Raw genomic sequence first — 112319 nt, forward strand, 5'->3', positions numbered from 1 at the left:
GCACCGGCAGGTTGGGCTGGCCCCGGCGGATGGTGCGCAAGATGTCGATCCCGCTCTGGTCGGGCATCGCGATGTCGAGCAGCAGCACGTCGCAGATCTCACGACGGGCAATATCGAGCGCCTCGCGGCCGGTGGCACCCTCAGCGACGACTTCGAAATCGCCGGACGACGAGAAAATCTGTTTGAATCCTGCTCGAACTATCTGGTGATCGTCACAAATGGCAACGCGTATCATTGTCTTCCCTTAAATTTTCCTGGCACAGGAAAGAGCCGGAAACATTGCCCGGCTGTCATGCGTTGAATGAGCTAAACCGCATGTAACATTTTAGCACTCCCTCGGCCTTCTACAACAGGGCGCACGAATGCTGGGCTAACGGAACCGTGCAGAATGCGCGCGGCTTCCGGCAGCAGCGGTTCGACAGGGGTGTCAGGCCGGCCGTATGCCCTGCTTGAGCAGTGCGACGACCTCCAGCAATTCGGCACGCAGTCCGGCGAGATCGACGACGGGCGCCGCCTCCACCGGGGCTTCCTCGACGCCGCCGGCGATGTCGCGGGCGCGGCCGTCGAGCTTGTTGCGGGCACCGCTGATGGTAAACCCTTGCTCGTAGAGGAGTTCGCGGATGCGCCGGATCAGCAGCACTTCGTGGTGCTGGTAGTAGCGGCGGTTGCCACGGCGTTTGACCGGCTTGAGCTGCGTGAATTCCTGCTCCCAGTAGCGCAATACGTGCGGCTTGACCCCGCACAATTCGCTGACTTCGCCGATCGTGAAGTAGCGCTTGGCCGGAATCGGCGGCAGCGCGGTCAGTTCAATCTTGTTCGGGCGATCGTTCATGGCTCACTTATTGGGCACGCGTAATGGCATGCTGGTTGGCACCCTGATCTGCACGCTTATGCCGCACGCGCCAGCGGCGACGACGGCGGGCTGGTCTCTTCGACCATGCCCTTCAGCTTCTGGCTGGCGTGGAAGGTCACGACGCGGCGCGCCGTGATCGGGATCTCTTCGCCGGTTTTCGGATTGCGGCCCGGCCGCTGCGGCTTGTCGCGCAACTGGAAGTTGCCGAAGCCCGACAGCTTCACGGCCTCGCCGCGCTCGAGCGCATTGCGGATTTCGTCGAAGAAGGTTTCGACCATGTCCTTGGCTTCGCGCTTGTTCAGGCCGACCTGCTCGAACAGCAGCTCGGCCAGCTCGGCCTTGGTCAGGGTCGGCAAGTCCTTCGCCGCTTCCTTGCGCACCCGCGCCACTTGCATCGCACGATGCAGGTCGGCCGCCAGTGCCTCCTGGAATACGGCCGAATCAACGTCGTTGTTATTAATTTTGCAGCCCTGCCTCTAGATGGACGTGTTTTAGCACCAAAGTTTCGGAACTAAGCGCGCAATTTTGCGCTGTGTTTTTCTGTTGCGGCGTCGACCACGGCAGCCATCACGGCCTCCACGTCGGCGTCCTGCAAGGTCGATTGAGTATCTTGCAAGGCAAAGCGGAAAGCAAGCGATTTTTCGTCCGTCTCCAGGCCCTTGCCGCGGTATTCATCAAACAAAACAACGGCTTGCACGATCTTGCCAAGCGGATGCTTAGCCACGGCAGCGTTGAATGTGTCGACCACCGCCTGGGCCGGAACATCCTGTTTCAGCACCAGTGCGAGATCGCGGGTGGCGCCCGGGAACTTCGAAATCTCGGTATAGCTCGGCACGACGCGTTCCTGCAGCGCGGCGGCATCGACTTCGAACAGCACCGGCGCCTGCGGCAGGTCGTATTTTTGCAGCCAGCGCGGGTGCAGCTCGCCGATGAAACCGACGACCGCGCCGTCGAGCTCGACCAGCGCCGAGCGGCCCGGGTGCAGCGCCGGATGCTCGGCCTTGGCAAAGCGTATCACACGCGGTGCGAACAGCGCTTCCAGGTCGGCCTTGACGTCGAAGTAGTCGACCGCACGGGAAGGCGCACCCCACTGCTCGTCCAGCGCCGGGCCATAGGCGATCGCGCCGACACGCTTGGGCTGGTCGAAACCGGCCACGGACAGCGGGCCATCGACGGCCGCCTCGTTGCGCTTGAAGATGGCGCCGACCTCGAATACGCGCACCCTGCCCGCCTTGCGGTTCAGGTTATAGCGCACGTTGGCCAGCAGGCCGCCGATCAGGGTCGAACGCATGGTGCTCATCTGGCTGGCGATCGGGTTCTGCAGCTTGATCGGGGCCGTGTTGCCCGCGAAGTCCTGCTCCCAGACGCTTTCCACGAAGCTCATGTTCACCACTTCCTGGTAGCCGAGGTCGGCCAGCTGGTGGCGGATCGCGAACAGCGAGCGGGTGTTTTCCGGCTCGATCAGCATCGCGCTCGGTGCGACCGGCGGGTTGGCCGGAATGTTCTCGAAGCCGTACACGCGTGCGACTTCCTCGATCAGGTCTTCCTCGATCTCGATGTCGAAACGGTAGGACGGCGCGGTGACCGCGAACTCGCCCCCCGATTTTTCGTCAACCCGGTGCGTGAACGGCAGGTGCAGGCGCGTGAAGATGTCGGCAACCATCTCGTCGGTAATCGGCACGCCGATGACCTTTTGCGCGCGCGCCGTGCGCAGCACCACCGGCTGGCGCTCCGGCAGCCTGGCGACCTGGTCGTCGATCGGGCCGACTTTCGTCGCATCGGTGCCGCAGATCTGCACGATCAGCGCCGTGATGCGCTCGATGTGTTCGACGGTCGTCGCATAGTCGACGCCACGCTCGAAACGGTGCGCCGCATCGGTCGAGAAATTGTATTTGCGGGCGCGGCCCTGGATGGCGTTCGGCCACCAGAAGGCCGCTTCCAGGTAGATGTCGGTCGTGTCGAGCGTGACGGCGGTGGAATCGCCGCCCATGATGCCGGCCAGCGATTCGATTTCCTTCTCGTCGGCAATCACGCCGACCCAGTCGTCGACCTCGACCGTGTTGCCGTTCAGGAGCTTCAGGGTTTCGCCCTTGCGGCCCCAGCGCACGTCGATGGAACCGTGAATTTTCGACAGGTCGAAGACGTGCGAGGGACGGCCGACTTCCAGCATCACATAGTTCGAAATATCGACGAGGGCCGAGACCGAACGCTGGCCCGAGCGCTCCAGGCGCTGCTTCATCCAGTCGGGCGTTGCCGCTTTCGCGTTCAGGCCGCGGATGACGCGGCCGGTGAAGCGGCCGCACAGGTCGGGGGCCGAAATCTTCACTGGCAGCACTTCTTCCAACGTGACTGGCACCGGCACCGTCGTCGGCAGGTGCAGCGGCGTGCCGGTCAGGGCCGACACTTCGCGTGCCACGCCCAGCACCGACAGGCAGTCCGCCTTGTTCGGGGTGAGCTTGATCGTGAACTTCAGGTCGTCCAGGCCCAGGTAATCGCGGATGCTGGTGCCCACCGGCGCGTCGGCAGGCAGCTCCATCAGGCCGCTGCTCTCTTCCGAAATCTTCAGTTCCCTGGCCGAGCACATCATGCCCTGCGACTCGACGCCGCGCAGTTTGCCGACCTTGATCTCGAAAGGCTTGCCATCGGCGCCAGGCGGCAGGACCGCACCGGCCTGGGCGCAGATCGCCTTCATGCCCGCACGCACGTTCGGCGCGCCGCAGACGATATTCAACAGCGTGCCGGTGCCGACGTCCACCTGGCAGACGTTCAGGCGGTCGGCGTTCGGATGCCTGGCCACTTCGACCACTTCGGCGACGACGACATGGGTGAACGGCGGCGCGACCGGCTCGACTTCTTCGACCTCGAGGCCGGACATCGTCAACAGGTGGGACAGCTCATCCGAACCCATGTTCGGATTGACCATGGAACGGAGCCAGTTTTCGGAGAATTGCATAATCTTTTGCCTTGTATGTTCGAGCTATCTTCGTGCACCGCAGTCCGGGGTGGACGGCTCGTAACGCGGGCATTCAGCCCGCGCTACTCCACGCGGTGATTGTTAGCGTTCGTTGAACGCGTGGACGGCGGAGCCGTCCACCCTGCACTCAATTAAACTGTTTCAAGAAGCGCAGATCACCCTCGTAAAAGAGGCGCAAATCGTTAATACCGTAGCGCAGCATGGTCAGGCGCTCGAGGCCGGAGCCGAACGCGAAGCCGATGAACTTTTCCGGATCGAGTCCGAAGTTGCGCACCACCGTCGGATGCACCTGGCCGGCGCCCGAGACTTCCAGCCAGCGGCCCTTCAAGGGACCCGAGCCGAAAGCAATGTCGATCTCCGCCGACGGTTCCGTGAACGGGAAATAGGACGGGCGGAAGCGCACCTGCAGGTCGTCGGTCTCGAAGAAGGCCTTGACGAAGTTCAGGTAGACGCCCTTGAGGTCGGCGAAGGAAATGTCTTCGCCAATCCACAGGCCTTCGACCTGGTGGAACATCGGCGAGTGGGTGGCGTCGCTGTCGACGCGGTAGGTGCGGCCCGGTGCGATCACCTTGATCGGCGGTGTGTGGGTGCGCGCGTAACGCACCTGCATCGGGCTGGTGTGGGTACGCAGCAGCAGCGGCTTGCCGGTCGAGTCATTGCCCTCGACATAGAAGGTGTCCTGCATCGAACGCGCCGGGTGGTTTTCCGGGCTGTTCAGGGCGGTGAAGTTGGTCCAGTCGGTTTCGATCTCCGGGCCGTCGGCGACGTCGAAGCCGATCGAGCGGAAGATCTGCTCGACGCGCTCCCAGGTACGCATCACCGGGTGGATACCGCCCTTCGCGCGGCCGCGGCCAGGCAGGGTAACGTCGATCGACTCGGCATTCAGGCGCGCTTCCAGCTGGGCATTCGCCAGCGCGTCGCGACGGGCGGTCAATGCGCTTTCGATTTTTTCTTTTGCGGCATTGATCAGGGCGCCCTGCGCCTTGCGCTGCTCCGGGTCGAGCTTGCCGAGGCCCTTCATCAGTTCGGTGACCTGGCCGGTCTTGCCCAGGTATTTCGCTTTCGCGTTTTCGAGCGCGGCCGCATCAGGGGCGGCGCCAAAATCAGCCTGGGCCGATACGACGAGTTCTTCGAGCGAGTTCATATTTTTCTTGTCCTTGATGATGGCAACGTCTCGGAGCCTCGATGAAGCGTAGCGAGCGGCCGCCATGGTGGTCGAGAAGCGCAGCTGTACTCTTGTACAGCGAGCATCGCAGACCGGCAGGGCAACGCGCAGTAGCTTCGTCGAGGCCCCACCACAATCAAAAACGGGGCATAGGTCTGCACCGATGCCCCGCTCTTTTTGCGCTACGTTGCCGCAGCGCTAACTTGCAAACCGGTTGCCTTAGGCAGCCAGCTTGGCCTGGACGGCAGCGACGATCGCGGCGAAAGCCGGCTTGTCGTGCACGGCCATGTCGGCCAGAACCTTACGGTCCAGTTCAATCGCGGCTTTTTTCAGGCCGTTCATGAACACGCTGTAGGTCATGCCGTGCGAACGCGAAGCCGCGTTGATACGGGTGATCCACAGTGCGCGGAAGACGCGCTTCTTGTTACGACGGTCGCGGTAAGCGTACTGGCCAGCGCGCATGACTGCTTGCTTGGCAATACGGAATACCTTGCTGCGACGGCCGCGGTAGCCTTTGGCAAGCGCAAGAACTTTCTTATGACGGGCACGTGCAGTAACCCCACGTTTTACTCGAGGCATATTCGCTCCTTAGTGTGAGATTAAGCAGATGGCATCATGCGGAGAACGCTGGTCACGTCCGACGCATTGATGTTACGGGTGCCGCGCAGCTGACGCTTGTTCTTGGTGGTCTTCTTGGTCAGGATGTGACGCTTGAACGCCATACCCGATTTCACAGTACCGCCCGGACGCACGCGAAAACGCTTCTTCGCGGAGCTTTTGGTTTTCATTTTTGGCATAGTCATCTGCCCTTGCGGACAGCCTCATATGTGACAGGATTGCAGGTGGCAGCAACGCTGCTCTTGGATGCCTACTTTCACTTGTCTTGCAGCGCGCCGTTACACGTCGTGCCAGCACGCTACAACCTGTTTCGAAAAACAGGAACCGCAGATTCTAACACAGGTTGAGGTGCGTAGGGTGGGCACTTGTGCCCACGCGGTGATACGCGCCCTCAAAACCAACGCGCACGATAGCGGAGCCGATACCGATCACCGCGTGGGCACGGAGTGCCCACCCTACGACACCATGCCGTGCCGGCATGGGCCGCCCAAACAAACAAGGCCGGACCAGTGCGGCAGCACACGCTGCCACACCGGTCCAGCCTCTAAATCCGTACAACGAAACCGAAGAATTACTTCTTCTTTTTCGGTGCAATGATCATGATCATCTGGCGACCTTCCATCTTCGGGAACTGCTCGACCTGGCCATACGGCTCGAGGTCACCCTTCAGGCGTTCAAGCATGCGGAAGCCGATGTCCTGGTGGGCCATTTCGCGGCCGCGGAAGCGCAGCGTGATCTTGGTCTTGTCGCCCTCTTCCAGGAACTTGATGAGGTTGCGCAGCTTGATGCTGTAGTCGCCTTCATCGGTGCCCGGACGGAACTTGACTTCCTTGACCTGGATGATCTTCTGCTTCAGCTTGGCTTCGTGGGCCTTCTTCTGCTCGGAGTACTTGAATTTGCCGTAATCCATGAGGCGGCAGACCGGTGGGACCGCGTTTGGCGCGATCTCGACCAGGTCCACATTCTTTTCCTCGGCCAGACGAAATGCCTCGGCCAGGCTCACGATGCCCAGCGGCTCGTTGTCCACCCCGGACAAACGCATTTCCGGGTGCGTGATTTCGCCATTGATGCGATTCGACTTGTCAGTAGCTATGTTGTTTCCTTTTAATGTCTGAATAACCGGCCGGCTTGATTGGCTGGCGAGGCTTATTTGGCCTTGGAGGCCACCTCGCCCACCAGGCGCTCGATCAGGGCATCGACGGACATGACGCCCAGGTCGACATTGCCTCGTGCGCGCACGGCCACGGTGTTTGCTTCACGTTCCTTATCGCCAACAACTAGAATATATGGCAACTTTTGGACGGAATGTTCCCGTATTTTATAGGTAATCTTCTCGTTCCGCAAATCAGCGTGAACACGCAAACCAGCCGCCTTCAGGCGCGCCTCGACCTCACGGACATAGCTCCCCTGGGCGTCAGAAATGTTGAGCACAGCCACTTGCACCGGTGCCAGCCACAGCGGCAGCGCGCCCGCGTAGTTCTCGATCAGGATGCCGATGAAGCGCTCCATCGAGCCGACGATCGCGCGGTGCAGCATCACCGGCACCTTGCGGGTATTGTCTTCCGCGACATATTCCGCACCGAGGCGGCCAGGCATCGAGAAGTCGACCTGCATGGTGCCGACCTGCCATGGACGGCCAAGGCTATCCTTCAGGTGGTACTCGATCTTCGGGCCGTAGAAGGCGCCCTCGCCCGGCAGCTCCGTCCACTCCACGCCGCAGGCGCGCAGGGCCGAACGCAGGGCTTCTTCCGCTTCGTCCCAGATCTCGTCGCTGCCGATGCGGCTGTCGGGGCGCAGGGCGAGTTTCACGTCGATGTTGTTGAAGCCGAAGTCGTCGTAGACCTGCATCGCCTGCGAATGGAAAGCGGTGACTTCCGACTCGATCTGCTCTTCGGTACAGAAGACGTGGCCGTCATCCTGGGTAAAGCCGCGCACGCGCATGATGCCGTGCAGCGCGCCGGAGGACTCGTTGCGGTGGCACTGGCCGAACTCGCCGTAGCGCAACGGCAAGTCGCGGTAGCTCTTCATGCCCGAGTTATAGATCTGTACGTGGCCCGGGCAGTTCATCGGCTTCAATGCATACGAACGGTTCTCCGACTCGGTCGTGAACATGTTTTCGCGGTAGTTATCCCAGTGACCGGTCTTCTGCCACAGGGTGACGTCCAGGATCTGCGGCGCTTTTACCTCGTCGTAGCCATTGGCCTGGTATTTCTGGCGCATGTACTGCTCGACCTGCTGCCAGATCTTCCAGCCTTTCGGATGCCAGAAGATCAGGCCCGGCGCTTCTTCCTGGAAGTGGAACAGGTCCAGCTGCTTGCCGAGCTTGCGGTGGTCGCGCTTTTCGGCTTCCTCCAGCATGTGCAGGTATTGCTCCTGATCTTCCTTCCTGGTCCAGGCGGTGCCGTACACGCGCTGCAGCATCTCGTTGTTCGAGTCGCCGCGCCAGTAGGCGCCAGCCAGCTTCATCAGCTTGAAGACCTTCAGCTTGCCGGTCGAAGGCACGTGCGGGCCGCGGCAGAGGTCGGTAAACTTGCCTTCCGAGTACAGCGAGACATCCTCGTTCGCCGGAATCGAGGCGATGATCTCGGCCTTGTAGTCTTCGCCGATCGATTTGAAGTACGCAACGGCCTCGTCGCGGGGCAGCACCTTGCGGGTGACCGGCTCATCCTTCTTTGCCAGCTCGACCATCTTCTTCTCGATGGCTTGCAGGTCTTCCGGGGTGAAAGGACGCTTGTACGAGAAGTCGTAGTAGAAGCCGTTTTCGATCACCGGGCCGATGGTCACTTGCGCTTCAGGAAACAGTTCCTTGACAGCATAGGCCAGCAGGTGGGCGGTCGAGTGGCGGACCACGTCAATGCCTTCCGGGTCCTTGTCGGTGACGATGGCCAGGTCCGCGTCCTGCTCGATCAGGAAGGAGGTATCGACCACCTTGCCGTTGACCTTGCCGGCCAGGGCGGCCTTGCCCAGGCTTGGCGCGATGGAACTCGCTACCTGGGCAACCGTCATGGGGCCGTCGAACTGACGGCTGGAGCCATCGGGAAGTCGCACGTTAAGCATAGTGATCTCCTGGGGCGCTCGGCGCCGAAATATGAACAAAATTGAAACTGAAATGCAATGGACGAAAAAAAACGCGCACCAGGCGCGTTATTTTCAGTGTGTCGAGCAAAAGAACACCCTACCGCGTCTAGCGATTCCCCCACAACCAGGTTGTAGTTCGCGGTGTCATAACCGTTTGTGCCTTTCTCGCTCTTACTGACGACAACAGCGGAAAACCGAAGTTCCCCGCGCTGTCCGATGTGTTCTGGTGGGCGGTGCAGAATTCGAATCTGCGACCCCTTGGATGTCGACCAAGTATTCTAACCAGCTGAACTAACCGCCCGATGACCTGCATTATAGAGACAGCACCGGCGCCGCGCAAGGGTTGTTCAACATTCAGCATTGGCGCCTCCCTCGGCAAGGCTGCCCACTGCCCCGCCCGGGTTATCCAGTACACTGCGCACTTGCTCATTTTGATCGCTCCAGCAATGCCTTCCGAACACGCCGCGCCCACCTCCGAACACCTGCACGCCCACCTCGACGGCGACGCCAGCCACGGCCACTGCATCGAGGCGCGCAGCCAGAAGGCGCTTGGGGTCGCGCTCGGCCTGACCCTGCTGTTCGCCCTGATCGAAGTGGTGACCGGTTTCATGTCCAATTCCCTGGCCCTGATATCGGATGCCGGCCACATGGTGACCGACGCCGCCGCCCTCGGCCTGGCCCTGCTGGCCCAGCTGATCGCCAAGCGGCCGCCCTCTTCGCGCCATTCCTTCGGCTTCGTGCGCGCCGAGGCGCTGGCCGCGTTCGTCAACAGCCTGGCGATGCTGGCACTGGTTGCCTGGATTGTCTGGGAGGCGGCGCAGCGCCTGGCCCATCCGCAGGCCGTGCAAGGCGGCGTGGTGCTGGCCGTGGCGGCGATCGGCGCATGCATCAATATCCTGGTGGCCTGGGTGCTGTCACGCGACACCCAATCGATCAACACCCGCGCGGCGCTCGTCAACGTCATGGGCGACCTGCTCGGCTCGGTCGCGGCGATTGCCGCCGGCGCCATCATCTATTTCACCGGCTGGGTACGCATCGACCCGATCCTGTCGATCTTCGTGTCCCTGCTGATCCTGAAATCGACCTGGGGCATCCTGCGCGAGTCCTACCATTTCCTGATGGAAGGCGTGCCGCACGGGATCGATTACCTGGAAGTGGGCGCCGACCTGGCCGAGGTCGAAGGCGTGCTGTCGGTGCACGACCTGCACGTCTGGGACATGTCGCCCGGCCACCCTGCCCTGATCGGCCACCTCGAAATCAATGACCTGCGCGAATGGCCCGCAGTCCTGCGCCGCGTGAAAGCCATGCTGCTGGACAAGCACGGCATCGACCATGTGACGCTGCAGCCAGAGGCGCTGGACGGCAAGTCGCTGTAGGAGGAGTGTAAGCCCGCTCTTACCCGGGCTGGGCACGCGCGCCGATAGGACGCCCGCGCGCGATGCTTGACAATCGGGCCATGAACGACATGATCACGCCCATCCTCGATGGGACCGGGCACCACCTCGAAGACCACGTTTTCGACACCCTCGTCATCGGCGGCGGACCGGGCGGGCTGACGGCTGCCATCTACCTGCGCCGCTTCACCCGCAACATCGTCGTCGTCGACAAGGGCAACAGCCGCCTGTGCCTGATCCCCGTCTCGCACAATTACCCGGGCTTTCCCGAGGGCGTGCCCGGCTCGCAGCTGCTCGTCAACCTGACGAACCAGTTGAAGAACTACGGCGGCAGCGTGCAGCATGGCGAAATCACCGATTTGCGCCTGGTCGACGGGGTCTTCATCGGCGACTATCTCGACGACGCCGGCGCGACGCACCAGATCCGCGCGCAAACCGTGCTGCTGGCCACGGGCGTTGCCGACTGCGGCCTGCCCGTGGAGGACTGGAACGAAGCCGTGCATGCCGGCGCCGTGCGCCTGTGTCCGGTGTGCGACGGCTACGACGTGCGCGACAGGCGCATTGCCGTCGTCACCTCGGCCACCAACCCGGTCGGCCATGCCCTTTTCATGCGCACCTTCAGTGCCGACGTCACCCTGTTCGACCGTGGCAAGGAATCGATGCTGACCGACGAGGAGCGCCACCGGATCGAGGTCGCCGGCGTGCGCTACATCGAATCGCCCCTGCTGGGCGTGACCATGAGCCCGGACATGAAGCCGATCCTCAACACGGCTGACGGCGAAAGCCGCGAGTTCGACGTGTTCTACCCGATGCTGGGCGAATCGGCGCGCTCGAAACTGGCCGCTGCGCTGGGCGCGGAGACGGGGGATTGCGACAAGCTCAAGGTGGATGACCATGGACGCACGAATGTGCCGGGGCTGTATGCGATTGGCGACGTGGTGCAGGGCTTGAACCAGATTGCGGTGGCGGCGGGGCAGGCGGCGATTGCGGCGACGGCCATTCACAATGCGTTGCCGTGGGCGTTGAGGCCGAAGGTGGGGTGAGCGCCGCGGCAATTCGAGGGACGGCTAAGCGGTGCGGCGATTCGAGGGTGGTTTGAACGCGTAGGCGGGGAACCCGCCTACGCGTTCAACTGACCTCCGCGCTGCCCCTAGTTTTCGCCCGAAGCCAGCGCAATCCTGCGCCGCAAGCGCTCGGCCGCGGCCGTGTCCCCCGCCGCCTGCGCGCGTTTCAGTTGCACGCCCAGCCAGGTCAGCAAGGGGCGGCGCCATCCCTGTGTCGACGCCGTCGCCGTCGCCGTCTCGATATCGCCTGGCTTGACGCGCCCCGCCTTGAACAGCGCCCCGGCCGCGACCAGCTGCGCCAGCGGATCGTTCACGCCGGCCAGTGTGCCGCTTGCGAGAACCGGCCGGTGCTGCTCCGGCAGCAGGCCGGCATCGAGCCCTTCCCAGCGGCCGCCGATATAGGCCGCATACGCGCGCTGTTGCGGTGTCGCGTCGCTTGCCAGCGCCGCAAAGCCCGGGCACTCATCGAACTCGAGGCTGGCCGCCAGCGCCGCGCAGCGCACCAGCTCGACTTGCGCCACGAGGTCGGCGCGGCCCGTGCTGGTCGTTTCCAGCCGCGCCCGCGCGAATTCGGCCCCGGTCGCAGCCGTGTTACCGCGCAGGTAGTCCTCCGTAAAGCCGTCGAGCGCATCCTTCGCGTTCGGCTGCCAGCTGGGTACGGCGGGCTTGCTGGCGCAGGCGGCGAGCAGCACCGTGCACAAAAGCGCAGACATTCTCATGGCAGCTTGATCTCCTCGGTTTTGCCCGCGAACGGCCACTTGCGGTTGATCTCGTCGACCAGCCGGTTCACCTTGCGCAGGCTGGCGTCGACTTCGCCGCGCAGCGCGCCCAGTCCTCGGTGGCCACGCGCGTTCGCCCCCACGGCCTGGGCCTCGACCAGCACCGCGTCGACTTTCCTGAGCGTGCCGCGCGCATCCTGCAGCACCCCCTGCAGCTCGACCACGGCAGCCTGGGCATCGTCGGCGATCCCCTTCTTGCCGTACAGGCGCCGGTCGGTCTTGGCCAGGAGCGCGTCCAGGCGCTCCAGGGTGCCGACGAACTTGCGCGCCTCGTCGTCGCCGAGCACGCCGCTGAGCAAGCCATACTTGCCGGACATGCGGCCGGTGAGCGTCTGCACGTTCTCCAGGCTGCTGCTCATCGACGAGCCCTCGGCAGTCAGGTTTTCCAGGTTGTTCAGCAGCGAACGCGCCGTGGCCACCAGTCCTGGAATCTCGGCCGTGACGTCGCCGCGCAGGACAGGGCGCTGGGCGCCGTCGGGCAGCGGCGGGTCGTCCAGATGCCGGTAAAGGCGCGCAGGCGCGTCTCGCCCACCACGCTGCGCTCGAGGGTGAACACACTGGAAGAGCGCAGCCAGCGCGCGTCGGACTTCGACACGTCGACCACGATCTGCACCTTGCCGTCCCTGGCCAGGTCGACCAGGCGCACGCGCCCGATCGGAAAGCCGGCAAAGGTGAGGTCCATGCCGGGAATGACGCCTTCCGAGTTCTCCGTCACCAGCACCAGCTTCTGGGTCGGCTCGAACACGCCGCGCGCGTACATCACGTACAGCACGAAAGCGACGATGAGCAGGGCAACGACGCCGAGCAGGATCATCGCCTTGGTTTCGACATGGGCCGGCTCGTTGGATGACTCATTGGATGCGTCAAGCGGTGGGGTATCAGGCATGGGCAAGAGGGTTCAAATGTATTTGAGGGCGAGCGAGGAGCCTTCGATCAGCAGCAGCACGAACAACAGGCGCAGCGCGCCCGGCTGCACGCTCGAGGCCAGCCGGCGCGGATAGCGCTGCAGTTCGAGGATGGCGGCGGTCGGGATCACCGCCACGGTCAGCCCGAACAGCACGGTCTTGAGCACGAAGCCGGTGGTCACCACCGGGTCGAACACGCGGCCGACCGTGCGCGTATAGTCGGGCATGCCCCAGGGCGAGAGGCCGTACACGTTCAGGTAGGCCAGCACCAGCACGATGGTCGAACTCACCATTGCCAGGCTCAGGACCGAGAAGGCATTCGCGAACAGCTGCGGCACCAGGTCGCGGCGCAGTCGGCGCAAGGCTTCGGCATTGACCTCGGCCGTGGGCAGGCCGGCCCGCGCCAGGCCCAGCGCCGTGGCATCGAAGGCCATGCCTGACCTCAGCGCCGCGAACAGCGCGGCCGACAGCGGAATCAGTTCCAGCACCAGCACCCGCACCACCATCTCGAGCGCGTAGCGCGACAGCCCGTAGCTGAGCGCCGTCACCAGCACGATGCGGATGATGACGACGCTGATCAGTGCCGACAGCACCGTGAACCAGGGCAGCACCTGCCAGGTGCTGGCATGGATGTAGCGCGCCGTGACGAGGCGGGTGCCGCGGTTGTAGGTCGAAGGAGAGCAGGCGGTGACGATGGCGATCGCGCCGAGGTGGAACATGTACCACCAGCTGCGCAGGTAGCGCACCAGGGCATAGCCCCAGAGGCTGGGGCGGGTGGCGAGGTGGAGGTGGCGGGACATGGTCATATGATACGGTTTTTGCAAGTATGCATCAGTTTGCGTATCAGGTTCGCGCGGCGGTGCGAAGAGGTATTCCGTAGGGTGGAGTCCCGACGCCACGCTGTGCGGCAGCAGCACACCGCCAACGTACCGCGAGGCCACCACGGCGTGAGCGGCTTTCGGCAATGCCGGCGTTCCGGGATCGCATCTGTACGACCGCGTGGGCACGGAGTGCCCACCCTACGAACGCAACGGTCCCGTAGGGTGGGCACTCCGTGCCCACGCGGTACGGCATCGGCGAATCAAAACAGGTATGCCAAAGCCGCCATGCATGCTCACGAGCCTTTGTAGCGTCCAGGAACGCACACGCACGCCCCCATGGAGTCAGGACTCCACCCTACGCCCGCCTCGCCTCCTGCACGCCCGCCACGTCCCCGATCGCCAGCAAGGCCCGTTGCAACTGGCCCGTCGACCCGATCTCCGCCGTGAACACCATGCGCGCCTGGCCTTTCGTGGTCTGCGTGTTCACGCCGGTGACATTGATCTTCTCGCGCAGGAAAGCGTCGGAGATGTCGCGCAGCAGCCCCTGGCGGTCGCCGGCGAGGATGAAGATGTCGACCGGGTAGACCGTCTCGCTGCCCGCCCTGCCCCATTCGGTCTGGATCACCCGTTCCGGCGCCTTGGCGCGCATCTCGGCGAAGTTCTTGCACGACAGGCGGTGGATCGACACGCCCTTGCCGCGCGTGACGAAGCCGACGATCGGATCGGGTGGCGCCGGCTTGCAGCAGCGCGCCAGCATCGTCATCAGCCCCTCGGTGCCGACCACCAGCACACCGGACTTCGCGCCCTGCTCCACGCTCGACGCGCGGCTCTTGTTGACCACCGCGGTGTCGTCCGGCGGCGGCGCTTCGGTCGTCTCGTGCAGCGCCGCTTCCACGTGGCGCAGGCTGAACTTCTCCTTGCCGACCGCGACGAACAGGTCGTCGACCTTGGCAAAGCCCAGTTTATGCGCCAGCGCCTCCAGGTTGACCGCGGTCTTGCCCTCGCGCTGCAGGGATTTTTCCACCAGCAGCCGGCCCTGGGCCAGGGTCTCGGCCAGCTCCATCGCGTGGAACCAGGCGCGGATCTTCGACCGGGTACGGCTGCTGACCGTATAGCCCGGGCTGAGCCAGTCGCGCGAGGGACCGGCACTGCCGGCCGGCCCCTTGGCCGTGATGATTTCGCAGGTCTGGCCGTTCCTCAAAGGGGTATTCAAAGGCACCATGACGCCGTCGATCTTGGCGCCGCGGCAGCGGTGCCCGACTTCGCTGTGCAGGTGGTAGGCAAAGTCGATCGGCGTCGCGCCGACCGGCAGTTCCAGCACGCGCGCCTGCGGCGTCAAGACGAAAATGCGGTCGTCGAGCGTGGCGGCCTTGAGCTTTTCGACCCACTCCTTCTGGTCCTCTTCGCCCGCCACCACGTCGGTGACATCGCTCTTCCAGGCCAGCAGCTGGCGCAGCCAGGCGATCTTCTCGTCGTATTTCTGGCTCTTGAAGTTCGAACCGCCCTCTTCCTTGTAGCGCCAGTGCGCGGCCACGCCGTACTCGGCGAAGCTGTGCATTTCCTGGGTGCGGATCTGCACTTCGAGCGGACGCCCATCCTCGGCCGTGACGACCGTGTGCAGCGAGCGGTAGCCGTTGGGCTTGGGGCGGGCGATGTAGTCGTCGAATTCGGCCGGGATCGGGGTCCAGATGTTGTGCACCAGGCCCAGCACGGTGTAGCAGGTTTTTTCATCGGCGACGATCACGCGGAAGGCGCGCACGTCGTAGAGCGAGGAAAAGTCGAGGTCCTTGCCGCGCATCTTGTTCCAGATGCTGAAGATGTGCTTCGGCCGTCCGCTCACCTCGGCGCGGATGCCGGCGGCGCGCAACTCGTCCTGCAGGCGCGCGATCGAGGACGCGACAAAGCCTTCGCGTGCCATGCGCTTTTCTTCCAGCATCTTCGCGATGCGCTTGTAGGTGTCCGGCTGCATGAAGCGGAAGGCCAGGTCTTCCAGCTCCCACTTCAGCTGCCAGATCCCCAGCCGGTTCGCCAGCGGCGCGTACAGGTCCATCACCTCGCGCCCGTAGTCGTGGGTGACTTCGTCGAAGCGCTTGCTCTCGGCGAAATAGCGCAGCGTCGTCAGGCAGGAGGCCAGGCGCATCAGCACCACGCGCATGTCCGAGGCCATCGCCAGCAGCATCTTGCGCAGGGTCTCGACGTGGGCGGCGGCCTGGCTGGCCGCGTTCTTGCCGCGGCCGACGACGGGCTGGCCGACCGTCAGGTCGCGCAGCTTGACCAGCTGCTGCACGCCGCGCACCAGGCTGGCCACTTCGGCGCCGAACAGGCGCTCGATCGTCTCGACCAGCGGCGGCTCGACCAGCACCAGCTCGAACAGCAGGCCGGCGATGCGGGTCTCGCAGTCGCTGCGCAGGTAGGCCAGCGTGCCGGCCACACCGAGCGAGAACTCGAAGGCATTCTGGCCGGATGCGCAGGTGCGCTCGCCATAGGCCACCGCGGCATAGTCGAGCGCTTCCTGCACGCGCACGCATTCGTCAGGGGCCAGGCCCTGCAGCAACTGGGTGGTGGCGTCGCCGAGTGCGGCGGTGGAAACCATCGATCAGCGCAGTGCGGCGGTGACGACGATCTCCACCAGGCAGGCCGGATTGGCAAGCTTCGCTTCAACCGTGGCGCGCGGCGGCGTGTGGCCCTGCGCCACCCATTCGTCGTAGACAGCGTTCATGCCGGCGAAATGCGCCATGTCGGCGATATAGATCTGCATCATCAGGATGCAGGTCTTGTCGCTGCCGGCTTCGTTCAGGAGGCGGTCGACGTGGCCCAGCACTTCGCGGGTCTGGCCCTCGATGTCCTGGGTGGTGTCCTCGGCGATCTGGCCGGCCAGGTAGATGGTGCCGTTGTGGACGGCGATTTCCGAGAGGCGTTTGCCGACGTGGTGACGTTTGATTTCCATATTCTCTTTCTTGATTCTTGATTCTTGATTCAAACAGGGCTCAGGAGCCCAATAAAAAGTTGCGTGCCAGCGCGATCTGGTCGGCGTGCACGAAAGTAGGCGCATGGCCGACGCCGGGGATCTCCACCAGGCGCGGACGCGGCCCGCGCCGCGTCATCTCCAGCGCCGTTTCGTGCGAGAGCAGGTCCGACAGTTCCCCGCGTACCAGCAGCGTCGGGCAGCGGATCGCATCGTAGGCGCGCCATAGGGCCGCCTGGTCCTGTTCGGCGCGCTCGCGGCTCATGGACTTGAACGGCTCCGCCAGCGCCAGGTCGTAGTGGCGTACCCATTCGCCATTCGGCTCCTGGCGCAGCACGTCGCGCGCCAGCTTGTCCCATTGCGCCTCGTCGTGCGGGCCGAACGAGTTTGACACCTCGCGCACGAAGCGTGCACCGCTGTCGTAGCTCGGGAAGCGCAGGTCCTGGCCGATATAGTCGGCAATGCGCGCCAGCGCGGCGCCATCCAGGGTCGGGCCGATATCGTTGAGTACCAGCCGGGCCACCGGCGTGCCCTCCAGCGAAGCCAGCACCATGCCGATCAGGCCGCCCATCGAGGTGCCGAACCAGTCGACCCGGTCCTCGAAGCCAGCCGTGACACGCGCGACCAGAGTCACCATGTCAGCCACGTATTGCGGCACGCCATACAGCTGCGGGTCGCGCAGGCGCTCCGAGCGCCCGCGCCCGGCGACGTCCGGGCAGACCACGCGATACGTGTCGGACAGGCTTGCCGCCAGCGCGTCGAAGTCGCTTGCTACGCGCGTGACGCCATGCACGCAGACCAGTACGCGCGGGTTGTCCGGGTCGCCCCACTCCTTGTAAGCCATGCGATGCAGGCCGGCGGGCGAGCTGCACTGCACGCTTTTCCATCTCGCATCAAGCATTCCCGCCTCCTCATGACAATTTCTGCACACCGGGTTCGCACAAACTCCGCATTTTAGCCCGTGTGCGTTTCGCCGGCAGGGAGATTAGAATTCTACCAAGTCCGGGCAAAGCACCCGACCACACCACTACCAGAGGAAACAATGAAATCCAGCATGCTCAGCGGCAAAACGGCACTCGTCACCGGTTCGACTTCGGGCATCGGCCTCGGCATGGCGCGCGCGCTCGCCGAACAGGGCGCCAACATCGTCTTCAACGGCTTCGGCGACGCCCAGCAGATCGAGAAGCTCTACACCGACATCGGCCAGGAGTTCGGCGTGCAAACCGCCTACCACAACGCCGATATGTCCCGGCCCGAACAGATCGAGGCGATGATGGCGTTTGCAAGCGAGAAGTTCGGCGGGGTCGACATCCTCGTCAACAACGCCGGCATCCAGCATGTCTCGCCCATCGAGGAATTCCCGGTCGAGAAATGGGATGCCATCATCGCCATCAACCTCACCTCCGCCTTCCACACCACGCGCCTGGCCCTGCCTGGCATGAAGCAGAAGAACTGGGGCCGCATCATCAACCTGGCCTCGGTGCACGGGCTGGTGGGATCAAGCCAGAAGTCGGCCTATGTCGCGGCCAAGCATGGGCTGGTCGGCTTCACCAAGGTCACCGCGCTCGAGACCGCGCAGACCGGCGTCACCTGCAACGCCATCTGCCCGGGCTGGGTGCTGACCCCGCTGGTGCAGAAGCAGGTCGACGACCGCGCCGCGCGCGAAAACCTGTCGAACGACGAAGCCCGGCGCGCGCTGCTGGCGGAAAAGCAGCCGTCGGGCGAATTCGTCACGCCTGACGAACTGGGTGCGCTGGCCGTGTTCTTCTGCTCGCCGGCCGGGGCGCAGGTGCGCGGCGTCGCGTGGAACATGGATGGTGGCTGGGCCGCGCAGTAAGGGATTGACGCTGCTACGGACGCGGACGACAAACCGTCTATACGTAGGGTGGGCTCCGCCCACGCCGTCTTTCGTGTCCGTGCAGACCAGACGATGTGCGTTATCGGCGCTCATCGCATACCGCATGGGTGGTGCTGGCTTCGCGAATCGAAACCGCTTCCGGCGGACGCATCGGTGCCATACCGCGTGGGGTCAAGACCCCACCCTACGGCGCTCGCCGGCCGGGGGCGTCGCCAAGGCCGCGGGTCTGCACATGCGACAATATTGCCCTTTGTCCCGACGGCACCACACATGCACCATTTTGAACAGCGGCGCGACCGCTTCGACCTCTTCGACCGCATGGACAGCCCCGCGGTCAACCTCTGCTTCACCCTCGACCTGCCAGACTACCGCCCCTGGTGCAAGGAGCAGGGCCTGGCGCCCTTCCACGTGCTGCTCTGCGCGGTGCTGCGCTCGGTCTTGAAAATCGAGAACTTCCGCTACCGTGTCTTCGAGGGCGAGGTCATCGCGATCGACCGCCTGATGCCTTCCTTCACCGTCGTGAACCAGCACAAGGACCTCAATTTCGCCCTGTTCGACTGGTCCGACGACCTGCGCGAATTCGTTGCGCGCGGCCGCGCCGCGGGCATCGCGGCGGCGGGCATGACGGCGCTGAACAACAGCTACGCCAGCTTGTCGCCGCGCGCCGTGAAGGACCAGGTCTTCATCACCTGCATCCCCTGGCTGGACTTCAGCTCGATCCAGCACCCGGCCGCATCGCTCGGTTCACCTGACATTCCCTCGATCGCCTGGGGCCGTTTCCGCGACGGGACCAACGGCCGCCTCCAGCTGCCCTTCTCGGTGCAGGCCCACCACGGTTTCGTCGACGGCTTCCACATCCACCAGCTGGCCCAGCAGATCGCCGCGGAGCTGGACGGTTTCATGGCCGGCGGGGCTGCGTCACCGCCCGACTGAGCGCGGGTTCGACCCCGCCCGGCGTGACCGTGGTCGTCCACGACGAAACTCGCGCCGGGCCTGGGGTGGGATCACTCGTCTTGACCAGCATCGCGACGGCATTGCGGGGCGCTATCCGACTCACCGACTGACGCCAGCGCGCCGGCCGCGCGCAGCACCAGCAGGTGGCCGATGACGCCGCGTCCGTTCTCGCTGCGGACGGCTTCTTCAAGGCTTTCCAGCACCACGAAGCCGTTTTGCGCCGCCAGCCCTTCCAGGTAGCCCAGCGCGTGGGCGTAGCGGTTCGAGGGCTGCAGCGCATACTCGCCACCGCCGCTTGCGTCGCCCAGCTTCTCGGTCGAGAAGGCGAACCATCCACCCGGGCGCAGCGCCGCGCGCACCTGGCGAACAAAGCGGCCAGGTCGCCGAAGTAGACCAGCACGTCGGCCGCCATGACCAGGTCGACGTCGCCGTGGCAGCTGTCGAGATAGGCCTGCAGGTCGGCGCAGGCCAGGCTGTCGTACAGGCCCGTCTCGGCGGCACGCGCGAGCATGCGCTCGGACAGGTCGACCCCGGTCAGCGTGCGCGAACGGGGACGCAGGACGGGGCCGCACAGGCCTGTGCCGCAGCCCAAGTCGAGGGTCGCGAGATCGTTTGCATGTACCTGGCGCGCCAAGGCCGCACCCAGCAGGCCCGGGGTGCGGTAGCGCAGCACTTCCGTCAGGTGGCGGTCGAAGTGGCCGGCATAGCCATCGAACAGGGCTTTCACGTAGGCCTGCGGCGCACGCACGGGCACGGCCCCGACGCCGAGCGCGGCCAGTTCGAAGGCGATCTCGCTGGCGCCGCCGTCTGCCCCGGCCGCCAAGGCCGCATCTCTCGCCTCCTCGTAGGCCGCGATCGCATCGACGCGCCGTCCCAGCGCCAGCAAGGCATCGGCGCGCTGGCGCCGGTGCGGCCAGTAGCCCGGCCGGCGCGCCAGTGCGGCGTCAAAGGCGTCCAGCGCTTCGCCGTGGCGGCCCAGCTTCTGCAGCGCCAGGCCACGCCCGGCATGCGCCTCGGCCACGCGCGCGTCCAGCGCGATCGCCCTGTCGTAGCCATGCAAGGCCTCGTCGAAACGGCGCAGCGCGAACAGGGCATTGGCGCGTACGCACAGCGCTTCCGGATAAGCCGGCCGTGCGGACAAGGCCAGGTCCGCGCTCGCCAGCGCCGCATCCGCCGCGTCCAGGTCCAGCAGCGCGATGGCGCGGTTGCAAGCCGCTTCCGGGTAGCCCGGACGCAGCACCAGCGCACGCTCGTAGCTGTCGACGGCGTCGGGCAGGCGGCCGAGCTTGCGCAAGGCATTGCCGCCGCGGTTGGCAAAGGCCAGCGCATAGCCGGGCGACAGGCGCAGCGCGGTCTCGTAGCTGGTCAAGGCTTCCTGGGTGCGTCCAAGGTCCTGCAGGGCCGCGCCCAGGTTGCAATGGGCCGTGGCCTGCGCCGGGTTGATCCGCAGCGCGGCCCCGATCAGTTCGACGGCGCGCGCCGGCTCGCCCTGCTGGCGGTGCACGACCCCGAGCAGGTGCAGCGCATCGAACTGGCCTGGCGCCAGCGCCAGCACGCGCTCGTAGCGCCGGCGCGCTTCGATCAGTTGTCCTGCCTGCTGCAGCGCCACCGCATCTTTCAGCAACGCGCTCACCTGCGCCGAATTATCCTGTCCCATCCCATGCCTCGCCGTCGTCAGGCCGCCAGCATAACCCACGCGCATGCGGCAGAGTCCGTTATCATTCCGGCTCCACCATTTTCGGGAAGTCCGCCATGCGCCGCTTGAGCACTACCTTCACTTCCATTGCGCTCGGCGCCCTCGCCTTTGCCGCCAGCCTGGCCGCCGCGGCCGCCGAGCCGCGCACGCTGCTGCTCACCGCCGACGGCGTCTGGACCGGCGAAGGCAAGCCGCACGCCGGCTGGGCGGTGCTGGTGCAGGACGGGCGCGTGAAGGAAGTGGGCCCCGCCGACAAGGTCGCCGCACCGGCCGACGCCGAGCGCGTCAACCTGCCGGGCAAGACCCTGATTCCCGGCCTGATCGACCTGCACTCGCACGTGCTGCTGCATCCCTATAACGAAACCACCGGGACGACCAGGTAATCAAGGAACAGGTCGAATACCGCACCCTGCTGGCAGGCAAGCACGCCGCCGACACGCTGCAGGCGGGATTCACCACCCTGCGCGACCTCGGCACCGAAGGCGCCAACTATGCCGACGTCGGCATCAAGCGCGCCATCGAAGGCGGGTGGTCGCCGGCCCGCGCCTGCTCATCGCCACGAAAGCCATCGTCGCCAGCTACAGCTACGGCCCGGCCGAGCGCAGCTACCGGCCCGACATGGAGATACCCTACGGCGCCCAGCCCGTCACCGGCGCGGTCGAAGCGGTCAAGGCCGTGCGCGAGCAGGCCTCCCGCGGCGCCGACTGGATCAAGTTCTATGCCGACTACCGCACCGGCGTCGACGGGACCAGCCGCCCCACCTTCACGCTCGAGGAAATGAAGGCGATGGTCGAGGCCGCGCACGTCACCGGGCGCAGGGTGGCGGCCCACGCCAGCACCGACGACGCCATCCGCCTGGCCGTGCTGGCCGGCGCCGACACGATCGAGCACGGCTACGGCGCCAGCGAAGCCACCTTCAAGCTGATGAAGGAGCGCGGCACCGCCTACATCCCGACGCTCACCGCACCGGAAGCCATCGGCGAATACTTCCAGAAGCACGTGCGCGGCGGCGAGCCAACCCCGGCCATGAAGGAGGCCGCGCGCGCCTTTTGCGCTGGCGCGCCGCATCGGCGTCAAGATCGGCAACGGCAGCGATGTCGGCGTCTTTACCCACGGCACCAATGTGCGCGAACTGGAGTGGATGGTGCGCCTCGGCATGAGCCCGTTGGAGGCGCTGCGCGCCGCGACCGTCGTCGCCGCCGATATTCTCGGCAAGGGCAAGGACCTGGGCCAACTGGTGCCGGGCGCGCTGGCCGACGTCGTCGCCGTCGAGGGCGATCCGACGAGCGACATCGCCGCGCTGCGCAAGGTGGGCTTCGTGATGAAAGGTGGCAAGGTGTATCGCCGGCCGTAGGGTGAGCGGCTCCACCCGGCAACCCGCATACCGGCGACGTGAGCGCCGCCCACGCGTTCAACCCACGCTCGCACCGACGCGCCCATTCACCCTGCCCTTGCGAAGCAACTGCGCACCGGCATTGACATACGACATGGCAAATTTGGACGCGCCGGGCCTGCATCAGCAAACCGCATGACCGTTATTCACGGGGTTGGGGATATCCACAATAGATCGCGTGGCGGCTATTTGTGATGATGTCCACACTATCCACCTTCCCATGAAACGCTGTCATGAAAAAGCCTTTCTATAAAATCCTGTACGTACAGGTGCTGTTCGCCATCGCGATGGGCGTACTGCTCGGCGTGCTGTATCCAAAGCTCGGCACGGACATGAAGCCCCTGGGTGACGGCTTCATCAAGCTGATCAAGATGATCATTGCCCCGGTGATCTTCTGTACCGTGGTGGCCGGTATCGCCGGCATGCAGGACATGAAGAAGGTCGGACGGGTGGGCGGCAAGGCGCTGCTCTACTTCGAAGTGGTGTCGACCTTCGCACTGGTGATCGGCCTGCTGGTGGCGAACATCGCCAAGCCGGGCGCGGGTTTCAACGTCGACGTCGCCCACCTCGACACCAAGGCGATTGCCCAGTACACCGAGAAGGCCTCGCACCAGAGCACGGTGGAGTTCGTCCTGAACATCATCCCGAACACCTTCGTCGATGCGTTCGCCAAGGGCGACATCCTGCAGGTGCTCCTGATCGCGATCCTGTTCGGCGTGGCGCTGTCGATGCTGGGCGAGCGCGGCCGTCCGGTGACGAAGCTCATCGACGAGATCTCGCACGTGATCTTCGGCATGGTGAACATCGTCATGAAGCTCGCGCCCATCGGTGCCTTCGGCGCCATGGCCTTCACGATCGGCAAGTACGGCCTGGCCTCCCTGATCCCGCTGGCAAAACTGATGGGTTCGTTCTACCTGACCTGCGCGCTGTTCGTCTGCGTCGTGCTGGGCATCATCGCCAAACTGACCGGCTTCTCGATCTTCAAGTTCATTGCCTACATCAAGGAAGAACTGCTGATCGTGCTCGGCACCAGCTCGTCCGAGTCCGCCCTGCCGGCCCTGATGCGCAAACTCGAAAAGCTCGGCTGCTCCAAATCCGTCGTCGGCCTGGTCGTGCCGACCGGCTACTCCTTCAACCTGGACGGCACCAACATCTACATGACGATGGCCGCCCTGTTCGTGGCCCAGGCCACCAACACCGAGCTGACCCTGATGCAGGAACTGACCATCCTGGCGGTGGCGATGCTGACCTCGAAAGGTGCCTCGGGCATTACCGGCGCCGGCTTCATCACCCTGGCCGCGACCCTGGCCGTGGTGCCGACCATTCCCGTGGCCGGCATGGCGCTGATCCTGGGCATCGACCGCTTCATGAGCGAATGCCGCGCCCTGACCAATTTCGTCGGCAACGGCGTGGCCTCGGTGGTGGTGTCGAAGTGGGAGAACGAGCTGGACAAGGAGCGCATGAACGCCGTCCTGTCGGGCAACTACGTGGACGAAGACGACAAGGGCCTGCGCAGCGTGCACAAGGCAGCTTGAGCCCCGGCTCCCGCGATGGCCGCGCGCAAAGAGCGCAGCGGCCACAAAAAAAACCGCGCATCGAGCGCGGTTTTTTCATGTCCGGGCGCGGTGGCGCCGCACTCAGATGCGCAGGTCGTCCAGGTTCTTGCCGCCCTTGATGGCCTCGGCCACCCACTTCGGCTGGCGGCCGCGGCCGGTCCAGGTCTGGTTCTCGTCAGCCGGATTGCGGTACTGCGCCGCAACCTTCTTGCCGCTGCCGCCCTTGGCTTTTCCGACCGAGCCAGCCAGCAGTTCTTCGACGCTCACGCCCAGGTCCTGGGCGATCGCCAGGATCCGCTCGCGCGCTTCCTTGACTTCCTGGCGCTGGCGCTCCTTGATTTCCTTCTCGATTTCAAATTGCAAGCCCTTGAGCTCGCTCAGGTTGTAACCCGACAGATCCGTCTTCGCCATGTGGTGGTCCTTGGTAATTGAATGGGGTGCGGCTTTCGCCTGTCACAGGCGGATTTTACACCGACACCCCTTGTCCAAGACATAACTGTTGACTTGCGTGCGCGCAGGCCCGCTTATTCCAGTTTATAGACCACGTCGACCGGTTGAATCAGCTTGAGCGCATCCACATTCAGGAAGTCGCGCGCGCCCACGTTCGACGGCTTGCTCCGGTTGTAGCTGAAGTCGGGCCGCACCAGACCCATCGTGGTGCCGACGTTCTTCACGCCGCCCGGGCTGACCCCTGTCACGGCGCCGAGCTTGCGGCGCGCGCCCCTGGCGATGATCTCGGCGCGGCGGCGCGCATCCTGCAGGGCGTCGGCCATCAGGGCGGCTTCGAAAGCGTCGCGCTCGGTGATGTCGAAGGAGGTCGCAAAGCCGTTCAGGTTCGGCTTGACCAGGAGCGGCGCCACCACGGCGCGCCACTTCGACAGGTCGCGCACGATCAGGTGGACGCTCACGCGCAGTTCCCGGGCGGTGTCCTTGCCCGCGGCGTCCATGCCCGGCTCACGCCGCACGTCGCGCGTTTCCAGGTCCGCCAGCGGGACGCCCTGCTCCTGCAGCAGCGCGCGCACCTCGGCGATGCGTGTTTCCACGGTGTCGCGCGCCTGTGCCGGGTCGGCGTCGGAAGCACTGATCATGAAGTCGATTGCCCCGATATTCGGCGTGGTATAGCGCGAGGCTTCCGCGCTGACGTGCACGAAAGGATAGCTCGGCAAGGGCGAGGCCGAAGCGGCGACGGGGAACAGGGCAAGGCTGGCGACGAGGGCGAACTGTTTCAACATGGGTCTCCTGGTGTTTTCTTGCAAGCAAGCATAGGCGCATATAGACATTGTTGTCTACAACTATTTCATCCCTGGCCGGAGGCGTGGAAATCAAGTAGACAGGTCTTTCTAGACAAGATATTCTGGACGCATTGTTCTCAATGACAAGCTTGCAACCAGAAGGATCGATCATGTCCCGCTCTTCCGAACTTCCGAAGCCCACCGCGGCCGAACTCGACCTGCTCCAGGTGCTGTGGCCGCTCGGCTCCGGCACCGCGCGCCAGGTGCACGAGGCGATGCAGAAGACCCGCCCCGAGGTCACCTATGCCACCGTGCTGCGCCTGATGCAGATCATGCACACCAAGGGCCTCTTGACGCGCGACGAGAGCGAACGCTCGCACGTCTACGCGCCTGCCCAGCCCCAGGATTCGCTGCAGACCAACCTGCTCAAGGACCTGATGCAGCGCGCGTTTTCCGGCTCGGCCAAGGCACTGGTGATGGCTGCCTTAAAGAGCGGCATCTCGAAGAAGGAGCGAGCCGAAATCGAGAAGCTCCTGAAGGAGGACGAGGAATGATGATCGAGAGCCTGGTCTCCCACGTCGGCTGGACGCTGCTGCACTTCCTCTGGCAAGGCGCCCTCGTCGGTTGCGCGACCGCGGTGGCCCTGCTTGCGCTGCGCAACGCCCGCCCCGAATCGCGCTACCTCGTTGCCTGCGCCGGCTTGCTGCTGTGCCTGGCATGGCCGACCGCCGAACTGGTGCTGCGCCTGGCCGGCGACAGCGGTGCCGGCGCCGCCATTGTCCCGTTGGGCACGCTCGCCGCCGGCGTCGGCGTGGCCGCGAGCGGCGGTTGGATCGACACCCTGCAGGCCAGCCTGCGCCCCATCGTCGGCGCCTGGGCCTGCTGCGCGGTGCTGCTGGGCCTGCGCATGATGCTGGGCCTGGCCTGGGTCGAACGCGCGGCGCGCCGCCAGCAAACCGATGCCCAATGGCAGGCACGCCTGTCCAGCATGGCGGACCAGCTCGGCATCGACCGCAGCGTGCGCCTGCGCATCGTCGACACGCTCGCCAGCCCGGTCACGGCCGGCTGGCTGCGGCCGGTCGTGCTGGTACCGGCCGCCCTTCTCACCGGCATGCCGCCGCAGCTGCTCGAAGCCCTGCTGGCGCACGAGCTGGCCCACGTGCGCCGCTGCGATTACCTGGTGAACCTGGCGCAAACCCTCATCGAAACCATCCTGTTCTATCACCCCGCGGTCTGGTGGATCTCGTCGCGCATCCGCGCCGAGCGCGAGCAGATCGCGGACGATATCGCGGCAAGGCTGCTCGTCGAACCGCGCCGCCTGGCCCTTGCCCTGTCCGAGCTGGAGCGCCTCCAGTTCTCGTCCCACCACCTGGCCCAGGCGGCCAACGGAGGAGATCTCATGTCGCGCATCAAGCGCCTGGTTCGTCCCGATACGCAGGCATTGAACTGGAAGGCCGCGCTGCCTGCCCTCGGCCTGGCGGCAGCCTGCCTGGCCGGCTGCGCGCAAACCTTCGTCGCCAACGCTCCCGATTCGAGTGGCAGCGCCAGTGTTGCGGGCGTCCACGAGGTGGTACGCACGGCTCCCCTCGCCAGATTCGATTCCTGCGCCAAGCCGGAATATCCGCAAGACGCCCTGGCACGCAAGGCCATCGGCACCGTGACCCTCGGGTTCCTCGTCGGCGTTGACGGCAGCGTACGTGACTCGCGTGCGCAGGTCGAGCGGCGACGCCGCGCTCGACGAAGCGGCACGCGACGCCATCGCCAAATGCAGCTTTACCCCGGCTGAAGCGGACGGCAAGCCGGTCGAAGAGTGGGGGCATGTCCAGTACGTGTGGTCGCTGAATTGATGAAACCGACAATGAACAGAACGATTTCCCGCCGCCTCCTGCCTGGCGCCGCAATGCTCCTGGCCCTGTCCATGAACGTCACCGCCGCCGAACAGCCCCGGCTCGACGAGGAAACGCGCAAGAGCGTGCTCGCCGCGCTGAGCGCGAAAGTGAGCGCCGAGTACGTCTTCCCCGACAAGGCGAAGCGCGTCGTCGCCCGCCTGAACGAGAAGGAAGGCAGCGGCGCCTACCGCGACCTCAAGGACATCGAGGCGTTTGCCAGGGCGCTGACGGCGGACCTGCGCGAACCAACCCGCGACCTGCACCTGGGCGTGCACTACAGCGCCAACGTCCTGCCAAAGGACGAAGGCGCCACCCCGACGCCCGAGCAGGTCCGCATGTACGTCAACAGCATACGCGCGGAGAACTATGGCGTCAGCAAGGTGGAAAACCTGCCTGGCAATATCGGCTACATCGACCTGCGCTCCTTCGACGGCCTCGAGTACGCCAGGCCCGCGATCGCCGCGGCCATGGCCCTGGTGGCCGATGCGGACGCGCTGATCGTCGACCTGCGGCAGAACGGCGGCGGCGATCCGAATACGGTGGCCTTCATGTCGAGCTACCTGTTCGACAAGCGCACCCACCTGAACGACCTGTACTGGCGCAAGGGCGGACGTACCGAGCAGTTCTGGACCAGCAACAAGGTCCCGGGCAAGAAGTTCGGCGGCAAGCGGCCCGTGTATGTCCTGGCGGGCCATGACACCTTCTCGGCGGCCGAGGAGTTCAGCTACAACCTGCAGCAGCGCAAGCGTGCCACCATTGTCGGCGAAACCACGGGCGGCGGCGCCCACCCCGGCAGCGTGCACCGGCTGCATCCGCACCTGTCCGTGTTCATTCCGGGCGGCCGCGCGATCAACCCGGTCAGCAAGACCAACTGGGAAGGCAGCGGGGTCACGCCCGACGTGCCCGTGGCCGCCGCCGACGCGCCGCGCACGGCCGTGCGCCTGGCGCTGCAGGCGCTGATGAAGTCGCCCAGAACGAAGAACACGCCCAGCTGCTGCGCAATCGCCTGCAGATGCTGGACAAGACGACTGCGTCGAACGATCGCTGACACGAAAGAACCCATGCGCTTCCTGCTGACCCTTGCCCTGCTGCTGAGCTGCGCCCAGGCCCAGGCGACTTCCCGCTTCACGCTGAGGGCGCCACCCGGCCCCCACCCGGTGGGCTTCCGGCTCGTCGAGCAACAGGATTTTTCCCGTGTCCTTTACGGCAAGCACGATCCAGTCAGCGGCCGCGCGACCGCGGGTCCACCCGGGCGCCCGATCCAGACCCCGGGTCTGGTATCCCGCCACGCGCTCGGGCCAGGCCATGCGCTATGACGACTACCTGCAGCTCATCGGCAGTGAAACCGCGTTCGGGCGCAGCCGGGAAGAGCGGCGCAGCCATGCCGACGCCTTCGTGCGCCAGAATATGTCTCCGAATCAGGCCCTGAACAGGCAGCCCGGGAGTTGGCGGCCCCGGTGCGGGCGCGACGCGATGCCGTGGCGGCAACGGGCAAGCGCTACCCGGTCGTGATCTATGCGCCCAGCATCAGCGCGCCGGCCGCCGAGAACGCCGACCTCTGCGAATTCCCGGCCAGCCACGGCTACATCGTCCTCGCCAGCCCCAGTGTCGGCCTGCATGACCGCGAGATGACGAACGACCTGGCGGGCGCCGAAACCCAGGCGGCCGACATCGCCTTCCTGGTCGCCCATGCCCACGGCTTGCCGGACGCCGATACGGACCGCATCGCCGTCGCCGGCTACAGCTGGGGCGGGCTCGCGAACGTGCTCGCCGCAAGCCGGGACAGCCGCATCAAGGCCCTCGTCAATCTCGACGGCTCGGTGCGCTATTACGCGGACGTGGTGGCAGCTGCCTCCTACCTGAAACCGGAAAACCTGCGTGCCCCCCTGCTCTACGTGGCGGCACGGCCGATGTCGAGCGAGGAGCTGGCGGCCCGCGGCAAGCCGGTCTCCCGCTTCCTGGACGAGGTCAAGCATGCGGACGTCTACAAGCTGACCATGTTCCCGATGGAGCATTTCGCGTTCTCCTCGACCTATCTGCGTTTCGCCAGCGACGCGCGCTTCAACCAATACACCCGGGACGAAGTGATCCGCGCCCATGGCTGGACCCTGGACTACGTGCGGCGCTTCCTCGATGCCTACCTCAAGGACGACGCGCCGGCGCGCGCCTACCTGGCCGCGACGCCGCTTGCCAACGGCCTGCCCGCGCATGCCGCGACGATGGAGCGCCGCCTGGCGACGGCGCCGCCAGCGAGCCGCGAACAGTTCGCCGCGCAGCTGGCGCGCCAGGGGCTTCCGCGACGCGCATGCCGCCTACTTGAAGCTGTACGGCAAGGACGCCGGCCTGCTCGAGTCCGAGCTCAATGCCTGGGGCTACGCCCTGCTGCGCAGCGGCGACAGCGCGCCCGCGCTCGCCATCTTCGAGCTCGCCACCGAGGTCTACCCGAACAGCGCCAACGCCTTCGACAGCCTGGCCGAGGCCTGCGAACGCAGCGGCGACCAGGCCGGGGCGATCCGCCACTATCGGCGCGCACTGGAACTCGCTCCGGGGAGCGCGAATGCCCGCAAGCGACTCGAGGCGCTCGGCGGCGCGGCGCCCTGGCAAAGCAAGCTGAGCGCGGGTCGGCCAATGCAAGCCGGCGCCCCTGGACGCGGGCGCTACCCTTCCGCCAACGACATAGCGGCCGAGCCAGGTATGGTCAAGTGCGGCATTGTCTGGTTTTCATGTTCGCATCGGATTCGCTTGACCCGCCAATCGTCCCGCGTGCCGCTTGCCACTTTTCTTTTGCCAGGTCAGCCATGGTGCTATATTCACGGCATCGCAGCGACAACTCAACTGACCCATGATAATCAAAACGCTCGCCGTGGCAATCCTGTTCCTGTCGACAGCGTCCTCGGCCCACGCTGCTACTTTCGTTCTGGGAGAATCGTGCCAGAACGAGGGAGAGCTGACAGGCTCGGTGTCCGTGATCGAATGGAAAGGCAATATCGAGATCACCGGGACGGTGAAGGGAAAGAAAGTCACCGCCATCGTGCCGCCCGGCGCGATGCAGGATTACGATCTGAATAGCTTGCTGTATGAGTTCAGATACAACATGAAAGACGGCTATACCAGCGCAGTGGAACTGGAATGCAGCGAAGGGAATGTGGTCGATGATTGGACGCTCATCTATACGCCGAAGGAACAGGGCAAATAAGGGCGCCTGGCAAATGCGCAGAAACGCGACCTGTCGTCCCGGTTGATGCGGGAAGCAGTCGTGCCAGGACCGTGAGCATGGCCCGGCCAGCCACAACGACGTGCGCGCAAGCATGCATTCCATCCTCGCCACCAGGAACCCATGCAACACGGTGAAAAACTTAACACCCTCACCCACCTTGCCGGCGCCGTCCTCGCGGCCGCGGCCAGCGCACCGCTGATCGCCCGCGCGCTCGAAGGCAGCGGCGTGGCTGGCGCCGTCAGCACAGCCGTCTACGCCGTGTCGCTGGTGCTGATGTACGCCTGCTCGAGCGCCTACCATTGGGCCAGCGGCTCGCTGAAGGAGCTACTGCGCCGCTTCGACCACCTGAGCATCTACCTCCTGATCGCCGGCAGCTACACGCCCTTCTGCATGCTGCTTCTTGGCGGGCGCGAGGGCTGGATCCTGCTGGCCGTGGTGTGGGGCCTGGCCGTGTTCGGCGTGCTGCAGGAAAGCCGGCCACGCGGCGGTGCGCGGGTGCTGTCGATGCTGATCTACCTGGGGATGGGATGGGCGGCGGCGTTCATCCTGGGAACGCTGCATGCGCGCCTCGGACCGGCCGGCTTCGCCTGGCTGCTCGGCGGCGGCCTTGCCTACACGGCGGGAATCATCTTCTATGTGCTCGATGCGCGCCTGAAGCACGCGCACGGCATCTGGCATTTGTTCGTGCTCGCTGGCAGCGCCGCACACTACGTCACGATCTACCGCTACGTACTGTAGCGGCAGGGTCGGCCGCCCTGGGGTCAGGTCTGACATTCGGACACGGCCTCGAGCCACGCTTGCAAGGAAAAAGCGGCCCGCAGGCCGCCTTCTCGTTCAGCACGTCCAGCCGATCAGACGGCCGACACGTCCAGCTCGGCGCCCGTTGCTTCGAGCACCTGTGCTTTCGTCACGCCCGGCGCCAGTTCCACCAGCTTCAGGCCATTCTCGACGACATCGATCACGCCCAGGTCGGTGATGATGCGGTCGACCACGCCCACGCCGGTCAGCGGCAGGTCGCATTTCTTGAGGATCTTGTGGCTGGTCGAGCCGTCCTTGGCGGTAGCGACGTGTTCCATCACGACGACCACGCGCTTGACGCCGGCGACGAGGTCCATCGCACCGCCCATGCCCTTCACCATTTTGCCCGGGATCATCCAGTTGGCCAGGTCGCCTTTTTCCGACACCTGCATCGCGCCGAGGATGGCCAGGTTGATCTTGCCGCCGCGGATCATGCCGAAGGAGTCGGCCGAGCTGAAGTAGGCGGCGCCCGGCAGCGCGGTCACGGTCTGCTTGCCGGCGTTGATCAGGTCGGCGTCCACCGCGTCGTCCGTCGGGAAGGGGCCGATGCCGAGCAGGCCGTTTTCCGACTGCAGGAACACCTCCATGTCGTTGGGGACGTAGTTCGCCACCAGCGTCGGCAGGCCGATGCCCAGGTTCACATAGAAACCGTCCTGCAGTTCCTTCGCCGCGCGCGCGGCCATTTCATCACGAGTCCATGCCATGTTCTTCTCCGGGTACGCTTAGGATGGACGCACGGTGCGCTGTTCGATGCGCTTTTCCGGCGTCGGATTGTGGACGATGCGGTGCACGAAGATGCTCGGGGTGTGCACCTGGTCCGGATCGATCTCGCCGATCTCGACCAGTTTTTCCACTTCCACGATGCAGACCTTGCCTGCGGTTGCCACGTTCGGATTGAAGTTGCGCGCGGTCTTGCGGAACACGAGGTTGCCGGCCTTGTCGGCCATGTACGCCTTGACCAGGGACACGTCGGGCAGGAGGGCACGTTCCATCACGTAGTGCTCGCCGTCGAATTCGCGCGTTTCCTTGCCCTCGGCGACGATGGTGCCGTAGCCGGTTTTCGTGAAGAAGGCCGGGATGCCGGCGCCGCCGGCGCGCAGCTTCTCGGCCAGCGTGCCCTGCGGGGTGAATTCGAGTTCGAGTTCGCCGGCCAGGAACTGGCGTGCGAATTCCTTGTTCTCGCCGACATAGGAGGCGATCATCTTCTTGATCTGGCGCGTTTCCAGCAGCTGGCCGAGGCCAAAGCCGTCGACGCCTGCGTTGTTGGAAATGGCGGTGAGGTTCTTGACGCCGGAGTCGCGCAGCGCTTCGATCAGCGCTTCCGGAATGCCGCACAGGCCGAAGCCGCCGACGGCAATGGTCTGGCCGTCTTGGACGATACCGGCCAGCGCCGATCTCGCATCAGGATACACTTTGTTCATACCCGTCCCTTTTATGAATGAAGCTGGAAAGCTCTTTGTGTACAGCAGAGTAGAATCGCAGCTTAAAATACGCTGGTATAAAGCACAATACCGTAGAACTACCGGCCGTGAATCGCCCCTGCAACATGCCCAGCTCCAGATGAATCCATCATACGCCATCGATTACGAAATGATTTTCCAGCAGGCGCCGGTCGGCATGTGCATCTCGAGCAATCGCGTGATCCAGTCGAGCAATGCGGCGCTGGCCAGCATGTTCGGCTACGCGCGCGGCCAGCTCGACGGCCAGTCCTTCGCCGTGCTGTATCCGACGATGGACGAATTCCTGCGCACGGGCGACCGCATCGTGCCGATCATGAATGCCAAGGGGCGCTATTCCGACGAGCGCATCATGCGCCGTGGCGATGGGGAACTGTTCTGGTGCCATGTCACCGGGCGCGCGCTCGACGCTGCCGAGCCGCTCGGCGCCGGCGTCTGGACCTTCGAGGACGTGAGCGAAAAGCGTCCCGTCACGGCCGAACTCACCCCGCGCGAACGCGAGATCGCCGCGCTGCTGGTGGAAGGCAAGACCAGCAAGATGATCGCGCGCGAGACCGACCTCAGCCCCCGCACCGTGGAAATGCACCGGGCAAAATTGATGCGCAAGTTCTCGGCATCGACCTCATCGGAACTGGTGCACAAGCTGGTGGGCGTGGCGCGCTGAGACGCGCCTGACAAAACCGCCATTGCGGCGTTGCAGCGTCTCACCGTACAGGCCTGCTGTCTTCGCGGTCCGCCGATGCGGCGCCGCGCCGTGCTTTGAGGCCCCCGGCCTCGAAGCCACTGACGGTTTTGTCAGGCGCTCCAGGTCGCCCGTGGCGTCGGACATGTGCAACATCGGCAATTGACGTTTGCATATTGCGACCAAAGTAACTATCCTGATGCTGCTAGACAACATATGTCCGAATAAAACATCAGGGATTTTCATGAAACAGTTCAACCGGCAACTCGCCGCCCTCCTCGCCAGCGCCTTCCTGGCGGGCGCCGCCATCGCGGCCCCGATCTCGAACACCGACGTCATCAAGCTGCTTGACGCCGGCATGCCGGAAGAAGTCGTCATCGAGGCCATCTACAACGGCGAGGCGCGCTTCGACACCTCGGCCAATGCGCTGATCTCGCTGAAAGCAAAGGGCGCGACGCCCAACGTGCTGCGCGCGATGCTCGACGCCGGCCAGCGCAAGAAAGGCGGCGCCGCGAACACGGCCGCCAAGGCCGCGTCCGGCTACAACCCGGAAGAAGTCACCGTGGTCGTCAACGGCGAAGCGAGCATCATGCAGTACCGCATCGCGCAGCAGCGCAGCGCCGCGCGCGCAATGGGTTTCGCCGGCATGGCCAGCTACGCCACCCTGAGCGGCGAACGCGCCCAGCGCCGCCTGTCGGGCACGCCGGAATTCATCGTCTCGGTGCCGCGCAATGCCCGGGCGAGCGACTACCTGACGCTGGCAAACTTCGCCACCCGCCGCAACGGCACCCGTGAAGTCATGACCGGCGGCGGCTACATGTCCTACACCAGCGGCATCAACAAGAGCCGCGTCGTGCCGATCGTCAGCGAGGCGCTCGCGGACCAGTCGGCCGCGCGCGACGGCTTCGTGCTGTACTCGGTCAAGCCGGCGGCGCCGATGAAATCGGGGGAGTATGCGCTGGTGCTGTACACCGGCGAAATGCGTACCGCCGGCTTCTTCGCGCAAAACGCGAACAGCTACTTCGATTTCGGAGTTGACTGACTCCGGAACCGGAGTAGTTGGAGTGTGCCTGACGCGCGCTGCGTGCGTTCAGGCAGGAAAACCGGCCGTGTCGATCACGGCCGGTTCCACATCCAGGGCATGCGTGCTGCTCAGCACGAGCATCAGCCCTGGCATGACGTGGAACTGGTCGAAGGCGGCTTCGCGCCCCAGCTTGATGTGGGCCTCGTAGCGGCACCACATGCGGTAGAACCCGATTACGCGCGCTTCGCCATCGAGGGCAGCCAGTTCGGCCGCAGCCTCCGCGCCGAACGTCTGTTCGGCCAGCGCAAGGACGTCGCGCGCGGGATCGATGCGTTCGATGTCGAGACCGACCGGCGCGCAGGTGCTGGCCGCGCAGGCAACCCAGCGTCCGCTGTGGGAAATACTGAAGGACATATCGGAGCGCTCGGGAGAGCGCAGCGCCGGCGCATTGCCGGGCCGCTCGAGCAAGTCCACCGTGCGTGGCGGGACATCGAGCAAGGCGCCGATCGCCGTGCGCAGCAGCACGCGCCCGGCAAGGAACTGGCGGCGCCGCTCGGCGCGCACGAAGCGCGCATGGCGGGCCCGCTCGGCTTCGCCCAGCCAGTCCAGGCTGGACGCGAGCGCGGCCTCGGGCAAGGCCGCGCTGTCGAGCAGCCACAGGAGTGTTTCGCGCGGCACGGCCCTGCCCTGGTTTGCCTGGGGCTTACTTGATCTTGACGAAGTCGCCCTTGAGCGCGACGCCGGTGACCATCTTGCCGTCGTGGCATTCGTACTGGTCGTTGCTCATCACCTCGACGTTCTTGTAGTTGCTGGCGATGTTGATGACGGCGTTCGCACCGAGCTCCTGGGCACGTGCCTGCAGGCGCAGCATGGCCGACAGGAAGGCCCAGTTGCAGGCCTTTTCGGCGCTCTTGCCGAAGGAGTTGGTCTTCTGGCTGGTCTGGTCCGCGCCCAGCTTCTGCAGCACTTTCGGGGTCTTCTGGTTACCGAAGTAGAATTTCACCGAGTCGCCGAGGCGGTTTTGCGCGTCGTTGTCGGCCATGGCGCCTTCGATCGGCAGCATCATCTTGCTGTCGCGGGCCTGGGCCGGCATGCCGGCGGCTGCCGCGGCGGCGGCGATGGCGATACTCAGAACGATTTTTTTCATCTTGTTATTCCCTGGTTTGGTCCTGCTGTTTAAAAATCCGCGTTGCTTGTCAACGCAGGCTTGTTGCACTTCCGGATGGAACCGTTGCGGCGGGCGCAGCTCCTGCCCCGCCTTGCTGCGCCCTAGCGGTGCTTCGCAAAAATCAGCGAGGTATTGATCCCGCCAAAGGCAAAATTGTTCGACATGACGTATTCGCAGTCCAGGCGCCGTCCTTCGCCGCGGATGTAGTCCAGTTCTCCGCATTGCGGGTCGACCTCAATCAGGTTGATGGTCGGGGCGAACCAGCCCTCGCGCATCATCTCGATGCAGAACCATGCTTCCAGCGCGCCGCAGGCGCCCAGGGTGTGGCCCATGTAGCTCTTCAGGGAGCTGATGGGCATGCGTGGGCCGAACACCTTCGACGTGGCCTGGCTCTCGGCGACGTCGCCCTGCTGGGTGGCGGTGCCGTGGGCGTTGACGTAGCCGATGTCGGCGGGCGCAAGGCCGGCGTCCTGCAGGGCCATCTCCATCGCCACCTGCATGGTGGCGGCGTTCGGCTGGGTCACGTGGGTGCCGTCGCTGTTGGTGCCGAAGCCCACCAGTTCCGCGTAGATGGTGGCGCCGCGTGCCAGCGCATGCTCGCGCTCTTCCGGATCAGGGCGCCGGCGCCCTCCCGATCACCAGGCCGTCGCGTTCGCGGTCGAAGGGACGCGGCGTCGTGTGCGGCGTGTCGTTGCGGGTGCTGGTGGCGAACAGGGTGTCGAACACGGCGGCCTCGGTGGCGCACAGCTCTTCCGCGCCGCCCGCGACCATCGCCACCTGGCGGCCGCTCCGGATCGACTCGTATGCGTAGCCGATGCCCTGGCTGCCCGAGGTGCAGGCCGACGAAGTCGTGATCACGCGCCCGGTGAGGCCGAAGAAGACGCCGATGTTCACCGGCGCCGTGTGCGCCATCATCTTGATGTAGGTCGTGGCATTGATGCCGCGCGTGGTACGTTCCTCGATCATGCGGCCGAAGTCGCCGATCGCGCTGGTGGTGCCGGCCGAGGAGCCGAAGGAGACGCCCATGCGCCCGCTGGTGACCAGGGGGTCGTCCAGCAGGCCGGCATCCTTCAGTGCCAGCTCGGTCGCGCGCGTGGCCAGCAGGGCCACGCGGCCCATGCTGCGCGTGGCCTTGCGGTGGTAGCGGTCCGACAGTTCGAAAGGCGCGGCCGGTGCGCCCAGGCGCGTGTTCAGGCCATCGTAATCGTCCCAGTCGTGCATGTGGACGATGGCATTGCGGTATTCGCCCAGGCGCTGGCGGATGGTGGCCCAGTCGTTGCCGAGGGGGCTGATGCCGGCCATGCCGGTGACGACGACGCGGTGGTTCATGCGAGACCTCCATTCACGGAAATGACCTGGCGCGTGACATAGCCCGCATCCTCGGACAGCAAATAACTGACGGCGGCGGCCACTTCTTCGGGACGGCCGACCCGGCGCAGGGGCACCAGCTTCAAGGCTTCCTCCATCGGCACATCGTCCAGCATGTCGGTTTCGATCAGGCCGGGGGCGACGCAGTTGACGGTGATGCTCCGCTTGGCCAGTTCCAGCGCCAGCGCCTTGGTGGCACCGATGATGCCGGCCTTGGCGGCGCTGTAGTTGACCTGGCCGCGGTTGCCGATCAGGCCGGACACCGAGGCCATGGTGACGATGCGGCCGGGCTTGCGGCGCTGGACCATCGGCATCACGAGCGGGTTTAGTACATTGAAGAAGCCGTCGAGATTCGTGCCCAGCACCTGGTCCCACTCCTCGCCGGTCATCGCCGGGAAGGCGGTGTCGCGCGCCACGCCGGCGTTACACACCACGCCGTAGTAGCAGCCATGTTCCTCGATGTCGGCAGCCAGTGCGGCAGCCGTGGCTTCGCGCTGGCCGATGTCGAACTGGAGCACGCGCGCGCTGCCCCCAAGCTCCGCGATCTGCGACGCGACGGCGTCGGCTTCCTCGCGGCGGCTGCGGCAATGCACGACGACGGCATAGCCCTCGCGCGCCAGGCGCAGCGCGATCGCCTTGCCGATGCCGCGCGACGAGCCGGTAATCAGCACACTGCGCAGGACGCTCTTGTCATTACTACTCATTCGGAACTCCGTTGCAAAAACTCTTCTACGTTATCGGGCTGGAAGACGGTGATGGTGGCGCTGGCCAGCTCGCCCCCTCGCCCGCTTCGATGATGCGGCAGTCGAACGCGCCCAGGCCGTTTTCGCCCTGCAGCGCGCGCTGCACGTGGATATTCAGTACGGTGCCGACCGGGAAAGCCGGCACCGCGCAGGTGTAGCGGCGGGTACCGAGCAAAAGCCCACCCGCACCGGCTCGCCGCGCAGTTTGGCCGCGTGGCCTGCATGGGCCGCCACCGCCTGCGCCATGTATTCGACGCCGACCCAGGCGCCGACCGCGGCGCCATCGCTGAACATGGAATTGGCGCGGATGCCCACTTGCGCGTCGAGCGTTTCGGCGTCGGCAGCGAGCAGCTTGTCGAGCAGCGACATGGCGCCGCTGTGCGGCACCAGGGTCTTGATGTCCGGCAGGGTCACGCAGTCCTCCCGAACACCGGGGTCGCGTTCGAGCCGCCGAACGCGAAGGAGTTACTCAGCGCGTAGCGTATCGGACGGCCAAGGCGCGTACCTGGCGCCACCGCGTTCAAACGCGGCAGCTCGGGGTCGGCTTCGCCGCTCCACAAGTGCGGCGGCAGCAGGCCTTCTTCGTTATCGTCCTGCATCGCCAGCCAGCAGAAAGCCGCCTCCACCGCACCGGCGGCGCCGAGCGTGTGGCCGGTGAAGGGCTTGGTCGAACTGACCGCAACCTCCGTGCCGAACAGGTCGGCCACGGCGCGCGACTCCATCGCGTCGTTCTGGACCGTGGCGGTGCCGTGCAGGTTGATGTAGTCGATGTCGCCAGCGTCGATGCCGGCGCGGCGCAGCGCCTCGCCCATCGAGATGCGCGCGCCGCCGCCCGCCGGGTCCGGTGCCGACATGTGGTGGCCGTCCGAGGACTCGCCCCAACCGAGCAGCGCGACCGCGCTTGGTGCGCGCGTCATCAGGAAGAGCGCGGCGCCCTCGCCCAGGTTGATGCCGTTGCGACCGAGGCCGAGTGGATTGCACTGCGTGCTACTCACCGACTCCAGGGCCGTGAAGCCGGCGACAGTGAAGCCGCACAGCGTGTCGACGCCGCCGGTGACGACCGCGTCGACCAGGCCCATGTTGATCAGGCGCGCGGCACTGGCGAGTGCCTTGGCGCTCGACGAGCAGGCGCTCGAATGCACGTAGCTGGGGCCGGATACGTCCAGTTCGTGCGCCAGGAATGCCGCGGGCGAACCCATCTCCTGCTGCCCATAGTGGAAGCCTTCCGGCAGCTCGCCGCCGGCCTCATGCGCGGCGATCGCGCTTTCGGTGGCACCCACACCCGAGGTGCTGGTGCCGACGATGACGCCGACCCGGTCGCTGCCATAGCGCGCGATTGCCGCATCGACCGCTGGACGGATCTGCGCCAGCGCGGCCAGCGCCAGCGCGTTGTTCCGGCTGCGCATGGGCAGCGGCAGGTGGCCGAGGCCCGGCAGGTCCATCTCGACCTGGCCCAGCGGCAGCACGCGGCCCGGCGAGCAGGCGCTTGATAAGCGCAAGCCGGTCTGCGCGTCCTCAAACAGGCGGCGGCGGATCGTCTCGCGGTCGCCGCCGAGCGCGCAGACCAGTGCGCAGTCGTTCAGGTACGGCATCGTCAGTCTCCCGCCGACTCGATGGTCAGCCGGTATTTGTAGCGCAGGTTGTCGAGCACCGCCTTGCCCTTCCAGCGCGGCATGCCGCTGTAGTCGATGGTGGCGACGACTTCGCCCTCGCGGCGCAGCGTGCGGCGCAGGCCCGTGGTCCTCGATCTGCCAACCGGCAGGCAGGGCACGGGCGATGTCCGCCGCCGGCCACAGGGTCAGCTGCACGTCTTCCAGCACGTCGGCGGCGCGTACCTGCGAAGGCAGCATCGGATGGCGCCATTCGGTGAGTTCCTTGCCGTCGAACTCCAGGCTCAGCACGCGCATGCCGAGCGCCAGGCCCACCAGCGTGAGCTTGTTCGCGTCCACTTCCGTGGCAGCGTCGAGGTCGTTGTTGCTGCTGCCGCGCTGCACGGTCAGGTGCTGCTGCACGCTGATGGTTTCGCCCAGCGCGGCCGGGGCCAGGCGCAGGCCGAGGCGCGCGGAACGTCTTCCTTGGTGGCGCAGCCGCACAGCGCAAGCGCTGCCAGCGCGGCGGCGCCGCCTTTCTTAAGCCAGGACAGGCGAAGCATTCGGTTCTTCCTTGGTAACGATGAAGCACGGGGCGCCCAGCCAGACCAGCGCGGTCCCGGTCAGCATGGTCAGGCCGAAAGCCTGCAGCGCCGGGGTGCCGGACAGGCCGAGCAGCCCGAACGAAAGGATGGTGCTGGCAGCCGACAGGCCGACGGCGAGCCAGGGCGCATCGCTGCCGCGCTCGTGCTCTTCCTGCATGAAGATGCCGTAGTCGACGCCGACGCCCAGCAACAGCATCAGGGCCAGCACGTGGAACAGCTGCAGGCTGTGGCCGGTGAAGCCGAGCAGCGCCAGCGTCAGCGCGCTGGCCGCCGCGGTCGGCGCGAGCACGCGCCAGGTGCGGCCGCGGTAGCGCGGGAACAGCACCAGAAACACGACCACGTAGGCGCCGAGCACGACCCAGCCCATGTAGGCGCGGTAGCGTCCCAGCACCGAGGAGATGCCGCCGACCTTGTCGACCCACTGCACGCCGCTCAAGCCTTCGGCCGCCTGTCCCAGCACGGGGATCGACGGGTAGCGCATGCCGCGCAGCGCGACGATACTGGCATACACGCCTTCGGTCTTGCCCAGCCAGAGGTGGCGCCACGGCTCGCTGGCCGAGGTGCGCATGAAGGCTTCCAGCTCCAGCGGCGCCGCGTTCGCGCGCAGGTGGGCGGCGGTGACCGCGGCCCAGCCGGCGTCCTCGCCGATCTCGCCTGCCAGCATCGACAGCGGGCCATCCTTTGCCAGTAGCCTGGCGTCGATGAGGGCCAGGCGCTCGGCCTGGGTGCGCGCGGACGGCACCCAGTTCGACAGCGCCTGGTAGCCGGCGATATGCTTCTGCGCGATCAGCGGATCCAGGCGGCGCTTCAAGGCCTCTTCGCGCTGCAGCACTTCCTCGCTCGTCGCGCCGCGCACCAGGTAATACTGGACCGGGCTCGGGGCGTCGAGGAGTTTGCTCAGCTTGATCTGGTCGCGCACCAGCTGCGGCGGCGAGGACTGCAGCGAGCGGATGTCGTCGTTGACGGTAAGGCGTGAGCAGCCCAGCACGGTCACGCCGCCAAGTACCGCCACCAGCACCAGCGTCAAGGGCTGGTTTGTGAGGCGCGGCCAGCGCGCCACCAGGCTCTTGTAGCCACGGGCGATCGGGCCGGCTTTCAGGGTCTGCGCGCCGATCAGGGCCGGGAACCAGCAGACCACGGTCAGCCAGGCGAACACCAGGCCCGTGGCCGAGAACACGGCCATGTGGCGCAGGCCCGGAAGGGCGTGAGTGCCAGGCCCATGTAGCCGATCACGGCGGCCAGCAACGTAAACCCGAGGCCCGGCAGCAGGCGGCGCAGCAGCTGGGCCGAATCCATCTGCGGGTCGGCGCGCAGGCGGTTGCACAGGAAGTAGATGCCGTAATCCTGGGCGACGCCGATCAGGCTGGCGCCGAAGACGAGGGTCAGCAGGTGGATGCGGCCGAACAGCAGCCAGCAGACCGACAGCGCGCCGAGGAAACCGATGGCGATCGCCAGCACGATCAGGCCGATCGGCTTGAAGGTGCGGAAGGTCAGCCAGGTCAGCAGGATAATGCCGATCATCGAACCGACGCCGATGGTGTGCACCTCGCGGCTGGCCTGCTGGCCGGCGGCGGCCGCGTGCAGCACGACGCCGGCCTGGATCACTTCGGCCGATGGCACGGAAGCACGCGCGGCATTCGAAGCCTGGGCCAGCAGCGGCAGCACGGCGTTCTGGGCGCCGAGCGAGAACGCCGATTTTTTCAGGGTATAGGTCAGCAGCACGTACTGGCGGCCCTCGCCTGCCACGAACAGCCGGCCGTCGCGCGGACGCACCGGGGTCTCGCCCGCGCGCTCCTGCACCCAGCCGGCGAACATGCCGAAGGGGTCGTCGCGGAAGGCGCCGAGTTTCGGGCCCGAGAAGGCGCTGTACAGCCGTGCCGGGGCCGAGTCGACCCAGAAGCGCGGGGACTCTTTACGCAGCTGGCGTTCCTGCTCCGCGCCCAGCAGCAGGCTGCCGTGGCGCTGCAGGTCGGCCAGCCAGCCGGCCTGGGCGTCGTCGCCCATGGCGTCGAAACTCAGGATCGCGCCGTGCGGCGACAGCACCGCGCGGTAGGCATCGGCCGCACGGCCTGCCTCGTCCCATTCCTTCGCGCCGACCAGCACCACCACGCGCTGTTGGGCACTGTCGACCATGTGGGTGAAGGACTGCTGCAGGACCGGGTCGCGCTCTTCGCTCGGCAGCAGGGCCAGGATGTCGGTGTCGGGCGCCAGGCCCTTGCCGAACCATAGCCAGGCGTTGTGCCCGACCAGCAGGCACACGACCAGTGCCCACAGGAGGGCCAGGCGTCGTTGCGCGTTCACAGCAGCGCCGCCTCTTCAGGCAAGAGCGCGGCCGGGCCGGTCTTGATGTCTTCGAACCTGATATCGGTCTTGTCGCCGCTTTCCTCAAGCATGTGGATGGTGCGCACATAGGCGCCACCGTCGAGCGAAATGGCGCCGATGGCACGGGCCAGCGCGGCGCTTTTCGCTTTCAGGGCGACCTTCCAGCCACCCTCGGCGACGGAACCGTCGACCTCGAACAGGGTTTCCAGCTGGCCGAGGTCGCCGGCCAGCAGCGAGAACAGCACGCCGTTGATCATGCGCACCGTCGGCTCCTGGCTGGCGTCCAGGCGCATGGCCACGCGTTCGCCCTGCATGTGGACGATTTCGTCGCGCTTCAGGCGCAGCGTGTTCGGGAAGGGTTTCAGGGTACGCCACAGCACGCCCTTGCCGGCCACGACGCAGAAGCGCCCGGTCGAGACCAGCGGCCTCTTCATGCCGGCCAGCTGCTTGGTCTGCTCGAAGCGGCCGCACAGCTGCTCGGGCTTGGCAAGCATGGACTGGATTTTCGCGATCGGCGCAGCGGCGGGGGCGGCGGCCTGCGCCGACGCGCAGGCGCCCGCGAACGCGAACGCGGTGGTCAGGCTGACAAGGATACGTTTCATGGTGCTTGCACTCCCAGCTTCTCGAAGAGGATGGACGGCGAGACGAAGCACATCTCGCCGGTGGTGGCGTCGACCGCGACCTGGGTCGTGCTGGCGCGGTTCAGGCGCTTGCCCGTTGCCAGGTCGCTGATCAGGTAGTCGATGCGCAGGCGGTTCTCCCACTCGACGATCTCGGCGCGCAGCAGCAGGCGCTGGCCGAAGACGGCCGCACCCGCGTAGCGCAGGTTCATGTCGATGATCGGCCACATGTAACCCGAGTCGCGCATCTCCTCGTAGTTGTAGCCGATCTTGTCGAGGAGCGCGCAGCGCGCCACCTCGAGGTATTTCACGTAATTGCCGTGCCAGACGATCTGCATCGGATCGAGATCGAAGAACTGCACCTGCATCTCGGTCTCGGCAAACCAGCGCGCCGGCGATTTCGTCTTGCTACCAAGCTTAGGCATACAGGCTCCAGGCCTGGTCGCGGATGCGGCCAAGCAGGTGGTGCAGCTCGGTGTCGAGGCGGCGGTCCTCGCGCACCGGCGCGATGTCCTCACCCAGCAGGTCGAGCATGCGCGCCAGCGGCGCCGGCAGCGCGCGCGAGGAATCCACGCGCAGGCGCAGCCACACGCCCTGGCGCACCGTGATGAGCAAGGCAGCGGCCACCTGCTCCACCAGCTCCATCACGCGCAGGCAATCGCGCGCGGCGATCGTGCCCATGCTGACCTTGTCCTGGTTGTGGCATTCGGTCGAACGGGAGAACACCGAGGCCGGCATCGTCAGCTTCAGCGCTTCCGCGGTCCAGGCCGAGGAGCTGATCTGCAGGGCTTTCAGGCCGTGGTTGATCGCGGCGCGCTCGCCCTCGCCGCCGGACAGGTTCGCCGGCAGGCCGTTATTGTAGCGTGCGTCGACCAGCAGCGCCATCTGGCGGTCCAGCAGGTCGGCCAGGTTGGCCACCGCGTTTTTCATGCTGTCCATCGCGAAGGCGATGTGGCCGCCGTAGAAGTGGCCGCCGTGCAGTACGCGTTCGCCTTCGCCGTCGATGATCGGGTTGTCGTTGGCGCTGTTGAGTTCATTTTCGATCGACTGGCGGAAGAACGGCAGCGCGTCGGTCAGCACGCCGATCACGTGCGGCGCGCAGCGGATCGAGTAGCGGTCCTGCAGGCGCTTGCCGTTGCGTTCCAGCTGGCCTGCGTACTCGAGGTCTTCGCGTAGCCAGCCCGCCACGTTCTGCATGCCGGCGTGCGGCTTGACCGAGAACAGGGTCTCGTCGAAGTGGTGGTCGTTGCCGTCCAGCGCGAACGAAGCCAGCGCGGTGATGCGGGTGGTCAGGCGCGACAGGTAGTCGGCGCGGTCCCAGGCCAGGCAGGCCAGGCCCGTCATGACGGCGGTGCCGTTCATGATCGCCAGGCCCTCTTTCGGGCGCAGGCGAAGGGGCACGATTCCAGCTTCAGCCAGCGCCTGCGCAGCAGGCATTTCGACGCCGTCCTTCAACACTTCGCGCTCGCCGCAGAGCACGGCCGCGAGATAGGACAGCGGGGTCAGGTCGCCGCTGGCGCCGACCGAGCCTTCGCTCGGGATCATCGGCAGGATGCCGGCGTCGAACAGGCGCACGATCTGCTCGAGCAGGCCGACGCTGACGCCGGAAAAACCTTTCGAGAGCGAAGCCAGGCGCGCGCCCATCACCGCACGCGTCTGCGCCGGGGTGAGGAAGGCGCCCAGGCCGACGCCGTGGTAGGTGTACAGGTGGTGCGGCAGTTCCGACACCAGCGACAGCGGCACGTCCACGGTGCAGGAGTCGCCATAGCCGGTGGTCACGCCGTAGATGGCGCCGTCTTCGCGCAGCAGGCGGTCGAGGAAGTCGGCGCCGCGCTGGACCATCGCACGGTAGGAGGGATCCATCGACAGCTCGGGACGGGCGCTGCCGCGTGCGATGTCGACGATGTCCTCGAGCGCCAGGCGCTCGCGGTCGAAGCGCACGGTGCGCTGGGTAGGGGTCAGGTCAGTGAGCTGCATTGGAATGTTCCGAATGAGGGTGATGCCAGAAATCGTAGAAGTTGAACCAGTCCAGCGGGGCGCGTCTGGCATGGTGCTCGAGGCGCGCCGCGTAGTCCTGCGCGAGTTCCGCCAGTGCTTCGTCGCGTCCGCGCCGCGGCAGGACAACCCGCTCGCGCAAACACTCGAAGTGAATCTCATGACGGTCGCCCTGGCGGATGGCGAACATCGTGTACAGCGGGCAGCCCAGCACCGAGGCCAGCACATACGGACCGACCGGGAAGGCGGCGCTCTGCCCGAGGAAAGGGGCCATCGCCACGCGCGGGTTCGGCGACACCGGCACACGGTCGGCGGCCATGACGACGAATTCGCCGCGCTCGATGCGCTCGGACAGCGCCATGGCGGTGGCCGGGGTCATCTCGGTCACCTGCATCAGGTTCATCTGGCTGCGCGGGTCGAGTTTGGCCAGCATGTCGTTGAAGGCTTCGGCATGGCGCGTGTGCACCAGCACCGTGATTTTCAAGCCGGGCGTATCCATCGACATCGCGCGGGAGAGGTCGAAGTTGCCCAGGTGAGAGCACACCAGCAGCGCACCGCGGCCTTCGCGGATGCGCGCGTACAGCGGCTCGACGCCATGCAGGCTGACGCGGCTGCAATCGAACAGGCCGCCCCAGAGCAGCATCTTGTCGAGGATGGTCTCGGCGAAGGAGGCGAAGTGGCGCAGCACGCCGAACAGGCCGGCAGGCGCGCCGACGCGGCGCAGGTAGTCGCTCGACACGCGGCGCGCGCGCGGCTGGGTTGCGACGTACCACAGCAAGACCGGGTACAGCACCACGCGGAAAGGCCAGCGCCCGAACACGCGGCAGACCCAGAACAGCAGGCGCATGCCGGCCACGAAGCTCGCCTCGTTGATGGCGGCCCAGTGGCGCTTGTCGCCGGTGCTGCCCGCCGCGCTGGCAGCACCCGTGGAATTTACTGCCACTTGCGCACCACCAGTTTCGGAATACGCGGCAGCATGCCGAAAAACAGGGCGACGTGCATGCGCGTGATGAGCACGTTGTCGGTCCAGGCCTTGAAGTGCGAGACGCCGTCTTCCGGATAGCCGACCTTGGTCGGCAGGTTCACGACCGACACGCCATCCCAGTACAGGCGCACCAGGATCTCGATATCGAAGTTCATGCGCAGGCCGAGGCGGCGGCGCCTGGCCAGCGCCAGCACCGGCGCCACCGGGTAGACCCGGAAGCCGCACATCGAGTCGCGGATCGCGAGCGACAGCGTGTTGATCCAGACCCAGACGTGGGTCAGGTAGCGGGCGTACAGGCGCAGCGCCGGCACCGACTCGTCGTACACCGGGCAACCGGCGACGACGGCCTGCGGCTTGGCGCGCGCCGCGTCGAGGAAGCGCGGAATGTCGGCAACGGCATGCTGGCCATCGGCGTCGACCTGCAGCACGTGGGTGTACCCATCGCGCGCGGCACGGGCGAAACCGGTCAGCACCGCCCCGCCCTTGCCCTGGTTGACTGCGTGGCGCTCCAGCACCACATCCTGCGGATGCGCCGCCGCCAGCTCGTCGAGCACGGCCGCGCAGGCGCTTGAGCTGCCATCGTCGACCAGGATCACGGGCATGCCGTGCGCGCGCACCTGCTGCAGCACCTTGCCGATCGCGTGCTCGTGGTTGTAGACCGGGATGACGACGCAAGCCTTGAACATGTCAGCCAGCCTTCGAGAAGCGCAGCAGCGAGTGGCAGTAGCCGATGTTGTCGCGCGCGGTCACCAGTTCCAGGCCGGCGGCCTTGGCCAGGCGCACGTAGTCTTCGCTTTCGTAGACCTTGCTGTTGCCGCTGGCGATGTTGTTGAAGTAGGGCGAGGTGTTGATCAGGCAGTAGGAGGCGATGTCGTAGCGCTGGCGGTCCCAGAAGGTGTCCATCACCAGCACCTGGCCGTTCGGCGCCAGGGCCGCGGCCACGCGGCGGAAGATGCTGGCGATGGCCTCTTCCGAGAAGCAGCTCAGGAATTGGCTCATCCAGATCAGGTCCATGCCTTCCGGCAGGGTCGCGGCATGATCGAGCAGGTTGGTCGGGTGCAGGCTGGCGCGCTCGCGCAGGCCCGCTTCCTGCAGCGCCTTCTCGGCCACGGCCAGCTGGCCCGGCAGGTCGACCAGATGCAGCTTCACGCCCGCGTTGGCGCCGAGCGCGGCCAGGGTGAACTTGCCGGTATTGGCGCCGATGTCCATCACGCGCTTCGGTGCGGTGGCGAAGACGTCGGGCATGATGTCCGGGAAGGAGGTATCCGAATAGAAGTGGTCGAAGGCGAACCAGCTCGAACGCGCCGGCTCGGGCAGCTGCGACAGGCCTTCATAGACGGTCGGCCATTCGCCGAACACCTTCAGGCCCAGCGGCTTTTCCGCGTCCAGCGACTGCTCGAACTTGAACATGCCTTCGTAGCAGACATCGTGGGTGAAATCGATGTTGATCTGGGTGATCGGGTCGGTCAGGACGACGAAGCCGGCCTTGTCGAGCGAATAGCGGCCGTCAATGAGGTAGACCACGCCGGCGGACAGGCAGGTTTCGAGCACCATCTTGAGAGCGTAGGCCGTCCATTTCCCGGTGCCGGCCAGTTCGTCGACCGACAGGCCGGTCTCGCCGGCGTCGGCGATCGCCTGCAGCATGCCGCGCTTCCACGCGTAGCGCACGCACTGGAATACGACGGGCCCGAAGGCAATCTTCTGCGCTTCGAAACGGGCTTCGAACGCGCTCTGGCGCTCCGGCGAAAACTTCTTGTTCAACATGCTGATCCAGGTCCTAAACAGAATGAGAGATAAGGATGCGGCCACTCGCATGCGCGCCGGCATCGGAAAAATAACGGAAGTTCAGGCTGCCCTTGGCAGCATCGAACACGAGTTCCAGCTGTACCGGTTGCCCGGGCTTGACCATTTGCTGGAACTTCAGGGCATTGATGCCGCCGAAGGTCCCTGACAGGCCCAGGTGGTGGCGGCCGTAATGCAGCGCCCAGTCCACCTGCACCACACCCGGCAGCACCGGGGCGACGTCGAAGTGACCGTCGAAATACAGCAGGTCGGCGGGCACGGTCAGTTCCAGCAGCGCGCGCGCGCCGGCTTCCTCGAGCACGCGCACCTGCGGAAAGCGCGGGCGCGCTTCCTGGCCCTTTGTTCGCCCACCTGCGCTCCCAGCAGCGCCAGCAACTGCGCCTGGGTGGTTTTGCCCTGCGCGTTGACCGGCATGCGCTCGAGGTAGCGCCAGCGGCGCGGCAGCGCGACCGCTTCGGTGCACGCGGCGAGCACGCTGCGCAGGCGGGCGTTCATGGCCGCCTTACCTTCCAGGGCGAGCAGCGCGGCGCCCTCTTCGCTGGGCACGACAAAGGCGGCCAGCGACTGGCGCGCGCGCTCCGGACAGGCCAGCACGCGCGCCTCCAGCACCAGCGGCGAGGCTTTCAGGGCTGCTTCCATGGCGTCGAGCGAGACGCGCTTTTCCTCGATCTTGACGATGCGGTCCGCACGGCCGCGCAGGACGAATTGTCCCTGCCCGGCTGGCTCGACACGATCGGCGAGGCGCTGTAGTCCGCCGGCAGGCGTCGACCGCACTTCCAGCAGGCCGTCCTCGCCAGCCTGCCATTGCACGCCGTCGAACGGCGTCCACTCTTCCCGCGCGCTCCCGCTACGCTGGCGCCAGGCCACCCCGCCGGTCTCCGAGCTGCCATAGACCTCGACCGGCGCCTGGCCCAGCAGCGTGCGCGCGTGCAGCGCCGCATCAAGATCGAGCATGCCGCCCGACGAAAACACGGCACGCAGCCGCGCGCGCACGCCGGCCCAGTCCAGGTGCGCCGGCAGGCGCTTGATGCGCGGGGCTGGCCAGCAGCAGGCTGTCGCGCAGGCGCAGCGCGGGCACCAGCGTTTCCGGGAACTCGTGGCGCAGCGCCTCGACCGGACGGCCGCAAGCGAGCGGCCACAGCACCCTGAACAGCAGTCCGTAGATGTGCTGGTGCGACACTGTCGAGACGACCGCCGCGCCGGCGATGCGCGCACCGAACTGCGCTTCCAGCACCTCGACTTCCGTGATCAGTTGCACATACTGCTTGCGGATCGGCGCCGGCGCGCCGGTACTGCCCGAGGTGTACACGACCAGCGCGGGATAGTCGGGCGCGGGAGTGGCCCAGGCGCCAGCCCAGTCGTCGCCCGGCAGCGGCAATTGCGGCGCGCAGGCGGACGGAAACTGGCCCCAGAAGGCGCCCACTTCACCCTCGAGCGCAGTGCAGCTTGCCGGCAGCGTATCGGCCACCAGCCAGACTGTTTTGCCCGCAAGCCAGGCGCCGACGAGCGCGGCGCCGAATTCCCGGCTGTCGTCGAGATACAGGGCGACATCGCGGGCCTCGGTGCGCCGGCCGAGGGCCGCCCAGGCGCGCACGCGGCCGAGGAAGTCGCCATGGCGCACGAGCGCGCTCTCGCGCCAGCCAGCCAGGGCCGCTTGCGGGCGCTCCGCGAGTCGGGAAAACAGATCAAGCATGATTCAGCCGTTTGAAACGCATGCGCAGCAGGAATTCACCGCCGAACATCAGGCCCATCAGCACGTAGGAGACGACGCCCGTGTAGAGCGACCAGACGGCTTCCGGGGAAAACAGGGCGGTGCCCAGGCAGATCGCGCCATTGAAGACGAAGAAAACGCACCAGGCTTGCGTCACGCGGCGGGTGTAGGCCACGCCCGCCGGCGGCAGGTCGGGCTCGCGCAGGCGCGCCAGCCGTTCCACCATCGAAGGACCCGACAGCAGGCTATAGCCGAATGCCGCCAGCAGCGCGCCGTTGACCAGCACCGGATACAGCTTCAGGGGCAGGACCGCGTTGGACGCGACCGCGACACCGGCGAGGGCCAGGCCGCCCGCGGCCGACCAGCGCGCCGCCGCATTGAGCTTCAATGCGGGCAGGCGCGTGGCCACCGTCAGGAGCAGCAGGCCGGCGAGCCAGCGCGGCTCGACGATACCGTGGCCGAACCAGATGGCCAGCGGGTACACCAGCGTCAGGACGGCGGTCAGGACGTTCCACAGCACGACTTCAGGCCGCCTGCTCTTCCGCCAGGCCGGCCAGCGCGTCGACCACGTCGTCGATCGTGCGGATGGTCTTGAACACTTCCGGCTGCAGGCGCTTGCCGGTCATCTGCTTGAGTTTCACCGCGAGGTCGACGGCGTCGATGCTGTCGATATCGAGGTCGGCGTACAGGTTCGAGGACGGGGTCAGTTCGTCGCGGTCGAGTTCGAACATCTCGGCCAGCAGGTCGGCGACCCAGACGAACAGTTCATCGCGGTTCATGTCGTTAATGGCTACCATGGCCTTGTCCTTTATTTCTTGCGGTTGGCTTCGATCATCGCAGCGAGTGCGCGAACCGAAGCGAAATGACGGCGGGTTTCCTGCGATTCTGCCGACAGCGTGATGCCATAACGCTTCTGCAGCGCCACGCCGATCTCGAGTGCGTCGATCGAGTCCAGGCCCAGGCCTTCGACGAACAGCGGTGCTTCGCTGTCGATGTCGGCTGGGGTGATGTCTTCGAGCTGGAGGACATCGATGATCAGTTCTTTCACTTCCTGTTCAAGCATGGTGCTGGCCTTTTTTCATAAAATAGTGTTGCAGGTATTCGGTGAGGCGGCGGGCCGCCACCACGTCGGTGATGCCGGGACCGGTGAAATGTTCGATCGCGATGTCGTCCTTCACTTCGATCCGGAAGTTCGCCTGGCGCGGCGGCACATGCCACCACTTGTCGCCCTTGCCGAGCGTGGCCGGCTCGCAGTCGATCAGCACCGGCGTGACCGCCTGGGTGCCACGCACGGCGATGTTGGCGGCGCCGCGCTTGAGTTCCATGACGCCATCGCGCGGCGTGCGCGTCCCTTCCGGGAACACGATCAGGTTGCCGCCCGCGCGCAGCGATGCGATGCAGTCCTGCACCAGCTCGGGGCCGCGGTCGTTGCAGATATAGCCGGCGGCGCGCACCGGGCCGCGCGTGAACGGGTTGTTCCAGAGGCCGCCCTTGACGATGCAGTCGGCGTTGCGCACGAACGCGATCAGGAACACCGTGTCGATCAGCGTCGGGTGATTCGCGAGAATGAGCTGGCCGGCGCGATCGAGCTTGTCCAGCCATGCACTTCGTAGCGCAGCACGCCAAGGCCGCGCATCAGGCCAACGAAGGCGCGAAAGGTCAGGCGGATGGTGGCGCGCGCGGCCCGTACCCGCGCTCCCTGCTCGCGCACGCATAGCGCCAGCAGGGGGAACACGATCACGCGCAGCACCAACCCGCCCAGTCCGAAGACGGCGAAACTGAGGCCGGTCGCGAGCACGCGCCAGCAAAGGCCCAGCTTCTCAAGCATTGCGGCTCCAGGTCCAGCGCTGCGCGCCCGCGCCGCGTTCCAGACGATCGGCTTCACCCAGCTGGAAGCGCAACACTTCCAGGCCGCCGGGCGTGGCCGAGGGCGCCGCTTCCTGCTCTTCGCGGCGCCAGGACAGGCGCAGCGGACGCTCGCCTGCCGGCACCATGACCCAGCAAATGCGTACGGCTGCTCGTCGCAGTCCTCGAAAGACGACAGCAGCGCCGGTAGCGGCTCGTCGCAGGCCACCAGCAGCACGCTTGGGGCGCCGTCGGCGAGCAGGCTGCATGCTTCGATGACGGCGTGTTCGACGCTGGCCGAGCCGGCGGCCAGCGCAATGTGGTTGGCACGGTCGGCGCGCGCGATCGAAAACAGGCCGGCGCTGGCGTTATGCACCGCCAGGCCGAAAGCGGTTGGCGAGAGCGGTTCGCCACGCGCCAGGTCCTGCAGGAGGCCGATGGCACGCCCGACTTCGCCGTGGCGCGAGCAGAATACCGTCGGCACGTCGGCTTCCTGTCCGAGACAGTCATACGCGACTTCGAGCGCCATGCGGCCCAGCAGTCCAGCACGACGGCGCAGCATCGCGGGCATGGCCGCAAGCTTCGGCCCTTCTCCAGGTTCGATGCGCCATGGCTGCGCGGCCCACTCGCTCCAGCGCGCAGACGAGGTCACGCCCGGCGCCCAGGCCGCGTGGCGGGCAATCGAGAAAGAGACCTCATTTTTAGACATGGCAGGTAGAGTAGAAAAAGTAGAAATGCAATCGTGCGCGCAGGAAATTGAACCCAAATTATAATCGCTGGTTTTGCCCGGCGGAACATTCGCTGCACTGCAACGGACCGTTTCGCAACAGATAGAGTATTTCGTCTATGCAAAAAAGGCGGAAATCCCGCGTTTTTCCAGTTAATAGCAAATTCGTGTGACATAAGTACACGATGCGGTTGAAATTGATGGATTTGACGAGAACCCTTGCGGCAGCGGGAATAGCCGTCATCGAGACACGCTGAATGGGGGGCGGCGGGCAAAAACCGGATAGTGCCACACCAAAAGACGAAAAATACTCACCGATTGTCACGGCGCAGCATTTCAGCGCAGCCGGCGGGAATCGAATCCGGTAACGAAAAAAGCGCCCCTCAAGGCGCTTTTCCATTTCCCTTCATCGCATTGTCATGACGCTTGCGCGGCAGACGGCAGCAGTTCGCGTATCGCGTCCGGCAGCGGCACCGACTTCTCTGCCGCGAAATCCACCCAGACGATTTTTGCCGCGCCTTGCGCATGCAGCGCGCCGGCCGTGCCATCGGCGCCGACCAGGCGAATCTCGTGCGAGACCTCGAAACTCGAACGGCCGGGCGGCCCCACCCAGGACGTGACTTCGATCTCGGCCGGATACTTCAGTTGTTTGATGAACGCGCATTGGGCATTGACCAGCACCGGGCCGGTAGCCGTCGGATCGGGCAAGGCGCCCACCTGCTCCAGCCAGGCGATACGCGCCGTTTCGATATAGCGGAAATAAACCGTGTTATTGACATGGCCCATCGCGTCCATGTCGCCCCAGCGCACCGGCATGCGCATCGTGTGGACCAACTTCCTGTTACTCATGCTTCGTATTGCACTTCCAATCAATAAATAGAAAAGGCGCCGCTGCCGGCGCCCGCTTCCCATATTCTACGCTGCGGCGATTTACGTTGTCATTGGGCCGTCATGCCGTCGTCGGCGGTAATGATGGCGCCATTGATGAAATGCGCCTCCTCGGCGGCCAGCAAGAGGAGCAGGCCGTCCAGGTCTTCCGGCTTGCCGGGGCGCTTCCGCGGCAGCAGCTCGATCAGTTTCTTGCCCTGCTCGGTCTCGAAATAATCCTCGTTCATTTCGGTCGAAATATAGCCGGGGCAGATGGCATTGACGTTGATGCCGTATTTGCCCCATTCGACCGCCATCGCCTTCGTCATCTGCACCACGCCAGCCTTGCTCATGCAGTACACGCCGATCTGCGGCAGCACGCGCAGGCCCGCGACCGAGGCGATATTCACGATGCGGTGCTGCTTGCGCGGGTCGCCCTTGGCGCGCTGGATCATGCGCTTGGCCGCCTGCTGCGCCACGAAGAAGGCGCCGCGCAGGTTGGTGTCCATGATGTACTGGTAATCGTCCTCGGTCACGTCGAGCAGGCGCTGGGTGTTCTGCACGCCGGAATTGTTGACGAGGATGTCGATGGGGCCGGCTTCGGTCTCGGCATGGGCAATGGCCGACTTGATGCTGTCCAGGCTGGTCACGTCGAGGTTGACGACGTGGGCGGCGCCGCCGTCGGCCTCGATCTCGGCGCGCAGCTCCTTCAGGCGTTCGGTGCGGCGCGAAGCCAGCACCACCTGGCGCCGGCGCCGGCCAGCGCTTTCGCGAAGCGCGCCCCCAGGCCGCTCGAGGCGCCCGTCACCATCGCGATTTTTCCTTCAAAGTTGACTTCGATGCCCACGTTTGCTCCTGTCCTGATGTGCTGCGGCACGGATGGTGATCAAGGCATAATGATGTCACAGATCGCGGGCATTAGATAAACACATCTAATATTGGCCCTAAAATGCCTGCCCAAGTTGCAATCGGCCCCAAAAACCCGCACACTCGTGCTTAAATTTTCCTAACCATACCAAAACCATGACAGACGCAACCAACATCCTCGAACAATACGGCCCGCGCGAAGCAATGGAGTACGACGTTGTCATCGTCGGCGGCGGCCCGGCCGGCCTGTCGGCAGCCATCCGCCTGAAGCAGCTCGCCGCTGAGAAAGGCCAGGAAGTCTCGGTCTGCGTATTGGAAAAAGGCGGTGAAGTCGGCGCCCACATCCTGTCGGGCGCGGTCATGGATCCGATTGCCCTGAACGAATTGTTCCCGAACTGGAAGGAACTGGGCGCGCCGCTCAACACCCCGGTCACCGAAGACCGCATGCTGTTCCTGACCGAGACGAAAGCGCGCACCACGCCGTCGTTCATGATGCCGAAGATGCTGACCAACCACGGCAACTACATCGTCTCGCTGGCGAACGTGGTGCGCTGGCTCGGCCAGCAGGCGGAAAGCCTGGGCGTCGAAGTCTTCCCGGGCTTCCCCGCCGCCGAAATCCTGTACAACGACGATGGTTCGGTCAAGGGTGTCGCGACCGGCAACATGGGTGTCGACCGCGAAGGCAAGCCGACCGATGCCTTCCAGCTCGGCATGGAGCTGCACGCGAAATACACCTTCTTCGCCGAAGGTTCGCGCGGCCACCTCGGCAAGCAGCTGATGGTCAAGTATGACCTGAACAAGGGCAAGGACCCGCAGTCCTACGGCATCGGCATCAAGGAACTGTGGGAAATCGACCCGGCCCTGCACAAGCCGGGCCTGGTCATCCACACCGCCGGCTGGCCGCTGGACAACAGCACCTATGGCGGCTCCTTCATGTACCACCTGGAGAACAACCAGGTGGCCGTCGGCTTCATCGTCGGCCTGGCTTACCAGAACCCCTACCTGTCGCCCTACGAGGAATTCCAGCGCTACAAAACCCACCCGGAGATCCGCAAGTTCTTCGAAGGCGGCAAGCGCATCTCCTACGGCGCGCGCGCAATCACGGCCGGCGGCCTGCAATCCTTGCCGAAGACCGTGTTCCCGGGTGGCGCCCTGATCGGCTGCGATGCCGGCTTCCTCAACACCAGCCGCATCAAGGGCAGCCACGGCGCGATCAAGACCGGCATGCTGGCAGCCGAAGCGGCCTTCGCGGCACTGGGCGCCGGCCGCCAGCACGACGAACTGGCCAGCTACCCGGCCGCTTTCGAGCAGTCCTGGCTGTACAAGGAACTGCACGCCGCGCGCAACTTCAAGCCGTGGATGGGCAAGGGCCTGTACATGGGCACCCTCATGACCGGCATCGACCAGATCGTCTTCCGCGGCAAGGCCCCCTGGACGCTGCGCCACAAGCATGCCGACCACGAGTGCCTGCAACCGGCCTCGAACTTCAAGCCGATCGTGTATCCGAAGCCGGATGGCAAGCTGACTTTCGACCGCCTGTCGTCGGTGTTCATCTCGAACACCAACCATGCCGAAGACCAGCCGGTGCACCTGACGCTGAAGAATGCCAGCATCCCGGTGGACGTCAACCTGGCGAAGTACGCCGGCCCCGAGCAGCGCTACTGCCCGGCGGGCGTGTACGAGTACGTGAAGACGGATGCCGGCCAGGACCGCCTGCAGATCAACGCCCAGAACTGCGTGCACTGCAAGACCTGCGACATCAAGGATCCGACCCAGAACATCGTCTGGGTGACGCCGGAAGGCGGCGGCGGGCCGAATTATCCGAACATGTAAGCGCAAGCTGCATGAGGAACGGGCGCCAATGGCGCCCTTTCTTTTATCCCCCGGGATGCGGGTCCGGTGCGGTACGAAAGAGGCGTGGAGTCAGGACTCCACGCTACGCTTTCCAGCCATGACGACATCGCGGCAGCCCGGTATGGAATGCGTGTATTCCAACAGGCCTGTTCGACATGGAACCTGAAGTAACGGAAGGACCGGAAATCAGCGAAGCGGAACGGGTGAGCCGCTTCGGCTGCGGCGCCCTGCTCGGTTTCTTCATCGGGCTGGTCCTCGTCATCGCGTCGGCGCCGTCCTCGACCGGCTTTGCGGTACTCGCGTTCCTCGTGCCGATGTGCGTGTGCGGCTACCTGGCCTTGAAGTACGGCGATGAGTTCTGGTACAAACTCTTCGACGGGATTTGATCGCACCAGGGTCGCGTCGAACCCGTACTCGCAGGGGCAATACCGTGGCGTGAAGTCCTGGCTTCGCGCGGTACGGTGCCGGAACAGCCGGCGCGGCGATCGGACTGAGCGTGCCTGACAAACGCTTCAGGGCAAGGCGCATCGTCGAGGACAGTACGAGCGTACGGCGAGACGATGCAAGCTCTTACGCCCCAGCCGCGAATCGCGGCTGGTCCGCGCGCGCATCGGCGCGCAGCGCGAACCAGGTCCACAGGCCGCCGCCCAGGTCGGCAAGGCCGAACACGGCCAGCATGGGACTGCCCAGGTCGAGCAAGGCGAAGCAGGTGAGGACGGCGAAGACGACGGCGCGGGTGTAGACCGAGGCTTCGAGGAAGGGCTTGTAGTTGGCCGAGACCCAGGCGTAGACGCCCAGCATGAAGACGGTCAGGCCGACGACACGTACCCAGACATCGGGGCTGGGGGGAATGCCGAAAAGGCTCAGCAGCGTGTTCGGCACGACGACGAGACAGGCGCCGAGGACGAACAGGTAGGCGGCAAAGGCTTTCGCACTGAAGGCGGATCTGGACATGGTTTCCCTGGATGAAGCGGTGCGAGACAAAGGCGGTAAAGGAGCCGATCCGCACACCGTTTCAAATCAGCAACGTTGCAAAGCCTACCATATCCACGCCGCCACCTGTCAATTCCTCCTTTCTGGTTATTGCCTAAATGCACTTGCCAAGAAAGCAAGCAGGCCCGTACACTGTATCCATCGCGCGGTGGCCACGCCTGCCGCCCGCGCACCCTATCGACAACGGACAGCGGCCGAAAGCACATGCAAGGAAAAGCAGACAGGCCGCGCCCGGCGCGTCTCCGCCCCCGATCCTTCCTGCGTCCGATAGCCAGGCTGTACAGCTGGTGGCGCCCTTTCCGGCTTGGCCAGTCCGATCTCGTCGTGATGCCCGATTCGATGGCCATCATCGTGCTCGGCCTTTGTGCACTGTATGTCGTGCCCTGCATGGGCTGGAAGGCCATCCTCGGCTACTGCGCGGCCCTGCTCCTCTCGCCCTTCTTTTTGCTGACGGTGCTGTTGATCCGGGGCGAACAGGTCCGCGTGCTGCGCATGTTCGCCGTCCTTCCCTACTGGATCCACAGCATCCCGGTCGAAGCGCAATTCGAGTTGTACGAGGCCTGGGAGGATCCGGCGCCCACCGGTGTCGCCTTCGGCTCGCTCGCCACGGACTTCCTCCACCTCGGGACGGCTGCATCGGCCGATCCCCTGTACCGGCATGTGAGCGGTCTGCTCGAGCGCGCGGGCTGGCAGCCGACCGCCATGGGCTGGGCACGGCTGGACCCGGACGGCCCCCAGGCAAGCCCCTGACCGACCCTAGCGTACCAGGCAAGGCCGCTTGGCATCGAACTTCCAGCCCGGCACCAGGAACTGCATCGCGGCCGCGTCGTCGCGCGCGCCCAAGCCCATGTTCCTGTAGGCCTGGTGCGCCTTTTCCAGTTCCGCCATGTCGATTTCGATGCCCAGTCCCGGCTTTTCCGGCACCTTCACCATGCCCCCGACGATCCTCAAAGGTTCTTTCGTGAGGCGCTGACCGTCCTGCCAGATCCAGTGGGTGTCGATCGCCGTGACCTTGCCCGGCGCCGCGGCGCCGACGTGGGTGAACATCGCCAGCGAGATGTCGAAGTGGTTGTTCGAGTGCGAGCCCCAGGTCAGGCCGAACATCTGGCACAGCTGGGCCACGCGCACCGAACCCTGCATGGTCCAGAAGTGCGGGTCGGCCAGCGGGATGTCGACCGACTGCAACTGGATCGAATGGGCCATCTGGCGCCAGTCGGTAGCGACCATGTTGGTGGCGGTCGGCAGGCCGGTGGCGCGGCGGAACTCGGCCATCACTTCGCGGCTCGAAAAGCCGTCCTCGGCGCCGCAGGGATCCTCGGCATAGGCCAGGATGCCGTGCTTGTCGCGGCAGACGCGGATCGCGTCCTTTAATAACCATCCGCCGTTCGGGTCGAGCGTGACGCGCGCCCCGGGGAAGCGCTCGTGCAGTGCGACGATGGCGTCCATCTCGGCGTCGGCCGAGAAGACGCCGCCCTTGAGCTTGAAATCGTTGAAGCCATAGCGCGCCTGGGTCGCTTCGGCCAGGCGCACGATGGCTTCCGGCGTCAAGGCTTCCTCGTTACGCAGGCGGAACCAGGCGTCGCCGGCGTCCGGCTCGGCGCGGTAGTCCAGGTCGGTCCTGTTGCGGTCGCCCACGTAGAACAGGTAGCCCAGCATCTCGACCGCGTCGCGCTGCATGCCTTCGCCCAGGAGGCTCGCCACCGGCACGTTCATGAATTGGCCGAGCAGGTCGAGCAGGGCCGATTCCACCGCGGTGACGGCGTGGATCGCGACGCGCAGGTCGAAGGTCTGCTGGCCGCGCCCGCCCGCGTCGCGCTCGGCGAAGGCGGCGCGCATGGCATTGAGCACGTTGTTGTACTCGCCCAGGGTCTTGCCGACGACGAGGGAGCGCGCATCCTCGATGGTCTGGCGGATCTTTTCGCCGCCCGGTACTTCGCCCAGGCCGGTGTTGCCGGCGCTGTCGGTGAGGATCACGATGTTGCGGGTGAACCAGGCGCCATGTGCGCCGGACAGGTTCAGCAGCATGCTGTCGCGGCCGGCGACGGGAACGACGCGCAGGTCGGTGATGGTCGGGGCGCCTGATACGGTCTTGTTCGATTGCGTGGTATGCATGGGTGGACTCGATATAAATGGATTACTTGCAGAGCGATTTGACGAGGGTGACGCGCTTGATATCGCCCACGATGAACAGGTAGCAGAAGATGGCCAGTGCCGCGTTGGCGCCCACGTAGACCAGGGCGCCGGCGAAGGAGCCCGTCCCCTGCACGATGTAGCCGATGACGATGGGCGTCGTGATGCCGGCGGTATTGCCGAAGGTGTTGAACAGGCCTCCCGACAGGCCGCCAGCCTCTTTCGGCGAGGTGTCCGCCACCACCGCCCAGCCCAGCGCACCGATGCCCTTGCCGAAGAAGGCGAGCGACATGACGGCCACGACCAGGGTGTCGGTCTCGATGTAGTTACACGCGATCATGGACATCGACAGCAGCATGCCGGTCACGATCGGCAGCTTGCGTGCGGTCGACAGCGAGTAGCCGGCTTTCGAGAGGCGGTCCGACATCCAGCCTCCTGCGATCCCGCCGAGGAAGCCCGCGATCGCCGGCAGCGAGGCGACGAAGCCGGCCTTCAGGATCGTCATGCCGCGCTCCTGCACCAGGTAGACCGGGAACCAGGTCAGGAAGAAGTAGGTCAGCGTGGTGATGCAATACTGGCCGATGTACACGCCCAGCAGCATGCGGTTGCCGAGCATCTCCTTGATGCAGGAGAGCGTGCCCACGCTGGGCGGCTGGACGCCGCGCCCGGCACCATCGATGTCGACCAGGGCGCCGCCTTCCTGCAGGTAGCGCAGTTCTTCCGCATTGATCGACGGGGGTCCTTGGGCGAGTGAATGGTCCTGAGCCAGATGAAGGCCATGCCGATGCCCAGGCCACCCATCACGTAGAACACGCTCTGCCAGCCGTGGGAGTGCACCAGCCAGCCCATGATGGGCGCGAACAGCACGGTGGCGAAGTACTGGGCCGAATTGAAGATGGCCGAGGCCAGGCCGCGTTCATGCATGGGGAACCAGGCGGAGGTAATGCGGCTGTTGCCCGGGAACGAAGGGGCTTCGGCCGCGCCGACCGCAAAGCGCAGCAGGAAGAGCATCGCTACGGCCGCGCCGCCCGTGAAGAAGCCGACCGCGCCGGTGAATACCGTGAACAGCGACCACAGGAAGATGCTGAAGAAATAGGTGATCTTCGAGCCGAAGCGGTCGAGCAGCCAGCCGCCGGGCAGCTGGGCCAGGACATAGGACCAGGCAAAGGCCGAGAAGACGTAGCCCATCTCGACCGGGGACAGGCCGAGCGCCTTCTTGATTTCGGGCCCGGCGATCGAAATCGTCGCGCGGTCGGCATAGTTGATGGTGGTGACCATGAAGAGGACCGCGAGGATCATCCAGCGCGCCTGCGACGCTTGCTTGCCTGTCGCTGGCGCCGCCATGGCCGGCATTGGTTGCTGTGCTTGTTCCACGTTTGTCTCCTGAAGTTGTTGTTGCCCGCAATGGGAGCGGCTGGCCAGGGCCGGTGGCAGCAGCTGCTGCGCGTTTTCATGTGAATCCATCATGGGCACCCGTCCCCTTGCAAACAAACCAATGCTTGACGTGATCGATCCAGGAATTGAATCGACGCCCTAGAAGCTGTGGCGCATGCCGAGATTTGTCCCGGTGTGGCCGCTGCCGGCCTCGGTGTTGTTGGCGACCGTATAGCCGGCGCCGTTGCGGTTGCGGATATGGCCGTAGGCGGCATACAGGCCGGTGCGTTTCGAGAGCGCGTACAGATAAGCGATGCCCCAACTGCTCGCGTCCTGGTCCAGGGCGCCGCGGTCGTCCTTGTGCATGACCGAGAACATCAATGTGCCGCCCTGGAGCGGTGCGCTCAAGCCCAGCAGCAGTTCGCGGCCATCCGTTGACGCCATCGGCGCCACCCCACCATACGGATTGTTCGGGTTGCCCAGCGGCGCGCTGTTGTGGCCGCGGTCGATACCGTAGCCCGCATGCAGCCTGGCCAACTTCAGGTCGTAGGCAACGGCCAGCAAGGTATTGCAACCGCGTCCTCCGTTTGGCAGGCCGATGGCGTTTTCCGCGTTCTTGCTGTTGTAGGCGAAGCGCAGCACCAGCGGGCCGCCAGCCCAACCGACAGCGCCGCCGAACTGGCGTCCACTGGCGCTGTCGCCCCCCTCCCCCGCGCTGTAGGCCAATTCCACGCTCGCACCGTTGATGACCGGCGAGGCGTAGGTCACCGTATTGCTGGTGCGGACATTGCTGCCGAAATCGGGGAAGAGGTTTTTCGACGTGCCCGCGTAGCCGGTGCCGAAAGGGTCGGCGACCGTTGCCAGCGTGGTGTGCCAGGGCGTGTACTGGCGGCCGAGCGCAAGCTTGCCCAGGCTGCCCTCGACGCCGACAAAGGCCTGGCGGTTGAAGATGGTGCCGGCCGCATCGACGGCGCCGGTGTCGATCTTCGTGCCGGTCTCGAGGGTGAAGAAGGCGGAGAGGCCATCGCCGAGTTGTTCGCTGCCGCGAAAGCCGATGCGCGAGGCCGATGCCGCGCCGCTGGTGATCCTGCTGGTGCTGCCTGTGGCGCCGCCACGCTCGCCCACGAAGGCGGCGTCGGCAATGCCGTAGATGGTGACCTTCGTTTGTGCCTGGACGGCCGTGCTGCCGAGCGCGAGTCCTGCGCCGAGCGCGAGTATGCCTGCCTTCATGCCTGTCTCCATGTCGATGTGGTGCAAGACCTGGTGCGGTCGATGCCGCACTTCATGATCTTCTCCCATGAAAACCATCATAGGCGGGGGACCCATGCGTCAACAAACCAATGGTTGACGTGTCCGATTCAAGGATTGAATCGATGAGTCGATTCGCCGGTGTAACAGACTAATCGGACTCCTTTAGTGCTACGCGAACTTCAACGCGTAGGCATCGCCGTCAGCGATGTTCCGCGACGCGGGAAACTGAGCTTCGATTAGCGGCTGAACCCTTTGAAAAGCTTTCCGTGCGAGTGTGCGGCACGCCACAGGTTGCGCTAGCTCTTGGGTGTCTTTTATCGCATTCAAGGCTGGACATCATTCCAATAAGATAATAATATTGCACTACCGAAATAATGATACAAATGATGCGTAATGTGTTCTTACTAGCGGCAATAGCTGCCGCGCTCGGCGGCTGTGGTCAAGCTCTATTTGACGATGGCATCAAGACCGCCGTACGCGGACGTTTAAAAGACCCCGACTCGGCGAAATGGGGCGAGATCATTCAGTACAAGAATTTCGCTTGTATCAAATACAATGCCAAGAATTCCTACGGCGGGTACGGCGGCAGCTCGTGGGCAGTATTAGAGCGGAACGGTGATTCCTGGGACGTGCGACATATTGACAGGGAATCTTGCGACGAATCGCATCTGGCGCATTTAGCCGAGCCGATCAATGCACCAGCAAAAAAGGCCGTCCTGGAGGCAGTCCTTGCGGCATTCAAGAAGAAACAGCTCATCGATGCTTCGATCACCGACGAGTCCATGCTGCCTCATGGACCGTGTCGAACCCTCATCGGCTCGTTGAGAAGCTACGCTAACGCAGCAATCGACGCAGACAACAAGGAGGAGCGAGCCAACTGGAAGAGCCGATTCGATGCGGAGTTCAAGAAGATCGATAGCATGAAGTGTTCCTAGCACAGCTACCGGAAAGCCAGCTCGATATTAGAGAAATCCGACAGAATGTCCTTATTTGAATGCGGGGCAATGACACCCGCGTTTGCGACGTCGGCTCATATAAAGGATCGTCATTCTATTTAGCGGTATCGTATTTTTTCGCATACCAGCTAACGATCGAGAATATCAGGAAGGTCAGCATCCACATCATCAAATTAAGAGATGGAAAAGCTTCCGAGCTATCGCTCATGCCAGTCATTAGCACGGCAAGTCCGCCTGGGAAAGCAAAGGCACGATGCGCGCCGGCCCCCACCCCGGGGCTCAGGATGACGGACAAGCCAAGATTGAAAACCGACATGCCAACTCTGCCAAAACGGCGTATGCATACCGCCCACAGCAAGGCGTAGAGCATGAGCGAAACCGTCAGCCAGATAATGATGAACAGGACAAATCCCATGATTGCCGTCCAGTGAAGTCAAAGAGGCAGGAACGGTCTTCCGCTTCCGGTCATTGCGAACGCTCGCTGCAGCGCAGCGTATGAGGTTGTTGCCAATAGAACAAGCCACAGTTCCTGCCGGTCCTTCTAGCCGGCCTGGAAACTGGGAACGATCTCGCGCTTGAACAGCCCGAGAATGGGATTGTCGTTATCGCGCCGCCAGGCGCCGACCATGCGCACGGGCTCGGTCTCCACGCGCCGCACGACGATGCCGTCGAAGTGCAGGCGCGTTGCTCCCTCCGCGATCAGGGCCACGCCGATGCCGGCATTGACCAGCGCCAGCATGGTGTGCACCTGGCCGATGTGTTCGACAATGTCGGGTACCACGCCCTCGCGCTCGAAGCGGCTGCTCAGCATTTGATGGAAGGGGCGCGCCTCGTGCGCCGAGTACATCACGAAGGGCTTGCCGTGCAGGTCGGCCACAGGGGGGGCTCGAGCGGCCAGTTCGCGGCCTCGGCGGCGGGAATGGCCAGCATCAGCGCTTCGGTGGCGAGCAAGGCCGTGTCGAACTCGCCACCGAGGGCATGCGGGCGCATCAGGCCGAGGTCGAGCTGGCCGGCGTTCAGCGCTTCCACACGGGCGGTACTGACCAGTTCCTTGAGCGTGAGGGCGACGCCTGGCGAGTGCTCGCGCAGGCGCCGCACGACTTCCGGCAGCAGGCTGTAGCCGGCACCGCCCGTGAAACCGATGGCCAGCGTGCCCTGCTCGCCCTTGGCCACGCGCCGTGCCGTGAAGGTCGCTTCGTCGGCCAGGCGCAGGATGCGCGCCGCTTCCGGAAAGAAGGCCTTGCCGGCGGCGGTGAGGCGCACGGTGCGGCTGTTGCGCTCGAGGAGCCGGGCGCCGACATGGTGCTCGAGCAGGCGGATCTGGCGCGACAGCGGGGGCTGCGTCATGTTCAGTCGCTCGGCCGCGCGGCTGAAGTGCAATTCCTCGGCAACGGCGACGAAGCAGCGCAGCTGGCTGAGTTCGAACATGGCGGCTTCCGGCGAGCGTGCGGCTAGCGCCCGGCCTGGTGGGCGCGGTTCAGGCGCTGCTCAAGCAGGCGCTGGACCTGCTCGAACACCAGGCTCAGCGCCCAGTAGATCGCGGCGGCGGCGAGGTAGAGCGGCAGCGGCTGGAAGGTGGTGGCGATCGCTTCCTTGGTGGCCAGCATCAGCTCCGTCATGGTGATGACCGATACCAGCGAGGTGTCCTTGATCAGGCTGATCAGGGTATTGCTCATCGAGGGAACCGCTACCCGCAATGCCTGCGGCAGCACGATATGGGCCAGGGTCTGGCCGTAGCCCAGGCCCAGGCTGAAGCTGGCGCGCCACTGGCCCTGAGAAATGCTGAGGATGGCGCCGCGCAGGCTTTCCGACAGGTAGGCGCCGCTGTTGAGCGACAGCGCCAGCACGCCCGCCGTCACCGGCGTGAATTCGATGCCGATGCTGGGCAGGCCGTAGTAGATGACGAAGATCTGCACCAGCAAGGGCGTTCCGCGCATCAGGCTCACGTACAGGGCAGCCGGCCAACGCAGAAGCGTCCAGGGTGCGATGCGCAGCAGCGCCACCGGCACGCCGATGGCCAGGCCACCCACCATCGCGGCCAGCGCGAACAGCAAGGTGTAGCCGGCACCGGCAAGCATGGTCGGCGCCGCATCCCGCAGCAGGGCAAACAGGTCCATCAGGGCGCGGGGCGGCTGGCGTCGACGCCGAACCAGCGTGTCGACATCGCCTTCAAACTGCCGTCGCGGGCCAGCTCCGCCAGTGCCGCGTCGACCGCCGCCTTGAATTTCGGGCTGCCGCGGCGCATGGCGATGCCCATGCGCTCGACGGCGCCGACGCGCGCGCCGGCCTTGATCGGCAGCTGCGAATTCTTCAGCAGGTAAGACACCATCAGGCTATCGTTGAGGGCGGCGTCGACACGGCCGAAGGCGAGGTCCTGCAAATTTTCAGGCGCGGCCGGGTAGCTGCGCACTTCGATGCCGGGCACGGCGCGGGCCTGCTGCTCGTAGACGCTGCCCTGCCCCACGCCGAGCTTGCGGCCCTTGAGGTCGGCCAGGCTGGCATAGCGGGCATTGTCGTTGCGGCGCACGATCAGTTGCGGCGCCGAATAGGTGTAGGGCTGGGAGAAGTCGAAGGTCTGCTCGCGCTTGGGGTTGATGCCGACCTGGCTGACGATGACGTCGTACTTGCCCGCCGCCAGGCCCGCGAGGATGGCCGACCATTCGGTGGTGACGAACTCCGGCTTCAAGCCGAGCTTCGCGGCAACGGCCTTGGCGACATCGACATCGTAGCCGGCCAGCTGGCCGGTCTTGCCGTCCTTGAAGTTAAACGGCGGATAGGTGCCTTCCATGGCGATGCGCAGGGTGCCGCGCGCCCTCGCTGCGTCCAGCAGGTCGGCAGCCGCGGCTGGAAGACACGCGCCGAGTACCAGCAATGCGGAGAGCATGCCGCGCGCAATGGTACGGCGGCGGGAAACTGGGGAGGAATTCGTGCGCATCGGTATCGCTCGTCTTCGTTGTTGAGCCAACCGCTTTTATAACCGATAAGCCGGCTCGTCGCCGAGCGGGCGCGAGAAAAAATGCTGTAGGGTAGGCAGGTCCCCTCTGCCTGCGCGTCCAACGGCCGCCCGCACCTCGTGCGTCAGTAGGCCGTCCTGCGGCCGCGCGACCCGAAGCGGTGGCCTACCACCAGGGTGGTGCTGGCCACCAGGCTGGACAGGCCAATGATGAGCTGCACCAGCCGGTCTGCCGGCAAGAGCCAATAGGAACCGGGCGGCGGCTCGGCACCAGTGGCGGCCACGATCAGGGGCGCGATCCACGCCGCATCCTCGTCGACGTCGAGCACCACCGCGTCTTCATGGGTCTGCATGTAGATGTTGCCGCCCTCGGCCAGCGTGAAGCAGATGCCCACGCCCGTTTCCTGCGGCTGGATCAGTTCCTGCATCGCCGCGTTGTGCTCGTCGATCCAGAGGTCGACGTCCTGCGGGGTTTCGAGATGGATCCAGGGACGCGGGCGGAAGCGTGGCTGTTCTGCGGGAATGGTCATCGTGAGGAAAAACGGAAAGAGCAAAAGCGAAAGCGTACATGGTACGGTATTTCGCCCTCCTTCGTGCGCGGACTCGAGGCGCGCGACCGGCTCAGGAATCGACCAGGGTGACGATGCGCGGACGGACGATGTCGCCGTCCACCACCAGTTCGGCGGCGGAAACCGGCAGGCTGAAGCGGCGGCGGCCGGCGCTGCCGGGATTAATGTAGAGCACGCCGTCGCGCTCGCGGCAGGAGGGCCGGTGCGAATGGCCGGACACGACCACGCGGATGCCGGCGGCAAGCGGGTCGATGTCGAGTTCCTTCAGGTCGTGGATGGCATACAGCGCGATCGCGCCGACATCGAGCCGCGCGCCGACGGGAATCGCACGCGCCCAGGCCTCGCGGTCATTGTTGCCGCGCACGACAGTCAGTGGCGCCAGTTCGGCCAGGCGCTCGAGGATGGCGGCCGGGCCGATATCGCCGCCGTGGACGATGTGGTCGCAGCCGGCCAGGAAACTGAGCGCCTCCGGGCGCAGCAGGCCGTGGGTATCGGAGATCAGTCCGATGCGCAAGCTTGCCTGCCCGCTGGAGGCTGGAGCGCCTGCCGTGCCGTCACGCGTCGACGGCGCGGTCAATGCCGCCTGGCGCCGGCCATCTTCGCCGTCGTGTAGAGCGAATACAGCGCAGCCAGGCCGACCACCACGTAGATCAGGCGCGAGGCCGCGCTGCCGGGGCCGAAGATGGTGGCCACCATGTCGACCTCGAACAGGCCGACCATGGCCCAGTTCAGGCCGCCAATGATCAGCAGCGCCATCGCCAGGTAATCCAGTGCTGACATGGCCGAGCGGCCTTCGCGCAGGGTAGTGCGTCGATCGGCGCCGGTCCTGCGATCCATCGTGGGTGCATTCATCGTTGCCATGAGCTTCTCCTTGGAAAGATGCGTCGGTGGGCTGGCAACATGCGCTGCCGCCCCGGTCCTTACGACAGCAAAAAGCCATGCAAGTTTGCGATTGGCGTCCCCGGCGCACTGCCCGCGGATCAGCCCTTCCAGGTACGGTTCAGCCCGGTATCGGCATGGATCCAGCCGCCCTTCGGTCCGGAACGGTAATAATACCCCACTCCCCCCTGGCGGAAGCTGCGCACGAGTCCGCCCAGGACTTCTTCTGTCAGGCTGGAAATACGGACATCGGCGGCCTTGCCTTCCATGTGCAGCGACTTGCGCGCGGCCGGCACGCCGGCTTCGATCAGGCGCTTGTTCGATGCCGGGGTGCGGTAGCCGGACAGGATCTCGAGCGGCTGCTCGAGGCCGTAGCGCGCAATGAAAGCCTGGGTGCCCCACAGCATTTCGAGCAGCTTCGGGTCGATCGGCGCGGTCTCGCGGCCGTTGACGTCACGCAGCAGGTGGCACAGTTCCTGGTAGGCCGAATCGATCACTTCACCATCTTTCCAGTACAGCAGCCTGGCGCGCTCGCCGCTGGCGGGACGGGTAAGGGTCAGGGTGCGCGGCTTGACCCAGAAGTCGAGGTCGAGCAGCTGGGCGTCGAACAGGTCGGGGGGCGGTGTCAGGTCGGCGGGCGCGGCCTGGGAGGCCGCATCGGCCTGGCCAGGGACCAACGGGGCCAGGACACCCAGGGCGGACAGGCGCATGCCATGTTGAAGAAAATCTCTGCGGGAAGCCATAGCGAACTCGTCATTTCGGAGGCAGTACTATAGCGCAAGGACTTGCCCGACAAAAGACGTGCGTTGTTGCTTTCTCGCCGCTTTTTGCTGATATCTATCGATTACTGACTGCAATTGCAAAAACGCTTGGAGCGCGGCTCACCCTTGCCAGGCGCGGCATCGAGCTGTTTCCAGAGCAAATTGCATTCGAGCCCGAAGCAGGCCTTGTCCAGGCCGGCATTGGTATAGCCGTGGCGTTCGAAGAAGGTGGCGGCGCTGCCCGGGCTTTGCAGGTGCAGCTTGCCGATGTTCCAGGCGCGCGCCTGTGTTTCCACCGCAGCGAGCAGGGCGCGGCCCACACCAAGGCGCAATGCTTCCGGCTGTACATAACAGAGCGCCAGCTTGCCGGCCTGGGTCAGCAGCGCCATGCCCAGCAGCTCGCCGTCGCGCTCGGCCAGCACCGCGTAGTTCGTCGGCGCGGCGAACCAGGTAGCAACGTTTTCAGGCGTTTTGTTGCCGAGCCAGGCTGCGAGGATGTCGGGACGGCCGCGATGGTCGAGCTCGCAACCCTCCTCGATCGAGCGGCGCAGCAGGCTGCAGGCGGCGGCCGCGTCTTCCGGTGTTGCCTTGCGAATATCGATACCCATGAATCTTGACCCAGTGACCCGTTCAATGCCTTGCTTTACTGGAGCGCGTGGCGCGTCCATGTGCGGACTATACACCGAACATACAGACCCTGCCGTAAGCCATGCATACCGGGCTGTGTAGAGCGTCCGGCGTCTAAGCATATGAAAATTCTGTTCTTCCGTTTTCGTGCCAATATATGGAACATGCAAGCTGTCCACATAGCATTCGAGAAGCGAGCACAACATGCAGAACAAACCATTCCTTCCCCTGCGCCGCTGGGTCCTGGCACTGGCGATGAGCGCCGCCCTCCCCCTGCCCGCCTTCGCGGCCGAGGCTGAGCTGCTCAACGTCTCGTACGACGTCGCGCGCGAACTGTACAAGGACATCAATCCGGCCTTCATCGCTACCTGGAAGCAGAGCACGGGCGAGACGCTGACGATCAAGCAGTCGCACGGCGGCTCGAGCAAGCAGGCGCGCGCCGTGGCCGACGGCCTGGAAGCGTCGGTGGTGACGATGAACCAGGCAAACGACATCGACATGCTGGCCGACCGCGGCCTGGTGGCGCAAGACTGGGCGAAGAAGTTCCCGAACAACGCCGCTCCGTATTACTCGACCATGGTCTTCCTGGTTCGCAAGGGCAACCCGAAAGGCATCAAGGGGTGGGACGACCTGGCCAAGCCGGGCGTGCAGGTCATCATCCCGAACCCGAAGACCGCGGGCAACGGCCGCTACACCTACCTGGCAGCCTGGGGCTCGGTACTGAAGAAAGGCGGCAACGAAGCGCAGGCGCGCGAGCTGGTCACCCGTATCTTCAAGAACGTGCCCATCCTCGACGCCGGCGGGCGCGCCGCCACCACCACCTTCACCCAGCGCGACATCGGCGACGCCCTGGTAACCTTCGAGAACGAAGTGAGCATGGTGCGCGCGGAGTTCGGCGACAAGTTCGAAGTCGTGTACCCGCCGAGTTCGATCCTGGCCGAGTCGCCGGTGGCCGTGGTGGACAAGGTGGTCGATCGCCGCAAGCTGCGTAAACCTGCTACCGCCTACCTGAATTTCCTGTACTCGCCATCGGGCCAGGAAATTGGCGCCAAGCACTTCCTGCGCGTGCGCAATGAAGCCGTCATGAAGAAGTACGCAGCGAACTACAAACCGGTCACCCTGTTCTCGGTGGATGAGCTGTTCGGCGGCTGGCGCAATGCCCAGAAGCGCCACTTCGACGACGGCGGCGAATTCGACAAGATTTACCAGGCAAAGTAAGCCTTTGGTGGCGTCGCCGGCCGGGCGCAGTGTTCGGCGCTTGCGCCCGTCGCCATCGGCGGATTCCCACAGGGCATGGCCCATCCGACAAGCTTCTTGCCAATTGAAAAAGGCCCTGTTACCACGCAGGGCCTTTTTGTCGGTAAATCCGATACAGTCGCGTCGTTTTTGCTTGTGCGCCATGGACAGCTAGAAATGATGATGCTATCGTTCATCACTCGGTAGTTGCCGCAAAGCTAGATTTTGTTAAAGCATGCGCCGCCTCCGGCGCCTGGCCATCCACCCGACTCCCTATTCCGACACCCATGATGAAGAAACTGTTCGCCGCCGTCCTGTTGTCGATCTCCGCTGCTGCCGCATTCGCGGTGCCGTTCGGATCGCAATCGGTGCTGGTGGTAGAAGATGATACCGGCAAAATTTTGCTGGAAAAGAACGCCGGCGCCATCGTGCCCATCGCCTCGCTGACCAAACTGATGACCGCCATGGTCATCCTGGACGCGAAGCAGGACATGAACGAGCTGATCGAAATCGACCGCAGCGATGTCGACACCCTGAAGCACAGCAGCTCGCGCGTGCCGGTCGGTGCCAGCATTCCGCGTGGCGACGTGCTGCAGCTGGCGCTGATGTCATCGGACAACCGTGCCGCCGCCTCGCTGGCCCGCACCTATCCGGGCGGCGTGCAGGCCTTCAAGGCTGCCGTGCGCAACAAGATCGCCGCGCTGGGCATGCACAACACCGCGATCGAAGAGCCGACCGGCCTGTCGCCGAACAACCGTTCGACCGCCGCCGACCTCGTCAAGATGGCCCAGGCCGCCGCGACCTATCCGGAAATCACCGACCGCACCACCGACGCGAAGAACCTGATCAACATCAACAGCCGCGAAGTCGAATTCCGCAACACGAACCGCCTGGTCGGCGCGAACGGCTGGGATATCGGCCTGTCGAAAACCGGCTACACGCGCGAAGCGGGCCGCTGCCTGATCATGAAGATCAAGGCCGCCGGCAAGAACGCGACCATGGTGCTGCTCAACGCCAGCGCCTCGTCGGCACGCATCCTCGATGCGCTGAACGTGCGCCGCTACCTCAGCGGCGAGGAAGCGACGATCGCCCGTGCCAACGCGCCGGTGCGCATGCGTGCCAGCAGCCGCGCCCCGCGCATCAAGGCCGGCAGCGGCCTGCGCGTGAAGAGCAAGACGAGTTCGCGCGGCAGCATCAAGGTCGTCCCGAAGAAAAAGAAGGTCGTCGTGCTGCGCAAGCGCCGCAACTGATGAAGCGGGCCGCCAGGCCCATACAGTGAATCAAGAAGGGATTGCCGCATGCGTGGCAATCCCTTTTTCTTTGGGCCTGTCCTGACGCAGGACTGCCTACTTCAGCATCATTGCGCGACTTCCGGGGTTTTCGCTTAAAATTGCCGGACCACATTCCAGCAAGGCTCAAGCGATGTCCCGAGGTCTGCTCCACGCCACCTTCTGCTGCTGCGCACTGGCGCCGCTACATGCCCACGCCGTCTGGGACTATTCGCTAACGGAGAAACTGGCTATCTACGACGCAGTCGAAAAACATTGCCGTCCGCTCATTCCCGCCGCATTCGAAGGCAAATCCGCCGACAAGGTCCTGCATCTGGATGCGGAGGATCGATCCCGGATAAAAACGGTTCGGCAGTCTCCCGAGTACCGCGAAGTGCTGAGCGGCGCAAGCGATGAATTGTCACAGCAACTTGCCGCAGCCGGCAAGGACGGCGCGGCCAACATCTGCAAAGACCTGATGGACGGAAATTAACGGCGTCGTCAGGTGCTGGACCAGCCTGCCTAGCAGACGCTGCCCGGTCTGTTCATCCCATGTTCAAGGCCTTTCGAGCACATCGCCACCGGATCGCAACATGTAGCCCGGCACCTTCGGTGACTCGAGCCGCCAGTGAAATTTGATGCCGCTATCGGTCCAGACGAAATACAACCAAAGGGTCTTTTCGGGCAGTTTGCCTGACGCGGCTTCACGCCTGGAACGTATTGCTTCGTCGATCACGTCCTGCGGCACGCGGTCCCTGATGATGACCCGTTCGACATGCTCAGGGAGCGCCATGAGTTCTTCCCGCGAGTATTCTCTGTCAGTAATGTATTCCGTCCATTCGAACTCCACCCATTCAGGCAATTGCCGGCCGTCCGGCGCAGCGCCCTCGCTCGCGCCGCCGGTTAGCCAATCCTTAGTCCGACTCAGCCCGCCAGGTCCGGGGAAACGCTGCCCGCCGGGTAACTGCCCTCCTCTGCAATTGACTACAATCCCTTCCTTGAGGGAGGCGAAATGCAGGATCATTCCGGGGCCTTCATCGGCCTCGACACAGCCGGCGCCAAGCATGCTGACGAGTCCTGCAAAAAGTGACTTGATCACGGTACGTCTCATAGATGGGCTCAGTTACACGGTTGAGGATTGGCTGGAACGGCTTAGCCGGAATGGATGCTTTGCCTTCAAGCCAGTCTGCGCTGCCCGACATCCCTTTGAAACTTCAGGGCCTTTCGATCACATCACCACCGGACCGCAACATATACCCGGGTACTTTCGGTGACCTGAGCCGCCAATGGAATTTGATGCCGCTATCGGTCCATACAAAATACAACCAGAGCGTTTTATCCGGCAATTTTCCCGGCCCGGCTTCACGCTTGGCTCGGATCGCTTCGTCGATCACGTCCGGCGGCACGCGGTCCCTGATGATGACCCGTTCGACATGCTCAGGGAGCGCCATGAGTTCTTCCCGCGAGTACTCTCTGCCAGTAAGGTATTCACTCCACTCGAACTCCACCCATTCAGGCAATTGCCGACCGTCCGGTGCCGCCCCTTCAGTCTTCCCGTTGTTTAACCAATCCTTGGTCCGACTCAGCCCGCCAGGTCCGGGGAAACGCTGCCCGCCAGGCAATCGCCCTCCGCTGCAAATAATCGTAATACCTTCCTTCAGGGAAGCAAAATGCAGCACCATCCCGGGGCCTTGATCGTCGTCACAGCCCGCGCCAAGCATGCCGACGAGTCCTGCAAACAGTGATTTGATTACGGTACGTCTCATCAGGGCGCAGTTACACGTTCGAGGATTGGCTGGAGCGGAGTAGCCGAAATCGACGCTCTTGCCTTCAAGGCAATTAGCGCCCTTAGCATTCTTTGGAGACTTCAATGCGTCCCGATCACATCGCCACCGGACCGCAACATATACCCGGGTACTTTCGGTGACCTAAGCCGCCAATGGAATTTGATGCCGCTATCGGTCCATACAAAATACAACCAGAGCGTTTTATCCGGCAATTTCCCCGGCGCTGCTTCACGCTTGGCTCGGATCACTTCGTCGATCACGTCCTGCGGCACGCGGTCACGGATAATGATCCGTTCGACATGCACAGGTAGCGCCATGAGTTCTTCCCGCGAATACTCTTTCTCATCAACGTATTCTTTCCACTCGAACTCCACCCATTCCGGCAATTGCCGGCCGTCCGGTGCCGCGCCCTCCGTCTTCCCGTTGTTTAGCCAATCTTTAGTCCGCCCAATCGCGCCGGGGCCGGGAAAGCGATTTCCCCCAGGAAGATTTCCTCCCCGACAAGCAACTGTAACGCCCTCCTTCAGGGAAGCAAAATGCAGAACCATTCCGGAGCCTTCATCGGCCTCGACACAGCCGGCGCCAAGCATGCTGACGAGTCCTGCGAAAAGTGACTTGATCAGGGTACGTCTCATCAGGGCGCAGTTACACGTTCGAGGATTGGCTGGCACGGCGTAGCCGACATTGACGCTCTTGCCTTCAAGGCAGTTAGCGCCCCGGGCATTCTTTGGAGACTTCAAGGCCTCTCGATCACATCACCACCGGACCGCAACATGTATCCCGGCACTTTCGGCGACTCGAGCCGCCAGTGAAACTTGATGCCGCTATCGGTCCAGACAAAGTACAGCCAGAGGGTTTTGTCCGGCAATTTTCCTGGAGGGGTTTCACGCATGGCTCGGATCACTTCGTCGATCACGTCCTGCGGCACGCGGTCCCTGATGATGACCCGTTCGACATGCTCAGGGAGCGCCATGAGTTCTTCCCGCGAGTACTCTCTGCCAGTAAGGTATTCACTCCACTCGAACTCCACCCATTCAGGCAATTGCCGACCGTCCGGTGCCGCCCCTTCAGTCTTCCCGTTGTTTAACCAATCCTTGGTCCGACTCAGCCCGCCAGGTCCGGGGAAACGCTGCCCGCCAGGCAATCGCCCTCCGCTGCAAATAATCGTAATACCTTCCTTCAGGGAAGCAAAATGCAGCACCATCCCGGGGCCTTGATCGTCGTCACAGCCCGCGCCAAGCATGCCGACGAGTCCTGCAAACAGTGATTTGATTACGGTACGTCTCATCAGGGCGCAGTTACACGTTCGAGGATTGGCTGGAGCGGAGTAGCCGAAATCGACGCTCTTGCCTTCAAGGCAATTAGCGCCCTTAGCATTCTTTGGAGACTTCAATGCGTCCCGATCACATCGCCACCGGACCGCAACACATACCCGGGTACTTTCGGCGATTCGAGCCGCCAGTGAAACTTGATGCCGCCATCGGTCCATACAAAATTCAACCAGAGCGTTTTATCCGGCAATTTCCCCGGCGCTGCTTCACGCCTGGAACGGGTCGCTTCGTCGATCACGTCCTGCGGCACGCGGTCACGGATAATGATCCGTTCGACATGCACAGGTAGCGCCAAGAGTTCTTCCCGCGAATACTCTTTCTCATCAACGTATTCTTTCCACTCGAACTCCACCCATTCCGGCAATTGCCGGCCGTCCGGTGCCGCGCCCTCCGTCTTCCCGTTGTTTAGCCAATCTTTAGTCCGCCCAATCGCGCCGGGGCCAGGAAAGCGGTTCCCCCCGGGAAGATTTCCTCCCCGACAAGCAACTGTAACGCCCTCCTTCAGGGAAGCAAAATGCAGAACCATTCCGGGGCCTTCATCGGCCTCGACACAGCCGGCGCCAAGCATGCTGACGAGTCCTGCAAAAAGTGACTTGATCAGGGTACGTCTCATAAGGGCTCAGTTACACGTTCGAGGATTGGCTGGCGCGGCGTAGCCGACATTGACGCTCTTGCCTTCAGGGCAGTAAGGGCCCTGGGCATTCTTTGGAGACTTCAAGGCCTCTCGATCACATCACCACCGGACCGCAACATGTAGCCCGGCACTTTCGGAGACTCGAGCCGCCAGTGAAACTTGATGCCGCCATCGGTCCAGACAAAGTACAGCCAGAGGGTTTTGTCCGGCAATTTTCCCGGCGGGGCTTCACGCCTGGAACGTATTGCTTCGTCGATCGCGTCTTGCGGCACCCGTGCTTTTATGTTGACGCGTTCGACATGCCGAGGAAGCGCACCCAGTTCTTCCTGTGAATACTCTTTATCGGCAACGTATTCTTTCCACTCGAACTCCACCCATTCCGGTAGCTGCCGGCCGTCCGGTGCCGCGCCCTCTGTCTTCCCCCCGGTTAACCAATCTTTGGTCCGACTAAGCCCGCCCGGCCCAGGGAAATGCTGCCCGCCGGGTAATTGTCCTCCTCTGCAATTGATCACAATCCCTTCCCTAAGGGATGCAAAATGGAGGATCATTCCGGGTCCTTCTTCGGCTTCGACACAACCAGCGCCAAGCATGCTGACGAGTCCTGCAAAAAGTGATTTGATCACGGTACGTCGCATAGGGGGCTTAATTACACGACTGGGGATTGGAAGGAATGACATAGCCAATATTCACGCCCTGGCTTTTGAGCCACTCGCTGTATTTTTTCATATCTACCAAGCCGACTGCCGGCGCACCACTGGGCCCGCACCACACAGGATAGTAATTGACGAAGCCTTTCGTCCATGCCGTATCGTTGCCAATCACTGCCCTGGTTTGTTTGACCTTGGTGCCGTCGCCATAGATGAAATCCCGGTCACCGAAGTTGGGTGCGTTTCCCGGATCATTCTTGTTGCCGCTTTTATCGTGCAGGATCGGGTTTGTCACGGTGCTCCAGCCATTGTCATTAACGACCGAGTCCAGCATTTTTATGCCCTGGTCTTTTGCCTGTTTGATCATCCACATCAGCGTAACATCGGATAGATCGCCGGTACCGTAGCCGCCGCCAATATCGGCATGGCTGCCAATAAACCCCATCTCGATGCGATTGCCGCCGTTGGGCGAAGTCGGTGTATGCAAGATGGAGCGCCCATTAAAGTTTGCCAATCCGCCCCGATGCTCGTTTAAGGCCACCGCATGCGCGGCAAACTTTACCTGCCCCGGCCCGGCTGCCGGCACGGCAAAGTTATACTTGGATTCATTACCATTCAAGTAGCCCAAGTGTGGCACGGTGTCCCATAAGCCCTCAAAACGCAGGCTTATGCAACGCGACTTCCCTGTCGCGCTAACATATTTTCCGTCCTGCAAGCGCCCAGCCAACAGATTCATCCACACCCTGGCTTCCGCTGCGCCACGGCTGAATCCGATCACATCGATATCCAGCGTCGTGGTGCCGCCATCAGTATCGACGAACTTTTCGAGAAAACTAAAGCCCAGTTCGACACGCTGGTCGAAACCATCGCCATTCGCCATGTTGCCTTTGTAAGGCATGTCCTTATTGGTAGTCCCAATGCCAGTGATGTAAAAAGCTGGCCCATTATTACCGACATCATAGGCTTCATAAAACTTGCGCACATTCGAGATCGAATCACCCTTGGCAGCTGGATAACTATTACCAGTCCCATCGAACGCAAACAGGATCAGTCCGCTCGGATCGACATACTTGAGCGGATTTCCGTCCACGTACGCATACGTATTGATCCCGGCCCTCAGTCCCAGCGGATCGGGTGACAGATACCGCCCTTGCCGGGGATCGTAGTAACGGTGGTCGTTGTAATACAGCCCCGTTTCCCCATCCTCGTACTGCCCCGGCAAGCGCAGGTTCATCTCGAACCCGCCGGTCCGTCCTGCCGCCGGAAGCAGCTTGCCAAATGGCGTATAGCCTGCCTGCCACACCGGCTTGCCCGCCTCATCGGTCACCACCTCGGGCGCGCCCAGATGGTTGTGGTGCACGTAAGCAAGCCGCTCGGCGCCGCGGAACAGATGCCCCAGTGCGGTACCGATATCGGCCATCACCTGCCCGATGCCCGAGCGCTCCCCGTCGGCCAGATCCTCCCCACCGGCCGTGTCGATGACCTCGACCGGCGTGTCGCCCAGGTACAGGTACTGGCGCAGCAGCCTGCCCTGGTCATCGAGTTCGGCGACGATGCGCCGGTCCCGGTACAGGAAGTGGCGCTGCAGCTTGCCCGCCGTCTTGGCGATCCGCTCGCCCCGGTGGTTGTAGCGGTAGCTGGCAAGCAGTGTGCCGTTCTGCCTGACCGACAGCAGGCGTCCGTGCGCATCCCAGCCGTACTCGCGGCCGTCGGTCATCAAAGGCTGGCCCGCGGCATCGTACTGGACGGCCGCTCCTTGCGCCGGCTGCGCGCGATTGCCGCCGTCGGCGTAGTTGACCCGCAGCGTGCCGCCTTCGCCGCCGGCCGCGTCTTCCTGCGCGAGCATGCGGTTACCTGCTCCATCGTAGAAGTAGTGCGACGTGCGCACGGTGCCTGCCGCGTCAAGCGTGGCCACGCCCTGCACGCCGCTGGCTGCGGCAATCAGGCGATCCTGCGCGTCATAGGCATAATCGCTGGCCCTGCCGCGCCCGCGCTGGTGCAGCAGGTTGCCCTGCACATCCCACAGGTAGCGGTAATCGAGCAGCGCGTCCGGCTCGGCGGGTGCGCCCAGCGCACCGAGCACGGACAGGTCCCCGGGCTTGGCCGCGGGGCTGGCAGCCGGCGCCGCGGCATGCGCCGCGCGGATGCCGAGCAGCCGCTCCAGCGACACCCCTGCCAGCGGCGCTGTCGTGCCCGCCACCGGGCGCCGGCGCCGCTGGCGGGCCGGCGATGCAGTACTTGCGCCAGCATCCCGTTCGGTCCGCGCACCAGGCGCGCCTGCACTCCGTTGCCGTAGGTGTAGCCGGTCATGCCGGCGACCGAGCCGGTCACGTCCTTCACCACGGTCTGCGAGGGCAGCAGCCAGCGCAGCCAGCCCGTCTGGATGCGCTGGCGCTGCAGCTCCACCACCTGTCCCTGCGCATCGCGCCGGTACTCCAGCAGGCTGCCGTCGGGCAGCGTGCTGCTTGCCAGCCGGCCCAGTTCGTCATAGCTGTAGCGGGCGGTGCTGTCGACCCGGCGCCCGCTGTTGAGCACCAGGCTGATGGTGCGCGCCACGATGCGGCCCCGGTCGTCGTAGCGGTAGCTTTCGCGCTGATCGGGGTGCTCGAGGGCGACCAGGCGGCCTCCCCGGTATTTCCACTCGGTGGTGACGCTCCCGCCCTGCCCCCTTGCCAGACGCCGCGTGCACGACCACCGGGCGGACGATGCGCCCGGCCACGTCGTACTGGTAGGTCGCCGTGTTGCCCAGCGCGTCGCGGCCGGCGACCAGCCGCCCGGCCTCGTCGTAACGATTGATGCGCAGCCCGCTGTCGGGGCTGGTCACGGCAATCGCTCGGCCAAAGTCGTCGTGCACGGTGCGCGTGGCACCGCCGGTAGGGGCGTGAACCACGGCGGTGTTGCCGTTTGCATCGTACTCGAAGCCGATGGCGGTCGGCTGCAGGCGGGCGAACGCCGTGTTGCTGGCCGGTGTGAGCACGCCCAGCCGTCCTTGCCCGTCGTAGTCGTAACGCGTGGCGCGGCCCAGTGCGTCGACCTCCAGCTCGGGCCGGCCCCGGGCGTCATAGCGCATGCGGCGTACCGCGCCGTCGCCGTCGACGCTGGCGACGACCCGACCGTATTGATCGTACTCGTAGCGCTGGGCGCTGGCGAACGGTCCGCTGCGCGTGCTGCGCGCCAGCACATGCCCCTCGCCGTCGAGCTGGCGCTGCTCCACCACGCCCGGGTGCGACACGCTCCACAGATGGCGCCCGGCGTCGTCGAAACCATGGCGCGCCAGGGCGGTGTAGCCGCGCGGACCTTCCATGCCCACCTCGACCGGATTGCCCAGGGCGTCATAGCGTGTACGCTGCGCGACCCCGCCGATGCGCACTTCGTTCATGCGCCCGCGGCCGTCGTAGCGCAGTGCCGTCGACTTGCCGCCGTCCTCGATCGCGACAATGCGGCCCGCCTCGTCATAGCGGAATTTCGCGACCTCGTTCGCCGGGGCGGTGGTCGACACGATCCGATTGCCGCGCTCGTCCCATTCGAACCGGGTAATGTCGGAATCAAACGGGGTGCCGGTTTTACCGTTGGGGAGCGGACCGTCGATGGCGGCCACCAGGCTGCGACCGTTGATCGTGCGGTAGGTGTAGCGAATGCTGCGGCTGATCGGCTGTGGCCCGGCATTCGGGCCGGAGGCCGGCGCCCAGCCGCTGTCGGTGACCGTCAGCGGCTGGCCGTGCGCGTTGTAGCTGATCCGCGTAATGGCCTCCCTGCCCTCGGCCACGCTGGGGCGCGCGATCAGGGTCGGCTCGTCGAACTGGGCGTATTCGTAACGCACCACCAGCTGCGGCGCACCGGTTCTGCCGCCCACGTAGCGGATCCTGCGCACCGCCACTGGGCGGCTGCGGCTGTCGAGTTCGGTACGCAATGCCTGCACGGGCCGGCCGTTATCGTCGAGCTTGACGGCTTCGACCAGGCGCCCGAGATCGTCGTAGCCATAGCGAATGTTCGGTTCCGTGCATTGGGCACAGCCGGCGCCGCGCACTTCCAGCAGCCGATATGCCCCTGCCAGCACCGCGTAGCGGTAAACCGTCTTCTGTCCGAGGCTGTTGGTCAGGACGGTCTGGCCGGCGCGGCTGAAGTCCAGGCTGACGCGGCCGCTGTTGCCGGCAAGGGTGCTGTCGACCGCCCGGCCATCGGCCGCATAGGTGTAGGTGGACAGGCGTTTGAGATCCTTGCCGTCGCGTACGCTGATCCCGGTGAGCAGCGTCGGATGACGCGCGTCCTCATAGTGGTAATCGCGCCCCTGCAGCTTGTCGGGATAGCGCACCGACACCAAACTGGCCAGCATCAGTGCCTTGTCCACGCCGGCGCCCTCCGGCGAGGGCGCGCCGTGGCCATAGCTGTAGCGGCCCAGGGGACTGTCGATCGACTGCACGCCACGGAAAGCGTCGCCGGCGCGGCCGGCAGCCTTGTCGAGGTAATTCAGGCGCAGCTTGCGTCCTTGCGGATCGGTGACGCTCAGCAGCAGTCCGGCACGGTCGCGCTGCAGCGCGACGAACTCGCCCGTTGGCGCAAGCATCTGAACCAGCTTGCCCGCGCTGTCAAAGCTCAGCCGTGTGCCGTCGTTCTGCTGCCACACGAACTCGTCGCCGCGGCTGCCACGGGTCACCCCGACGGTGCCCTGGGAAGGGTCAAGGCTTGCGCACAGGCTGGGATTGCGTGGGTCGCGGCTGAAGATGCGGCGTGCGCCGTCGGCTTCGATGATCTGGATCGCCGTGGCGCTTGCATGCAGCTCGACTTCATAGGACAGCTTCCAGCCGCGGCCGACCAGGTTGGTCGAACTGCCCAGGCCGCTGAACGCACTGTTGTAGTAGCGCACGATTTCCAGCCCCAGCACCCCCGGCAGTGGCGCCATGTCGACCTCGCGCTGGAATTTATTGCCCGTCATCGTGTTGATCGGGTTGCCCGCTGCAGCGTTGCAGGGGGAACCGCCCACGCCCGGGGAGCACGACGGCGGTGGCGGCGTCGGCGTCGGCAGTGGCGTCGGCGTCGATGGCGGCGTCCCGGGGACGCAGCTCGTGTTCGGCGGGCACGGCGGCTGCCAGATGGGTGACTCCGCCTGGCTGCCACTACCGACGAAGGCCAGCGCCAGCAAGGCGCCACTGATGCGCTTGCGGGCCGTCGGGGGCGCATCGATGGGGCGGACCGGCAGCGTCCGCGCTGCGCTGGCGAACGGATTTCCTGCGCGGACAGGCAGGGCTGGGCGTGTGAACTGGCGTGAACGTATCATGTGAGCTCAACTAGTGGCGCCGTGCCGGCCGGCTCGGCTTTCGAGTGGGATGTACACGAATGACTGGCCGATGCCGCGAATGCGTACTGATCCGTAGCATGCCAACGCGACTATACATCGAGATGTTGTCGCGAATATCACACATTTTCACAGGACGTGAAAACGTCGCCGTCCGACCGATTGGTTGCAGCCGCTTGCTGGAGCCTGCCGGCACGATGTATCGAAAGACAGGACGACGCTCAGGGCCCCGTTACGATTGGGGCGCCATTCGATGCCGGGTTGACCTTGGCCGGAAAACGCCAGGGCGACCTGGAATGGATGACCTCACCATCCAAGGCCGATGCCGCCGGGATTGAGGAGCCGCTCAGCGCCCACGCCCGCGCGTCGGCGCCCCCAGGCAGCCCGCTCGCCAGCGCGGTCACGGCGTTCGGACAGTTCGTTGCGCGCGACCAGCATGCGGCTGCGGTGGTAGCCCTCGTTTTCGAAACGCACGTACTCGTTCGTCGCCACCAGCCATTCGCCATGGCGCGCGGTGCCGGCGATCAGTTCCCCGTCGGCGGCTTCGACCAGGCGCGCATGCACCGCGGCCACGTGGGTTCCAGCCTGCTCGCGCTCGGCCGGGGTCATTGCCGCCAGCACCTCGGGCTGGACGCGCCCTTCCAGCGTGGCCGCAGCCCGGACCTGCTTCATGTAGGCGTTCTGGCAGCCTTCCCAGTCGGCGATCGTGCGGGCGATCGCGCGGATTTCCTGGTTCGTGCGCGATAGGGCGGGCACGGCGGGCGCCTTGCAGGACTGGTACTCCGCGCCGGTGTAGCCCGAGGTCCAGTAAGCGACCTGTGCATCCATCTGTGCATCGCGCGTGCCTGGCGCGGCCGAGGCCAGTCCCGTTGCCACCAACATCACGACTCCCGCCAGCAGTTTCATACATGCCCCGACTTGAATGAATGGAAACCCATCATAACCGGGCAGTGTCAGTCTGGCAACGCTGTGGTATGCCCGGGGAAGCCCACGCCCTGCCGGCGAAAAAAAACCCCGCATTGCGCGGGGTTCTTGCTGGCTGATGCAATGCCGCTCCATGGCGGCTGCGTCCAGGTCTTACAGCGGCTGGGCACCATGCATGTACGCGTCGCCCGACAGTTCGAGCGAACGGCGCAGGAAGGCGCCCACCGTGCGGAGCAGGCGGCTGAAGGTCGTTTCGGCACGGTCGGCCGGGAAGGAAAGGGACAGTGCGTTCATGTGGGCTCCGAAGAAATTGGTTGGCGTTAGCGATTGCTACCACTGTAGCGCCGCCGAAGATATAAATCCAATTTCGAATTCCCATTTCCGAGATAACGCAGCCGCATAATCGGCATCCGTGCCGTCGGCCCAGCCACGGTCGGGTATCACGCCACACTATATCTTTCGGAGGAACCCTTTGACCTGCCTATGGCGACGCAATCGTCACCGTCCGATCAGGCTGCGCAACCCGCTCGCGCGGTGGGTACGCCTGGCAATCGCGTCGCCCAGCGACGCGCCGCTTGGGCTGACCAAAGTGAATTCGGCGCTGGCGCGGGTAATCCCCGTGTAGACGAGTTCGCGCGTGAGCAGGCCATGGCGGTCCTCGGGCAGCACCAGCACCGTGTGGCGAAACTCCGAGCCCTGCGATTTATGCACCGTCATCGCGTAGGCCGTCTCGACGTTGCGCAGGCGCGTGGCCAGCACGCTGCGCACGCGCTCGCCTTCAAGGAAGTAGACACGCAGGGAACCGGGGCGCGCCGGGTCCGACAGGGTCAGTCCGATGTCGCCGTTGAAGACACCTGTGCCGTAGTCGTTGCGCGTCACCATCACCGGCCGCCCGACATACCATTCGCCGGAGCGGCGCAGCAGGCCAGCCGATTCCAGGCTGCCCTCGATCGCCAGGTTCAAGCCATTCACGCCCCAGTCGCCGTCGCGCACCGCGCACAGGATGCGGAAGGACTCGAAGCGCAGCAGCACGGCCCGCACCCAGTCCTCGTGCGCGGCCTGTGTCGAGACGCCTGGACCGGCGCCCAGCAGCGCCAGGTAGCCCTTGTAGCCGTCGAGCGCCAAACTCACCACCGGTGCTGCTGCGCGCCGTCGATCCAGCGCACGGCGGCGTCGCCGGCACGCAGCACGCTTTCCGCGCCGCCGATGTCGCCCGCATTGACCGCCAGCGCCAGCTGGCCGATCGGACCGCCGAAGCGGCGGCTGTGGCGCAGCATCACGGTCTGCTGGGCCAGCGGGCCGCCCCCGCCGAGGAACTCGGACGGCAGCTCTTCTCCGCTGGCTTCACGCACGTACGCGACCGTCTCCTCGCTGTAGCCGCCGGCCTTGGCATCGTGGCAAAGGTCGCCCAGCACCGCGCCCGCTTCCACCGAGGCCAGCTGGTCCTTGTCGCCCAGCAGGATCAGGGTGGCCTGCGGCGGCAGTGCGTCGAGCAGGCAGGCCATCATCTCCAGGTGCACCATCGAGGCTTCGTCGACGATCAGCACGTCGACGTCGAGCGGGTTGCCGGCATGGCGGGCAAAGGCGCGGGTATCGGGCCGTGCGCCCAGCAGGCTGTGCAGGGTGCGTGCGGCGCCGATGCGCCCGGTCAGTTCGACCAGGGGCAGCTTGTCGCCGACGCGTTCGGCCAGTTCGCCCAGCGCCTTGTCGATCGACTGTTTCAACCGCGCGGCCGCCTTGCCGGTCGGCGCGGCCAGCGCGATGCGCTGCTGGGCCCCGCCTGGCGCGGTCGCGAACAGCAGCGCCAGCAGGCGCGCCACCGTGTAGGTCTTGCCGGTACCGGGGCCGCCGGTGATGATCGCCAGCGAACCGCGCAGCGCGATCGCACAGGCCAGCTTTTGCCAGTCGGGCTTTTCGGACGCGCGTCCTGATGCGAACAGCAGGTCGAGCCAACCGTGCACCGCTGCCGCGTCGACCGGATGCGCGCGCGCCGCGCGATCGCGGATGCTGCGCGCCACCAGGGTCTCGTCGCGCCAGTAGCGGCGCAGGTAGAGGCGCTCGCCGTCGAACACGAGCGGCTCGCCATAATCCAGTTCGCCGACCGTCCAGACTTCCTCGCAGGCGGAAAACTGCGCCGCCCAGGCCTTGGCGTTCTTCGGCAGCGGCACCACCGTACCGGCCAGGTTCCTGCCACTGCTCGCTGCTCCAGCCCAGCAGGCCGGCCACGCCGTCACCGTTTTCCCCGGCGAGATCGGCCAGCTGCAGGCAGCTATGACCCTGCCCTTCGAGCTCGGACAGCACCAGCGCCGCCAGCAGCACGGGCGGCGCCACGGGCCCGAGCGAGGCGACGAAACGCAAAGGCGGTCGACAGGCGGCGCAGCTCGCCGGCCTCGGTAAGCCGGGCCGCTTCTTGCCACAAGGCGTCGGCCGACGCCGTCACTGGATTATCGTGTTTCATGGGTGGTCGTGAGCGAGCAGTTGGTCGAGGCCATCGAGCAGTTCGATATCGGGTTCGAGCAGGCAGCAGCCGTGGGTGGCCGGGTTGGCGATCCCGCGCAGGAACAGGAAGATCGCGCCGCCCAGCTGCTGCGCCGGATCGTAGGCGTCGCCCAGGCGGCTCTTGAGCAGCCGGTGCAGCGCCAGCATGTAGATCGCGCCCTGGATGTCGTAGCGATGGCCGGCCATGCCCTCTTCCATCGCGCGCTTCGTATAGGCCGCGTCGCCGCTGCCCAGCGCGTTCGACTTGTAGTCCAGCACCCAGTAACGGCCTTCGTACTCGAACACCAGGTCGGCGAAACCCTTGAGCATGCCGTGCAGCGCGCGCTCGGGCAGGGTCGGACGCGGCGTGTTGCCGAGCAGGCGGCGGCGGCACAGGCGGTCGAGCGCGCCCAGCGCCAGTTCGTCGCTGGGGAACCAGAATTCCATTTCCGGCACGGTGTTCTCGATATCGCTCAGGCGCGCACCCAGCGGCGGCAGCGGCGTGCCCACCACCGTGCGCAGCCAGGCAACGGTGTCCTCGCTGCGGTGGCCCCAGCCTGCGCGTTCGCAGCGCTGCGCCAGGCGCGCATCGAAGTTCGGATCATGGATGATGTCGAAGCCTTCCTGGCCGATCCATTCGAGCTGCTCGTGCAGGAAGTTGCCCGGTACCGAGCCGCGCGGGAAACGGTGCCGGGCGCGTCTTCGACCTTCGGCGGATCGGGCAGCACCTGCGCTTCCTCGAACAGGGTCTCCTCGGCCGCGCGCATCGGCGTCTGCTGGGTGTGGCGGGTGATCGACGTGAACGACCCGACCGACCAGTTGCGCTCGAAGTCGGCATCGAAAGGCGCCGGCGCCACCGGGGGCGCATGCTGCTCGGCGCGATCGAGCATCGTGCAGCCGTCCAGTGGGGGGAGCGTGTGCAGGGCGATGTCCTGGCAGCCGCCGCGCAGCCGGTCGAGGTGCTCGGCCAGCGCGCTGGCGGGCACCGGGGTGCCGCCGGTCGCCAGGTAGCCCAGTGCCGACTCGTGCAGGAGGTTGCTCTTGGTCGAGCCGCGGTTGCTCAGGGCAGCCACCCCCAGCCACAGGAAGTGGCGCGCGCGCGTCAGGGCCACGTAGAGCAGGCGCAGGTCCTCGTCCAGGCGCGCGCGGTCGACCGCCGCCAGGGCTTCGTCGGACAGGGCCAGGTCAATCTGGCGCTTGCCGTCCTCGTGCGCGAATTCGAAGAAGGACGCCATCTTGCGCTCGGTCTTGCGCGCCGTGACCGCGAAGGGCAGGTAGACCAGCGGGTACTCCAGCCCCTTCGACTTGTGCACCGTGATGACTTTCACCAGCTCGGCGTCGCTTTCCAGGCGCAGCACCAGCTCGTCCCCGCCTTCGCCCAGGCCCTCGATCTGCTCGGCGAACCAGCGGATCAGCGCACCTTCGCCGTCGAGGTGGCGGCTCGCTTCCTGCAGCAGTTCGGCCAGGTGCAGCAGGTTCGTCAGGCGGCGCTCGCCGCCGGCTTCGTCGAGCAGGCGCGCTGGCAGCTCCAGCTCGTGGATGAAGCGGCGCAGCATCGCCAGCACGCCCTGGCGCTGCCAGCAGGCGTGCAGGTTCTTGAGCTGCTCGACGCGCTCTTCCCACGCGGCTTCGTCGGCCGTCAGGCGTGCCAGTTCCTCCAGCGGCAGGCCGGCCGTGCGCGTGGCGAGGGCGGCGCGCACCAGCACGCCGTCGAGCGGATTGGCAACCGCATGCAGCCAGCGCAGCACGTCGCGCGCCTCGTCGCTCTCGACCACCGAGTCCTTGTCGGACAGGTAGACGCTCCTGACCTTGCGCCGCTCCAGTGCACGGCGGATCGCCGCCGCTTCCTTGCGGTCGCGCACGAGGATGGCGATATCGGCCGGTATCAGGCGGGTGAAGCGGGTACCGCCGCCCGCCGCGGGCGCTTCGAAGCCGACCCCTTCGTCGTTGAGCAGGGTAACGATGTGTTCCGCGCAGTGCTGGGCAAGGAAGTCACGGTACTCGTCCGAGCCCAGGTCGTCGCGTTCGGACGCGCACAGGGTCAGCGCCTGGTAGGGGCCGGCCACGCCGACCAGCCGGGCCTTGTGGCCGGCCGCCGCCACCGGCTCGAAGGGCAGCGGGTTGACCTCGCCGCGCCGGAAGCGGAAGGCGCCGGCCGGATGCCCGCCCTGCCCCTTCGTCCCCTCGGCATGGGCGAAGAGCTGGTTGACCGCTTCCACCAGCGCCGCGGTGGACCGGTAGTTGGTGCCGAGCTGGTAGTGGCGCCCCTCGGTGGCGCGCCGCGCCGCCAGATAGCTGTGGATGTCGGCGCCGCGGAAGCCATAGATCGACTGTTTCGGATCGCCGATCAGGAACAGGCCGGTGGCGGCATCGTTGTCCGCCACCCGGTACAGCAGGTCGAAGATGCGGTACTGCTCGGGCGAGGTGTCCTGGAACTCGTCGACCATGGCGATCGGGTACTGCAGCACGATACGACGGCGCAAGGCCTCGCCATTCGGGCCTTCGAGCGCGTCCTTCAGGCGCGCGAGCATGTCGGCAAAACCGAACTGCCGGTTGCGCGCCTTGAGTTCCGCGATGCGGGCGGCGATATGGGTGGCGGCATGGCGCACCAGCGCATGCTTGACCGGTTCCATCGCGTCGAGCCCGGCCTTGAGCGGCGCGGTACCGGCGAAGCAATCGGGCACCGGCACGGCGCAGCCCTTGTTGAAGGCGTCCTCGATGCCCTCGACCGTCAGGCGCGTCCATCCCGTGCCCTTGAGCTTGAGCTCCCTGCTGTCCGGATCGCGCGCCCAGGCACCCAGGGCCGCGAACCATTCGGCCTCGGATTCCGGCTTGAGTTTGCCGGCGCTGAGGCATTTCGATTGCGCTCGCGCTGCGCCGCGAGCCAGGCCTGCATCTGTTCGACGCGCTCGACCCAGCCCTCTTTCAGGCGGGCCAGCTCGGCGCGCTGCTTGCCGTCGATGCGCGCAAGCACCGCCGCGAGCGGCTCGGTTTCATGTGCGCCGAGCACGGACACGCGCCCCACCGGGCGCGCAGCGCATTCTTGAGCGCACCGACATCGCGCCAGCAACCCAGCACCATGGCCAGGGACGTGCTGTTCAGGGGGTAGACATGCTGGCGCCAGTAATCGTGCGCCGCGTCGTCGAACAGCGCGCGCTCGTCGCTGACGAGTTCCTCGTCGAACAGGCTGCCGCTGTCGAAGGCGTGTTCGCGCAGCATGCGCTGGCACCAGGCGTCGATCGTGAAGATCGCCGCTTCGTCCATCGTTTCCGCGGCCAGCATCAGGCGGTGCGCCGCGACCTGGCGCTCGCCCTCGCCGGCATAGCCCTGCGCCAGGCTTTCCAGAACGGATCGCCCCCTTCGCTTTGTCCGCGGAAGTACGCGGCTGCCTGGACCAGGCGCTCGCGCACGCGGTTCGACAGTTCGCGCGTGGCGGCGCGGGTGAAGGTCATCACCAGGATGTCCGAGGGCAGCAGGGGCTTTGCGAAGGCGGCATCAAAGCCGTGGCCCAGCACCAGGCGCAGGTAGAGGGCCGCGATGGTCCAGGTCTTGCCGGTGCCGGCGCTGGCCTCGATCAGGCGCGAGCCGTGCAGCGGGAAGTCGAGGGGATCAAGTAGCTGGCTCATGCATCCGTTCCTGTTGCATCCGTTCCCGTATGTGACTCGACCTCGACGTGCGCACGCATCCACGCCAGCAGCGGACCATAGACTTCGCGTGCCACGACGCCGCCCGGGTCGGCCGCGCCAAGAGCGGCGAAATCGGGCCACAGGCGCGCCAGGCAGGGCTCGCGCTGGACCTCGCCGGGGAATTTGTACTGGCCCTCGTAGGTCTTGCGCGGGCTGAGCTTTTTCGGCTTGCCCTTGCGCCCATCGGCCGGAGGCGGCTCTTCCGCCGCCAGCTGGACGAGCGCCGTCCTGCAGGCGACCGGCAGCGGCTGGTCCAGGTTGCGGCGCCAGAGCGCGGCGAGCTGCGCGAGCACGGCCAGCGCCTCGCTTTGTTCGATCGGCTGCATCGTCACCAGCGCGTCGCGCGCCACCAGGTAGCCGGTCAGTTCGACACCGGCGGCGCTGGCAGCGAGCTGGCGCAGCCAGGCGTCGATCAGCTTGTCGCCACAGGGCGCGCCTTCCTTGTCCAGCACTTTCGACGAGGTTTGCGCCAGCCAGGCGGTCTGCGCGCCATTGCTGCGCAGGCGGTCGATCCAGTCTTCCAGCGTGACGGCATCGAACGCCAGCTTCAGGTCCAGCTTCGGCGCCGCATCCGGAAAGTCGGCGCATAGCCGCAGCCAGGCCTCCCGCACCGGCACCAGGTCCTTGACCAGCTGCTCCTGCCAGTGCTGTCCGATCAGCCCGATGGGCAAGGCGCCTTCGCGCGCGAGCCGTTCGGCACGCGCCTGCAGTACCTGGCGCACCGCATCGAGTTCCTCGATCACGCCGCCGTCGTCGAGCAGGCTGTCTTCCAGGCCGTAGCGTTCGAGTCCGTCGAACGCGAACGGCTCCTCGTCCTCGCCGATCACTTCGGTCTCGTTGAACATCACGGCCAGGCGGCGGCGGAAGAAGTAGCGTGCCGGCTGCTTCATGAAGCTGGCCAGTTCGGCCAGGGTCAGGCGGTAGCCCGGCTCGAGTTCATACGGGGGCAAGGCGTCGGCCTCCCTTGCCCGTTCGCCCTGGCCGTGCGCCGCGCGCCATTCGCGCGCGTAGGTGCGCAGCCCACCTTGCTCGAAATAGCGGCGGCTGAAGGGCTGCAGCGCGTGCTCGGTCGTGATGGTGGACAGGTCGAGCTTCCAGCCGGCGCGCAGGTAGTCGCGCAGCTGCGCCACCAGCACCGAGGCAGGCTGCTCGCTGTTGTCGCGCACGTTGCGTCCGACCCAGCTCACGTACAGCCTGTCGCGCGCGGCCAGCAGGGCTTCCAGCATCAGGTAGCGGTCGTCGTCGCGGCGCGAACGGTCGCCCGGGCGGCTCATGCCGGGCAGCGCCAGCAGGTCGAAGTCGGCCTGGGGCGTGCGGCGCGGGAAGTCGCCGTCGTTCATGCCGAGCAGGCAGACGGCGCGGAAAGGCACGGCGCGCATCGGCATCAGGGTGCAGAAGGTGACGCCGCCCGAGACGAACTGGTGGTTCAGGGTCGGCTGGTCGATCTGCGACAGCCAGGCTTCGCGCAGCACCGCAAGCGGCACCGGCTCGTCGAAGCCGCCCGATTCCGTCATCTCGAGCCAGCATTGCAGGGCTTCGTTCAGCTGCGCCAGCGTCAGACGGTCGCCCTCCTCGCGGCCGTCGAAAAAGGCGGCCAGCAGGGACCGTGCCTCGACGCCCCACTCGGCAGGGGTGCGCGCCTCGGCCAGGCGTGCGCGCCAGGCCAGCAGGCACTCGACCAGCTGGGCCAGCGAGCCGGCCAGGGCGGCATCGAGCCCGCCGACCTCGCCATACGGTTCGATATCGCCGAAGCGGGCACCGGCGCCGCTGGCGTAACCGAGCAGCATGCGCCGCACGCCGAAGATCCAGGCATTCTGTTCGCCGGCCGCGCCCAGGCCGAGCCCGGCGCGGTGTTCGCCATCCAGGCCCCAGCGCACGCCGGCGCCGTCGATCCACTGGCCGAGGGTGTGCAGGTCGTCGTCGTGGATACCGAAGCGCGCGGCCAGCGCCGGCACGTCGAGCAGGTCGCGCACCTCGCTCTGGCGGCAGCGCTGCTGCGGCAAACGCAGCAGCCACTCGAGCGCGACCAGCAGCGGATTGACGCTGCGGTCGCGCGTGTCGCCGATCTGGAACGGGATGTGGCGCGGGTCGTTCTTGCGGTGCTGGTCGAAGACGGCGTGGATCGCGGCCGAGAAGGTGTCGATGTCGGGCACCATCACGACGATGTCGCGCGGGCGCAGGCTCGGGTCCGCGGCGAACCACGACAGCAGCTGGTCGTGCAGCACCTCGACTTCGCGCTGGGTGCTGTGGGTGACGTGGAAGGCGATCGAATGGTCGTCCGGCGCCGGCGGCTCCTGCGGATGCTCGTTCAGCGGCAGCAGGTCGCGCACGGCGGCCTGCACCGGGCCAGCAGGGTCTCGCCCGGCCCCTCGGAGAACAGGTCGATGCGCAGGCGGGTGGTGCCGTTTTCGGCATCTTCCGGCCTGACCTCTTCGTTGTCGAATTCGTCGAGCATGCGCACGAAGTCGCGGCCCTGGCGGCCCCAGCTCGCCAGCAACGGGTGGGTGTGGGCGTGCAGGGCCTCGATCGGTACGCTGGCCAGGTCGACGCCGTCGCGCGCCGGCTGGCGCTTGTGCGCAGCTTTCAGCAGCTCGCGCCCTTCGATGATGTCGCCCCAGTAGAACTGGCAGGGATTCGGCACGGCCAGCAGCACCGGGTGTGGCGCGCCAGCGCGGCGATCGCCTGCAGCGTCTGGTAAGGCAGCGCCGACATCCCGAACAGCACGACGCGGCGCGGCAGGCGCCCGGCGGGCGGGTCGCCGGACAGGATCCTGGTGACGAACACCTCGTGGATCGCGGCGCGCCCGAGGCCGCGCTGCATGGGCGGCACGCTCTCGTGCACGGCACGCCACAGGTGCGCCTGCCAGACCTGGTCCGGCTCGAGCGGTACGGGGTCGCCGCCCGCGCGGCGCAGCTGGTCGCGTCCGATCTCCCAGTCGGTGAGCCAGTCGGCGCGGTACACCTGGTACTGGTCGAACAGGTCGGCCAGGCGCTCGGCCAGTTGCAGGCGCCGTTCCGGGCAGCCGTCGCCGAGGAAGTGCGTGAGCGGCGCAAAGGCCGGCTCGCGCAGCAGCGTGGGCAACAGGCGCATCAGGCGCCAGGTGAGCGGATCCTTGTCGAAGGGCGAGCGTGCCGGAACACGCTCGCGCCCCAGCATTGCGCGATAGGCCTCCCACAGGAAGCGGCCCGGCAAGGCCACGCGGGTGGCGGCGCACACGCCCAGGTCGCGCGCCAGGGCAATCTTGAGCCACTCGGCGAACCCGTTCGACTGCACCAGGATGGTTTCCTGCTCGAGGGGACCGAGGGGATGCGTGCGCAGCCAGTCGAATACGGCGGCGCGCAGCATTTCCATCTGGTTGCCGTGCAAAATCAGCAAGCCGGGGGTGATCGGGGAAGGCATCGGGGGAGGTAGGTGGATCGGTCGTGGTGGTGGAGCTCAGGCGCAACAGGATACTCTTTTTGCCGGCGCGGCGAAAGGCTGGCCTTCGATACCCGCTTCGCTCAGCGCGAGTCCGTGGCGCGCGCACCAAGTTCTGCTGCCACTTGCCGATCGAGCCGCGCAAAGATGCTGCGCAGACGCGCTCCAAGCGCACGCCCCGGGGCCAGGGCGCCGCGCTCGTGCTGGCGTTCGAGTTCGGAGCAGACCTCGGCAAAGCCCATCGCCCCGACCGCGCGCCGACGATTTCAGGCGGTGCGCGACGGCGCCGGCACGCGCCAGGTCGTTCGAGGCCAGCGCGATGTCGATCTCGGCCATGCCTTCGCGTACGCTGTCGAGGAACATGAAGGCGAACTTGCGCATCTTGTCGGGGTCGTGGCCGAAGGTGGCGGCCAGCACCTGGACGTCGAGGAGCGGCATGCCGGCGGCCGTCGGCGGCGCGGCCGGGCTGTCGGCGGGCGGCGTCGGCGCGCTGACGGTGCGAGCGGCGGCCGGTGCCACGGCCGGCACCGGGTCCGGCGTGCTTGCCGCTGCCGATGCCGATGCGGCCACGCCCTGCTCCTGGCGCGTTCCCACCCGTGCCAGCACGCGCAGGATCGTCGTCGCCAGCAGCTCAGGGGCGACCGGCTTGGTCAGGAAGTCGTCCATGCCCGCCTCCATGCAGCGACGCTGGTCCTCGACGCCGGCATTGGCCGTCATGGCGATGACGACGGTGTGGCGCAGGCCCTCGTCGGCCCGGACGCGGCGCGTGGCCTCGAAGCCGTCCATCACCGGCATCTGCACATCCATCAGCACGCAGTCGAAGCGCCGCTCGCGCATGCGCTCGATCGCCTCGCTGCCGTTGCCCGCCACGACGACGCTCGCGCCCACGCCTTGGAGCAGTTCGCACCCGACCTGCTGGCTGAAGACATTGTCCTCGACCAGCAGGATGGTCTTGCCGTCGAGGCGCACGGCCGGCAACCCGGAAGCGCCGCTGCGCCGCGACGGGCGCGCGTCCGGCTCCGGCTTCGGTTCCAGCCTGGACTCGTGCCCGTCCTCGTGCTTGCGCGCAAGGCGGCTCTCCTGCCTGCCGCCTTGCCCCAGCCGCGCCGTGAACCAGAAGGTGCTGCCGCGGCCTGGCTGGCTGTCGACGCCGACTTCGCCGCCCATCAGTTCGGCCAGCTGCTTGCTGATCACCAGGCCCAGTCCGGTGCCGCCGTAGCGCCGCGTGGTCGAAGGGTCGGCCTGGTGGAAAGGCGTGAACAGCTGCGCCACCTCGGCGGGATCGATGCCGATACCGTGGTCCCGCACCTCGAAGCGCACCAGCGTCTCGTGGCCGAAGGCACGCACCGCGCGCACCCGGATGACGATGCTGCCGCGTTCGGAAAACTTGATGGCGTTGCCGAGGAAGTTGAGCAGCACCTGCTCGAGCCTCAGTGGGTCGCCGCGCAGCGGCCGCGCCAGTTCCGGGCGACGTCGAACTCGAGCCGCAAGCCCCTGGCGGCGGCCGCCTCGCCAAGCTGGGTCTCGAGGTTGCCCATCAGGGCATCGAGCTTGAAGTCAAGCAGCTCGAGCTCCATGCGGCCGGCCTCGATCTTGGAAAAGTCGAGGATGTGGTTGATGATGCCCAGCAGGTGCTGGCCCGAGTGATGGATCTTTTCCAGGTAGTCGCGCTGCTTGGGGTCGAGCGCGCCCTTGAGCGCCAGGTGGGTCATGCCGATGATGCTGTTCATCGGCGTGCGGATCTCGTGGCTCATGTTCGAGAGGAAGTTACTCTTGGCCTGGTTGGCGGCGTCGGCCTGGGCCTTGAGCTGGTGCAGTTCGGTGACGTCGGTCGCCACGCACAGCACGCCGCCGACGCCGCCATCGAGGCGCACCGGCACCTTCACTTCCCACAGCTGGCGCGGTGTGCCGTCGGCCAGCCGCACTTCCACCTGGCTCGCGCGGCGGTGGCCGTCGAACACGGCGCGCTCGCGTTCCCAGGCGGCGTCGGCTGCGCCCAGCGGCATCACCTCGCGGTCGAGGCGGCCGTTGATGCGCTCGGCACTCTCGCCCAGCGCCTGCGCGGTCTTCGCATTCACGTAGCGAAAGCGCCGGTCGCGGTCCTTCATGAAGACGAAGGCGTCGAGGTTGTCGAGCACCGTGTCGAGCAGGGTGCGCTGCTCGATCGCGCCGCGGCGCGACCAGTACAGCGACAGGAACAGGCTGTAGACCAGCAAGGTGGCGAGGAAGCCGCCGATAAAGGCGAGCAGCGGGAAGCGGCGCTCGAAGGGCAGGTAGAACTCTTCCCTGGCCGCGCTGAAATGGGCCTTCCACAGGGTGCCGCCGAAATCGACCGGCAGCACCGTGACGAAGCGCGTGGCCGCGTCCAGCGGGTGCGTGCGCAGGCCCCCGTCGCCGTACAGCAGGCGGTCCGCCGGCGCTGGCGCCAGCGCGGCGGGCGCGCCTGCCTGGCGCGCCGCTCCCGGCGGTGCGGAGAACAGCGACAGCGCGATCGGCGAGGCGGCCTGCCCGGCCAGCGTGCGCTCGACCAGTGCCGGCACCGAGAACGCGATACCGACGCTGCCGACATAGGCGGCGCGGCGCTCGGCGAGCGTGGCCGGGGTGACGCCGCCGCGGTAGACCGGGGCGCGCATGCCCAGCGCGATATGCGGGGTCGGGTTCTCCACCCGCACCGGCTGGCCCGAGGCGCTCATGCCGCCGGAATCGCGGGCGCGTGCCATCGCCTCGGCGACGGCGGGGTTGGCGGTGATGTCGACCCCGAATTTTTCCGGCAGCGCGCTGGGCGGCTCGATGTAGGTGAGGACGGCGTAGCTGGGACGCCGTCCCGGAGGCTGGATCGAAAAGCCGGGATAGCCGCGCGGATCGAGGCTGCGGTCGGCGCGCACGGCCGCTTCGAAAGCGTCGCGCTCGGCATCAGGCACTTCATGGGTGTAGGCGACGGCGTCGAGCGCCGGGTAATTCTCGTGCAGCGCCAGCGCGGAAACATAGCGGTGGAACTGCTGGCGCGTGACCGGCTTATCGCTGGCCGCGAACATCGCCACCAGCGCCCGCGTGACTTCGTTGTACGAGGTGATGACACCGGCCAGTTCGTCCTTGATGGCGCGCGCCTGGTAATCGAAGCGGCGCCGCGCCGATTCCTCGACGGTGCGCCCGGCCGCCATGTGCAGGATGGCGCCGACCAGGAGCGCCAGCCAGACGCCGGCGCCCCACATCACGACACGGGTGGTGCCGCGCATGCCCGCCAGGGCGCCGATGCTGCGTGTGATCGACAGGGCCATCGTTTTTTGCCGTGCAGTAAGAGACGAAAGATTGTTGATAATATACGATATCGGTTCGCCGTTGGGGCGCTCGACAGTAAGGAAGAAAAGATGCGGAAAACGGCGGCGAAAGTACTGCTTGGCCTGGCAGCGGCGGGTGGACTGGCGGATGGCATGGCGGCTGCGCCAGCTGGCACCCAGCCTCTGCCCGACCCGTATGCCTGGCTCGAGGACGTGGGCGGCGAGCGCCCGCTGGCCTGGGTGCGCGAACAGAACGCGCTGGCGGAAAAGGCGCTCGGCGGCCCTGACGGGGAAGCGCTGCGCGCCCGCCTGCAGGCCATCCTCGACGCCAGGGAGCGCATTCCCTACGTCAGCCGCGAGGGCGGGTATCTCTACAATTTCTGGCGCGATGCCGACCATGAACGCGGCATCTGGCGCCGTACCACGCTGGCCGAATACCGCAAGGCGGCGCCGCAGTGGGAAACCGTGATCGACCTCGATGCGCTCGCGCGCGACGAACACGAGAACTGGGTGTGGGCCGGCGCCACCTGCCTCAAGCCGCAAGCGACGCGCTGCCTGGTGTCGCTCTCGCGCGGCGGCGGCGATGCCGCCATCGTGCGTGAATTCGACCTGGAACGGCGCGCCTGGGTCGCCGGCGGCTTCGCCCTGCCCGAAGCCAAGAGCGAGGTCGGCTGGATCGATGCCGACACCCTGTTCGTCGGCACCGACTTCGGCCCGGGTTCGATGACCGGCTCGGGCTACCCGCGCATCGTCAAGGCCTGGAAGCGCGGAACGCCGCTGTCGGCGGCCACGACTGTCTTCGAAGCCCAGGGCGGCGACCTGTCGGCGTCGGCATACAAGGACATGACGCCCGGCTTCGAGCGAGAATTCGTCTCGCGCCAGATCGACTTCTACAGCAGCGAACTGTTCCTGCGCGAGGGCGATCGCCTCGTCAAAGTCGACAAGCCGCTGGACGCGAACGCCTATGCGGTGCGCGATCAGATACTAATGGAGTTGAGATCGACCTGGCAGGTCGGCGGGCGCACCTGGCCGCAGGGCGCGCTGCTGGCGATCGACTTTTCCCGCTTCATGCGCGGCGAACGCGATTTCGAGATGCTGTTCACGCCGACCGCCACCACCTCGCTCGAGGGCGTGACGGTCACGCGCGACGCCCTGCTCCTGACGGTGCTCGACAAGGTCAAGAACCGCCTCGTCGAACTGCGCCATGAGGGTGGCAGCTGGCAGCGGCGCGACGTGGCGGCGCCGGACGTCGGCAGCCTGGGCGTCTGGGCCTTCGACCCGATCGAGTCGAACGACTACTTTTTGACCGTCACCGGTTTCCTGACGCCGACCACGCTTTACCTGGGCAGCGTCGGCAAGGACAGCCGCGAGCGGCTGAAAGCGATGCCAGCCTGGTTCGACGGCGCGCGCCTGGCCGTGTCGCAGTTCGAGGCGAAGTCGAAGGACGGCACGATGGTCCCGTATTTCGTCGTGATGGACCGGCGCGCAAAACGCGACGGCCGCAACCCCACCCTGCTCTATGGCTACGGCGGCTTCGAGGTGTCGCTCACGCCCTCGTACAGCGGCATGGATGGTGCGGGCTGGCTGGAAAGCGGTGGCGTCTACGTGCTGGCGAACATCCGCGGCGGCGGCGAGTTCGGCCCGCGCTGGCACCAGGCCGCGCTCAAAGAACATCGCCAGCGCGCTTTCGACGACTTCCTGGCGGTGGCCAAGGACCTCATCAAGCGCAAGATCACGAGCCCACGCCACCTCGGCATCATGGGCGGCAGCAATGGCGGCCTGCTGGTGGGCGCCGCCATGACCCAGCGGCCGGACCTGTTCAATGCCGTGGTGTGCCAGGTGCCGCTGCTGGACATGCGGCGCTACCACAAGCTGCTGGCCGGCGCCTCGTGGATGGGCGAATACGGCGACCCTGACGACCCGGCCCAATGGGAATTCATCGGCAAGTACTCGCCCTACCAGAACGTTTTCAAGGACAAGCACTACCCGCCAGTGCTGTTCACGTCCTCGACACGCGACGACCGCGTCCACCCCGGCCATGCGCGCAAGATGGCGGCGCTGATGCGCGACCAGGGGCACCAGGTGCTGTACTGGGAAAACACCGAGGGCGGGCACGCCGGCGCAGCCAACAATACCCAGCAGGCGCGTATGTGGGCGCTGACCTATACCTTTCTGCGCAAGCAGTTGAAGTAGCGAATCATCGGCGTGAAACTGCCATGGTGCAACTTCCGTGGCTTTGCCGCCCCCACTATATATAGAAGGACATGAAATCCGTGACCATAGCCCCGCCCGCCGCGCCGGCGCCTCCCCTCGTCGACATGGTGAGGGTACGTCCGCTCGCCAGCAACGAGTGGCCACTCTACCGGACGCTGCGGCTGCGCGCGCTGGCGGACGCGCCGGCCGCCTTCGGCAGCACGCTGGCGGCAGAAGAGGCGCGCGTGGATGCCGACTGGGCCTGGCGCCCGGGCCTGGCCGTTACCTCGAACCGGGACCGGCCGCTGGTGGCGGAATACGATGGCAGCGCCGTCGGCCTGGCCTGGGCCACATTCGACGCGGCCGATCCGCTGCTGGTGAACCTGTTCCAGATGTGGGTGGCACCGGAAAGCCGCGGCCACGGCGCGGCGGCCGCCCTGCTGAAGGCCGCGGTGGATTGGGCACGCCCTCCGGCGCACGCGCCATGCAGCTGGGCGTACTCAGTGAAAACGACACGGCCCGGCGGCTCTACGAGCGCGCCGGATTCCGTGACCATGGCGCGCCCTTCCCGGTGCGGCCGGGCGATGCGCGCATGGAGCAGGCGATGCGGCTGGACCTGGCGCCCGCCAGTTGAGGCCGCGTCCCTGAACACGGCGCTAACCGGCGGCGGGCGGCTGCCGCGTGCCCTCTTCAGCTCGCCAGGCGGTGGTCGAATAGTACTTCGCAGGTCGCTTCGATATCGACGAACAGGGCCACTGCCGTCTCGACGCCGATGACCAGCGGCGGGCCGAGACGCTCGGTGACGATACCGCCACGGCGCAGCAGGCGCTCGATCGCGGTGGTGGTGACCGTGACATAGCGTTCGATGCCGCGTTCATGACCGAAGCGCAAGATGGCGGCAAAGGATTCCATGGTCATTTGCGAGAAGCCGAAATGGTTGCTGCCGCCGGTTTCGATGGCAAAGCGCGACAGCTCCCAGATGTGCTCGTCGCTTGGGGCTTGCTGGCCATGCAACAGTTGCGGGAACGAATCTTTCAGCATGTAGGGGCCCTCGGTCGGCAGCAGGCGCCAGCAGCCGCGCAAGATGCCGCCGCGCGAATCGCGCATCATCATGTAGTGCGGTTCGAGCGCGTCGTAGCCGTCGATTTCCATACCTGACAACACGGGGACCTCCCAGCCGAGCCGGCCCTGGAACACTTTTGCGCGCAGCGCATGCATCTCCCACAAGTCACGCGACTTGAATTCGCGCCGTGCTGCGATGTCGATTTGCAGTGCCATGTTGTTCTCCCTGGTTATTGACGCAAGAAAATATGCGTTGGGCATAAGATTCATGCAATTCGGGCAGGAAAGTAACTAGCAGGTTTGCTAGGTGGCTACAAACGGTTACGGTGGAATACTAGGTTTTTGACCCGCATAACCAGGAGAGACGCCATGCCCAACGACTACATCAGCGAATCCATGCTTGCCCGCCCAGGCTTACAGCCGACCATGATGCCGATGCCGCCGCGCCCGGCGCACGTCGACCTGCGTCAATTCCGCATCAGCAAACGCGAGAGCCAGGAAAAGTTCTGGGGCCGTTTCGGCGTGACTCAATCGAGCGGTAGCCGCTTTGAAACCGGCCTGGCGATCCCGCAGCCAGTCGCGATCCTGTTGAAGCTGTACGTGAACGGTAAGCTCAACGATGGCGATCTTCAGGGGTAAGTAGTCCGAGGGCGATCGCCTTGACGACCGCCTGCTGGCGTGTGTTGACGTTGAACTTCTGACGTACGTTAGCCAGGTGAAAGTTGACGGTCGCTTCCGAACACCGGGTGATCATCGAGATCTCCCACGAGGACTTGCCTGCCATGACCCAGTTGAGCACCTCGAGCTCGCGCCGGGTCAGGCGCGGAACCGCTTCCCCACCCGTCGGCTGCTGCGAAAACGGCAGCGACGAGGCAAAGGCATAATCGCGCATCAGGGACAAGGAGCCCATGTTGCGCGCGACTTCCTGCGAAAATTCATCACCTGGCGCGGCGTCCGATGCCAGGCTGAGCATGCCCACTTCCCCGTTCGGACCATGGATCGGCAGCGTCACCCCGGTCCGGATCCCGTAGCCGGAAGCATCTTCATATAGCGCCCGTCCCTCCTCGGTGGAAAAGGTCTCCGGCTCCCAGATGAAGGGCAAGGTACTGGTCAGGCAATGGCCAACTGTCGGATCGACATAGGCCAGGCGCTCCGCGTCGTAATGATCGCGCCATTCAGTCGAATAATTACTTTGTAGAAAAGCTTGCTCGAACTGGGTATGCCGCGAGTGCACCACTGCGAACAGCACCTGTTCGAAGCCGAGCGAGCGCGCCAGGCCGAACAGGGTCTGACGCCATGAATCGGCATCCTTGGACTGCATCAGCTGCACGAGTTCCGCAGTCTCGACCATAGTGCTCGCTCTTCCATTGAATTCAACTTGTCTATACTAGTGGAAAACAGCCCCACGAGCATGCGTGGTGGCAATTTTATCAAGCTTCAGCAGGGTATGGACATGTATTTGCTGTAGTAAATGCGCAACGAGTCCTGGTTAAGCCCTTTTAAATCGTGCGCGCCGGAAACAAAATTTCAGATACCCTTCCCTGCTGCGATTTAACATTCCCGCAGTGCAAGTTTTATTCTCGCTGCGGCGCTTGACTTGATCCCGCACAAGAGTATCGTTCCATACTTTCCGTTTAACAGTTTCCTGGCGCGAAGCCATTCCGGCGCGCGCACAAGAATATTGCTCCATTTTCCAAAACGAGGATTACAAGTCGATGAACACAATGACCGACATGGCCGAACAGCTGGACGTCAAACTCCTGCTCGCTACGCTGATGGCCCTGAAAAAGGGTGACTTCTCGGTGCGCATGCCTTCGGACTGGACCGGTGTGTCCGGCAAGATCGCCGATACGCTGAACGACATCATCGAAACCAAGTCGAAGATGGTGGAGGCCGTGACCGAAGTGTCGCGCGTCGTCGGCCGCGAGGGCCACCTGACCCAGCGCGCCGACGTGCCGGGCGTGGTCGGCGGCTGGAGCACCCTGATCAGCTCGGTCAATTCCCTGATCGACGACCTGGTGCGTCCGACCACGGAAATGGCGCGCGTCATCGGCGCCGTGGCAAAGGGCGACCTGTCCCAGACCATGGCGCTGGAAGTGGACGGCCACCCCTTGAAGGGCCAGTACCTGCGCGCGGCAACGACCGCGAACACGATGGTGGAACAGCTCTCCTCCTTCTCCTCCGAAGTGACGCGCGTGGCGCGAGAGGTCGGTACCGAGGGTAAACTCGGCGGCCAGGCGCAGGTGAAAGGCGTCGCGGGTACCTGGAAGGACTTGACCGACTCGGTGAACTCGATGGCGGGTAACCTGACTTCCCAGGTGCGTAACATCGCGGAAGTGACGACCGCCGTGGCAAACGGCGACTTGTCGAAGAAAATTACCGTCGACGTGCGCGGCGAGATCCTGCAACTGAAGGACACGATCAACGTCATGGTGGACCAGCTGCGTTCCTTCGCATCCGAGGTGACGCGCGTGGCGCGCGAGGTCGGTACCGAGGGCAAGCTGGGCGGCCAGGCTTACGTGCCGGGCGTGGGCGGTACCTGGAAGGACTTGACCGACAACGTGAACTTCATGGCGTCGAACCTGACGGGCCAGGTGCGTAACATCGCGGCGGTGACGACCGCGGTGGCGAACGGCGACTTGTCCAAAAAGATTACCGTTGACGTGAAGGGCGAGATTCTCGAACTGAAGAACACGATTAACGTCATGGTGGACCAGCTGTCCTCCTTCGCATCCGAGGTGACCCGTGTGGCACGTGAGGTGGGTACCGAGGGCAAGCTGGGCGGCCAGGCGCAGGTGAAGGGCGTCGCGGGCACCTGGAAAGACTTGACCGACTCGGTGAACTCCATGGCGGGTAACCTGACGGGCCAGGTGCGTAACATTGCGGACGTGACCACCGCCGTGGCAAACGGCGACTTGTCCAAGAAGATTACGGTGGACGTGAAGGGCGAGATTCTCGAGCTGAAGAACACGATCAACGTCATGGTCGACCAGCTGAACTCCTTCGCATCCGAGGTGACCCGTGTGGCACGGGAAGTGGGTACCGAGGGCCGCCTGGGCGGCCAGGCGAACGTGCCTGGCGTTGCGGGTACCTGGAAAGACTTGACCGACGGCGTGAACTCGATGGCGGGTAACCTGACCGGCCAGGTGCGTAACATTGCGGACGTGACGACCGCGGTGGCGAACGGCGACCTGTCGAAAAAGATTACCGTGGACGTCAAGGGCGAGATTCTGGAGCTGAAGAACACGATTAACGTCATGGTCGACCAGTTGTCCTCCTTCGCATCCGAGGTTACGCGGGTTGCGCGTGAAGTGGGTACGGAAGGCAAGCTGGGTGGCCAGGCCTATGTGCCGGGCGTGGGCGGTACCTGGAAGGACTTGACCGACAACGTGAACTTCATGGCCTCGAACCTGACAGGCCAGGTGCGTAACATCGCGGCGGTGACGACCGCGGTGGCGCGTGGTGACTTGTCGAAGAAAATTACCGTGGACGTGAAGGGCGAGATTCTCGAACTGAAGGACACGATCAACGTCATGGTCGACCAGCTGTCTTCCTTCGCATCCGAGGTGACCCGTGTGGCACGTGAGGTGGGTACCGAAGGTAAGCTGGGCGGCCAGGCGAACGTGTCGGGTGTCGCGGGTACCTGGAAAGACTTGACCGAGAACGTCAACCAGCTGGCGGCAAACCTGACCAACCAGATGCGCGCGATCGGCGAGGTGGCAACGGCCGTGACCCGTGGTGACTTGTCGCGTTCGATTCAGGTCGAAGCGCGCGGCGAGGTGTCCTACCTGAAGGACAACATCAACGAGATGATTCGTAACCTGAAGGAGACCACGCAGAAGAACGCGCAGCAGGATTGGCTGAAAACCAACCTTGCGCGCTTCACGCGACTCCTGCAGGGCCAGCGCGACCTGGGCGCGGTGACCAAGCTGATCCTGTCGGAGCTCGCTCCGCTGGTCTCGGCGCACCACGGCGTGTTCTACATGATGGATTCGCAGGAGCTTGACGCCCGCCTGCGCATGATCGCGAGCTATGGCTACCGATCCAACCGCAAGCTGCCGACCTCCTTCCTGCCGGGCGAAGGCCTGGTGGGCCAGTGCGCGCTCGAGAAAACCCGCATCTGGCTGACCGACGTCCCGCGCGATTACATCGTGGTCTCGTCGGGCCTGGGTTCGGCGCCGCCGAACAACATCGTCGTGCTGCCGATCCTGTTCGAACAGCAGGTCAAGGCGGTCATCGAGATCGCCTCGCTCGACCGCTTCACCGAAACCCACCTGTCCTTCCTCGACCAGCTGATGGAGTCGATCGGCGTCGTGTTGAACACGATCGAGGCGAACAGCCGTACCGAATCGCTGCTGACCCAGTCGCAGTCGCTGGCGCAGGAACTGCAGCAGACCAACCAGGAGCTGGCCGAAAAGGCGCGCCTGCTGTCCGAGCAGAACATCGAGGTGGAACGCAAGAACCGCGAAGTGGAACAGGCCAAGCTGGCGCTGGAGGAAAAGGCGACCCAGCTGGCCCTGTCCTCGAAGTACAAGTCCGAGTTCCTCGCGAACATGTCGCACGAACTGCGTACGCCTTTGAATTCGCTGCTGATTCTGGCGCAGCAGCTGTCGGATAACCCGGAAGGCAACCTGTCCGGTAAACAGGTGGAATTCGCGAAGACCATCCACGGCTCGGGTTCGGACTTGCTGACCCTGATTAACGACATCCTGGACCTCTCGAAGATCGAGTCCGGTACCGTCACGCTCGACGTGTCGGAGTACCGCTTCGCCACCCTGCGCAACTACGTCGACCGCACCTTCCGCCACATGGCCGAAGCCAAGCACCTCGGCTTCCAGGTCGACCTGGCGGACAACCTGCCGACCGCCGTCATGACCGACACGACGCGCCTGCAGCAGGTCCTGAAGAACCTGCTGTCGAACGCGTTCAAGTTCACCAGCCATGGCCAGGTGTCGCTCAACATCAGCCTCGTCACCAGCGGCTGGACGGCCGATCACCCCCACCTGCTGCATGCGGACGCCGTGCTGGCCTTCTCGGTCAGCGATACCGGCGTCGGCATCCCGCAGGACAAGCTGCAGCTGATTTTTGAAGCCTTCCAGCAGGCCGACGGTTCGACCGCGCGTAAATATGGCGGCACGGGCCTGGGTCTGTCGATTTCGCGCGAACTGGCCCGCCTGCTCGGCGGCGAGATTCGCGTGGAATCGACCGTCAACATCGGTTCGACCTTCACGCTCTACCTGCCGTACAACCGCGCCGGCTTCATCAACTACGAAGCGACGCGCCAGCCGCAGCCGGCCCGCCTGGCCGCGCCTAGCGCCCTGCGGCAGCACCGGTGATCTACACGGCTGCCCAGGTGGAAGAAAGCGGCGTGGCCACCATCGAGGTACAGGCACCCGGTGCCACCGGCCTCGTGGAATACGCCTCGATGCTGGACGACCGCGGCCTGATCGCCCCGGGCGACCCGTCGGTGCTGATCGTCGAGGACGACGACCGCTTCGCCAAGACCGTGCTGGAATTCGCCCGCGAGAAGAACTTCAAGGGCATCGTCACCCACCGCGGCGACTCGGCGCTGTCGCTCGCCCGCGATTACCTGCCGTCGGCGATCCTGCTCGACATCGACCTGCCGGACATCGACGGCTTCACGGTCCTCGACCGCCTCAAGCGCGACCCGAGCACCCGCCACATCCCGGTGCACGTGGTCTCGGCCCTGCGCGAGCGCGAGCGTGCGCTGCGCCAGGGCGCGATTTCCTTCATCAGCAAGCCGGTGGAACGCGAGGCGCTGCAGGAAGAGTTCACCCGCATCCAGAAGTTCCTGGTCGGCGGCAAGCGTAGCCTGCTGGTGGTCGAGGACGACCTCGCCCAGCGCGAACTGATCGTCAACCTGATCGGCGATAACGACCTGAACATGGTAACCGTGGAGACCGGCAAGGCGGCGATGGAAGCGCTCGAGAGCAAGCACTTCGACTGCATGGTGCTGGACCTGACCCTGCCGGACGTGTCGGGCTTCGACCTGCTCGACCAGATCGGCAAGAAGGAAGCCCTGCGCGACCTGCCGATCGTGATCTACACTGCGCAGGAACTCTCGCGCAAGGAAGTCACGAAGCTCAAGAAGTATGCGAAGACCATCGTGATCAAGGATGCGCGTTCGCCCGAGCGGCTGCTCGACGAAACGGCGCTGTTCCTGCACCGCTCGCACGCATCCCTGCCTGAACTGCAGCGCAAGATGCTGGAAGAGATCCATGCGCTCGACGGCGGCCTCGCGGGCCGCAAGGTCCTGATCGTCGACGACGACCTGCGTAACATCTTTGCGCTGTCGTCCCTGCTGGAGCGCCAGCAGATGCAGGTGCTGTTTGCAGAGAACGGCCGTGACGGCATCGAGGTGCTGGAGAAGGATCCGACCATCGAGATCGTCCTGATGGACATCATGATGCCGGAGATGGACGGCTACGACACGATGCGCGCCATCCGTCGTATTCCGAAGTTCAAGTCGCTGCCGATCATCACCCTCACCGCGAAAGCGATGAAGGGCGACCGCGACAAGTGCATCGCCGCCGGCGCTTCCGACTACATCACCAAGCCGGTCGATGTGGCGCAGCTGCTGTCGCTGATGCGAGTGTGGCTGCATTGACCGCCTTTGCCGCTTTCGCGGCCTCGCTGGCGGTCGAGGAGCTGGAGATCGACTTGCTGCTTGAAGCCCTGTCGCAAAGGCACGGCTTCGATTTCCGCGACTACGACCGGCAGGTGGTGCGAAAAAAGCTGCTGGCGGTAATGGCCGCGCGCGAACTGAAGACCGTGTCGGCACTGCAGGAACGGGTGCTGCACGAGCCGGGCGCCGCGTCGAACGTGCTGCGTGCGCTCTGCGTGGCACCGGCCGCCCTGTTCGACAATCCGGACTGGGCGCGCCAGGCACGGGAAGTGCTCGGCGCCGCGCTGCGGCCGGTTGCCGTGCCGCGGGTCTGGCTGGTCGAGTGCGCCGGCGTGGGCGAAGCCTGGACGCTGGCAATCGTGCTGCACGAGGAAGGACTGCTTGCGCGCACCGAGATCTTCGCCACGGTGGCCAACGACGAGTTGCTGGCCGAGGTGCGTGAAGCGTCGATCGACGCGTTCGCGTTGCCGGCCTTGCAGGAGCAGTATGCCGCCAGCGGCGGTACCGCTGCCCTGTCCGACTATTTCGAGCTCAAGGACGGCCGCGCTGTCCTGCTGCCGCGCCTGCGTTCGCGCATCACCTGGGCGCAGTACAACCTGGTGACCGATGCCTCGTTCAACGAGTTCCAGGCCATCGTCTGCTGCCGCGCCCTGGCCGACTTCGGTCCGATGCTGCGCCAGCGCGTGCTGCGCCTGTTCTTCGAGAGCCTGTCGCGTTTCGGCGTGCTGGCGACCGATCGCGAACTGGCCGCGAGCGACGCCCACGCGGCGGCTTACCAGCCGCTGGGCGATGCGCCGGCCTGGTACAAAAGGGTGGGCTGACGCGCACGAACCGGTGCGTACAATGAAAACGGGCGGCAAGTGCCGCCCGTTTTTTTTCCGAACCCGCGTCCGCAGGTTTATTTGACCATGCGGATCGAGACCGGATAGCGGTAGGTCTCGCCATTGCTGGTCTTGACGGCGGCGACGATGGTCAGCACCAGGTTGGCCATCATGACGACCCAGAACAGGAGGATCCCGATCAGGACGAAGGTCAGGATGAAGCAGGCGAAGTAGGCAATCAGGACGGTGAGCTGGAAGTTCAGGGCTTCGCGCGCGTTGTCGGTCGTGAACTGGTCCTTCTCGTCTTTCTTGACCAGGTAGACGATCAGCGGCGCCAGCCAGCTGAAGAACAGGCCGCCAAGGTGGACCAGGATGGCGAGCGTCTTGTCGCCGCTCTGGACGGCAGGGGTCGTTGCATTTTCCATTGTTACTCTTTTCGAAGACATGGTGGTGGGTCGGCAGGGGCGGCTTGGCACCGTTTCCGACCTGCCATATCCTTGCCTCGACATCGACGGCCGCGATGCAGCCGCCGATTCATGCCGGATTATACGGTTAGTTTTCTTTCGGAAACTAACAGATTGTCACCACCAGATCGCTTTTCAAGGAATGCATGCCGCGCCGGTCACCATCGGGCGGCGTAGCCGCACCGCCTGCGTGGCCGCCGGCGCGCGACCGGGTTACCGCGACCGGGTTACCGCGACCGGGTTACCGCGACCCCATTGCCGAGGGACGCGCCGCGATGCGGTCGCGCCAGGCCTGCAGGTGCGCCATGCCCTCGTCGCCGGGGCGGAATTTCAGCAGGCCGCGGCCGAATTCGAGGGCGCAGAAAGCAGTGATGTCGGCGATCGTGAAGCGCGCGCCGGCGACATATTCCTGGCGCGCCAGGACCCCGTCCAGCCAGCGCGCGGTGATGCGCATCTTGTCGGCCTGGGCGCTGCCGAAGTCCCTGAACTGGGGCTGCTCGAGGGGCGCCAGGGCCGGATGGGTATGGCGCGCGCTGCTGGCTGTCTCCAGCAGCAGGTGCAGCTCCATGCGCCGGTCCGCCATTTCGATGAAGGCGCGCTCTTCGAAGTCGGCACCCATCAGGTTCGGTTCCGGATGCAGGCCTTCGAGGTAGGTGCAGATCGCGCGCGTTTCGCTGAGCACGCGGCCATCGTCGAACTCCAGGGCCGGTACGCGGCCGAGCGGGTTCTTCGCCAGGAAGCGTTCGCTGCGCTGTTCGCCGGCGAGGATATCGACCATTTCGGTATCGATGCCGGTGATGTCCTTTTCCAGGATGAACATGCTCACCCGGCGCGGGTTCGGTGCATGGCTGCTGATGTACAGTTTCATGGGTCTCCTTCGGGTTGGTGTGCTCGGGGTTGCGACTTCCGGATCATAGCGGCAAAACGCCCGCGCGGACGACAGGAAGCTTAACAAGTTGACATGTGCGGTCTTTGGCAGCAGTATCCCGGTCTGCCGATGGCCGCCGGAGCGCCGCCGTCACCGACCACCCTGACGAAAGAATCCCATGCAACGCCGCCTCATCGCTACCGCGCTCGCGCTCGCCTTTGGCCTGTCCGCCCTGCCCGCCTTGTCCACCCCCACCGCGCCGGCGCCGGCCACTGGCGCCGCCGCCCAGGTCACCACCCAGCTGCCGCGCGGTGTGCGCCCCCTGCACTACGATGTCGCGATCACGCCGGATGCAAAAGCCGCGCGCTTCACGGCGCAGGTCAGGATCATTCTCGAGATCACGGCGCCGACGAACAGCATTACCCTGAACGCCGCCGACCTCGCGTTCGCGTCGGCGACGCTGACGTCAAGCAGGGGCGCGTCGCTGACGGCCGCCGTCAGCACCGATGAGAAGGCGCAGACCGCCACCTTCCGCTTCCCGAAGGAGCTGCCGCGCGGACGCTACACGCTGGCGCTCGACTATGCCGGCATCATCGGCAGCCAGGCCGTCGGCCTGTTCTCGCTCGACTACGACACCCCGGGCGGCAAGCGCCGCGCCCTGTTCACCCAGTTCGAAAACTCCGATGCGCGCCGCATGATCCCGTCCCGGGACGAGCCGGCCTACAAGGCGAGCTTCGCGCTGCGGGCGACCGTCCCGGCCGGCGAGATGGCAGTCAGTAACATGCCCGAGCAGGCCCGCACGGCCCTGCCGGACGGCCGCGCCCCGTGCGCTTCGCCCCGACGCCGGCGATGTCGACCTACCTGCTGTTCTTCGCGCTCGGCGACTTCGAGCGCGCCACGACGACAGTCGACGGCACGGAACTGGGTGTCGTCACGCGCCGCGGCTCCCTGCCGCAGGCCGCGTTCGCGCTCGAATCGTCGGGCGCCATCCTGCGCGAATACAACGACTATTTCGGCGTGCGCTATCCGCTGCCCAAGCTCGACAACGTCGCCGGCCCGGGGCGCAGCCAGTTCTTCGGCGCGATGGAGAACTGGGGCGCGATCTTCACCTTCGAATACGCGCTGCTGCTCGACCCGGCCATCTCGACCCAGCGCGACAAACAGGAGATCTTCGCCACCGCCGCCCACGAGATGGCCCACCAGTGGTTCGGCGACCTGGTAACGATGCGCTGGTGGGACGACCTGTGGCTCAACGAAGGCTTCGCGTCGTGGATGGAATCGCGCATGACGGCGCGCCTGCACCCGGAATGGAACACGGCGCTCGACACCGTCAACGGGCGTGACGCTGCCATGCGCCGCGATGCCCTTGCCACCACCCACCCGGTGGTGCAGCATGTGGCCACCGTCGAACAGGCCAGCCAGGCCTTCGACGAAATCACCTACCAGAAGGGCGAGGCGGTGATCCGCATGCTCGAAGCCTATGTCGGCGAGGATGCCTGGCGCCGCGGCGTGCGCGCTTACATGCGCGAACACGCCTACGGCAACACGGCATCGAACGACCTGTGGCGCCAGATCGAACGCGCGGCCGCGCGGCCGGTGACGCAGATCGCCCATGACTTCACGCTGCAGCCCGGCGTGCCGCTGGTGCGCGTGGCTCTACCCGTCTGCAAGGGCGGCAAGATGACAATCGCCCTCGCCCGGAAGAATTCTCGCGCGACCAGCCGGGCCGCAAGCCGCTGTCCTGGCACGTGCCGGTGATCGCCGCCGCGGCCGGGACCAGGGAACAGGCGCGCACCGTGCTCGCCGCCGGCAAGGGCAGCCTCACACTGCCCGGCTGCGGCCCGGTCGTGGTGAACGCCGGCCAGAGCGGCTACTACCGCACGCTCTACGCACCCGCTGCGTTTGCCCCGCTGGCGGGACGCTTCGCGACGCTGGCGCCGATCGACCAGATCGGCCTCCTGGCCGATACCGGGCGCTCGGTTTCGCCGGCCTGCAGCCCGCGTCGAACTTCCTCGACCTGGCCGCGGCCACGCCGCCGGGCGCCGCACCCCCAGTGGGCACGCGTCGCCATCGGCTACGACGATCTGCTGGCGATGTACGGCGGCGACAAGGCCGGCAGCGCACGCCTGGCCAGCCACGCGATCGCGCGCCTGGCGCCGGTCATGGCGCAGGTCGGCTGGACTGCCAGCCCGGGCGAGGCGACGTCAACGGCCACCTTGCGCGAGCGCCTGATCGCCACCCTCAGCCACCTGGGCGACCCGGCCACGATCGCCGAGGCACGCCGCCGTTACCGCGCGATGGACAGCGACCCGCAGGCCGTGCCCGGCGCGCTGCGCAAGACCATCCTGGCCGTGGTCGCCGAACACGCGGACGGAGCGACCTGGAACGATCTGCACGCCGCCGCCCGCGCGGAAAAATCGCCGATGGTGAAGGACGCCATGTATATCCTGCTGGCCTCGCCGCGCGATCCGGCCCTGGCCGCACGCGCGCTGGCGCTGGCACTGACCGAGGAACCGGGGGCGACGAACGGAGCGGCGATGATCGATGCGGTGTCGCGCCTGCATCCGGACCTGGCGGTCGACTTCACGCTGGCGAACCTGGAGGCCGTCAACGCGCGCGTGGATGCGAGTTCGCGCAGCCGCTACGTGCCGACGCTGGCCGACGGGTCCGTCCTGCCGGCGACGGCGGACAAGCTGCGGGCCTACGCCGAGGCCCACATCGCACCGCAGGCAAGGCGCGATGCGGAGACGGCGATCGCCGCGATCGGCGACCGTATCAAGGTGCGCCGCGAGCGCCTGCCGGAGATCGACGCCTGGCTGGCGCGCCACGCGCAGTAAAGCCGCCCGCGGCGAACGCGGGAGCATGCGGCAGCGCGCTGGGGTGCGTGCTCCCGATGCGGGCGACGATGCGATCGCCCGCGCCCTGCCGCCATCGCGGCGCCGGGCCGCCCTTCGTCAGACCGCCATCTCCGCCTGGCGCGCGCCCATCCACTGCTCCAGCCGCGTCGCGCTGCCCGGTGCCGTGAAGGCCCAGCTTGGTGCGCCGCCACAGGATGTCGGCGGCGCCCCTCGCCCACTCGTGCGCCATCAGGTAATCGATCTCGGCCGCGTAAAGGCCGGGCAGCACTTCCTCTCGCAGGTCGGCCAGGCCATTGCAGCGTGCCAGCAGGGTATCGATGCGGGTGCCGTAGGCGCGCGTAACGCTCGAGCAGGCGCGGCGGCAGCCAGCGGTAGCGCTGGCCCGGCGGCTGCGCCAGGCGTCGAATTCGAGTACGCCGCGCTTGTCGGGCCCGGCGCCGAACAGGTCGCCGCCCGGCAGGCAGGCTTGTGCGGTCCAGCCCGGCATTGGGCGGCCTGGTGCCGGGGCGAGCACGCCGGCCAGCAGGTCGACCGCCTCCCTCGGTCAGCAGCTTGCGGCTGGTGGTGATCTTGCCGCCAAACACCGACAGCAGCGGCGCACCGTCGCGGTCGAGCCCGAGGCGATAGTCGCGCGTGGCGGCAGCGGCGCTGGCGGCGGCATCCTCGACGAGCGGCCGCACGCCCGAATAACTCCACAGCACGTCGGCGGGACTGATGGAACGCGTGAAATAGCGGTTCGCCAGCTGGCACAGGTAGGCGGTTTCCTCATGACTGATGGCGACATTGTCGAGTTCGCCCCGGTAATCGACGTCGGTGGTGCCGATCAGCGTGAACGCTTCCTCATAGGGCAGCGCGAACACGATGCGCCCGTCCGGGTGCTGGAAGATATAGGCATGCGGATGGGCGAACAGGCGCGGCACGACGATGTGGCTGCCCTTGATGAGCCGCAGGGTGCCGGCGGCGGGGACGGCGGTCGCGCCTTCCGAAACGCGCCGCCCGGGGCCCGGTGGCGTTGACCAGGCAGCGCCCCTGACCTGCAGGCGCCTGCCCTCGCCTTCCAGCACCACGTTCCAGTGGCTGGCCCCGCGCTGGGGCGGCCCGCAGCGGGTGCGGGTGAGCACGCGCGCTCCGCGCTCGCGCGCATCGAGGGCATTCAGGACCACCAGGCGCGCGTCGTCGACCCAGCCGTCGGAATACATGAAGGCACGCGTGAAGCGCGGCAGCAAGGGAGCGCCGGCGGGATGGCCGCGCAGCGCGATCGCATGCGAACCGGGCAGGAATTCGCGCGGCGCCAGGCGGTCGTAGAGGAAGAGGCCGGCGCGGATCAGCCAGGCCGGGCGCGCTCCTGCCCCCTTCTCGGCGTCGTGCGGCATGATAAAGCGCAGCGGGCGCATGATGTGGGGCGCGCTGCGCAGCAGGGTTTCGCGCTCGAGCAGGGCCTTGCGCACCAGCCTGAACTCGTAGTGCTCCAGGTAGCGCAGGCCGCCGTGGATCAGCTTGCTCGAGGCCGAGGACGTGTGGCTCGCCAGGTCATCCTTCTCGCACAGCAGCACGCGCAAGCCGCGCCCGGCGGCGTCGCGCGCAATGGCCGCACCGTTGATGCCGCCACCGACGACGAGCAGGTCGCAATCGTGGCGCCTGACAGCGCGGTCTCGTGCTTCTTCCAAGGCGTCCTCCTCAAGGTTCGCAACCGATCCAGTGTAGGCGTGCACGCTCGTGCCATCTTCGCATAGATCAAGCGCGGGCCGGCGGGGCGCATCGTCGTTCCCGGATGCATCACCGCCGCGGCCGGCACGCAGCCGCGGCGCCGGGCCGCTCCTGTGTAAAATGGGGCATGACGACTCCTGCATCTTGCCAACCATGACCCAGCAGCGCGCCTGGGTCCGCATGCCTTCCGGCAGGCGCCTCGACCTGTTGAACCCGACCCCCTTCGACTGGGAAGACGCCGACCTCGCCCTCGGCCTGGCCCGCACCTACCGCTGGGGCGGCCATTCGGCCTGGCCCTTGCCGCTGTCCGTGGCCCAGCATTCGATCAGCGTGATGCTGCTGGGGCGCGCCGCCCTGGGGGCGGGTCGAGCCCCTGACCGAGCTGCGCGAACTGCTGCACGACGCCGAGGAAGGCCTGCTCGGCTTCGACGCCCTGTCCGTCATCAAGCCCTTCCTGGGCGAGGGTTTCCGCGCGTTGACGAAGCGGCTCGAGCACATGGTCTTCCTGCGCTATGGCTTGCCGTCCTGGACTGCGGCAGACCACGCCCGCCACAAGCGCGCCGACCGCCTGGCCGCCGCCAGCGAGGCGGTGCACGTGGCGGGCTGGTCGCGCGAGGAAGTGCGGCGCACGCTGAAGATCCAGGCGGCGGTGCTGGAAGAAGACCCGTTGGCGGCGGTGTATGGCGGCAGGCCACGGGAACCCTGGCCGCCGGGGCTGGCCTGCGAGCGCTTCCTGGCCGAGCTGGGCCGTCTGATGCAGCTCGTGGGAGGGTCCGCCGATGGCGCATGAGGACGGCGGCATGGTGCATGAACACGACCTGGCCCGCGCAGCCGCGCTGCTGCGGTCGGCCAAAGCCCTGCTGGTCTGCGCCGGCGCCGGCATGGGAGTCGATTCCGGCCTGCCTGACTTCCGCGGCAACACCGGATTCTGGCAAGCTTATCCAGGGTTGCATGCCGCCGGCATCGCCTTTCACGAGATCGCCAACCCGGCCAGCTTCGCAAGCGACCCGCGGCTCGCCTGGGGTTTCTACGGGCACCGCCTGGCACTCTACCGCGCAACGCGGCCGCATGCCGGTTTCGCCATCCTGCGCCGCCTGGGCGCGCGCGTGGACGGCGGCGCCTTTGTCTTCACCAGCAATGTCGACGGCCATTTCGGCCGCGCAGGTTTTTCAAGTGACGGTATCATCGAATGCCACGGCTCGATCCATCACCTGCAATGCACCCTGCCCTGCAGCGACGCCATCTGGCCGGCCGACGAGATCAATCCGGAAGTCGACACGGTGCACTGCCGCCTGCTTTCGCCGCTGCCACGCTGTCCGCAGTGCGGGGCGCTGGCGCGGCCGAATATCCTGATGTTCAACGACAGTGCCTGGATCGAGACGCGTACCGAAGCGCAGTATGCGCGCATGCGGCACTGGCGCAGGCAGGCCTGCGGACTGGTGGTGGTCGAACTCGGTGCGGGCGTCGACATTCCCTCCGTGCGCCGCATGGGCGAAGCCCAGGGAGCGCCGCTCATCCGCATCAACCCGCGCGCGCCGCAGCTGGACGGACATGCCGGCGTCGCGCTGGGGCATGGCGCGCTGGCATCGTTACAAGCGATAGAGAAATTGATTTAACTCAAACTAATCTGCTAAGCCCTTGATTTCATTGGTATTCGTTTGATATCCACAAGAAATGTGGATAAGTGTGTGGACAAGGGCCACTTGACAAGCGGGAAGTGCAGTAATGATGCGGGTTTCAACAAATTGCCCATTCCGAAGGCAAAATTCAAATCCTTGAAAATCAAG

At 65.6% G+C, this 112319-nt stretch carries 106 protein-coding genes, 1 tRNA gene and 19 pseudogenes (1 of these 126 cut by a window edge); 36 read left to right on the plus strand and 90 right to left on the minus strand.

The genetic code is table 11. The features are described from left to right. From G4G28_RS14565 to G4G28_RS14610, 10 genes and pseudogenes are all read right to left on the minus strand, one after another. Positions 1 to 235, minus strand: a pseudogene (locus G4G28_RS14565) (response regulator); it reaches 396 nt to the left of the window's first position. Between the two features lie 192 nt (positions 236 to 427). Next, positions 428 to 832 (minus strand): MerR family transcriptional regulator, encoded by a 405-nt coding sequence (locus G4G28_RS14570; RefSeq protein ID WP_182988819.1) that lies wholly within the window; start codon positions 830 to 832, stop codon positions 428 to 430. 56 nt (positions 833 to 888) lie between these two features. Next, entirely contained in the window at positions 889 to 1248 is a 360-nt protein-coding gene (locus tag G4G28_RS14575; protein WP_182988820.1) for an integration host factor subunit alpha, read from the minus strand. 116 nt (positions 1249 to 1364) lie between these two features. Continuing rightward, entirely contained in the window at positions 1365 to 3806 is a 2442-nt protein-coding gene (gene pheT, locus G4G28_RS14580; protein WP_182988821.1) for a phenylalanine--tRNA ligase subunit beta, read from the minus strand. 148 nt (positions 3807 to 3954) lie between these two features. Then, positions 3955 to 4971 carry a phenylalanine--tRNA ligase subunit alpha gene (gene pheS / locus G4G28_RS14585; RefSeq protein ID WP_182988822.1) on the minus strand — a complete coding sequence of 339 codons (1017 nt, stop codon included), beginning with the start codon at positions 4969 to 4971 and terminating at the stop codon, positions 3955 to 3957. A gap of 240 nt (positions 4972 to 5211) precedes the next feature. After that, positions 5212 to 5571: a 50S ribosomal protein L20 gene (rplT, locus tag G4G28_RS14590; RefSeq protein ID WP_182988823.1), complete on the minus strand. Its 360-nt coding sequence runs from the start codon at positions 5569 to 5571 to the stop codon at positions 5212 to 5214. Between the two features lie 20 nt (positions 5572 to 5591). Continuing rightward, positions 5592 to 5789, minus strand: coding sequence for a 50S ribosomal protein L35 (gene rpmI / locus G4G28_RS14595; protein ID WP_057262756.1), 198 nt, complete (start codon positions 5787 to 5789; stop codon positions 5592 to 5594). Positions 5790 to 6181: 392 nt separating this feature from the next. Beyond that, positions 6182 to 6652, minus strand: a complete 471-nt coding sequence (gene infC / locus G4G28_RS14600) for a translation initiation factor IF-3 (protein ID WP_229425082.1) — start codon at positions 6650 to 6652, stop codon at positions 6182 to 6184. A gap of 104 nt (positions 6653 to 6756) precedes the next feature. Further along, positions 6757 to 8667 (minus strand): threonine--tRNA ligase, encoded by a 1911-nt coding sequence (thrS, locus tag G4G28_RS14605; RefSeq protein WP_182988824.1) that lies wholly within the window; start codon positions 8665 to 8667, stop codon positions 6757 to 6759. 245 nt (positions 8668 to 8912) lie between these two features. Beyond that, positions 8913 to 8989, minus strand: a tRNA-Val gene (locus G4G28_RS14610). A 145-nt stretch (positions 8990 to 9134) separates the two neighbouring features. Here G4G28_RS14610 and G4G28_RS14615 point away from each other — a divergent pair. Beyond that, positions 9135 to 10064: a cation diffusion facilitator family transporter gene (locus tag G4G28_RS14615; protein WP_182988825.1), complete on the plus strand. Its 930-nt coding sequence runs from the start codon at positions 9135 to 9137 to the stop codon at positions 10062 to 10064. 80 nt (positions 10065 to 10144) lie between these two features. Then, positions 10145 to 11125, plus strand: coding sequence for an NAD(P)/FAD-dependent oxidoreductase (locus G4G28_RS14620; RefSeq protein ID WP_229425083.1), 981 nt, complete (start codon positions 10145 to 10147; stop codon positions 11123 to 11125). Between the two features lie 107 nt (positions 11126 to 11232). Here G4G28_RS14620 and G4G28_RS14625 read toward each other — a convergent pair whose 3' ends face one another. The 6 genes and pseudogenes from G4G28_RS14625 to G4G28_RS14650 all read right to left on the minus strand — a co-directional run bounded on the left by G4G28_RS14625 (position 11233) and on the right by G4G28_RS14650 (position 17517). Continuing rightward, the gene (locus G4G28_RS14625; RefSeq protein WP_308600667.1) at positions 11233 to 11859 is read right to left on the minus strand and encodes a hypothetical protein; all 627 of its coding nucleotides are present in this window, start codon (positions 11857 to 11859) and stop codon (positions 11233 to 11235) included. A gap of 2 nt (positions 11860 to 11861) precedes the next feature. After that, positions 11862 to 12811 (minus strand): annotated as a pseudogene (locus G4G28_RS29290) (MlaD family protein). Positions 12812 to 12823: 12 nt separating this feature from the next. Next, on the minus strand, positions 12824 to 13630 hold the full coding sequence (locus G4G28_RS14635; protein ID WP_183107524.1) for an ABC transporter permease: 807 nt from the start codon (positions 13628 to 13630) through the stop codon (positions 12824 to 12826). A gap of 376 nt (positions 13631 to 14006) precedes the next feature. Then, positions 14007 to 16244, minus strand: coding sequence for a bifunctional (p)ppGpp synthetase/guanosine-3',5'-bis(diphosphate) 3'-pyrophosphohydrolase (locus G4G28_RS14640; RefSeq protein ID WP_182988827.1), 2238 nt, complete (start codon positions 16242 to 16244; stop codon positions 14007 to 14009). A gap of 3 nt (positions 16245 to 16247) precedes the next feature. Then, positions 16248 to 16598, minus strand: coding sequence for a RidA family protein (locus tag G4G28_RS14645; protein WP_182988828.1), 351 nt, complete (start codon positions 16596 to 16598; stop codon positions 16248 to 16250). A gap of 40 nt (positions 16599 to 16638) precedes the next feature. Continuing rightward, on the minus strand, positions 16639 to 17517 hold the full coding sequence (locus G4G28_RS14650; RefSeq protein WP_183107525.1) for an alpha/beta fold hydrolase: 879 nt from the start codon (positions 17515 to 17517) through the stop codon (positions 16639 to 16641). A gap of 141 nt (positions 17518 to 17658) precedes the next feature. Between G4G28_RS14650 and G4G28_RS14655 the strand changes: the two genes are divergently transcribed. Next, complete coding sequence (locus tag G4G28_RS14655) at positions 17659 to 18453, plus strand: 3-hydroxybutyrate dehydrogenase (RefSeq protein WP_182988830.1); 795 nt, start codon at positions 17659 to 17661, stop codon at positions 18451 to 18453. Between the two features lie 291 nt (positions 18454 to 18744). Continuing rightward, entirely contained in the window at positions 18745 to 19407 is a 663-nt protein-coding gene (locus tag G4G28_RS14660; RefSeq protein WP_182988831.1) for a CatA-like O-acetyltransferase, read from the plus strand. Here G4G28_RS14660 and G4G28_RS14665 read toward each other — a convergent pair. Then, positions 19373 to 21085 carry a tetratricopeptide repeat protein gene (locus tag G4G28_RS14665; RefSeq protein ID WP_183107526.1) on the minus strand — a complete coding sequence of 571 codons (1713 nt, stop codon included), beginning with the start codon at positions 21083 to 21085 and terminating at the stop codon, positions 19373 to 19375. The genes G4G28_RS14660 and G4G28_RS14665 overlap by 35 nt on opposite strands. Positions 21086 to 21180: 95 nt before the next feature. Here G4G28_RS14665 and G4G28_RS26385 point away from each other — a divergent pair, with 95 nt between their 5' ends. The 4 genes and pseudogenes from G4G28_RS26385 (at position 21181) to G4G28_RS14675 (ending at position 24052) form a co-directional block, all read left to right on the plus strand. Next, positions 21181 to 21507 (plus strand): hypothetical protein, encoded by a 327-nt coding sequence (locus G4G28_RS26385; RefSeq protein ID WP_229507647.1) that lies wholly within the window; start codon positions 21181 to 21183, stop codon positions 21505 to 21507. A gap of 145 nt (positions 21508 to 21652) precedes the next feature. Continuing rightward, positions 21653 to 22021: pseudogene (locus tag G4G28_RS27585) on the plus strand (amidohydrolase family protein); the annotation flags it as partial. A 181-nt stretch (positions 22022 to 22202) separates the two neighbouring features. Continuing rightward, positions 22203 to 22478 (plus strand): amidohydrolase family protein, encoded by a 276-nt coding sequence (locus G4G28_RS27590; RefSeq protein ID WP_267875287.1) that lies wholly within the window; start codon positions 22203 to 22205, stop codon positions 22476 to 22478. A 272-nt stretch (positions 22479 to 22750) separates the two neighbouring features. Next, positions 22751 to 24052 carry a dicarboxylate/amino acid:cation symporter gene (locus tag G4G28_RS14675; protein ID WP_182988834.1) on the plus strand — a complete coding sequence of 434 codons (1302 nt, stop codon included), beginning with the start codon at positions 22751 to 22753 and terminating at the stop codon, positions 24050 to 24052. A gap of 102 nt (positions 24053 to 24154) precedes the next feature. Here the strand turns inward: G4G28_RS14675 and G4G28_RS14680 are convergent, their stop codons facing one another. Both G4G28_RS14680 and G4G28_RS14685 read right to left on the minus strand, forming a co-directional pair. Next, positions 24155 to 24484, minus strand: a complete 330-nt coding sequence (locus G4G28_RS14680; protein ID WP_182988835.1) for an H-NS family nucleoid-associated regulatory protein — start codon at positions 24482 to 24484, stop codon at positions 24155 to 24157. A gap of 113 nt (positions 24485 to 24597) precedes the next feature. Then, positions 24598 to 25305, minus strand: a complete 708-nt coding sequence (locus G4G28_RS14685; protein WP_183107527.1) for an SIMPL domain-containing protein — start codon at positions 25303 to 25305, stop codon at positions 24598 to 24600. Positions 25306 to 25475: 170 nt separating this feature from the next. Here G4G28_RS14685 and G4G28_RS14690 point away from each other — a divergent pair, with 170 nt between their 5' ends. The 8 genes and pseudogenes from G4G28_RS14690 to G4G28_RS14715 all read left to right on the plus strand — a co-directional run bounded on the left by G4G28_RS14690 (position 25476) and on the right by G4G28_RS14715 (position 31149). Beyond that, positions 25476 to 25859, plus strand: a complete 384-nt coding sequence (locus tag G4G28_RS14690; protein ID WP_182988837.1) for a BlaI/MecI/CopY family transcriptional regulator — start codon at positions 25476 to 25478, stop codon at positions 25857 to 25859. Further along, positions 25856 to 27091, plus strand: a complete 1236-nt coding sequence (locus G4G28_RS14695) for a M56 family metallopeptidase (RefSeq protein ID WP_229507648.1) — start codon at positions 25856 to 25858, stop codon at positions 27089 to 27091. The genes G4G28_RS14690 and G4G28_RS14695 overlap by 4 nt, the downstream gene beginning before the upstream one ends. Then, positions 27063 to 27152 carry a hypothetical protein gene (locus tag G4G28_RS26395; RefSeq protein ID WP_229508095.1) on the plus strand — a complete coding sequence of 30 codons (90 nt, stop codon included), beginning with the start codon at positions 27063 to 27065 and terminating at the stop codon, positions 27150 to 27152. The genes G4G28_RS14695 and G4G28_RS26395 overlap by 29 nt, the downstream gene beginning before the upstream one ends. Positions 27153 to 27163: 11 nt before the next feature. Beyond that, positions 27164 to 28510 (plus strand): S41 family peptidase, encoded by a 1347-nt coding sequence (locus tag G4G28_RS14700; RefSeq protein ID WP_183107528.1) that lies wholly within the window; start codon positions 27164 to 27166, stop codon positions 28508 to 28510. Between the two features lie 312 nt (positions 28511 to 28822). After that, a pseudogene (locus tag G4G28_RS29295) lies at positions 28823 to 29008 on the plus strand (hypothetical protein); the annotation flags it as partial. Positions 29009 to 29402: 394 nt separating this feature from the next. Next, positions 29403 to 29711, plus strand: a pseudogene (locus G4G28_RS29300) (hypothetical protein); the annotation flags it as partial. A 346-nt stretch (positions 29712 to 30057) separates the two neighbouring features. Beyond that, positions 30058 to 30390, plus strand: a complete 333-nt coding sequence (locus tag G4G28_RS14710; RefSeq protein ID WP_182988840.1) for a hypothetical protein — start codon at positions 30058 to 30060, stop codon at positions 30388 to 30390. 141 nt (positions 30391 to 30531) lie between these two features. Then, complete coding sequence (locus tag G4G28_RS14715) at positions 30532 to 31149, plus strand: hemolysin III family protein (RefSeq protein ID WP_182988841.1); 618 nt, start codon at positions 30532 to 30534, stop codon at positions 31147 to 31149. A 113-nt stretch (positions 31150 to 31262) separates the two neighbouring features. On the opposite strand, the gene G4G28_RS14720 is transcribed toward G4G28_RS14715, so the two are convergent. Beyond that, positions 31263 to 31913, minus strand: coding sequence for a 3-oxoacid CoA-transferase subunit B (locus G4G28_RS14720; RefSeq protein WP_182988842.1), 651 nt, complete (start codon positions 31911 to 31913; stop codon positions 31263 to 31265). An 18-nt stretch (positions 31914 to 31931) separates the two neighbouring features. Further along, the gene (locus G4G28_RS14725; RefSeq protein ID WP_182988843.1) at positions 31932 to 32630 is read right to left on the minus strand and encodes a CoA transferase subunit A; all 699 of its coding nucleotides are present in this window, start codon (positions 32628 to 32630) and stop codon (positions 31932 to 31934) included. A 139-nt stretch (positions 32631 to 32769) separates the two neighbouring features. Between G4G28_RS14725 and G4G28_RS14730 the strand changes: the two genes are divergently transcribed. Both G4G28_RS14730 and G4G28_RS14735 read left to right on the plus strand, forming a co-directional pair. Then, positions 32770 to 33330, plus strand: coding sequence for a PAS and helix-turn-helix domain-containing protein (locus G4G28_RS14730; RefSeq protein ID WP_182988844.1), 561 nt, complete (start codon positions 32770 to 32772; stop codon positions 33328 to 33330). A 262-nt stretch (positions 33331 to 33592) separates the two neighbouring features. After that, positions 33593 to 34390: a hypothetical protein gene (locus tag G4G28_RS14735; RefSeq protein ID WP_182988845.1), complete on the plus strand. Its 798-nt coding sequence runs from the start codon at positions 33593 to 33595 to the stop codon at positions 34388 to 34390. A gap of 48 nt (positions 34391 to 34438) precedes the next feature. Here the strand turns inward: G4G28_RS14735 and G4G28_RS14740 are convergent, their stop codons facing one another. The 26 genes and pseudogenes from G4G28_RS14740 to G4G28_RS14850 all read right to left on the minus strand — a co-directional run bounded on the left by G4G28_RS14740 (position 34439) and on the right by G4G28_RS14850 (position 53567). Further along, positions 34439 to 35050, minus strand: a complete 612-nt coding sequence (locus G4G28_RS14740) for a 4'-phosphopantetheinyl transferase superfamily protein (RefSeq protein ID WP_183107530.1) — start codon at positions 35048 to 35050, stop codon at positions 34439 to 34441. A 25-nt stretch (positions 35051 to 35075) separates the two neighbouring features. Then, positions 35076 to 35519 carry a heavy metal-binding domain-containing protein gene (locus G4G28_RS14745; RefSeq protein ID WP_182988847.1) on the minus strand — a complete coding sequence of 148 codons (444 nt, stop codon included), beginning with the start codon at positions 35517 to 35519 and terminating at the stop codon, positions 35076 to 35078. Between the two features lie 122 nt (positions 35520 to 35641). Further along, positions 35642 to 36869, minus strand: a pseudogene (locus G4G28_RS14750) (beta-ketoacyl-ACP synthase). Continuing rightward, positions 36866 to 37612: a 3-oxoacyl-ACP reductase FabG gene (fabG, locus tag G4G28_RS14755; RefSeq protein WP_182988849.1), complete on the minus strand. Its 747-nt coding sequence runs from the start codon at positions 37610 to 37612 to the stop codon at positions 36866 to 36868. The pseudogene G4G28_RS14750 and the gene fabG overlap by 4 nt, the downstream one beginning before the upstream one ends. Before the next feature lie 153 nt (positions 37613 to 37765). Continuing rightward, the gene (locus G4G28_RS14760) at positions 37766 to 38065 is read right to left on the minus strand and encodes a hypothetical protein (protein WP_308600681.1); all 300 of its coding nucleotides are present in this window, start codon (positions 38063 to 38065) and stop codon (positions 37766 to 37768) included. Further along, complete coding sequence (locus G4G28_RS14765) at positions 38062 to 39243, minus strand: beta-ketoacyl-ACP synthase (RefSeq protein ID WP_183107531.1); 1182 nt, start codon at positions 39241 to 39243, stop codon at positions 38062 to 38064. Before G4G28_RS14765 ends, G4G28_RS14760 begins: the two co-directional genes overlap by 4 nt. 2 nt (positions 39244 to 39245) lie before the next feature. Continuing rightward, positions 39246 to 39744: pseudogene (locus G4G28_RS29305) on the minus strand (DUF3261 domain-containing protein). A gap of 36 nt (positions 39745 to 39780) precedes the next feature. After that, positions 39781 to 41028 (minus strand): hypothetical protein, encoded by a 1248-nt coding sequence (locus G4G28_RS28400; RefSeq protein WP_308600683.1) that lies wholly within the window; start codon positions 41026 to 41028, stop codon positions 39781 to 39783. Beyond that, positions 40986 to 42146 (minus strand): hypothetical protein, encoded by a 1161-nt coding sequence (locus G4G28_RS28405; protein WP_308600684.1) that lies wholly within the window; start codon positions 42144 to 42146, stop codon positions 40986 to 40988. Before G4G28_RS28405 ends, G4G28_RS28400 begins: the two co-directional genes overlap by 43 nt. Continuing rightward, positions 42143 to 42769, minus strand: coding sequence for an outer membrane lipoprotein carrier protein LolA (locus tag G4G28_RS14780; protein ID WP_182988851.1), 627 nt, complete (start codon positions 42767 to 42769; stop codon positions 42143 to 42145). The genes G4G28_RS28405 and G4G28_RS14780 overlap by 4 nt, the downstream gene beginning before the upstream one ends. Continuing rightward, complete coding sequence (locus G4G28_RS14785; RefSeq protein WP_229425087.1) at positions 42766 to 43212, minus strand: thioesterase family protein; 447 nt, start codon at positions 43210 to 43212, stop codon at positions 42766 to 42768. The genes G4G28_RS14780 and G4G28_RS14785 overlap by 4 nt, the downstream gene beginning before the upstream one ends. Next, positions 43205 to 44764, minus strand: coding sequence for a histidine ammonia-lyase (hutH, locus tag G4G28_RS14790; RefSeq protein WP_183107532.1), 1560 nt, complete (start codon positions 44762 to 44764; stop codon positions 43205 to 43207). The genes G4G28_RS14785 and hutH overlap by 8 nt, the downstream gene beginning before the upstream one ends. Continuing rightward, on the minus strand, positions 44751 to 45629 hold the full coding sequence (locus G4G28_RS14795) for an acyltransferase (protein ID WP_182991832.1): 879 nt from the start codon (positions 45627 to 45629) through the stop codon (positions 44751 to 44753). Before G4G28_RS14795 ends, hutH begins: the two co-directional genes overlap by 14 nt. Positions 45630 to 45715: 86 nt before the next feature. After that, positions 45716 to 46453, minus strand: a complete 738-nt coding sequence (locus G4G28_RS14800) for a glycosyltransferase family 2 protein (RefSeq protein WP_183107533.1) — start codon at positions 46451 to 46453, stop codon at positions 45716 to 45718. A 1-nt stretch (position 46454) separates the two neighbouring features. After that, a complete protein-coding gene (locus tag G4G28_RS14805) occupies positions 46455 to 47531 on the minus strand; it encodes a cyclopropane-fatty-acyl-phospholipid synthase family protein (RefSeq protein ID WP_182988854.1) in 1077 nt (358 codons plus the stop codon). 13 nt (positions 47532 to 47544) lie between these two features. Then, positions 47545 to 47871 (minus strand): hypothetical protein, encoded by a 327-nt coding sequence (locus G4G28_RS26400; protein WP_229507649.1) that lies wholly within the window; start codon positions 47869 to 47871, stop codon positions 47545 to 47547. Beyond that, positions 47832 to 48563: a hypothetical protein gene (locus G4G28_RS26405; protein ID WP_229507650.1), complete on the minus strand. Its 732-nt coding sequence runs from the start codon at positions 48561 to 48563 to the stop codon at positions 47832 to 47834. The genes G4G28_RS26400 and G4G28_RS26405 overlap by 40 nt, the downstream gene beginning before the upstream one ends. Then, positions 48511 to 49263, minus strand: a complete 753-nt coding sequence (locus G4G28_RS26410) for a hypothetical protein (RefSeq protein WP_229507651.1) — start codon at positions 49261 to 49263, stop codon at positions 48511 to 48513. Before G4G28_RS26410 ends, G4G28_RS26405 begins: the two co-directional genes overlap by 53 nt. Then, positions 49256 to 49801, minus strand: coding sequence for a hypothetical protein (locus G4G28_RS14815; protein ID WP_182988855.1), 546 nt, complete (start codon positions 49799 to 49801; stop codon positions 49256 to 49258). The genes G4G28_RS26410 and G4G28_RS14815 overlap by 8 nt, the downstream gene beginning before the upstream one ends. A gap of 4 nt (positions 49802 to 49805) precedes the next feature. Continuing rightward, on the minus strand, positions 49806 to 50060 hold the full coding sequence (locus G4G28_RS14820) for an acyl carrier protein (RefSeq protein WP_182991833.1): 255 nt from the start codon (positions 50058 to 50060) through the stop codon (positions 49806 to 49808). A 29-nt stretch (positions 50061 to 50089) separates the two neighbouring features. Then, the gene (locus G4G28_RS14825) at positions 50090 to 50344 is read right to left on the minus strand and encodes a phosphopantetheine-binding protein (protein WP_182988856.1); all 255 of its coding nucleotides are present in this window, start codon (positions 50342 to 50344) and stop codon (positions 50090 to 50092) included. Continuing rightward, a pseudogene (locus G4G28_RS29310) lies at positions 50337 to 51109 on the minus strand (lysophospholipid acyltransferase family protein). Before G4G28_RS29310 ends, G4G28_RS14825 begins: the two are co-directional and overlap by 8 nt. 189 nt (positions 51110 to 51298) lie before the next feature. Beyond that, a pseudogene (locus tag G4G28_RS29315) lies at positions 51299 to 51835 on the minus strand (beta-ketoacyl synthase chain length factor); the annotation flags it as partial. A gap of 58 nt (positions 51836 to 51893) precedes the next feature. After that, the gene (locus G4G28_RS14840) at positions 51894 to 52253 is read right to left on the minus strand and encodes a hypothetical protein (protein ID WP_182988858.1); all 360 of its coding nucleotides are present in this window, start codon (positions 52251 to 52253) and stop codon (positions 51894 to 51896) included. A gap of 17 nt (positions 52254 to 52270) precedes the next feature. Beyond that, positions 52271 to 52702 carry a thioesterase family protein gene (locus G4G28_RS14845; protein WP_182988859.1) on the minus strand — a complete coding sequence of 144 codons (432 nt, stop codon included), beginning with the start codon at positions 52700 to 52702 and terminating at the stop codon, positions 52271 to 52273. Between the two features lie 89 nt (positions 52703 to 52791). Beyond that, positions 52792 to 53567, minus strand: a pseudogene (locus tag G4G28_RS14850) (SDR family oxidoreductase). A gap of 176 nt (positions 53568 to 53743) precedes the next feature. On the opposite strand from G4G28_RS14850, the gene G4G28_RS14855 reads away from it, so the two are divergent. Next, entirely contained in the window at positions 53744 to 55420 is a 1677-nt protein-coding gene (locus G4G28_RS14855) for an electron transfer flavoprotein-ubiquinone oxidoreductase (RefSeq protein ID WP_182988860.1), read from the plus strand. Between the two features lie 176 nt (positions 55421 to 55596). Continuing rightward, positions 55597 to 55827 carry a hypothetical protein gene (locus tag G4G28_RS14860; RefSeq protein ID WP_182988861.1) on the plus strand — a complete coding sequence of 77 codons (231 nt, stop codon included), beginning with the start codon at positions 55597 to 55599 and terminating at the stop codon, positions 55825 to 55827. Positions 55828 to 56011: 184 nt separating this feature from the next. Here the strand turns inward: G4G28_RS14860 and G4G28_RS14865 are convergent, their stop codons facing one another. After that, positions 56012 to 56395 (minus strand): hypothetical protein, encoded by a 384-nt coding sequence (locus G4G28_RS14865; protein ID WP_182988862.1) that lies wholly within the window; start codon positions 56393 to 56395, stop codon positions 56012 to 56014. A gap of 378 nt (positions 56396 to 56773) precedes the next feature. Here G4G28_RS14865 and G4G28_RS14870 point away from each other — a divergent pair, with 378 nt between their 5' ends. Then, positions 56774 to 57184 carry a hypothetical protein gene (locus G4G28_RS14870; protein WP_210283262.1) on the plus strand — a complete coding sequence of 137 codons (411 nt, stop codon included), beginning with the start codon at positions 56774 to 56776 and terminating at the stop codon, positions 57182 to 57184. A 6-nt stretch (positions 57185 to 57190) separates the two neighbouring features. On the opposite strand, the gene gudD is transcribed toward G4G28_RS14870, so the two are convergent. The 4 genes from gudD to G4G28_RS14885 all read right to left on the minus strand — a co-directional run bounded on the left by gudD (position 57191) and on the right by G4G28_RS14885 (position 61168). Next, positions 57191 to 58546 carry a glucarate dehydratase gene (gene gudD, locus G4G28_RS14875; RefSeq protein WP_182988864.1) on the minus strand — a complete coding sequence of 452 codons (1356 nt, stop codon included), beginning with the start codon at positions 58544 to 58546 and terminating at the stop codon, positions 57191 to 57193. Between the two features lie 22 nt (positions 58547 to 58568). Then, positions 58569 to 59180 carry an MFS transporter gene (locus G4G28_RS29320; RefSeq protein ID WP_374011255.1) on the minus strand — a complete coding sequence of 204 codons (612 nt, stop codon included), beginning with the start codon at positions 59178 to 59180 and terminating at the stop codon, positions 58569 to 58571. Further along, positions 59120 to 59938 (minus strand): MFS transporter, encoded by an 819-nt coding sequence (locus G4G28_RS29325; RefSeq protein WP_374011256.1) that lies wholly within the window; start codon positions 59936 to 59938, stop codon positions 59120 to 59122. The genes G4G28_RS29320 and G4G28_RS29325 overlap by 61 nt, the downstream gene beginning before the upstream one ends. A gap of 159 nt (positions 59939 to 60097) precedes the next feature. Beyond that, positions 60098 to 61168: a porin gene (locus G4G28_RS14885; protein ID WP_182988865.1), complete on the minus strand. Its 1071-nt coding sequence runs from the start codon at positions 61166 to 61168 to the stop codon at positions 60098 to 60100. Positions 61169 to 61572: 404 nt separating this feature from the next. Here G4G28_RS14885 and G4G28_RS14890 point away from each other — a divergent pair, with 404 nt between their 5' ends. Continuing rightward, a complete protein-coding gene (locus G4G28_RS14890) occupies positions 61573 to 62124 on the plus strand; it encodes a hypothetical protein (RefSeq protein WP_182988866.1) in 552 nt (183 codons plus the stop codon). 115 nt (positions 62125 to 62239) lie between these two features. On the opposite strand, the gene G4G28_RS14895 is transcribed toward G4G28_RS14890, so the two are convergent. The 10 genes from G4G28_RS14895 to G4G28_RS14935 all read right to left on the minus strand — a co-directional run bounded on the left by G4G28_RS14895 (position 62240) and on the right by G4G28_RS14935 (position 67915). Next, positions 62240 to 62560 carry a hypothetical protein gene (locus G4G28_RS14895; RefSeq protein WP_182988867.1) on the minus strand — a complete coding sequence of 107 codons (321 nt, stop codon included), beginning with the start codon at positions 62558 to 62560 and terminating at the stop codon, positions 62240 to 62242. Positions 62561 to 62686: 126 nt separating this feature from the next. Beyond that, complete coding sequence (locus tag G4G28_RS27595) at positions 62687 to 63022, minus strand: LysR substrate-binding domain-containing protein (RefSeq protein ID WP_267875244.1); 336 nt, start codon at positions 63020 to 63022, stop codon at positions 62687 to 62689. Continuing rightward, a complete protein-coding gene (locus tag G4G28_RS14900; protein WP_267875245.1) occupies positions 62992 to 63573 on the minus strand; it encodes a LysR family transcriptional regulator in 582 nt (193 codons plus the stop codon). The genes G4G28_RS27595 and G4G28_RS14900 overlap by 31 nt, the downstream gene beginning before the upstream one ends. 23 nt (positions 63574 to 63596) lie before the next feature. Continuing rightward, positions 63597 to 64262 carry an amino acid ABC transporter permease gene (locus G4G28_RS14905; protein ID WP_182988868.1) on the minus strand — a complete coding sequence of 222 codons (666 nt, stop codon included), beginning with the start codon at positions 64260 to 64262 and terminating at the stop codon, positions 63597 to 63599. Continuing rightward, on the minus strand, positions 64262 to 65029 hold the full coding sequence (locus G4G28_RS14910; protein ID WP_374011326.1) for a cystine ABC transporter substrate-binding protein: 768 nt from the start codon (positions 65027 to 65029) through the stop codon (positions 64262 to 64264). Before G4G28_RS14910 ends, G4G28_RS14905 begins: the two co-directional genes overlap by 1 nt. 194 nt (positions 65030 to 65223) lie before the next feature. Next, positions 65224 to 65628 (minus strand): hypothetical protein, encoded by a 405-nt coding sequence (locus G4G28_RS14915; RefSeq protein WP_182988870.1) that lies wholly within the window; start codon positions 65626 to 65628, stop codon positions 65224 to 65226. 91 nt (positions 65629 to 65719) lie between these two features. After that, on the minus strand, positions 65720 to 66181 hold the full coding sequence (locus G4G28_RS14920) for a metallophosphoesterase family protein (RefSeq protein ID WP_182988871.1): 462 nt from the start codon (positions 66179 to 66181) through the stop codon (positions 65720 to 65722). A 59-nt stretch (positions 66182 to 66240) separates the two neighbouring features. Next, positions 66241 to 66528, minus strand: a complete 288-nt coding sequence (locus G4G28_RS14925) for a DUF378 domain-containing protein (protein ID WP_182988872.1) — start codon at positions 66526 to 66528, stop codon at positions 66241 to 66243. A gap of 119 nt (positions 66529 to 66647) precedes the next feature. After that, the gene (locus G4G28_RS14930) at positions 66648 to 67256 is read right to left on the minus strand and encodes a DUF882 domain-containing protein (RefSeq protein WP_229507652.1); all 609 of its coding nucleotides are present in this window, start codon (positions 67254 to 67256) and stop codon (positions 66648 to 66650) included. 134 nt (positions 67257 to 67390) lie between these two features. Continuing rightward, a complete protein-coding gene (locus tag G4G28_RS14935; RefSeq protein WP_182988874.1) occupies positions 67391 to 67915 on the minus strand; it encodes a GNAT family N-acetyltransferase in 525 nt (174 codons plus the stop codon). Between the two features lie 223 nt (positions 67916 to 68138). Between G4G28_RS14935 and G4G28_RS14940 the strand changes: the two genes are divergently transcribed. Then, entirely contained in the window at positions 68139 to 69152 is a 1014-nt protein-coding gene (locus tag G4G28_RS14940; protein WP_182988875.1) for a sulfate ABC transporter substrate-binding protein, read from the plus strand. Positions 69153 to 69366: 214 nt separating this feature from the next. On the opposite strand, the gene G4G28_RS26415 is transcribed toward G4G28_RS14940, so the two are convergent. Continuing rightward, positions 69367 to 69636 (minus strand): hypothetical protein, encoded by a 270-nt coding sequence (locus G4G28_RS26415; protein ID WP_229425699.1) that lies wholly within the window; start codon positions 69634 to 69636, stop codon positions 69367 to 69369. On the opposite strand from G4G28_RS26415, the gene G4G28_RS14945 reads away from it, so the two are divergent. After that, positions 69518 to 70420: a serine hydrolase gene (locus G4G28_RS14945; RefSeq protein ID WP_374011327.1), complete on the plus strand. Its 903-nt coding sequence runs from the start codon at positions 69518 to 69520 to the stop codon at positions 70418 to 70420. The two genes, G4G28_RS26415 and G4G28_RS14945, sit on opposite strands and share 119 nt — an antisense overlap. A gap of 172 nt (positions 70421 to 70592) precedes the next feature. Further along, a complete protein-coding gene (locus tag G4G28_RS14950; protein ID WP_182988877.1) occupies positions 70593 to 70931 on the plus strand; it encodes a hypothetical protein in 339 nt (112 codons plus the stop codon). Between the two features lie 63 nt (positions 70932 to 70994). Here G4G28_RS14950 and G4G28_RS14955 read toward each other — a convergent pair whose 3' ends face one another. The 21 genes and pseudogenes from G4G28_RS14955 to G4G28_RS26435 all read right to left on the minus strand — a co-directional run bounded on the left by G4G28_RS14955 (position 70995) and on the right by G4G28_RS26435 (position 93913). After that, positions 70995 to 71537 (minus strand): hypothetical protein, encoded by a 543-nt coding sequence (locus G4G28_RS14955; RefSeq protein WP_182988878.1) that lies wholly within the window; start codon positions 71535 to 71537, stop codon positions 70995 to 70997. A gap of 115 nt (positions 71538 to 71652) precedes the next feature. Then, a complete protein-coding gene (locus G4G28_RS14960; RefSeq protein ID WP_182988879.1) occupies positions 71653 to 72204 on the minus strand; it encodes a hypothetical protein in 552 nt (183 codons plus the stop codon). A 101-nt stretch (positions 72205 to 72305) separates the two neighbouring features. Continuing rightward, positions 72306 to 72860, minus strand: a complete 555-nt coding sequence (locus G4G28_RS14965) for a hypothetical protein (RefSeq protein WP_182988880.1) — start codon at positions 72858 to 72860, stop codon at positions 72306 to 72308. Positions 72861 to 72961: 101 nt separating this feature from the next. Next, the gene (locus G4G28_RS14970; protein WP_182988881.1) at positions 72962 to 73513 is read right to left on the minus strand and encodes a hypothetical protein; all 552 of its coding nucleotides are present in this window, start codon (positions 73511 to 73513) and stop codon (positions 72962 to 72964) included. Between the two features lie 101 nt (positions 73514 to 73614). Continuing rightward, positions 73615 to 74169: a hypothetical protein gene (locus tag G4G28_RS14975; protein WP_182988882.1), complete on the minus strand. Its 555-nt coding sequence runs from the start codon at positions 74167 to 74169 to the stop codon at positions 73615 to 73617. Between the two features lie 101 nt (positions 74170 to 74270). Beyond that, positions 74271 to 74813 (minus strand): hypothetical protein, encoded by a 543-nt coding sequence (locus G4G28_RS14980; RefSeq protein WP_182988883.1) that lies wholly within the window; start codon positions 74811 to 74813, stop codon positions 74271 to 74273. Between the two features lie 19 nt (positions 74814 to 74832). After that, positions 74833 to 76683 carry a phospholipase effector Tle1 domain-containing protein gene (locus G4G28_RS26420; RefSeq protein ID WP_308602510.1) on the minus strand — a complete coding sequence of 617 codons (1851 nt, stop codon included), beginning with the start codon at positions 76681 to 76683 and terminating at the stop codon, positions 74833 to 74835. 95 nt (positions 76684 to 76778) lie between these two features. After that, complete coding sequence (locus tag G4G28_RS26425; protein WP_229507653.1) at positions 76779 to 77393, minus strand: RHS repeat domain-containing protein; 615 nt, start codon at positions 77391 to 77393, stop codon at positions 76779 to 76781. A gap of 24 nt (positions 77394 to 77417) precedes the next feature. Then, positions 77418 to 77630 (minus strand): annotated as a pseudogene (locus tag G4G28_RS29330) (hypothetical protein); the annotation flags it as partial. Then, positions 77578 to 80112: pseudogene (locus G4G28_RS14990) on the minus strand (DUF6531 domain-containing protein); the annotation flags it as partial. The pseudogenes G4G28_RS14990 and G4G28_RS29330, both read right to left, overlap by 53 nt. Before the next feature lie 324 nt (positions 80113 to 80436). Then, positions 80437 to 81012, minus strand: coding sequence for a hypothetical protein (locus G4G28_RS14995; RefSeq protein ID WP_183107537.1), 576 nt, complete (start codon positions 81010 to 81012; stop codon positions 80437 to 80439). Positions 81013 to 81207: 195 nt separating this feature from the next. After that, positions 81208 to 81348, minus strand: coding sequence for a hypothetical protein (locus G4G28_RS15000; protein ID WP_182988888.1), 141 nt, complete (start codon positions 81346 to 81348; stop codon positions 81208 to 81210). A 204-nt stretch (positions 81349 to 81552) separates the two neighbouring features. Further along, the gene (locus tag G4G28_RS29335) at positions 81553 to 82185 is read right to left on the minus strand and encodes an ATP-binding domain-containing protein (protein WP_308621710.1); all 633 of its coding nucleotides are present in this window, start codon (positions 82183 to 82185) and stop codon (positions 81553 to 81555) included. Beyond that, positions 82182 to 83288: an AAA family ATPase gene (locus G4G28_RS29340; RefSeq protein WP_374039737.1), complete on the minus strand. Its 1107-nt coding sequence runs from the start codon at positions 83286 to 83288 to the stop codon at positions 82182 to 82184. Before G4G28_RS29340 ends, G4G28_RS29335 begins: the two co-directional genes overlap by 4 nt. A gap of 220 nt (positions 83289 to 83508) precedes the next feature. Further along, entirely contained in the window at positions 83509 to 84615 is a 1107-nt protein-coding gene (locus G4G28_RS29345; RefSeq protein WP_374039806.1) for a PD-(D/E)XK nuclease family protein, read from the minus strand. Between the two features lie 53 nt (positions 84616 to 84668). Beyond that, positions 84669 to 86165 (minus strand): annotated as a pseudogene (locus G4G28_RS28425) (UvrD-helicase domain-containing protein); the annotation flags it as partial. Positions 86166 to 86457: 292 nt separating this feature from the next. Beyond that, positions 86458 to 86814 (minus strand): hypothetical protein, encoded by a 357-nt coding sequence (locus tag G4G28_RS28430; protein ID WP_308600710.1) that lies wholly within the window; start codon positions 86812 to 86814, stop codon positions 86458 to 86460. Then, positions 86814 to 87158, minus strand: a complete 345-nt coding sequence (locus G4G28_RS28435) for a UvrD-helicase domain-containing protein (RefSeq protein ID WP_308600711.1) — start codon at positions 87156 to 87158, stop codon at positions 86814 to 86816. The genes G4G28_RS28430 and G4G28_RS28435 overlap by 1 nt, the downstream gene beginning before the upstream one ends. Continuing rightward, a pseudogene (gene recC / locus G4G28_RS15025) lies at positions 87155 to 90617 on the minus strand (exodeoxyribonuclease V subunit gamma). The gene G4G28_RS28435 and the pseudogene recC overlap by 4 nt, the downstream one beginning before the upstream one ends. A gap of 36 nt (positions 90618 to 90653) precedes the next feature. Further along, positions 90654 to 92054 carry an ATP-binding protein gene (locus G4G28_RS26430; protein ID WP_229507654.1) on the minus strand — a complete coding sequence of 467 codons (1401 nt, stop codon included), beginning with the start codon at positions 92052 to 92054 and terminating at the stop codon, positions 90654 to 90656. Positions 92055 to 92065: 11 nt separating this feature from the next. Further along, complete coding sequence (locus G4G28_RS26435) at positions 92066 to 93913, minus strand: CHASE domain-containing protein (RefSeq protein WP_229507655.1); 1848 nt, start codon at positions 93911 to 93913, stop codon at positions 92066 to 92068. Positions 93914 to 94003: 90 nt separating this feature from the next. Here G4G28_RS26435 and G4G28_RS15035 point away from each other — a divergent pair, with 90 nt between their 5' ends. From G4G28_RS15035 to G4G28_RS26445, 3 genes and pseudogenes are all read left to right on the plus strand, one after another. Next, positions 94004 to 96106: a prolyl oligopeptidase family protein gene (locus G4G28_RS15035; RefSeq protein ID WP_374011259.1), complete on the plus strand. Its 2103-nt coding sequence runs from the start codon at positions 94004 to 94006 to the stop codon at positions 96104 to 96106. Between the two features lie 125 nt (positions 96107 to 96231). After that, positions 96232 to 96522: pseudogene (locus tag G4G28_RS26440) on the plus strand (GNAT family N-acetyltransferase); the annotation flags it as partial. A 68-nt stretch (positions 96523 to 96590) separates the two neighbouring features. Next, positions 96591 to 96740, plus strand: coding sequence for a hypothetical protein (locus G4G28_RS26445; RefSeq protein WP_229508127.1), 150 nt, complete (start codon positions 96591 to 96593; stop codon positions 96738 to 96740). 56 nt (positions 96741 to 96796) lie between these two features. Here the strand turns inward: G4G28_RS26445 and G4G28_RS15045 are convergent, their stop codons facing one another. Next, positions 96797 to 97384, minus strand: coding sequence for an acyl-homoserine-lactone synthase (locus G4G28_RS15045; RefSeq protein ID WP_182988890.1), 588 nt, complete (start codon positions 97382 to 97384; stop codon positions 96797 to 96799). A 210-nt stretch (positions 97385 to 97594) separates the two neighbouring features. On the opposite strand from G4G28_RS15045, the gene G4G28_RS15050 reads away from it, so the two are divergent. Beyond that, on the plus strand, positions 97595 to 97807 hold the full coding sequence (locus G4G28_RS15050; RefSeq protein WP_229425635.1) for a helix-turn-helix transcriptional regulator: 213 nt from the start codon (positions 97595 to 97597) through the stop codon (positions 97805 to 97807). On the opposite strand, the gene G4G28_RS15055 is transcribed toward G4G28_RS15050, so the two are convergent. Beyond that, complete coding sequence (locus G4G28_RS15055; protein WP_229425094.1) at positions 97782 to 98519, minus strand: LuxR family transcriptional regulator; 738 nt, start codon at positions 98517 to 98519, stop codon at positions 97782 to 97784. The two genes, G4G28_RS15050 and G4G28_RS15055, sit on opposite strands and share 26 nt — an antisense overlap. 364 nt (positions 98520 to 98883) lie before the next feature. Here G4G28_RS15055 and G4G28_RS15060 point away from each other — a divergent pair. Continuing rightward, positions 98884 to 103796, plus strand: a pseudogene (locus G4G28_RS15060) (response regulator). Continuing rightward, the gene (locus G4G28_RS15065) at positions 103784 to 104635 is read left to right on the plus strand and encodes a CheR family methyltransferase (RefSeq protein WP_229507658.1); all 852 of its coding nucleotides are present in this window, start codon (positions 103784 to 103786) and stop codon (positions 104633 to 104635) included. Before G4G28_RS15060 ends, G4G28_RS15065 begins: the two are co-directional and overlap by 13 nt. Before the next feature lie 77 nt (positions 104636 to 104712). Here the strand turns inward: G4G28_RS15065 and G4G28_RS15070 are convergent, their stop codons facing one another. Both G4G28_RS15070 and G4G28_RS15075 read right to left on the minus strand, forming a co-directional pair. Beyond that, positions 104713 to 105060 (minus strand): DUF4870 domain-containing protein, encoded by a 348-nt coding sequence (locus G4G28_RS15070; protein ID WP_202033650.1) that lies wholly within the window; start codon positions 105058 to 105060, stop codon positions 104713 to 104715. Positions 105061 to 105340: 280 nt separating this feature from the next. Next, positions 105341 to 105967: a glutathione S-transferase family protein gene (locus G4G28_RS15075; RefSeq protein WP_182988894.1), complete on the minus strand. Its 627-nt coding sequence runs from the start codon at positions 105965 to 105967 to the stop codon at positions 105341 to 105343. A 178-nt stretch (positions 105968 to 106145) separates the two neighbouring features. On the opposite strand from G4G28_RS15075, the pseudogene G4G28_RS26455 reads away from it, so the two are divergent. The 3 genes and pseudogenes from G4G28_RS26455 to G4G28_RS26465 all read left to right on the plus strand — a co-directional run. After that, positions 106146 to 106727: pseudogene (locus G4G28_RS26455) on the plus strand (M1 family peptidase); the annotation flags it as partial. 65 nt (positions 106728 to 106792) lie between these two features. Beyond that, positions 106793 to 107725 (plus strand): M1 family metallopeptidase, encoded by a 933-nt coding sequence (locus G4G28_RS26460; protein WP_229507659.1) that lies wholly within the window; start codon positions 106793 to 106795, stop codon positions 107723 to 107725. Then, the gene (locus G4G28_RS26465; protein ID WP_229507660.1) at positions 107716 to 108804 is read left to right on the plus strand and encodes an ERAP1-like C-terminal domain-containing protein; all 1089 of its coding nucleotides are present in this window, start codon (positions 107716 to 107718) and stop codon (positions 108802 to 108804) included. Before G4G28_RS26460 ends, G4G28_RS26465 begins: the two co-directional genes overlap by 10 nt. On the opposite strand, the gene G4G28_RS26470 is transcribed toward G4G28_RS26465, so the two are convergent. Both G4G28_RS26470 and glpD read right to left on the minus strand, forming a co-directional pair. After that, complete coding sequence (locus tag G4G28_RS26470; protein WP_229508097.1) at positions 108743 to 109312, minus strand: glycerol-3-phosphate dehydrogenase C-terminal domain-containing protein; 570 nt, start codon at positions 109310 to 109312, stop codon at positions 108743 to 108745. The two genes, G4G28_RS26465 and G4G28_RS26470, sit on opposite strands and share 62 nt — an antisense overlap. Continuing rightward, positions 109218 to 110714, minus strand: a pseudogene (glpD, locus tag G4G28_RS15085) (glycerol-3-phosphate dehydrogenase); the annotation flags it as partial. The pseudogene glpD and the gene G4G28_RS26470, both read right to left, overlap by 95 nt. On the opposite strand from glpD, the pseudogene G4G28_RS15090 reads away from it, so the two are divergent. Next, positions 110713 to 111322 (plus strand): annotated as a pseudogene (locus G4G28_RS15090) (phosphohydrolase). The pseudogenes glpD and G4G28_RS15090 overlap by 2 nt on opposite strands. Beyond that, positions 111312 to 112148, plus strand: coding sequence for a Sir2 family NAD-dependent protein deacetylase (locus G4G28_RS15095; protein ID WP_229507661.1), 837 nt, complete (start codon positions 111312 to 111314; stop codon positions 112146 to 112148). Before G4G28_RS15090 ends, G4G28_RS15095 begins: the two are co-directional and overlap by 11 nt. Positions 112149 to 112319 lie beyond the last annotated feature (171 nt).

The sequence above is a fragment of the Massilia sp. Dwa41.01b genome, assembly GCF_014171775.1.
GTDB lineage: Bacteria > Pseudomonadota > Gammaproteobacteria > Burkholderiales > Burkholderiaceae_D > Telluria.

Bases quoted from the DNA above. Each gene is read 5' to 3' on its own strand.
- G4G28_RS14840 (WP_182988858.1), bottom strand. From the start codon at position 52,253: ATGGAAAAGCGCCTTGAGGGGCGCTTTTTTCGTTACCGGATTCGATTC.
- G4G28_RS14915 (WP_182988870.1), bottom strand. From the start codon at position 65,628: ATGACCATTCCCGCAGAACAGCCACGCTTCCGCCCGCGTCCCTGGATC.
- G4G28_RS14625 (WP_308600667.1), bottom strand. From the start codon at position 11,859: ATGTCTGCGCTTTTGTGCACGGTGCTGCTCGCCGCCTGCGCCAGCAAG.
- G4G28_RS14935 (WP_182988874.1), bottom strand. From the start codon at position 67,915: ATGGGTATCGATATTCGCAAGGCAACACCGGAAGACGCGGCCGCCGCC.
- G4G28_RS14745 (WP_182988847.1), bottom strand. From the start codon at position 35,519: ATGAAAAAAATCGTTCTGAGTATCGCCATCGCCGCCGCCGCGGCAGCC.
- gudD (WP_182988864.1), bottom strand. From the start codon at position 58,546: ATGCATACCACGCAATCGAACAAGACCGTATCAGGCGCCCCGACCATC.
- G4G28_RS26435 (WP_229507655.1), bottom strand. From the start codon at position 93,913: ATGGCCCTGTCGATCACACGCAGCATCGGCGCCCTGGCGGGCATGCGC.
- rplT (WP_182988823.1), bottom strand. From the start codon at position 5,571: ATGCCTCGAGTAAAACGTGGGGTTACTGCACGTGCCCGTCATAAGAAA.
- G4G28_RS14685 (WP_183107527.1), bottom strand. From the start codon at position 25,305: ATGTTGAAACAGTTCGCCCTCGTCGCCAGCCTTGCCCTGTTCCCCGTC.
- G4G28_RS14800 (WP_183107533.1), bottom strand. From the start codon at position 46,453: ATGTTCAAGGCTTGCGTCGTCATCCCGGTCTACAACCACGAGCACGCG.
- G4G28_RS14910 (WP_374011326.1), bottom strand. From the start codon at position 65,029: ATGCTCTCCGCATTGCTGGTACTCGGCGCGTGTCTTCCAGCCGCGGCT.
- G4G28_RS14905 (WP_182988868.1), bottom strand. From the start codon at position 64,262: ATGGACCTGTTTGCCCTGCTGCGGGATGCGGCGCCGACCATGCTTGCC.
- G4G28_RS28435 (WP_308600711.1), bottom strand. From the start codon at position 87,158: ATGAGCCAGCTACTTGATCCCCTCGACTTCCCGCTGCACGGCTCGCGC.
- G4G28_RS14620 (WP_229425083.1), top strand. From the start codon at position 10,145: ATGAACGACATGATCACGCCCATCCTCGATGGGACCGGGCACCACCTC.
- G4G28_RS14575 (WP_182988820.1), bottom strand. From the start codon at position 1,248: ATGCAAGTGGCGCGGGTGCGCAAGGAAGCGGCGAAGGACTTGCCGACC.
- G4G28_RS14965 (WP_182988880.1), bottom strand. From the start codon at position 72,860: ATGAGACGTACCCTGATCAAGTCACTTTTCGCAGGACTCGTCAGCATG.
- G4G28_RS15075 (WP_182988894.1), bottom strand. From the start codon at position 105,967: ATGAAACTGTACATCAGCAGCCATGCACCGAACCCGCGCCGGGTGAGC.
- G4G28_RS14615 (WP_182988825.1), top strand. From the start codon at position 9,135: ATGCCTTCCGAACACGCCGCGCCCACCTCCGAACACCTGCACGCCCAC.
- pheT (WP_182988821.1), bottom strand. From the start codon at position 3,806: ATGCAATTCTCCGAAAACTGGCTCCGTTCCATGGTCAATCCGAACATG.
- G4G28_RS26385 (WP_229507647.1), top strand. From the start codon at position 21,181: ATGCGCCGCTTGAGCACTACCTTCACTTCCATTGCGCTCGGCGCCCTC.
- G4G28_RS14885 (WP_182988865.1), bottom strand. From the start codon at position 61,168: ATGAAGGCAGGCATACTCGCGCTCGGCGCAGGACTCGCGCTCGGCAGC.
- G4G28_RS14765 (WP_183107531.1), bottom strand. From the start codon at position 39,243: ATGCCGTACCTGAACGACTGCGCACTGGTCTGCGCGCTCGGCGGCGAC.
- G4G28_RS14970 (WP_182988881.1), bottom strand. From the start codon at position 73,513: ATGAGACGTACCGTAATCAAATCACTGTTTGCAGGACTCGTCGGCATG.
- G4G28_RS15000 (WP_182988888.1), bottom strand. From the start codon at position 81,348: ATGAACGCACTGTCCCTTTCCTTCCCGGCCGACCGTGCCGAAACGACC.
- G4G28_RS14645 (WP_182988828.1), bottom strand. From the start codon at position 16,598: ATGGAAATCAAACGTCACCACGTCGGCAAACGCCTCTCGGAAATCGCC.
- G4G28_RS14975 (WP_182988882.1), bottom strand. From the start codon at position 74,169: ATGAGACGTACCCTGATCAAGTCACTTTTTGCAGGACTCGTCAGCATG.
- rpmI (WP_057262756.1), bottom strand. From the start codon at position 5,789: ATGCCAAAAATGAAAACCAAAAGCTCCGCGAAGAAGCGTTTTCGCGTG.
- thrS (WP_182988824.1), bottom strand. From the start codon at position 8,667: ATGCTTAACGTGCGACTTCCCGATGGCTCCAGCCGTCAGTTCGACGGC.
- G4G28_RS14695 (WP_229507648.1), top strand. From the start codon at position 25,856: ATGATGATCGAGAGCCTGGTCTCCCACGTCGGCTGGACGCTGCTGCAC.
- G4G28_RS14940 (WP_182988875.1), top strand. From the start codon at position 68,139: ATGCAGAACAAACCATTCCTTCCCCTGCGCCGCTGGGTCCTGGCACTG.
- G4G28_RS14665 (WP_183107526.1), bottom strand. From the start codon at position 21,085: ATGGGACAGGATAATTCGGCGCAGGTGAGCGCGTTGCTGAAAGATGCG.
- G4G28_RS14655 (WP_182988830.1), top strand. From the start codon at position 17,659: ATGAAATCCAGCATGCTCAGCGGCAAAACGGCACTCGTCACCGGTTCG.
- G4G28_RS26415 (WP_229425699.1), bottom strand. From the start codon at position 69,636: ATGGCGGTCATCAGTTTGGTCAGCGAGGCGATGGGCACGATGGCGCCG.
- G4G28_RS14895 (WP_182988867.1), bottom strand. From the start codon at position 62,560: ATGGGATTTGTCCTGTTCATCATTATCTGGCTGACGGTTTCGCTCATG.
- G4G28_RS14640 (WP_182988827.1), bottom strand. From the start codon at position 16,244: ATGGTTTCCACCGCCGCACTCGGCGACGCCACCACCCAGTTGCTGCAG.
- G4G28_RS15095 (WP_229507661.1), top strand. From the start codon at position 111,312: ATGGCGCATGAGGACGGCGGCATGGTGCATGAACACGACCTGGCCCGC.
- G4G28_RS14995 (WP_183107537.1), bottom strand. From the start codon at position 81,012: ATGTTGGTGGCAACGGGACTGGCCTCGGCCGCGCCAGGCACGCGCGAT.
- G4G28_RS28400 (WP_308600683.1), bottom strand. From the start codon at position 41,028: ATGGCCGTGTTCTCGGCCACGGGCCTGGTGTTCGCCTGGCTGACCGTG.
- G4G28_RS26445 (WP_229508127.1), top strand. From the start codon at position 96,591: ATGCAGCTGGGCGTACTCAGTGAAAACGACACGGCCCGGCGGCTCTAC.
- G4G28_RS14845 (WP_182988859.1), bottom strand. From the start codon at position 52,702: ATGAGTAACAGGAAGTTGGTCCACACGATGCGCATGCCGGTGCGCTGG.
- G4G28_RS14950 (WP_182988877.1), top strand. From the start codon at position 70,593: ATGTCCCGAGGTCTGCTCCACGCCACCTTCTGCTGCTGCGCACTGGCG.
- G4G28_RS28430 (WP_308600710.1), bottom strand. From the start codon at position 86,814: ATGCTGGCCGCGGAAACGATGGACGAAGCGGCGATCTTCACGATCGAC.
- G4G28_RS14720 (WP_182988842.1), bottom strand. From the start codon at position 31,913: ATGGCATGGACTCGTGATGAAATGGCCGCGCGCGCGGCGAAGGAACTG.
- G4G28_RS14735 (WP_182988845.1), top strand. From the start codon at position 33,593: ATGAAACAGTTCAACCGGCAACTCGCCGCCCTCCTCGCCAGCGCCTTC.
- G4G28_RS14930 (WP_229507652.1), bottom strand. From the start codon at position 67,256: ATGCGCCTGTCCGCCCTGGGTGTCCTGGCCCCGTTGGTCCCTGGCCAG.
- hutH (WP_183107532.1), bottom strand. From the start codon at position 44,764: ATGCAGCTCACTGACCTGACCCCTACCCAGCGCACCGTGCGCTTCGAC.
- G4G28_RS14725 (WP_182988843.1), bottom strand. From the start codon at position 32,630: ATGAACAAAGTGTATCCTGATGCGAGATCGGCGCTGGCCGGTATCGTC.
- G4G28_RS29320 (WP_374011255.1), bottom strand. From the start codon at position 59,180: ATGCTCGGCAACCGCATGCTGCTGGGCGTGTACATCGGCCAGTATTGC.
- G4G28_RS14715 (WP_182988841.1), top strand. From the start codon at position 30,532: ATGCAACACGGTGAAAAACTTAACACCCTCACCCACCTTGCCGGCGCC.
- G4G28_RS14660 (WP_182988831.1), top strand. From the start codon at position 18,745: ATGCACCATTTTGAACAGCGGCGCGACCGCTTCGACCTCTTCGACCGC.
- G4G28_RS14700 (WP_183107528.1), top strand. From the start codon at position 27,164: ATGAACAGAACGATTTCCCGCCGCCTCCTGCCTGGCGCCGCAATGCTC.
- G4G28_RS14825 (WP_182988856.1), bottom strand. From the start codon at position 50,344: ATGCTTGAACAGGAAGTGAAAGAACTGATCATCGATGTCCTCCAGCTC.
- G4G28_RS14680 (WP_182988835.1), bottom strand. From the start codon at position 24,484: ATGGCGAAGACGGATCTGTCGGGTTACAACCTGAGCGAGCTCAAGGGC.
- G4G28_RS14675 (WP_182988834.1), top strand. From the start codon at position 22,751: ATGAAAAAGCCTTTCTATAAAATCCTGTACGTACAGGTGCTGTTCGCC.
- G4G28_RS15070 (WP_202033650.1), bottom strand. From the start codon at position 105,060: ATGGAAAATGCAACGACCCCTGCCGTCCAGAGCGGCGACAAGACGCTC.
- pheS (WP_182988822.1), bottom strand. From the start codon at position 4,971: ATGAACTCGCTCGAAGAACTCGTCGTATCGGCCCAGGCTGATTTTGGC.
- G4G28_RS26470 (WP_229508097.1), bottom strand. From the start codon at position 109,312: ATGCCGGGCTGGACCGCACAAGCCTGCCTGCCGGGCGGCGACCTGTTC.
- G4G28_RS14890 (WP_182988866.1), top strand. From the start codon at position 61,573: ATGATGCGTAATGTGTTCTTACTAGCGGCAATAGCTGCCGCGCTCGGC.
- G4G28_RS14650 (WP_183107525.1), bottom strand. From the start codon at position 17,517: ATGCTTGATGCGAGATGGAAAAGCGTGCAGTGCAGCTCGCCCGCCGGC.
- G4G28_RS15050 (WP_229425635.1), top strand. From the start codon at position 97,595: ATGATGCCGATGCCGCCGCGCCCGGCGCACGTCGACCTGCGTCAATTC.
- G4G28_RS15045 (WP_182988890.1), bottom strand. From the start codon at position 97,384: ATGGCACTGCAAATCGACATCGCAGCACGGCGCGAATTCAAGTCGCGT.
- G4G28_RS26410 (WP_229507651.1), bottom strand. From the start codon at position 49,263: ATGCTTGATCTGTTTTCCCGACTCGCGGAGCGCCCGCAAGCGGCCCTG.
- G4G28_RS14780 (WP_182988851.1), bottom strand. From the start codon at position 42,769: ATGAAACGTATCCTTGTCAGCCTGACCACCGCGTTCGCGTTCGCGGGC.
- G4G28_RS14865 (WP_182988862.1), bottom strand. From the start codon at position 56,395: ATGTCCAGATCCGCCTTCAGTGCGAAAGCCTTTGCCGCCTACCTGTTC.
- G4G28_RS26420 (WP_308602510.1), bottom strand. From the start codon at position 76,683: ATGCTCGCGCAGGAAGACGCGGCCGGCGGCGAAGGCGGCACGCTGCGG.
- G4G28_RS14570 (WP_182988819.1), bottom strand. From the start codon at position 832: ATGAACGATCGCCCGAACAAGATTGAACTGACCGCGCTGCCGCCGATT.
- G4G28_RS14820 (WP_182991833.1), bottom strand. From the start codon at position 50,060: ATGAACCGCGATGAACTGTTCGTCTGGGTCGCCGACCTGCTGGCCGAG.
- G4G28_RS14635 (WP_183107524.1), bottom strand. From the start codon at position 13,630: ATGTCCCGCCACCTCCACCTCGCCACCCGCCCCAGCCTCTGGGGCTAT.
- G4G28_RS14860 (WP_182988861.1), top strand. From the start codon at position 55,597: ATGGAACCTGAAGTAACGGAAGGACCGGAAATCAGCGAAGCGGAACGG.
- G4G28_RS14730 (WP_182988844.1), top strand. From the start codon at position 32,770: ATGAATCCATCATACGCCATCGATTACGAAATGATTTTCCAGCAGGCG.
- G4G28_RS14855 (WP_182988860.1), top strand. From the start codon at position 53,744: ATGACAGACGCAACCAACATCCTCGAACAATACGGCCCGCGCGAAGCA.
- G4G28_RS14805 (WP_182988854.1), bottom strand. From the start codon at position 47,531: ATGTTGAACAAGAAGTTTTCGCCGGAGCGCCAGAGCGCGTTCGAAGCC.
- G4G28_RS14870 (WP_210283262.1), top strand. From the start codon at position 56,774: ATGGCCATCATCGTGCTCGGCCTTTGTGCACTGTATGTCGTGCCCTGC.
- G4G28_RS14960 (WP_182988879.1), bottom strand. From the start codon at position 72,204: ATGAGACGTACCGTAATCAAATCACTGTTTGCAGGACTCGTCGGCATG.
- infC (WP_229425082.1), bottom strand. From the start codon at position 6,652: ATGCGTTTGTCCGGGGTGGACAACGAGCCGCTGGGCATCGTGAGCCTG.
- G4G28_RS14690 (WP_182988837.1), top strand. From the start codon at position 25,476: ATGTCCCGCTCTTCCGAACTTCCGAAGCCCACCGCGGCCGAACTCGAC.
- G4G28_RS15055 (WP_229425094.1), bottom strand. From the start codon at position 98,519: ATGGTCGAGACTGCGGAACTCGTGCAGCTGATGCAGTCCAAGGATGCC.
- G4G28_RS14795 (WP_182991832.1), bottom strand. From the start codon at position 45,629: ATGCGCCTGCTGTTCTGGGTCTGCCGCGTGTTCGGGCGCTGGCCTTTC.
- G4G28_RS15035 (WP_374011259.1), top strand. From the start codon at position 94,004: ATGCGGAAAACGGCGGCGAAAGTACTGCTTGGCCTGGCAGCGGCGGGT.
- fabG (WP_182988849.1), bottom strand. From the start codon at position 37,612: ATGAGTAGTAATGACAAGAGCGTCCTGCGCAGTGTGCTGATTACCGGC.
- G4G28_RS14925 (WP_182988872.1), bottom strand. From the start codon at position 66,528: ATGGCAACGATGAATGCACCCACGATGGATCGCAGGACCGGCGCCGAT.
- G4G28_RS14785 (WP_229425087.1), bottom strand. From the start codon at position 43,212: ATGCCTAAGCTTGGTAGCAAGACGAAATCGCCGGCGCGCTGGTTTGCC.
- G4G28_RS14900 (WP_267875245.1), bottom strand. From the start codon at position 63,573: ATGTTCGAACTCAGCCAGCTGCGCTGCTTCGTCGCCGTTGCCGAGGAA.